Origin of the sequence: Companilactobacillus furfuricola (assembly GCF_003946325.1) — a bacterium.
Lineage (GTDB): Bacteria > Bacillota > Bacilli > Lactobacillales > Lactobacillaceae > Companilactobacillus > Companilactobacillus furfuricola.
Genome location: NZ_RHNT01000002.1, coordinates 57,672 through 149,850, shown reverse-complemented (window position 1 = coordinate 149,850; position 92,179 = coordinate 57,672). Strand labels below are relative to the sequence as shown.

General features: G+C 38.9%; 86 protein-coding genes and 1 riboswitch (1 of these 87 running past the window's edge). Of the genes, 34 read left to right on the top strand and 52 right to left on the bottom strand.

The window, feature by feature from the left end; translation table 11 throughout:
• Positions 1 to 46 precede the first annotated feature (46 nt).
• Together EKM78_RS01780 and EKM78_RS12425 are read right to left on the bottom strand one after the other, a co-directional pair.
• Positions 47 to 646: a transposase gene (locus tag EKM78_RS01780; RefSeq protein WP_125768500.1), complete on the bottom strand. Its 600-nt coding sequence runs from the start codon at positions 644 to 646 to the stop codon at positions 47 to 49.
• 55 nt (positions 647 to 701) lie between these two features.
• A complete protein-coding gene (locus tag EKM78_RS12425) occupies positions 702 to 983 on the bottom strand; it encodes a hypothetical protein (RefSeq protein WP_211334321.1) in 282 nt (93 codons plus the stop codon).
• 81 nt (positions 984 to 1,064) lie between these two features.
• Here EKM78_RS12425 and EKM78_RS01775 point away from each other — a divergent pair, with 81 nt between their 5' ends.
• Together EKM78_RS01775 and EKM78_RS01770 are read left to right on the top strand one after the other, a co-directional pair.
• A complete protein-coding gene (locus EKM78_RS01775; RefSeq protein ID WP_125768497.1) occupies positions 1,065 to 1,985 on the top strand; it encodes an aldo/keto reductase in 921 nt (306 codons plus the stop codon).
• A gap of 60 nt (positions 1,986 to 2,045) precedes the next feature.
• Positions 2,046 to 2,966, top strand: a complete 921-nt coding sequence (locus tag EKM78_RS01770) for an aldo/keto reductase (RefSeq protein WP_125768494.1) — start codon at positions 2,046 to 2,048, stop codon at positions 2,964 to 2,966.
• Positions 2,967 to 3,052: 86 nt separating this feature from the next.
• Here EKM78_RS01770 and EKM78_RS01765 read toward each other — a convergent pair whose 3' ends face one another.
• Both EKM78_RS01765 and EKM78_RS01760 read right to left on the bottom strand, forming a co-directional pair.
• Entirely contained in the window at positions 3,053 to 3,817 is a 765-nt protein-coding gene (locus EKM78_RS01765; protein ID WP_125768491.1) for a YibE/F family protein, read from the bottom strand.
• A complete protein-coding gene (locus EKM78_RS01760; RefSeq protein ID WP_125768488.1) occupies positions 3,817 to 4,905 on the bottom strand; it encodes a YibE/F family protein in 1,089 nt (362 codons plus the stop codon). Before EKM78_RS01760 ends, EKM78_RS01765 begins: the two co-directional genes overlap by 1 nt.
• 370 nt (positions 4,906 to 5,275) lie before the next feature.
• Between EKM78_RS01760 and trpX the strand changes: the two genes are divergently transcribed.
• From trpX to EKM78_RS01745, 3 genes are read left to right on the top strand one after another with little or no spacing between them, the layout of a single operon-like run.
• Entirely contained in the window at positions 5,276 to 6,283 is a 1,008-nt protein-coding gene (trpX, locus tag EKM78_RS01755; RefSeq protein WP_125768485.1) for a tryptophan ABC transporter substrate-binding protein, read from the top strand.
• Complete coding sequence (locus tag EKM78_RS01750) at positions 6,280 to 7,170, top strand: ABC transporter permease (protein ID WP_125768482.1); 891 nt, start codon at positions 6,280 to 6,282, stop codon at positions 7,168 to 7,170. The genes trpX and EKM78_RS01750 overlap by 4 nt, the downstream gene beginning before the upstream one ends.
• Positions 7,167 to 7,916, top strand: a complete 750-nt coding sequence (locus tag EKM78_RS01745; RefSeq protein WP_125768479.1) for an ABC transporter ATP-binding protein — start codon at positions 7,167 to 7,169, stop codon at positions 7,914 to 7,916. The genes EKM78_RS01750 and EKM78_RS01745 overlap by 4 nt, the downstream gene beginning before the upstream one ends.
• 511 nt (positions 7,917 to 8,427) lie before the next feature.
• Here EKM78_RS01745 and EKM78_RS01740 read toward each other — a convergent pair.
• The 3 genes from EKM78_RS01740 to EKM78_RS01730 all read right to left on the bottom strand — a co-directional run bounded on the left by EKM78_RS01740 (position 8,428) and on the right by EKM78_RS01730 (position 11,099).
• On the bottom strand, positions 8,428 to 9,312 hold the full coding sequence (locus tag EKM78_RS01740; protein WP_125768476.1) for a shikimate dehydrogenase: 885 nt from the start codon (positions 9,310 to 9,312) through the stop codon (positions 8,428 to 8,430).
• A gap of 76 nt (positions 9,313 to 9,388) precedes the next feature.
• Positions 9,389 to 10,222, bottom strand: a complete 834-nt coding sequence (locus EKM78_RS01735; protein ID WP_125768473.1) for an SDR family NAD(P)-dependent oxidoreductase — start codon at positions 10,220 to 10,222, stop codon at positions 9,389 to 9,391.
• A 25-nt stretch (positions 10,223 to 10,247) separates the two neighbouring features.
• Positions 10,248 to 11,099: a sugar phosphate isomerase/epimerase family protein gene (locus EKM78_RS01730; RefSeq protein WP_125768470.1), complete on the bottom strand. Its 852-nt coding sequence runs from the start codon at positions 11,097 to 11,099 to the stop codon at positions 10,248 to 10,250.
• Positions 11,100 to 11,260: 161 nt separating this feature from the next.
• Between EKM78_RS01730 and EKM78_RS01725 the strand changes: the two genes are divergently transcribed.
• Positions 11,261 to 12,166 carry a LysR family transcriptional regulator gene (locus EKM78_RS01725; RefSeq protein WP_125768467.1) on the top strand — a complete coding sequence of 302 codons (906 nt, stop codon included), beginning with the start codon at positions 11,261 to 11,263 and terminating at the stop codon, positions 12,164 to 12,166.
• A 100-nt stretch (positions 12,167 to 12,266) separates the two neighbouring features.
• On the opposite strand, the gene EKM78_RS01720 is transcribed toward EKM78_RS01725, so the two are convergent.
• From EKM78_RS01720 to EKM78_RS01705, 4 genes are all read right to left on the bottom strand, one after another.
• Positions 12,267 to 13,871 carry an amino acid ABC transporter ATP-binding/permease protein gene (locus EKM78_RS01720; RefSeq protein ID WP_125768464.1) on the bottom strand — a complete coding sequence of 535 codons (1,605 nt, stop codon included), beginning with the start codon at positions 13,869 to 13,871 and terminating at the stop codon, positions 12,267 to 12,269.
• Positions 13,868 to 15,559, bottom strand: coding sequence for an ATP-binding cassette domain-containing protein (locus EKM78_RS01715; protein WP_125768461.1), 1,692 nt, complete (start codon positions 15,557 to 15,559; stop codon positions 13,868 to 13,870). The genes EKM78_RS01720 and EKM78_RS01715 overlap by 4 nt, the downstream gene beginning before the upstream one ends.
• A gap of 134 nt (positions 15,560 to 15,693) precedes the next feature.
• Positions 15,694 to 17,865, bottom strand: a complete 2,172-nt coding sequence (locus tag EKM78_RS01710; protein WP_125768458.1) for a hypothetical protein — start codon at positions 17,863 to 17,865, stop codon at positions 15,694 to 15,696.
• Complete coding sequence (locus EKM78_RS01705) at positions 17,849 to 21,409, bottom strand: hypothetical protein (protein ID WP_125768455.1); 3,561 nt, start codon at positions 21,407 to 21,409, stop codon at positions 17,849 to 17,851. The genes EKM78_RS01710 and EKM78_RS01705 overlap by 17 nt, the downstream gene beginning before the upstream one ends.
• A gap of 791 nt (positions 21,410 to 22,200) precedes the next feature.
• Between EKM78_RS01705 and argC the strand changes: the two genes are divergently transcribed.
• The 7 genes from argC (at position 22,201) to EKM78_RS01670 (ending at position 28,934) form a co-directional block, all read left to right on the top strand.
• Positions 22,201 to 23,229 (top strand): N-acetyl-gamma-glutamyl-phosphate reductase, encoded by a 1,029-nt coding sequence (gene argC, locus EKM78_RS01700; protein WP_125768452.1) that lies wholly within the window; start codon positions 22,201 to 22,203, stop codon positions 23,227 to 23,229.
• A gap of 12 nt (positions 23,230 to 23,241) precedes the next feature.
• Positions 23,242 to 24,456: a bifunctional glutamate N-acetyltransferase/amino-acid acetyltransferase ArgJ gene (gene argJ, locus EKM78_RS01695; protein ID WP_125768449.1), complete on the top strand. Its 1,215-nt coding sequence runs from the start codon at positions 23,242 to 23,244 to the stop codon at positions 24,454 to 24,456.
• Positions 24,457 to 24,496: 40 nt separating this feature from the next.
• Entirely contained in the window at positions 24,497 to 25,237 is a 741-nt protein-coding gene (argB, locus tag EKM78_RS01690; RefSeq protein ID WP_125768446.1) for an acetylglutamate kinase, read from the top strand.
• Between the two features lie 16 nt (positions 25,238 to 25,253).
• On the top strand, positions 25,254 to 26,384 hold the full coding sequence (locus tag EKM78_RS01685; RefSeq protein WP_125768443.1) for an acetylornithine transaminase: 1,131 nt from the start codon (positions 25,254 to 25,256) through the stop codon (positions 26,382 to 26,384).
• 332 nt (positions 26,385 to 26,716) lie between these two features.
• The gene (locus tag EKM78_RS01680) at positions 26,717 to 27,481 is read left to right on the top strand and encodes a VOC family protein (RefSeq protein ID WP_125768440.1); all 765 of its coding nucleotides are present in this window, start codon (positions 26,717 to 26,719) and stop codon (positions 27,479 to 27,481) included.
• Positions 27,482 to 27,631: 150 nt separating this feature from the next.
• Positions 27,632 to 28,498: an SDR family oxidoreductase gene (locus EKM78_RS01675; RefSeq protein ID WP_125768438.1), complete on the top strand. Its 867-nt coding sequence runs from the start codon at positions 27,632 to 27,634 to the stop codon at positions 28,496 to 28,498.
• Position 28,499: 1 nt separating this feature from the next.
• Entirely contained in the window at positions 28,500 to 28,934 is a 435-nt protein-coding gene (locus EKM78_RS01670) for an Rrf2 family transcriptional regulator (RefSeq protein WP_125768435.1), read from the top strand.
• Positions 28,935 to 29,007: 73 nt separating this feature from the next.
• Here EKM78_RS01670 and ribH read toward each other — a convergent pair whose 3' ends face one another.
• The 8 genes from ribH to EKM78_RS01635 form a co-directional block, all read right to left on the bottom strand.
• Positions 29,008 to 29,469 carry a 6,7-dimethyl-8-ribityllumazine synthase gene (gene ribH, locus EKM78_RS01665; RefSeq protein WP_125768432.1) on the bottom strand — a complete coding sequence of 154 codons (462 nt, stop codon included), beginning with the start codon at positions 29,467 to 29,469 and terminating at the stop codon, positions 29,008 to 29,010.
• A 1-nt stretch (position 29,470) separates the two neighbouring features.
• Positions 29,471 to 30,688: a GTP cyclohydrolase II gene (ribA, locus tag EKM78_RS01660; protein ID WP_125768429.1), complete on the bottom strand. Its 1,218-nt coding sequence runs from the start codon at positions 30,686 to 30,688 to the stop codon at positions 29,471 to 29,473.
• Positions 30,681 to 31,286 carry a riboflavin synthase gene (locus tag EKM78_RS01655; protein ID WP_125768427.1) on the bottom strand — a complete coding sequence of 202 codons (606 nt, stop codon included), beginning with the start codon at positions 31,284 to 31,286 and terminating at the stop codon, positions 30,681 to 30,683. Before EKM78_RS01655 ends, ribA begins: the two co-directional genes overlap by 8 nt.
• Positions 31,267 to 32,334 carry a bifunctional diaminohydroxyphosphoribosylaminopyrimidine deaminase/5-amino-6-(5-phosphoribosylamino)uracil reductase RibD gene (gene ribD, locus EKM78_RS01650; protein WP_125768424.1) on the bottom strand — a complete coding sequence of 356 codons (1,068 nt, stop codon included), beginning with the start codon at positions 32,332 to 32,334 and terminating at the stop codon, positions 31,267 to 31,269. The genes EKM78_RS01655 and ribD overlap by 20 nt, the downstream gene beginning before the upstream one ends.
• A gap of 128 nt (positions 32,335 to 32,462) precedes the next feature.
• A riboswitch (FMN riboswitch) is annotated at positions 32,463 to 32,597 on the bottom strand.
• Positions 32,598 to 32,765: 168 nt separating this feature from the next.
• Entirely contained in the window at positions 32,766 to 33,905 is a 1,140-nt protein-coding gene (locus EKM78_RS01645; RefSeq protein ID WP_125768420.1) for a trans-sulfuration enzyme family protein, read from the bottom strand.
• A gap of 26 nt (positions 33,906 to 33,931) precedes the next feature.
• On the bottom strand, positions 33,932 to 34,843 hold the full coding sequence (locus EKM78_RS01640; RefSeq protein WP_125768417.1) for a PLP-dependent cysteine synthase family protein: 912 nt from the start codon (positions 34,841 to 34,843) through the stop codon (positions 33,932 to 33,934).
• A gap of 14 nt (positions 34,844 to 34,857) precedes the next feature.
• Positions 34,858 to 35,028 (bottom strand): hypothetical protein, encoded by a 171-nt coding sequence (locus EKM78_RS12420; protein ID WP_164507147.1) that lies wholly within the window; start codon positions 35,026 to 35,028, stop codon positions 34,858 to 34,860.
• 611 nt (positions 35,029 to 35,639) lie between these two features.
• On the bottom strand, positions 35,640 to 36,080 hold the full coding sequence (locus tag EKM78_RS01635) for a MarR family winged helix-turn-helix transcriptional regulator (protein ID WP_125768414.1): 441 nt from the start codon (positions 36,078 to 36,080) through the stop codon (positions 35,640 to 35,642).
• A gap of 105 nt (positions 36,081 to 36,185) precedes the next feature.
• Between EKM78_RS01635 and EKM78_RS01630 the strand changes: the two genes are divergently transcribed.
• The 4 genes from EKM78_RS01630 (at position 36,186) to EKM78_RS01615 (ending at position 39,378) form a co-directional block, all read left to right on the top strand.
• The gene (locus tag EKM78_RS01630) at positions 36,186 to 37,580 is read left to right on the top strand and encodes a DHA2 family efflux MFS transporter permease subunit (protein WP_125768411.1); all 1,395 of its coding nucleotides are present in this window, start codon (positions 36,186 to 36,188) and stop codon (positions 37,578 to 37,580) included.
• A gap of 145 nt (positions 37,581 to 37,725) precedes the next feature.
• Positions 37,726 to 38,448, top strand: coding sequence for an MIP/aquaporin family protein (locus tag EKM78_RS01625; RefSeq protein WP_125768409.1), 723 nt, complete (start codon positions 37,726 to 37,728; stop codon positions 38,446 to 38,448).
• A 126-nt stretch (positions 38,449 to 38,574) separates the two neighbouring features.
• Entirely contained in the window at positions 38,575 to 38,838 is a 264-nt protein-coding gene (locus EKM78_RS01620; RefSeq protein WP_125768406.1) for a zinc-ribbon domain-containing protein, read from the top strand.
• A 48-nt stretch (positions 38,839 to 38,886) separates the two neighbouring features.
• Complete coding sequence (locus tag EKM78_RS01615) at positions 38,887 to 39,378, top strand: hypothetical protein (protein WP_125768403.1); 492 nt, start codon at positions 38,887 to 38,889, stop codon at positions 39,376 to 39,378.
• A 250-nt stretch (positions 39,379 to 39,628) separates the two neighbouring features.
• Here EKM78_RS01615 and EKM78_RS01610 read toward each other — a convergent pair whose 3' ends face one another.
• From EKM78_RS01610 to EKM78_RS01590, 5 genes are all read right to left on the bottom strand, one after another.
• Positions 39,629 to 40,669, bottom strand: coding sequence for a serine hydrolase (locus EKM78_RS01610; protein WP_125768399.1), 1,041 nt, complete (start codon positions 40,667 to 40,669; stop codon positions 39,629 to 39,631).
• 145 nt (positions 40,670 to 40,814) lie between these two features.
• On the bottom strand, positions 40,815 to 41,540 hold the full coding sequence (locus EKM78_RS01605) for a hypothetical protein (protein WP_164507145.1): 726 nt from the start codon (positions 41,538 to 41,540) through the stop codon (positions 40,815 to 40,817).
• Between the two features lie 230 nt (positions 41,541 to 41,770).
• Complete coding sequence (locus EKM78_RS01600; protein WP_125768392.1) at positions 41,771 to 43,372, bottom strand: SLAP domain-containing protein; 1,602 nt, start codon at positions 43,370 to 43,372, stop codon at positions 41,771 to 41,773.
• A gap of 491 nt (positions 43,373 to 43,863) precedes the next feature.
• On the bottom strand, positions 43,864 to 44,910 hold the full coding sequence (locus EKM78_RS01595; RefSeq protein WP_125768389.1) for an SLAP domain-containing protein: 1,047 nt from the start codon (positions 44,908 to 44,910) through the stop codon (positions 43,864 to 43,866).
• 142 nt (positions 44,911 to 45,052) lie between these two features.
• Positions 45,053 to 45,985 carry an NADP-dependent oxidoreductase gene (locus EKM78_RS01590; protein ID WP_125768386.1) on the bottom strand — a complete coding sequence of 311 codons (933 nt, stop codon included), beginning with the start codon at positions 45,983 to 45,985 and terminating at the stop codon, positions 45,053 to 45,055.
• Between the two features lie 142 nt (positions 45,986 to 46,127).
• Between EKM78_RS01590 and EKM78_RS01585 the strand changes: the two genes are divergently transcribed.
• The 3 genes from EKM78_RS01585 to EKM78_RS01575 all read left to right on the top strand — a co-directional run bounded on the left by EKM78_RS01585 (position 46,128) and on the right by EKM78_RS01575 (position 53,953).
• Positions 46,128 to 46,664 (top strand): YagU family protein, encoded by a 537-nt coding sequence (locus tag EKM78_RS01585; RefSeq protein WP_125768383.1) that lies wholly within the window; start codon positions 46,128 to 46,130, stop codon positions 46,662 to 46,664.
• A gap of 604 nt (positions 46,665 to 47,268) precedes the next feature.
• On the top strand, positions 47,269 to 49,503 hold the full coding sequence (locus tag EKM78_RS01580; protein WP_125768380.1) for a BspA family leucine-rich repeat surface protein: 2,235 nt from the start codon (positions 47,269 to 47,271) through the stop codon (positions 49,501 to 49,503).
• A gap of 334 nt (positions 49,504 to 49,837) precedes the next feature.
• Complete coding sequence (locus tag EKM78_RS01575; protein ID WP_125768378.1) at positions 49,838 to 53,953, top strand: BspA family leucine-rich repeat surface protein; 4,116 nt, start codon at positions 49,838 to 49,840, stop codon at positions 53,951 to 53,953.
• Between the two features lie 110 nt (positions 53,954 to 54,063).
• Here EKM78_RS01575 and EKM78_RS01570 read toward each other — a convergent pair whose 3' ends face one another.
• The 5 genes from EKM78_RS01570 to EKM78_RS01545 form a co-directional block, all read right to left on the bottom strand.
• Positions 54,064 to 55,008: a hypothetical protein gene (locus tag EKM78_RS01570; protein WP_125768375.1), complete on the bottom strand. Its 945-nt coding sequence runs from the start codon at positions 55,006 to 55,008 to the stop codon at positions 54,064 to 54,066.
• A 500-nt stretch (positions 55,009 to 55,508) separates the two neighbouring features.
• A complete protein-coding gene (locus tag EKM78_RS01565) occupies positions 55,509 to 56,456 on the bottom strand; it encodes a hypothetical protein (protein ID WP_164507144.1) in 948 nt (315 codons plus the stop codon).
• A 212-nt stretch (positions 56,457 to 56,668) separates the two neighbouring features.
• A complete protein-coding gene (locus EKM78_RS01555; protein WP_125768366.1) occupies positions 56,669 to 57,625 on the bottom strand; it encodes a hypothetical protein in 957 nt (318 codons plus the stop codon).
• Between the two features lie 142 nt (positions 57,626 to 57,767).
• Complete coding sequence (locus EKM78_RS01550) at positions 57,768 to 58,445, bottom strand: alpha/beta hydrolase (protein ID WP_125768364.1); 678 nt, start codon at positions 58,443 to 58,445, stop codon at positions 57,768 to 57,770.
• 4 nt (positions 58,446 to 58,449) lie between these two features.
• The gene (locus EKM78_RS01545; RefSeq protein WP_125768361.1) at positions 58,450 to 59,250 is read right to left on the bottom strand and encodes a hypothetical protein; all 801 of its coding nucleotides are present in this window, start codon (positions 59,248 to 59,250) and stop codon (positions 58,450 to 58,452) included.
• Positions 59,251 to 59,548: 298 nt separating this feature from the next.
• Here EKM78_RS01545 and EKM78_RS01540 point away from each other — a divergent pair, with 298 nt between their 5' ends.
• On the top strand, positions 59,549 to 59,887 hold the full coding sequence (locus tag EKM78_RS01540; RefSeq protein WP_125768358.1) for a helix-turn-helix domain-containing protein: 339 nt from the start codon (positions 59,549 to 59,551) through the stop codon (positions 59,885 to 59,887).
• On the top strand, positions 59,880 to 60,293 hold the full coding sequence (locus EKM78_RS01535) for an ImmA/IrrE family metallo-endopeptidase (protein WP_125768355.1): 414 nt from the start codon (positions 59,880 to 59,882) through the stop codon (positions 60,291 to 60,293). Before EKM78_RS01540 ends, EKM78_RS01535 begins: the two co-directional genes overlap by 8 nt.
• A 37-nt stretch (positions 60,294 to 60,330) precedes the next feature.
• Here EKM78_RS01535 and EKM78_RS12410 read toward each other — a convergent pair whose 3' ends face one another.
• From EKM78_RS12410 to EKM78_RS01525, 4 genes are all read right to left on the bottom strand, one after another.
• Entirely contained in the window at positions 60,331 to 60,504 is a 174-nt protein-coding gene (locus EKM78_RS12410; protein ID WP_164507143.1) for a hypothetical protein, read from the bottom strand.
• Between the two features lie 344 nt (positions 60,505 to 60,848).
• Positions 60,849 to 61,001: a hypothetical protein gene (locus EKM78_RS12405; protein ID WP_164507142.1), complete on the bottom strand. Its 153-nt coding sequence runs from the start codon at positions 60,999 to 61,001 to the stop codon at positions 60,849 to 60,851.
• A gap of 20 nt (positions 61,002 to 61,021) precedes the next feature.
• On the bottom strand, positions 61,022 to 62,551 hold the full coding sequence (locus tag EKM78_RS01530; protein WP_125768352.1) for a DUF6056 family protein: 1,530 nt from the start codon (positions 62,549 to 62,551) through the stop codon (positions 61,022 to 61,024).
• Positions 62,552 to 62,589: 38 nt separating this feature from the next.
• Positions 62,590 to 63,576, bottom strand: coding sequence for an ornithine cyclodeaminase family protein (locus EKM78_RS01525; RefSeq protein ID WP_125768350.1), 987 nt, complete (start codon positions 63,574 to 63,576; stop codon positions 62,590 to 62,592).
• Between the two features lie 109 nt (positions 63,577 to 63,685).
• Here EKM78_RS01525 and EKM78_RS01520 point away from each other — a divergent pair, with 109 nt between their 5' ends.
• The gene (locus EKM78_RS01520) at positions 63,686 to 64,342 is read left to right on the top strand and encodes a B3/B4 domain-containing protein (RefSeq protein WP_125768347.1); all 657 of its coding nucleotides are present in this window, start codon (positions 63,686 to 63,688) and stop codon (positions 64,340 to 64,342) included.
• Positions 64,343 to 64,960: 618 nt separating this feature from the next.
• Here the strand turns inward: EKM78_RS01520 and EKM78_RS01515 are convergent.
• The 16 genes from EKM78_RS01515 to EKM78_RS01445 all read right to left on the bottom strand — a co-directional run bounded on the left by EKM78_RS01515 (position 64,961) and on the right by EKM78_RS01445 (position 82,550).
• The gene (locus EKM78_RS01515) at positions 64,961 to 66,748 is read right to left on the bottom strand and encodes an ABC transporter ATP-binding protein (RefSeq protein ID WP_245994727.1); all 1,788 of its coding nucleotides are present in this window, start codon (positions 66,746 to 66,748) and stop codon (positions 64,961 to 64,963) included.
• Entirely contained in the window at positions 66,741 to 68,501 is a 1,761-nt protein-coding gene (locus EKM78_RS01510; protein WP_125768341.1) for an ABC transporter ATP-binding protein, read from the bottom strand. Before EKM78_RS01510 ends, EKM78_RS01515 begins: the two co-directional genes overlap by 8 nt.
• Positions 68,502 to 69,028: 527 nt before the next feature.
• Complete coding sequence (locus EKM78_RS12400) at positions 69,029 to 69,199, bottom strand: hypothetical protein (RefSeq protein ID WP_164507141.1); 171 nt, start codon at positions 69,197 to 69,199, stop codon at positions 69,029 to 69,031.
• Between the two features lie 119 nt (positions 69,200 to 69,318).
• Complete coding sequence (locus EKM78_RS01505; protein ID WP_125768338.1) at positions 69,319 to 70,776, bottom strand: DUF438 domain-containing protein; 1,458 nt, start codon at positions 70,774 to 70,776, stop codon at positions 69,319 to 69,321.
• Entirely contained in the window at positions 70,766 to 71,005 is a 240-nt protein-coding gene (locus tag EKM78_RS01500; RefSeq protein WP_125768336.1) for a DUF1858 domain-containing protein, read from the bottom strand. Before EKM78_RS01500 ends, EKM78_RS01505 begins: the two co-directional genes overlap by 11 nt.
• Positions 71,006 to 71,029: 24 nt before the next feature.
• Complete coding sequence (locus tag EKM78_RS01495) at positions 71,030 to 71,350, bottom strand: metal-sulfur cluster assembly factor (protein WP_125709312.1); 321 nt, start codon at positions 71,348 to 71,350, stop codon at positions 71,030 to 71,032.
• A gap of 14 nt (positions 71,351 to 71,364) precedes the next feature.
• Positions 71,365 to 72,537, bottom strand: coding sequence for a nitrate/nitrite transporter (locus EKM78_RS01490; protein ID WP_125768333.1), 1,173 nt, complete (start codon positions 72,535 to 72,537; stop codon positions 71,365 to 71,367).
• Positions 72,538 to 72,577: 40 nt separating this feature from the next.
• Entirely contained in the window at positions 72,578 to 72,817 is a 240-nt protein-coding gene (locus tag EKM78_RS01485; protein ID WP_125768330.1) for a MoaD/ThiS family protein, read from the bottom strand.
• The gene (locus EKM78_RS01480; protein WP_125768327.1) at positions 72,814 to 73,224 is read right to left on the bottom strand and encodes a molybdenum cofactor biosynthesis protein MoaE; all 411 of its coding nucleotides are present in this window, start codon (positions 73,222 to 73,224) and stop codon (positions 72,814 to 72,816) included. Before EKM78_RS01480 ends, EKM78_RS01485 begins: the two co-directional genes overlap by 4 nt.
• Positions 73,221 to 74,261, bottom strand: coding sequence for an ABC transporter substrate-binding protein (locus EKM78_RS01475; protein ID WP_125768324.1), 1,041 nt, complete (start codon positions 74,259 to 74,261; stop codon positions 73,221 to 73,223). The genes EKM78_RS01480 and EKM78_RS01475 overlap by 4 nt, the downstream gene beginning before the upstream one ends.
• A 1-nt stretch (position 74,262) precedes the next feature.
• Positions 74,263 to 75,039, bottom strand: a complete 777-nt coding sequence (locus EKM78_RS01470) for an ABC transporter ATP-binding protein (protein ID WP_125768321.1) — start codon at positions 75,037 to 75,039, stop codon at positions 74,263 to 74,265.
• Entirely contained in the window at positions 75,032 to 76,024 is a 993-nt protein-coding gene (locus tag EKM78_RS01465; RefSeq protein ID WP_125768318.1) for a FecCD family ABC transporter permease, read from the bottom strand. Before EKM78_RS01465 ends, EKM78_RS01470 begins: the two co-directional genes overlap by 8 nt.
• 15 nt (positions 76,025 to 76,039) lie before the next feature.
• Positions 76,040 to 76,732 carry a respiratory nitrate reductase subunit gamma gene (gene narI, locus EKM78_RS01460; RefSeq protein ID WP_125768315.1) on the bottom strand — a complete coding sequence of 231 codons (693 nt, stop codon included), beginning with the start codon at positions 76,730 to 76,732 and terminating at the stop codon, positions 76,040 to 76,042.
• Positions 76,733 to 76,734: 2 nt separating this feature from the next.
• A complete protein-coding gene (gene narJ, locus EKM78_RS01455; protein WP_125768312.1) occupies positions 76,735 to 77,334 on the bottom strand; it encodes a nitrate reductase molybdenum cofactor assembly chaperone in 600 nt (199 codons plus the stop codon).
• The gene (gene narH, locus EKM78_RS01450; RefSeq protein ID WP_125768309.1) at positions 77,327 to 78,886 is read right to left on the bottom strand and encodes a nitrate reductase subunit beta; all 1,560 of its coding nucleotides are present in this window, start codon (positions 78,884 to 78,886) and stop codon (positions 77,327 to 77,329) included. The genes narJ and narH overlap by 8 nt, the downstream gene beginning before the upstream one ends.
• Complete coding sequence (locus EKM78_RS01445; RefSeq protein ID WP_125768306.1) at positions 78,876 to 82,550, bottom strand: nitrate reductase subunit alpha; 3,675 nt, start codon at positions 82,548 to 82,550, stop codon at positions 78,876 to 78,878. The genes narH and EKM78_RS01445 overlap by 11 nt, the downstream gene beginning before the upstream one ends.
• A 132-nt stretch (positions 82,551 to 82,682) precedes the next feature.
• Here EKM78_RS01445 and EKM78_RS01440 point away from each other — a divergent pair, with 132 nt between their 5' ends.
• The 8 genes from EKM78_RS01440 to EKM78_RS01405 are packed head-to-tail and all read left to right on the top strand — an operon-like array spanning position 82,683 to position 88,135.
• Entirely contained in the window at positions 82,683 to 83,417 is a 735-nt protein-coding gene (locus EKM78_RS01440) for a HesA/MoeB/ThiF family protein (RefSeq protein WP_164507140.1), read from the top strand.
• Positions 83,417 to 83,884 carry a MogA/MoaB family molybdenum cofactor biosynthesis protein gene (locus EKM78_RS01435; protein WP_125768300.1) on the top strand — a complete coding sequence of 156 codons (468 nt, stop codon included), beginning with the start codon at positions 83,417 to 83,419 and terminating at the stop codon, positions 83,882 to 83,884. The genes EKM78_RS01440 and EKM78_RS01435 overlap by 1 nt, the downstream gene beginning before the upstream one ends.
• Positions 83,884 to 85,113 (top strand): molybdopterin molybdotransferase MoeA, encoded by a 1,230-nt coding sequence (locus EKM78_RS01430; protein ID WP_125768297.1) that lies wholly within the window; start codon positions 83,884 to 83,886, stop codon positions 85,111 to 85,113. The genes EKM78_RS01435 and EKM78_RS01430 overlap by 1 nt, the downstream gene beginning before the upstream one ends.
• Positions 85,092 to 85,583, top strand: coding sequence for a molybdopterin-guanine dinucleotide biosynthesis protein B (gene mobB / locus EKM78_RS01425; RefSeq protein ID WP_125768295.1), 492 nt, complete (start codon positions 85,092 to 85,094; stop codon positions 85,581 to 85,583). The genes EKM78_RS01430 and mobB overlap by 22 nt, the downstream gene beginning before the upstream one ends.
• Positions 85,580 to 86,137, top strand: a complete 558-nt coding sequence (locus EKM78_RS01420) for an NTP transferase domain-containing protein (RefSeq protein WP_125768293.1) — start codon at positions 85,580 to 85,582, stop codon at positions 86,135 to 86,137. Before mobB ends, EKM78_RS01420 begins: the two co-directional genes overlap by 4 nt.
• The gene (locus tag EKM78_RS01415; RefSeq protein ID WP_125768290.1) at positions 86,134 to 86,382 is read left to right on the top strand and encodes a hypothetical protein; all 249 of its coding nucleotides are present in this window, start codon (positions 86,134 to 86,136) and stop codon (positions 86,380 to 86,382) included. Before EKM78_RS01420 ends, EKM78_RS01415 begins: the two co-directional genes overlap by 4 nt.
• Positions 86,383 to 86,397: 15 nt before the next feature.
• A complete protein-coding gene (locus tag EKM78_RS01410; RefSeq protein WP_125768287.1) occupies positions 86,398 to 87,450 on the top strand; it encodes a sensor histidine kinase in 1,053 nt (350 codons plus the stop codon).
• A gap of 7 nt (positions 87,451 to 87,457) precedes the next feature.
• A complete protein-coding gene (locus EKM78_RS01405; protein WP_125768284.1) occupies positions 87,458 to 88,135 on the top strand; it encodes a response regulator in 678 nt (225 codons plus the stop codon).
• Here EKM78_RS01405 and EKM78_RS01400 read toward each other — a convergent pair.
• Together EKM78_RS01400 and EKM78_RS01395 are read right to left on the bottom strand one after the other, a co-directional pair.
• A complete protein-coding gene (locus EKM78_RS01400; protein ID WP_125768281.1) occupies positions 88,107 to 88,997 on the bottom strand; it encodes a DMT family transporter in 891 nt (296 codons plus the stop codon). The genes EKM78_RS01405 and EKM78_RS01400 overlap by 29 nt on opposite strands.
• The gene (locus tag EKM78_RS01395; RefSeq protein WP_125768278.1) at positions 88,997 to 89,200 is read right to left on the bottom strand and encodes a cation transporter; all 204 of its coding nucleotides are present in this window, start codon (positions 89,198 to 89,200) and stop codon (positions 88,997 to 88,999) included. Before EKM78_RS01395 ends, EKM78_RS01400 begins: the two co-directional genes overlap by 1 nt.
• A gap of 134 nt (positions 89,201 to 89,334) precedes the next feature.
• Between EKM78_RS01395 and EKM78_RS01390 the strand changes: the two genes are divergently transcribed.
• Genes EKM78_RS01390 through EKM78_RS01380 form a run of 3 tightly spaced genes read left to right on the top strand, consistent with a single transcriptional unit; the run spans position 89,335 to position 91,555 of the window.
• Complete coding sequence (locus EKM78_RS01390; protein WP_125768276.1) at positions 89,335 to 89,607, top strand: hypothetical protein; 273 nt, start codon at positions 89,335 to 89,337, stop codon at positions 89,605 to 89,607.
• A 4-nt stretch (positions 89,608 to 89,611) separates the two neighbouring features.
• Positions 89,612 to 90,607: a hypothetical protein gene (locus EKM78_RS01385; RefSeq protein ID WP_125768273.1), complete on the top strand. Its 996-nt coding sequence runs from the start codon at positions 89,612 to 89,614 to the stop codon at positions 90,605 to 90,607.
• Positions 90,608 to 90,616: 9 nt separating this feature from the next.
• On the top strand, positions 90,617 to 91,555 hold the full coding sequence (locus EKM78_RS01380) for a polyprenyl synthetase family protein (RefSeq protein ID WP_125768270.1): 939 nt from the start codon (positions 90,617 to 90,619) through the stop codon (positions 91,553 to 91,555).
• A gap of 204 nt (positions 91,556 to 91,759) precedes the next feature.
• On the opposite strand, the gene EKM78_RS01375 is transcribed toward EKM78_RS01380, so the two are convergent.
• On the bottom strand, positions 91,760 to 92,179 hold the end of the coding sequence (locus tag EKM78_RS01375; protein ID WP_125768267.1) for a hypothetical protein. It continues 423 nt past the right edge of the window; the window shows 420 of its 843 coding nt (coding positions 424-843); its start codon lies off the right edge, out of view — the gene reads right to left on this strand; it ends in the stop codon at positions 91,760 to 91,762.

Here is a 92,179-nt window from a genome sequence, read left to right as displayed (position 1 = left end):
GCGTTGGCTCTATCACGAGCCACGTTTTGGATTTTGTTATGTTTTTTTAGCCAACGTCTAAGTGATTTTCCGTCCCGTCCTTCGAGCATAGCCGTTGGTTGCCCGTTTTTAGGTTATATACCATGGTTGCGTACTTTGAACCCTTCTTCACTGATATGTCATCGACCCCGATACTCTTAATATTTGGATCATCTTTAAAATGAAGCCGATCGTACATTTTTTGAATCGCCTCGCGTCCTATTTTCACACCAAGGTACGAAAGATTAATACTCGACTGATTATTGCTTGTATTAAGAGAATTAAGCAGGATGAATTTACATAGTTCTTTGGTTCTAACTTGATTTTTCCCTGCGAAAGGCAATCTCTCACAGAAAACATTTCTTTTACATTTAGGATTAAGACAGTAATATTTGTACGCAGTAATGTCTAATGTCACGTTTTTATTACAATAAGGTGTTTCCTGCATGACCCTATGATAAGTGGCTGCGAGCTTTCTCGTTGCCACTCCACAAACTGGACAAGGAGTTTCATGTGGTTTTGATTTGAGATAGATCACTATTTTATTACCATGTTCAACTCTCTTATAAATGAAGAAATACTTACCATATTCCGTGTCATCAATGTTATCGCCGATTAATTCTGTCATGATTATCCACGACCTTTCAAGGAACATCCTAAGTCGTAATGAATAAAGAAGAGGCTTATATGCTCATGAAAATTGGCATTGAGTATATAAGCCTCTTCTTAAATAAATGCATCAAAATAACCAAACCACGACGAGAACCACGAAGGAGCTTAGAAGAAGACTCGTATTTGAGATCGTCGAAGCGCTCTTCTTCGAGGAGCTCAAATCGAGTCGGCAGCGTTCCAGTCCCATATAGCGCCCCGACCCGGAACCGGCATTGAACGTACAACCAAACAACTACATTGACCTTGATTTCGAACTTGACTTTGCTTTTACCACCCACCCAATAAAATAACAAAATCGCACAATTAGGTTGACGACTGACAGCGTTTTCATTGATAATTAGATTGTGACTTATCTTATTTCGAGGAGGACTACCATGAAACAACTAAACATTGGACAAACCAATTGGCAAGCTTCAGAAATTGCCTTCGGTGCTTGGCGAATGGACGCATTGTCCGTGGCAGATGCTGCCAAAGCCATCGACACAGCTTACGACTGTGGAATCAACTTCGTCGACAACGCTGACATGTACGGCGACGGCGAATCAGAACAACGCTTTGGTGACGCCTTGAAACAAACAAGCGTCAAAAGAGAAGACCTCTTTTTACAAACAAAAGGCGACATCGTCCCTGGCAAAAAATACGACACATCACGTGAGCACATCATGAACGCGGTCGAAAGTAGTATGAAACGTCTCGATGTTGATTATCTTGACGCATATCTGATCCATCGACCAGATCCACTAATGGAACCAGAAGAATTGGCTGACATTTTCGACGACTTGCAAAAGAGTGGCAAAGTCCGTCACTTCGGAGTTTCTAACTTTAATCCACAACAGTTCTTACTTCTTCAAGAATCACTTAACCAAAGACTATTGATCAACCAAGTGCAATTCAGCTTAATGCATACACCAATGATCGATCACGGCATTCATTCCAACATGGCTGACGAAAGATCGATCAACCGCGATGGCGGCATCATCGAATTTTCACGACGGATGGGCGTAACGATCCAAGCTTGGTCACCTTTCCAATACGGCTTTTTCGAAGGCGTCTTTATCGACAGTCCGAAATTCCCTGAACTTAATAAGAAATTACAAGAATTAGCTGACAAATATGAAGTTTCTAAAAATGCCATCGCAGCTGCTTGGATCTTACGTCATCCCGCTAAGATGCAAGTCATCATTGGGACCATGAATCCACAACACATCATTGACAGTGCTAAAGGTGCTGACATTGAGATCACCCGCCAGGAATGGTACAACCTATACTTTGCTGCTGGTAATGACTTACCTTAAATTGACTTATGATGGCGATTACCTATAATTAACGTATCAATTTAATTATGGGAGCTCATTTTGAAACTAGTAAATCTTGGTAATACTAATTGGTCAGTTTCTAATATCGCTTTAGGAACTTGGCGCATGAATAAATTGACCGTTGATCAAGCAGTCAAAACGATTGAAACAGCTATCGATCAAGGGATCAATTTTTTCGATAGTTCTGACGTTTATGGTCGTAGTGAATCGGAAAAAATTTTTGGACAAGCTATCAAGCAAGTCTCAAAATCACGTGATGAACTTTTTATCCAAACCAAAGGCGGGATCATTTCGCATCAACGTTATGATTTTTCAAAACAGCATTTGATCCAGGCTGTCGATAACAGCTTGATGCGTCTTGATGTCGACTATCTCGACTCATATTTGTTGCACCGCCCGGATCCTTTAATGGAACCAGACGAAGTTGCCGAGGCTTTCGACGATTTGCAAAAAGCTGGTAAAGTGCGCCACTTCGGCGTTTCAAATTTCAATCCTCAACAAGTTTCCTTACTTCAAAATTCTCTAAATCAAAAAATTCTCGTTAATCAATTGCAATTCAGTCTGATGCATACAGGCATGATCGATCACGGGATACACACAAATATGACCGACAACCGTTCAGTAAATCACGATGGTGAATTGATCGAGTATTCACGTCGCAAAAACATCACGATCCAAGCTTGGTCACCATTCCAGTACAGTAATTACGCTGGTGTCTTCATCGATGACCCTAAAGCTGAAAACTTGAACCAAGAACTTCAAAAACTAGCCGATAAATATCAAGTTTCCAAAAATGCCATTGCTGTCGCTTGGATCTTGCGCCATCCGGCCAACTTCCAAGTTTTGATCGGGACGATGAATCCAGAACATATTATTGATAGTATTGCTGGATCAGATATCCAACTATCTCGACAAGAATGGTATGATTTATATCTTTCTGCCGGAAACGATTTACCTTAATACAAATTAAAAGGCCGAATCTTCAAAGGGTTCGGCCTTTTTGAATAGCTTAAAAACTCAACTTATTTTGATTTTTTTCAATGAACTTATTGTTCTTTAGTACTAGCAATAATTTTCTTACGATCGATCCGTGAAACTTGATATGCAGTAATTGGCACTGTCAAAATAACACCGATCGTACATACTACAAAAGTAATAACTTCTGCACCAAACAGCTTGTCATTGACGATCTCCTGCCAGCCATAATGTAGCGAGTTCATTAGGAAAAATAGCGGGAATGTCGTTGCGAAGAAATTGAATAGTAGAGTATTAGTTTGCGTTGCTAATATTTTATTCCCCACCGAAAATCCATCTGCAAAAACAGTTTTTTGATCGAGCGTTGGTTTGTTCATAACTATCTCGTTCAGTCCTGAAGTAATTGCCACACAAGTTTCAGATATCACTCCTAAACTATTAACAACAATTGTCGCAATCGCCAATTGTGGGAAGGAAACACCTGCTGACAAAGAAAATCCTTCTAGTTCTTCTTGATCTTCAACACCCATACCTTGAGTACTTGACCAATATAAAATCGGGATCGTTATTAATAAGATCAGTGCCGTGATCACCAAAGAAGTTTTAAAGGAAATATTGGCTGTAACTGAATTTTCCACGTTCATATAAATAGCAACAACTAAAATAATAACGGAAATGATTGCTGTAGTGACTACAACGTTGAAACCGTCAGCAATTAAAATCAATAATGCAATAATGGCAAAAATATTAATTCCCAATCCTAGCAGCAAAGACAGGCCTCTTTGACCAGTCACTATTAACAGCAAAACAATAAAAGTAATCAATAAATATAGCACTAGGACACCTTCTTTCTTACCATTTGACTAATGATGAAACTAGTAATTGGAACGGTCAAAACTATTCCGATCGAACTGATCAACAGTTGCGTCACACCTAAACTCAAAGTCATGTCCAAGGTATATCCGATTGAATTGCCATTCATCAAATACAACATGACTACATTCAAATTCTCAGCAACAACGATGAATAAGAGGATATTGATCAAGGGACCAACTAACTCTTTACCGATCGCCATCCCAGATTTGAACAGTGTCTTCTTAGAAATGTCAGCCACTTCTTGTTTCATTTCGATCAGTGATGATGAGATATCCATGGTTTCATCTAAAATCACACCTAAAACACTAAAAATAACTTGTGAAATAAAAACGCCAAAATAAGGCTGTAAACCAAAGTCGACCATTTCAAAATGGATACCACTATCTCCTGAAAGTTGTAACAACCAGACGCTAAAAAGTAAAGCTATACTAGTAGCCAAAAATGCACTCAAGAAAGCCATCAGAGCATCCTTCGTTGGTCCCAAAATAACGATCAAAGCAACTACTGAAATCAAAATGGCAGTAATGACCGTCAACAATACTAAATCGCCAGTCCGCAGCTTGATCAAAGCTTGGACAAAGCCAAAGAAGATCACCAAATTGATCAAAACTGAAGACAACAGTCTACCTCGAGTAAATTTCATGCAAAAGAGCAAGATGATCACTAGTCCAATGGAGAAAACTAAAACAGCATCCCGTTTAGTACTTTGGATGGTATAAACTTTCGGAGAAGTTTTACTGACAAGGATCTGTTGATGCGGTTTGTAGCGCTCATCCAGCAATTGTGATTGAGCATAACTATTAGTTATAGTTACTTTGTCACCTTTTTTTGCTGTGTTGGTAAAATGCCCATAAATCTTTTGAACAACTTGATAGTCGGTATTCTTATACTGATCCGTACCCTTAGTCTTACTTTGCTGGGCCACTCGATCGATCGAGACGATCGGTTTTTGATACAATCCTGAATCAAAATAAGTTGCCACCGTCGCCAGCAAAACTAAGCCAATAGCCAAGCAAATCTGAACCCAGCGTTTTTTTATTATTTTCATACTAATTACCTCTCGGATGATTCTATATTATCACCCTGTTAATAATTACGATTGTTTAATCACTCATATGATGAAATATAAGTTGACAATTAGCCATTTTTGAAATACCATTTTTTTATCAACTACTTTAGGAGATTTCATTATGAACAAGCAAACTTCTCTTAACATTTTAAATGGTTGGCAAAGCCGATAATTCAGGTTGATCCGATATGGATATGACCTGAAATAGGATCATATCCGTGTCGGCTTATTAAGTGATGTAAATATACGTTAATTAAAAAGCCCGCATGGATCGATGGATACATGTGGGTTTTGTCATCTAAAGGCAGCCCTTATGCAAGGACTGCCTTTTTGCTTATAGGGGGAAATTATGAAACACGTTAAAAGATTATATGGAACTTTAATATTTTTATTCGCATTTTTGATCTTTGCCTTCTTTTACGTTGGCCATCAACAACAAGCGGCACACAACAAGATCCCCAAAGTTGGGGTCTTGCAACTACTTTCACACCCCGCTTTAGACCAGATCAACAAAGGTCTAGACGACACTTTGGAAAAGAATGGCTACAAAAATGGCAAGAACATTCAGATCATTTTTCAAAATGCTCAAGGTGATCAAAGTAACTTACGGACGATCAGTAAACAATTCGTTGAAGATAATGTTGACGTAGCCGTTGGTATCGCCACGCCTTCAGTCCAGTCATTGAAGAACGCGACTTCAACTATTCCGATCGTCATGGGTGCCGTTACCGATCCTAAGGGATTCGGGATCGTCCCTTCTAACACTCATCCAGGTGGCAATATCACCGGCGTTTCTGATCAAGCCCCTCTCGGCGATCAGTTGAAATTGATGAAAGAGATCATGCCTAATATTAAGCGCCTGGGCATCATTTATACCTCTTCTGATATGTCTGCTACGACTGAATCTAAGAAAATGAAGAAACTGGCAAAAGCTCAAGGCATCGATGTCGACTTAGTAAGTATTAGTAACATCAACGATCTTGAACAAGTTTCCACCAACTTGTCACAAAATGTAGATGCCATCTTCGTTCCAACTGACAACACGATCGCATCGGGAATGAAGTTACTCTCAAGCGTTGCCGCCAAAAGAAACGTACCCGTCTTCCCTGCAGCAGACACAATGGTAAAAGATGGCGGACTAGCAACATTAGGTTTATCCCAATATGAACTCGGGCAAAAAGCCGGTGAAGATGTAGTCGCTATTTTAAAACACCATAAGAAACCAGCTGACATGCCAGTGACCTTCATCAAAAAAGGACACTTGATCATCAATCAAAAAATGGCAGAAAAGCTTAATATCACATTCCCTGATTCACTAGTTCAAAGAGCGCAAAAGGAAGGAAGGATCATCAAATGAATCTGATCGTATCGACAATTAGCCAAGGTCTGATCTGGGCAGTAATGGCCATCGGACTTTTCATCACCTTTAGAATTTTAGACTTCCCTGATATGACTGTTGAAGGAAGTTTCCCACTCGGTGCTGTCACAACTGTCATGTTGATCCAAGGTGGCATGAATCCTGAACTGGCCATGTTAGTAGCTTTCGTCTTTGGCTGCTTGGCAGGATTTGCGACCGCCTTCATGTATGCCAAGATGAACATCCCGATCCTACTTGCTGGGATCTTGACGATGACAGCCCTATATTCCGTCAACTTGCGGATCTTAGGCAAAGCCAACATGTCTTTAACTAAGCCTGACAATGTTTTCAATCAATTTGGCTTAGACAAATTGCCAACTAACTTCAATGGCATCTTTTTAGGTATCATCATCTTAACTATCATCACATTCTTATTGACCGTCTTCTTAAATACCGAAAAAGGGCAGGCGGTTATTGCGACTGGTGACAACGAGACTATGGCTGCATCGATGGGTATCAACACTACAGTCATGAAATTCATCGGACTAATGGTTTCCAATGGGATCGTTGCTCTAACTGGTGGCTTGATTGCTCAACAAAACGGTTTCGCTGACGTCAACATGGGTATCGGATCTATTGTTATTGGACTTTCCGCCATTATCATCGGTGAAGTTATCTATCCTGACGTTCCATTATCGATCAGGCTGATCACCGTAATTATCGGTAGTATCGTCTACCGCTTGATCTTAATGATCGTGCTCCAACTAGGTTTCAACACCAACGACTTGAAGCTGATCTCAGCTATCATCTTAGCCCTCTGCTTAGCCCTACCAAGCATCCGAGCCGAATTTTTCAAAGTCTTTAGAAATGGGGTAAAAACTAAATGAAACCAATCATGGAATTAGATAATGTCGAAAAAACAATTTACAACGACAACACCAATCTAAACATCTTAGACGGCATAAATTTAAAAATTTATCCCCAAGACTTCATTGTTGTCTTAGGAACTAACGGTGCTGGAAAATCAACACTACTAGATGCGATCACTGGTGCCAACCGTGTAACTAACGGCAAAATCCTGTTAAATAACAAAGACATCACAACCGAGAATTTGGCCAAAAGAGCTCAGTTCATTAGCCGGGTCTACCAAGATCCAAAACTTGGCACCTCGCCCCGAATGACCGTAGCGGAAAACCTACTACTAGCACAAAGACGCGGTTTACCCAGAAGATTACGATCCAGAAGGCTCAAGGAAAATCTGCCAAAATTCAAAGAATTCATCAGCACAATGCCCACACTAGACAACCGACTAAACACCTTCACTGAAAAATTATCCGGTGGTCAAAGACAAACACTAAGCTTCTTAATGGCCATCATCCAAAAGCCCGAATTACTACTATTAGACGAACACACCGCCGCCCTAGATCCACAAACCAGTTCCGACCTAATGGCAGCAACCGACCGGACTATCAAAGAAAAGAAACTAACCTGCATGATGGTTACCCACAACCTAACCGAAGCCGTAAAATACGGCAACCGCCTCATCGTACTTAAAAAAGGAAAAATCATCTTAGACCTGAACACAGAGGAAAAAGCTAAGTTGAAAGAAGAAGACTTGCTGGAGTACTTCTAAAACAAAGAGAGCGGAGGCGCACGGTCAGCTGCTGAGGATTTCAACACAGAGAGCGCAGCGAGGTTGGTCAGCTGCTGAGGATTAACGCGGGTGGTCGCACAAGGTGCTGCGAAGCAGTGCCGCGACCACCTGTGTTAACCGGAGGCCGCTACCTCGCGGAGCTCGTTTCAACATCCTTGAGGATAAAGATAAAAAAACACTATCCCAATTGCAGCAAGTTTAATCAAATAAACTGGGTACCACTTTTCAAATCTAAAAATTAGTGCCTGCTGACAGTTTCTAAACCGGAGGCCGCTGTGCGCCGGAGCTCGTTTCCACTATAAAACGGGCAACGTTTGGCATCCAAACTAAAGTGGTTTGGTACAAAACAATAAACGTTTGGCATCCAACTAAAATGATTTGGTATAAAACTCAAACATCTGACAAAAACTAACAAAATTCAGAAATCAAAAAACTCCCATTAGCCACCAAGCAAAAAACTTGGCAAAGCCAATGGGATTTTTAATTCCAATCATGCATTAACAGCTTTCTGTTCTTCTTCAAACTTCCGATATTCATCAACCGGCATATCTTTCCCAGTAAACAATTTATAAGCTGCAGCCCCTTGCCACAACAACATCCCTTTACCAGGAGCAACCGTACAACCCAGACTCTCAGCATCCAGAATCAATTGCGTCTTCAAAGGATTGTAAACCGTGTCAGCGACAACTAAGTCTTTCCGCAAAAAACTTTTATCAACCAAGCTTTGTCCATCCAACGGTTTCATACCAACAATTGTTGTGTTGACTAAAATATCGGCACTGGCAATTTCTGCTTTCAACTTCTCTTGATCATCAAGATCATAAACATGTAATTCAACCGCAGTAACGGAATCATTGATCTTCTTCTTAGTTGCCTGAGCATTCTCAAAAAAAGCGTCCTTTTTATTAAAAATAGAAATAGCGGAAGCTCCATCAAGGGCACTTTGGACTTGAATGGCCGTGGCAGCACCACCGGCACCTAAAACGACTAATTTCTTTCCTTTAATATCGACACCTTTTTCTTGTAAATTCTTAACGAATCCCAAGCCATCAGTAATATGACCGGTTAATTTGCCGTTATCATTTACTATTACATTGATAGCTCCGACAATTTTTGCGGCTGGTGATAAATCATCCACTAAATCGGCAGCAACTGTCTTACAAGGCATCGTGACATTACTTCCTCTAACTTTGAACAAGCGCAAAGCATCGATTGCTTGTGGCATTTGTTCTTTCTTCACATCAAAGGCCAAGTATGCATAGTCCAGCCCCTGCTTTTGAAAGCTAAAGTTGAACATTGCTGGTGAGCCTGAGTGTCCTACTGGTGAACCTAATAATGTAAATAGTCCTGTTGTTCCTGAAATACGTTTTTCCATGGTCAATTCCTCCATCGAGTAAAAAAGAACCGCGGAAATATCCACGACTCTTGTAAAAATTTATCTAATCAAATATTTATTTTGGATCATGATGGTCAATTGCATATTGACGACGACCACCTGGCTTAGGGATCATATCTGAAATCATCATGTGGATCCCACCATCAACAGGGATCTCACTTCCATTTGTGTAATCAGAACGGTCACTAGCTAAAAACAGGACAGTATTAGAAATATCCGTCAAGTTACCGATCCGTTTGCTGGCAACTAAACGTTTACGTCCATCTTCTACTTTAGGATCACTGTAGAAGTTTTCTGACAATGGTGTCTTGACTAAACAAGGTAAGACCGTGTTGCTGCGAATACCAAATTGACCCCATTCAGCTGCCATCTGTTTCGACATCATATTTACCGCAGCTTTAGTCGTACTGTATGCACCACTGTATGTTTCTGGAGAAAGTGATGCAGCGGTCGAAATGTGGATCAAAGTACCATGATTTTGTTTGATCATAATTTTACCGAATCTTTGCGACATTAAGAAATAGCCGGTTATATTAACATCCAATGCTTGTTTCCATTCATCCAATCTTAGATCTTCCAAAGGCGAAAATCTGAGAATAGCTGCTGTATTTACTAAAACATCAACTTGACCGAATTTATCAACGACTGTTTTAACTGCTTGATCAACTTCTTTTTCATTTGTGGTATTGCATTGCAATGCCAACGTTTCAACGCCATATTCATCTGTCAATTTCTTTGCCAGAGCTTCTGTCTTATCTTTCAATAAATCAACTAATACAACTTTGGCGCCTTGTTCAGCAAAATCTTTTGAAAATTTTGTACCCATGCCTCCAACAGCACCAGTGATAACGACTACCTTATTTTTTAATCCTAACCACGAATCACTCATTATTACTTCCTCCTCCTTTTTTAAGTTAAGCTGTAACTGAATTTCTTAAAATCCCAGGCCAAGCCTGTTTCAACACTTCAACCGTTTGCCTATAAATATAATCAGCAACGAACTTTAGTCCTTTAGCCATATATTTATCGGAAATGACTTCAACCCCAATGACTTTGGGATCAACACCAGCATCCTTGATCATTTGGACAAATTTCGCAGTATCCAGGTCTCCTACTCCTGGTGCTAATCGATCATGCATGGACTCATCCCGCAAGATCGACTTTGCGTATGGGCGTGAATATGTGTCATCCAACTGGATCGAGATGACCCTTTTAGCTTGTTCTTTCGTTAACAGATCATAAGGCTGGCCTGATCTGACCCAGTGCCACATATCTAACAACATATAGACATTGTCGCAATCAGCTTTTTTCATAATTTCCCAAGTTTTATCAAAATTCGTTAATCCGCTGTATGGCATTGGCTCTAATGCGATGATCAAATCACCGGCGCGGATTGCTAATTCTTGCAATTTCTTAGAGATATAATCGATTGAATAATTTTCCATTAAGCCCGTATTAATGTGTTGCACACCAAAGAGATCACACATGTGGAAACACATTTGTTCTTTATATTTTTGTTCGTAAGACCGAGGTTCTTCACACCACTGAACAATGTATTCCACCTCGGTACATTTAATATTGTATTTATCCAAAATATCTAAAAGATCTTGGTCACTTAAGCCCTCGTTTAAAGCATCTACATAATTTTCAGCTCGTAAGCCGATCCCGTCATAACCAGCCTCACTAGCATACTTGCAACGATCTTCAAAACTACATTTATCTCCTAAGGTCCATGAACTAACAGTAATTGGATGTAACTCGCTCAAAATAGTTCCTCCATTTCCAAAATAAACCTTTCAATTCCAATGTAGTTGTCTTCAAATCAAGCGTCCAATTGCTTTTTATTCAATAGACACATAGCTAAAAGTTATCAATTGCCATATAATTGCTGTGACAAATTCATCATAAAAATTGAAAGAAGCATTTCATGGATCTAAATCATTTACGCTACTTTTTAGCCTTATCACGTACAGAAAACTACACCAAAACTGCCAAATTACTCCATATCACCCAGCCGAGTCTCACCAAATCTATTCACGTTCTCGAGTCTGAGATCGGGACGAATCTCTTTGAAAAAAATGGTCGGGGAGTTCAGCTGACTCCACAAGGAAGACTTTTTGCCAACAACATTTCCGCCACCTTGTACTCCTTGGATCAAAGTATTTCGCAAATCCAAAATTTATCTAGCCCCAAAAGAGATATCAAACTAGTTTCATTAAGAAATCTCTCAATCAAATGGTTGCCAGAGATGGCTCAACAATTTCTGCAGTTCACTGATGATCCAACAATCAACTTGGACTTCAGCATTGGCAATGGCATGTCCCCACAGATGCTGAGAGATCTACGTAGGAAAAAATATGACGTCGCTTTTTGTTCAAAACTAGATGGATATGATGACATCGATTTTACTCCCATTGCCGAACAGACCATGGTCTGTATCACCCCAATAAATCACCCACTGGCTAACAGAACTAATGTAACGCTAAAAGAAACGCTGGCTTATCCACAGATCACATTTGCCAAAGAAAGTGGATTGGCATCGATCATGACAAAATTATTTGATGATGCCGGTGGCCAACCCATCAGCTCTTATTCGGTCGAGGAAGATCAAGCCATTGCCGGACTAGTAGCTAACAATTTTGGAATTGCCATCGTTCCCAATATGGCGATATTGGAAAATATGCCAGTGAAAGTCATCCCGTTATCTTTTCCAAAATGGCAACGGATCCTTTATATGGCCGTCCTCAAACAAAATACTTTACGTCCAGAAATAGCTAGTTTTGTTAAATTCATTCAACAACAAAGTCGTGATCTAGCTGTAAATAAGATGTAGAAAAAAGGAGTTCAGAAAAAAATTCTGAACTCCTTTTTTAATTCAAAACATAGTCGAGTGCAATCATGAACAATCTCTATGTAACTCCTTTTTCAATTTTCTATTTCTCAATCAGTTGTCCATCCTTAAGTTCCAACACCCGATCACAAATGGCCAAAGTACTATACCGATGAGTGACCACAATGACTGTTCCTTGATAGTGAACTTTAACAGTCCGCAAGATCAAGGCTTCGTTAATGACGTCTAAATTCGAGGTTGGTTCATCGAGGATCAATAATGAGCTTTCATGTACTAATGCTCGAGCTAATTCCAAGCGTTGAACTTCACCAGCTGACAATATCGGTTCAGCGGCTGATATCTTTGTGTCTAATTTTTCTTTTAATCCCTTAATAGTCGACGTTAAATCCAACCAACCTAAGACTTGCCAGATTTGTTCATCGGTAATTTGTTGGTCACGCAAGGTTAAATTTTCACGGATACTCGTGTTAAATATTTGCGCATTCTGTGGAACGTAACTAATGTTTTTTCGAAGTTGGCCCAATGTATAATCAGAGACTTCTTTTCCATTGATCATAACTTGTCCGCTCTGCGCTTGATACCAACGCATGATCAATTTCATAATAGTACTCTTTCCCGATCCACTAGCTCCGATCAAACCGATCCGTTCACCGGGAGATATTTTCATATTTGCCTTAGTTAAGATCGGCGCATCTAATCTCTCGGGATAAGCAAAGTCCACCTGCTCCAGTCCAAAACCTTCAATATTAGAGAGTTGCTTCTTTCCATCGTCTTCAATGATTGGTTTCTCATCGAGGAGTTCAAAGACGTGTCTGGCAGCCAATAGTCCTCCTGCCAATGAGCCTGGTAAATTGCCGAGTGACAATACTCGACTGAAGGTAAATGGAAAGATCAAAGCCCAAATCATCGGTAAATTGTAAAATTTGACTGCAATTACGAACAAAAGTAAAGCGACGACCATGGTCAATTGCATGCTCAAGCTATTACGAATTTGCCCTGTACTCTTCTTGCGGTCGAGTTGCCAATAAGCTTGACTGGCTGAGTGCAATTTCTCAAAATAAGGATCGACAGCTTGATACTGCTGTAATTCTGTTTTACCGAAGACAGCATCCGACATCAACCGCTGTTCCGTTAGATCAGCGGTGTTCAAATCATTCGTCAAACTGGTTAAATGTCGCTGACTGAGTATCGGAAAGACCATCCCGATCAGAAGATACGCTAATAAGGCTATTAATCCTAAAACTGGTTGAACGATCCAGAAAATTATTACGAAGATCAGCGATGTCAAAAATCCGATCACGATCGGTGACAAAGTATGAGCGTAAAATATTTCGATCTGGTCAATATCTTGTGCTAGCAACTTCAAAACGTCACTGCTACGAGCGCTGTCTAGTTTGGCTGGTGCTAGTTTCAATATTTTTTGATAAACCATGTTACGCATATTGGACAAGATTTTAAACGCTGCTAAATGACCGAGGTATTGTTCAAAAAAGCGTGTTATCCCACCGATCAACGCTAACAAAATGATCCATAACCAGAGCCACGAAATATTATGGAAAAGTGAGTCAAAACCTTGCCACAATAAGGTCATTTGTAAAATAGTTGCTACGGTACCCATTAAAATACTAGCTAGCAATATCAGATTAAGATGGCCGGCAGTTTTTAATAATCGTGTAAATAATTTCATTGTAAGCCGGCCTCCATCAATAGTTTTTGTTGCGCCGAAACTAGCTGTTTAAACTCGGGGACATCCGCTTGCAAACTGGTGAAGTCCCCACTGACTAGCTTCTTATCGGTGATCAAATAAAGTTGCGATAATTGTTGGAGGTCAGCCAATCGATGCGTGATCAACAAGACAATCTTGTACACGGCAATTTCTTTGATGGCTGCTAAGATCAGATCAGCGTTTTCTGGGTCGATATTAGAAGTGACCTCGTCAAAAATATAAACTTGTTTAGCACTCAAGATTGCCCTTGCAACGGCAATTTGTTGGCGCTGCCCAGGCGAAAGTTGTGAACCATTTTCACCCACTTCAGTTTGATAGCCTTTTGGCAATTGGGTCACAAACTGACATAAATTTAAGCTCTGTAAAATTTTTTGCCAATTTGCTGAAGTATTCGTCTGCAGAAGATTTTCTTCAATCGTACCTGCAAATAAGACGGTATTCGGTCCTAAATAAGCAACAGATCTCATCCAATCAGTAGTTGAGATCTGATCTAGATCTGTAGTGCCGTCAACTTTTATTTGACCATCGATAGGACGCAGCTGTTTCATCAAATTTTTAGCAATGGTACTTTTTCCGCTGCCGCTAGGGCCAGTTAAACCAATGATTTGACCAGGTCCCAACTGCCAATCAGAAATTTCCACCAAAGGTTCTTTGTAGCCAAATTGACCACTCAAACTAATTTGCGAAATATCCTGATCTGCTGGATTTTCTTCAATGTCAGCTGTTTTTCCAGCATCGATGATCGTAAAGAGCCGTTTGATTTTTGGCAACGTCGACATGAAGACGTGCATGAAATAACCAAACTTGCGGAAATCAATCAACCAAATCACGGTAATTGCACTTAGACCGATGGCCTGACTAATGGTCAAAGTACCAGTAGAAATAGCATGACCTTGCGCCATTAAGAAAAAGCCGATCGCACCATACAAACAAAAATCCATGATCGTTAACGACTGGAGTTGATAAACTAAAACTCCCATTGTTTTTTGCCGAAAATTCTCAGAATCCTTCTTAAAATCATTGGCATATTGATGTTGCCGGCCATTCATGATCAAAGTCGACATCCCTAAAAAGTCATCCAAAAAGCGCTGGCCCATTAGATTAAAACTCTTAATGTAGCGCAAATTAGTTCGATCACCCATACCTTGCAGCATTCCCATACCCATGCCGAGCAACAAAATCCCAGCAAATGGTATCAAAACTGACAATGGATCGATGAAGGAACCAATAATTATCACAACGATCCCCGTAAGAACCAGCTGTAAAATAGTCGGAATGATCGTGTCGAAGAAAATCGTTACGCTCTTCAAGGTTCGTAGATCCTGTTGCAAAACTTTCATCACATCAAAATCCGCCGTCGTTTCATCGTTCAAATAAGCTCGCAAATACTGATCCTGCAAGTCGCGACTAGCTGCGACGGCCCAGCCATTCTTATTGATCGACTTAATAGCCAGTAAGTAAACCACCGTAATAACAATTTGAATCGCAATCAAACTCAACAAAATTTTCGAAACTCGGTCACTAAATAACCATTGCGCCCCAGCCCAAAGTATCGTTACCACTAGCATTTCACTGAGCCATTGCCCGGATATTTGGATCCACATTTTCCAACGAGCAGCCTGCCCCAATCCCCACAAACGCTTAATCATGAAATCGCCTCACATAGAAAAAATAATAAATACTGATAAATTAATTATAAGCAAAGATTCCAAAAGATGCTTGGGATTTTATCGAATGATAAATAAAAAATGGTGCAGATTAAAAAATCCGTACCATTTTTCTTTTATTTTAAATTCGCTTTCCGATTTTGATAATCACAATACTCGCGAATGTATTTAATTGGGAATGGCTTGACAGTATATTGACCAATTTTAACAAACCCAACATTCATCAGTTGCATAAAATTATCAAAATTGTCTTCAATTAATTTTTCTTCCGTCATTTTTTTATCATCCGCAATAATCGCAACAATTTGTCGCAATCTAGTCGCTCTAGTAATTTTTTGCTGAACTTTGTTTGTACTTCCAACAAAATAATAGTATCTCCCATTTTCAGATACCAATCCCATTCCACTGAAACCAACAAACAAGTCTATTTCTTTAACTTGTCTGGATGAATTATTGAAGGTATAAGAATAGCTGTCCTCTAAATCTCGACAAATACTACTAACAGCTTTTTTTCTAAAACTAATTTCATTTTCTTTTAGCTTTGATTTGATTTCACCCACGGAGACGCGAACTCCATCGGGATCTGAGTCAAAGTTTTCTTCCAAAATTGAAATTATCGCTTCTGCAGTTTTTTGATATTCAGCATCATTGCTGTTTTCAGATAAATATGCAACGTTGGATATAACTTCACAAATTTTCAATCGTTTATTAGTATCGGCATGTGCTTGCTTTTCAGGCAATAATTCCATATTCGGAAAAACTTGCTTATCAGAATTTCGCACAGCAATGTAATCCGATTCAATCTTAACTGCATACTCGATGCTGCCCCAGACACTCTTGGTAAACCTGGCATCGCCTTTAATCCCAAATTTTGACAAAATGTTAAAACAAAGCTTTTCACTTTCAGTCTCCTCATTATTCTTAAAAAGCTGGACATTCTCTTGTTTGAATTCCATGTGTCCTGCTTTATCAATGTTCAGTTTTGTGACTTTAATGACAGCTTTTTTCACCCACTCAAAATAATAAAATGTATACTCAGAACATATATCCAACAATTTCGGATCAATATTTATCATTTGTTTTTTAGCTATTTGTTTTTTCAGGAATAAGTTTTCGAAGGTATTAATAACACTTGGATTAGTTGAAATATCTTTATCTTCTATTTTATGAAATTGGATTTTATTTTTCCGATTCAGTTTCCCCAAGCCATCTGGAGTAATATGCTGGATCCATTTTTTATTAGTACCTAATTCATACTCTTCTTTAACTTTTTTATTGTTCCGAGCATCTCTTATTACTTGTATGTTGAGTCCCTCAACGGATTTATAATTACGTTGAAAATTCAAACCATAACTTTCCAATTCCTTGCTTTCCATAAATAAGTCATAAACCATTTCAAATAATTTAGTCGACACTTTATCTTCACCGGAACAATAAATATTGATCGTTTCTCCAAAAAAATCGTGCCACGTTCGTTTGTTATCTTTTCTTCCTGGCAAGGTCATTGGCAATTTCCCATTAAAGAACTGAATCACTGGTTCATTTACAAAATCAATTTTCCCACCTTCAAATAATTGTCCAAAATGTTTTTCAAGATTCTTGATCACCTTGGAAATTACCCCAATTTTGCTTTCATCAAAGTTGCTTTTATCATCTAAAAGTATAAATTCGACTTCATTTCGTTTTAAAATATTATTTTTTTCGAAGAGTTCTAAGGATGTTTTACTAATATTTCTCCGAATTATATTTCTCTTATTATCAAACTCGTAGAAATCATAATCAGAATCCGTTTTCGATGTAGCCGTATACGTTACCACATTACAAGATAGAGTTTGATCCCATCCAATTTGGAATTGCAATCCAAAAATTTGTTTAGGAAAATTCTCGATATCTTTAATCCAATTTGATTTAGTAATAATTAAATCTGAACTTAGATTCTTAGCCGGCAAAAGATCATCCCCATCCGTAAGTTGATTGAGGAGTAATTGGAAGAAGTGATTTTTATAAAGTGTTATTTTCTGGGGCAGAGAAACTTTTGGAGAAAATCGGATGCTGTCCAATGATAATTTGCCAACCCACGTATAGCAGAGAGTTGAATCTTTCTTTAACAGCAGCAGGAAATACTGAAATTTAATAAATGTATAAGATATAACATCATCGTTTTCTAATAACCTATGAAATTCTGTAAAATCATTTTTATCTGGAACATGCACAACAGCGCCACTGTATTTTTCATTTAACTCAGCATACTTAAATTGATATTCAAGCTTATTAGTCGTTATCTCCATTAATAAATCTCCTTATTTTAATTACTGCTTTGTCATCCAATAAACAATTTCCTAAATCATCTAACATAGCTGGCACTTGTAAAATAGATTTATCATTTGTAGGAACAATCTCGTCATTTGGTGAACCCACAACGTTCAATACGATTACTTTCCATTCTTTACCTGTGTTTTGATTCAATTTTTCTAACTTCGATTTAATTTGCTCTACTATTTCTCTTTCATCTACTTGATGGGTACTTTCCCAGTTTTTAAAATCAATTGCAGTGCAATTGTCGACCACTGTATAGTCGAATAATTCATTATTTTTTAGATCCTTCATATTGGTTAACTGGACGCCAATTCTGTCTTCAAAAATAAATTTCCCACATACTTCACCTAGGATTCCTCGATAAAGATTCCTAAATTGAATTGGATTAATTATGTACCCTTTGGGTTTCCACTTAGTGGCATATCCTTTTTCTTTAAAAAATTCTTCTAACCCTGGATATTTCAAAAGAATATCTAGTCGTGAAGCTTCCGAAGAAATCTCAATGTTTGCATCACTTGTACCGAATTTGTATTGCTCTCCTGCCATATCTAACAATTTGACTTTGTATGAGGTATCAAATTGTGGATTTGGCAAATATTTCAGACCTCGTTTTGAATGATCAGGATCGTTTTGCAACTCAAGTAATTGATCTTCATCGATAGTTGGATACTTTAGCAAACTCTCTCTAACAAATTGATATTGATCAGCTATTGCTTGCTCTGTTCTAATTCTTCTGAGTAAAACTTCCAAATCATATTTGGTATATTCAGTTAAATTGAATTTTTCATTAAGTAATTGTTTCTCTTCCACGTCCAAGTCAGACTTGCTCGACGTTTTCTTAAGCAAAGATGATAATTCAGGACTGACATTTACATCATTTAAGCCTAGATGAGTCATCCTCTTCTTAAGTTGGCAATTTGCTAAAACTAAAGGGCTTTTAGACTTATTAAAGGTTCGGTTCATCCTTCCTAAAGCCTGAATCAACACCATCATCTGACTTGTGAGGACACTCTTAACATTTGCAGGTTTTGGTTTATATACCTGATTTGTTTCAATAGCTCTGAACTGTTCTAAAAGTTCAAACCGATCAATCTCATTTGCATCCATCATATAGTAAAGTTGGATAATATATCTAATTGTTTCTAAGTTAAATGCGTATTGTTTCGCATTAGTTAAAATATTAGTTATTTCGCCCAAATAAATTCCTGAAAGATCCATCTGCACATTTCTAGGATCTTTGTCTGATGCATTATCAGGAGCAATATTGACCGCGTATGGTTCATCGATTTGACAGAAATCATGTTGCAGATTTTGCCCTACACCAATTGATTGATAGGCACTTAACAAATAAACTCTCTTCCCTTGCTCGGGCAATTTCAAAGCGTCTTTTATTTGATCTTCAACTAAATAATCTTTATTTTTGGCAATAATACGTAGCTCCAATTTGTCTGCACTATTCTTGGCGAATGCATCAACTAACAGATCAAATCCTTGTTCTACTAATTCTCTAGACATTTCATCAAAATTATCAGGAAGTTTCGATTGTAAACCTAAAAATGAAATTAAGTCTGGCCGATTTATAAAATATATGAAGCTTTCAAACAACGAAACGTATCTATTTTTATAATATTCAGGATTATCTTTCTTGGATTTATTAGAGGCAATCATATTGATCCGTTCTGCAATCAAACTGTCTAATTCCGCTATCTTACTTTTATCAACTTGATCAAATTCAATAAATTCACCAGCTTCGATTAATTCCTTAACTGTAGTTGTTATATTATTTCCATCAGCATCAATAAACTTAGATTGAACCTTGATTCCATTTTCTTCGTATCTCTTATTTAAATTAAATTCTGCAATTGTTTCATCAGTTAAATATTTTTTACCGTCAATGAGTCTATCATCCAATTTAGATTTAAGATATTTTAAATCGTAGTTGTCTAAAACAGTAGGAATAAAGGCCGTAGCGGACAATCCTAATACCATTGCTTTTTCAGTGAGACTAAGTAAAAAGTTTTCTGCCGTAGTATTCAAAAAGGCAGCATTGATCCTAGTTTTGAATTCATGTTGTTCCGAATCTTCAAAGAAAAATAGGAACAGTCCGATACTTTGAAATGGATAAACAACATTAGGCTTTGTCTTTCGTTTGTCTTTATTTTTGTGATAACGTTGGACCTCTGTCTCAATATTCATCAGCATTTCCGCTTGTTGTTTTTCAAATCCGAGAGCGTCATATACAGTGAAACAAGCATCAATTTGATTTATTTCTGTATCCAAAGGGTTGTTATGATGATTTCTTTTACTACGATATTCGTCAGCAATTTGAATAATCATGCGATTGAATTTACGAATAAACCCTGAGACTCGATATAACATCTGAATAAAATGAAGGTCATCTTTCGGATCGTGGTCAATAATTACCTGATTTTTTTCATTATCTTCATGTGAATAAAACTTTTGATTTCCACTAACCAAAGTGGCAGTTGGGCCATGCATCAAGAAGCTCTGTTTTTGATTCTTATTCTCAGGGGTCTCAACTTTATGCAAATATGACAAATGGTATTCATCCAACAATTGCATTTCGACTTTAGATAATTTGCTAAAACTAGGATGCTTTTCGAGCATGATTCTTAAGGTTTTAGGAATATTGCCTTGTTGTAATTTCTCAAATGCCTCATGGATACTGTTGAAGAGAACAATTAAATCAGTACTGATCTTTAAAGCATCATCAATGGTCTTTTCAAGATATTGTTTCTTAGTTGCATCGAATTCATCGAAAACAATCAAGCTTTTATTCAACAAATTATTGAACATAATTGTTGAACCTTTAGATTTGAAAAATGGTTTATAACTGCTAATAAATTTGGCTGTGGTACAAAGAATGATGGAAAAGCACTCTAGATCAATTGTTGGATACACATTATAAATCCACTTACGAACTTCTTCCGTATCTTCTTTTATTCCATCTTGAATTTTTTTAACAAAGTCCTTACTCCGTTTCAACGAGGAATCCACCCCATATCTAGCCGCAAGAGTATTAGCAATAATTCTTCTAACTTCATATTCATACTGGTTAAGTTCATTCCACCCATGATTAGACTGCGGACTAATTGTTTGAATTTGTTGATACAGTTCATAAGAACTCTTCAACCGTGCCAATGCATCTTTCAATTTGGTAGACATGAGGCAATTTGGGAAATCGAGCTTATTCAATAAAGTATCAATGGTATCCGGCAAAGAACGCAAAATAGCAACATTTTCGAATCCGAACGACTGCCCATCCAACTTAAGATCATCCCAAACATTAATAAATCCAGGAAAATCTATATTTTTCTTTTGGTTAGTAACAAAAAATGCACGAAATTTTTCTTCCTTTAAAGCCTGACTACAAAGAAACAAGCGAACATTATAACTCTTCCCACTACCAGTAGGAGCATCCAATAAAGCAAGCTTCCCAGCGCACTCATTTTTAGAAAGGGCAGAATAAATATTTTCGAAATCTTCCAGCTTCATAATTAACTCCTTAATGGATAATTATTATTAATTTCATTTATAAAACTATGTGATTCGATAAACAATTATATGGTTTTAGTAAAACAAATCAGAAATAAAAAAACCATTAAAACGAATGAAAACGACCAATGAATACGTCACCAAAATATAATAATTTTTTTCAATAAATCGATTTTATAAATCACCAATAAAAAAATAACTAATTGAACCAATTAAATATAATTCAAAATAGCAACCGATGGTTTCAGAAAAATTAAATCAACAAGATAAGTAGAGGAACAATAATTACAACGAAAGCAAATGTTAAGCACCACAACAAATACCAAAAAATTTACAACTATAAAAATAAGTACCGTACCCCAAACCAAAAAATGAGTGTTGGTAACACTAGGTTCTGTGGGGGGATGGAGAGAATTCGACCGTCAGCCATGAAATTCCACTTGGCGACGGAGGAGCTTAGTGGAAGGCCCAGCTGTGAGATGTCCGAATTGGGTTTCTTCGGATAGCTCAGAGTGGTGCCCATGGCGTTCCACGGTCGCAATTCTCGGAATCCCCCCGCAGAACCGGCAATGAACCTCCACCCAAAATAATTAGAAAATAAAAATCAATCTCCAAGAAAAAACACAAAAAATCCCCCAAACCAACACTCAAAAAACCAATAAAATTAGAAAACAATTAGAAAAACCCTTGTTTTTTCTCACACAAGAGTGTACATTAAGGGATAATTCCCACATATAAATAAAAAGGTGGAAAAATTATAAACATCTATCAGAAGAAAGGAAGATAAGCATATGAATGTTGGTCTTGTCGGCGTGACCGGATATTCCGGAAGCGTTTTGTTCGAACTACTACTGCGACACCCACAAGTTGATCACATCAACCTCTACGGTCACGCACAGAAAGTAGCACAATCTTTAGAAGAAGTTCTACCTCAACTGCGACGACGCGACAACATTTTGCCTTATGATCCTGCTGATATCATGAAAAATAATCAAATGGTATTTTTCGCAACTTCAGCTGGTGTCACTACGAAATTAGCTAAACCCTTTTTGGAGGCTAACTTCCCTGTGATCGACCTAGCTGGAGACTATCGTTTGAAGTCACGTGACGTTTATAAGCATTGGTATAAAAAAGACGCTCCAGAAGACCAGTACTTACAACAAGCGCATTATGGATTAACTGATTTTTATAGTTCTAAAGGAGAGAAGTATGTAGCCAACCCTGGTTGCTATGCTACTTCAACGATTTTGGCTCTGGCTCCTTTAGTTCAAAATCATTTGATCGATCCAACTTCAATCGTAGTGGATGCCAAATCTGGTACATCCGGTGCGGGAAAGAAACTGACTGAGATCACTCATTTCAGTAAAACCAATGAAAATCTGCAACTGTATAAGGTAAATCAACATCAACACATTCCTGAAATCGTTCAACAATTCCAAGAATGGGACGAAAACGTACCTTATATTCAGTTCACAACAACATTATTGCCACTGACACGTGGAATCATGGCCAGCTGCTATGCAAAGGCAAAAGACAATGTAACTGAAAAAGAAGTACGCGACGCTTTCGTCAAAACTTATTCAGACGACACCTTTGTAAATGCAACTGAAGGAGTTTTTCCAACTTTGAAACAAGTTGTTGGAACTAACTTCTGTGACATAGGTTATCAATTAAACCCTGTTACCCATCAAATCGTGATAATCAGTGTAATTGATAACCTCCTAAAAGGTGCAGCCGGACAAGCGATTCAAAACTTTAATCAAATGTTTGATTACGCACCGGAAGCAGGACTTAACTTAAGTCCCGTCTTACCAATATAGGAGGATTTTTTTATGCAAACATCATCAGATGACGCAATTGCGTATAATATCGTGCCATTCACGTGGCCCAAGGGATACAAATCAGACGGAGTACAAGCCGGACTCAGTAAAGATAAAAAAGACATGGGCTGGATCTATTCAGAACAGCCAGCCCAAGCAGCGGGAACTTACACAACTAATCAGTTTCAAGCGGCACCCACAAAAATCACCAAGCAAACGATCGATCTAAATCACAAATTGCAGGCTGTTGTTATGAATTCTGCTAATGCTAACTCCGTTACCGGAAACCAAGGTGACATTGACGTTAAAAAAGAGCAACAACTAGTATCGGAAAAATTGAATATCGATCCTGATCTCGTGGGAGTAGCTTCCACTGGTGTTATAGGTCAAAATTTGCCGATGGATATCATTGAAAAAGGTATCAACTCCTTGCAGCTACTAGACAACGACAACGTTACTACTGCGATCTTAACGACTGACAAACATGCCAAGACCATTTCTACCCAACTAACGATCGACGGAAAAACCGTCACCATCAGTGGTTTTTGTAAGGGATCGGGAATGATCCATCCCAATATGGCAACTATGCTCGGCTTTGTCGTGACTGACGCTAAAGTAGCCGATGGTTTGTTACAACCGATCTTGAGTCAAGAAGTCGATTCTACCTTCAACCAGATCACGGTCGACGGCGACACTTCTACTAACGACATGGTCGTCACGATGGCTAACGGTTGTGCTGACAACGAACCATTAACTGAACAAAGTGAGCAATATCCAGCATTCGTAGCAGCTTTTAATAAAGTTTTAGCCGAACTAGCTAAAGATATCGCTGCTGACGGCGAAGGCGCCACTAAATTAGTCGAAGTCAATGTACAAAACGCTTATGACAAGACGGAAGCCCAACAAGTTGCTAAAGCTGTCGTTGGTTCTAGTTTAGTCAAAACGGCTATCTTCGGAAACGACGCCAACTGGGGCCGGATCGTTGCAGCCGTTGGCCAAACGAACGCTCACGTTGATATTGAACATACTTCCGTTTGGATCAACGATGTACCGATCGTTAAAAACAGTGCTAGCAGCGATTTTGACGAAGCACAAATGAAAGAAGAACTAGCTAAAAATGTTGTAACTGTCACTGTTGACTTAAACTCCGGAACAGCCAAAGGCCAAGCTTGGGGCTGTGATCTTACTTACGATTACGTCCGAATCAACGCTTCATACAGAAGTTAAATATGAATACAAACTACTAAAAAAGTATGAGGTAAAGAAAATGCAGGAAACTATCGTAATTAAAATCGGCGGAAATGCCAGCGACCAACTACCACAGACGTTTTTTGACCAGATCAAGACTTGGTGGGATCAAGGTAAAAAGATCTTGATCATCCACGGAGGCGGTCCCCAGATCTCACAGTGGAGTGAAAAATTACACTTAGCTGTCGAAAAAATTGATGGGATCAGAGTAACTGATTCAGAAACACTCAATGTTACTAAAGCAGTCCTAATAGGATTAGTTCAACCAAAGCTTTGTCAATTCATTGCCAATGCTGGACTTCCTGTGATCGGTATGAATGCTTCAGACAATCATCTGCTGCAAGGCCAATACTTGAACCACGAGGAATACGGTGAAGTTGGTAAAGTCACCTCCATCAACAAAAATTGGCTCGATGACCAATTGACCGACCAGATCGGCATCCTTGCTCCATTAGCTCAAACAGCTGATGGACACTGGCTCAACGTTAATGCCGATATGGCAGCAGCTACTATTGCCATCCAATTGGAAGCTGAATCACTCGTCTTATTGACAGATGTTCCAGGCGTTTTGAATTCGGGACAAGTTGTTCCTCAACTAACAGAAACGGCCGCAAATCAGCTTTTTCAAAATAATATTATTAAGTCAGGTATGATGCCAAAAATCCAAGCTTCTTTCAAAGCTTTAAAAAATGGCGTTCATCAAACATTTATCACCAATGACTTATGTCAACCAGGAACACAATTTCAATATCAAAACTAATTAATGGAGGAACATTATGGAGCACGTATTTCCAACTTATGCACGTTTTCCCTTTGATATAGTTGAAGGACACGATGTATTTTTAACAGACAATAATGGTAAGACTTACTTAGATTTCACGAGTGGCATCGGCGTTTGCAGCTTCGGCTACAGCAATGAACTGATCCAAAACAATTTAGCTGAACAAGCAAAGAAAATTTGGCACACTTCCAACTTGTATGACAGTCAAATTCAAGATGACGTTGCTGCTAAACTTTGCAACGGCGACCAGCTAGCTTTCTTTTGCAATTCTGGGACTGAAGCTAACGAAGCAGCTTTTAAATTAGCTCGTAAATATACTGGCAAAGCAAAAATTTTAGCATTTAATAATGGTTTCCATGGTCGAACATTCGGCTCAATGTCATTGACTGGAAATCCTGATATCCAAGCTGGTTTCACACCCCTAGTACCCGGCGTTGAATTTGCCAACTACAATGATGACGAAGCAATTTCACTGATCGATTCAGATTTAGCAGCCGTTATTTTAGAAGTAGTTCAAGGTGAAGGTGGCGTAAATGTTGCCGATAAAACTTGGTTGCAAAAAGTTCAACAAGCTGCTCACGACAATGGTGTATTACTTATCATCGACGAAGTTCAGACTGGGATCGGACGGACTGGTACGAAATTTGCTTTCGAACAATTTGGACTCGAACCTGACATAATCACATCTGCCAAAGCTTTAGGTAATGGCACACCCGTTGGTGCAATGATCGGCAAGAAAAAGTTGGCCGAGGCCTTTGGACCAGGAACTCACGGAACAACCTTTGGAGGAAATAAGCTCTCAATGGCTGTGGCGAATGGAGTTCTGGAACAACTGACTCCCGACTTTTTAAAACAAGTTCAAGCAAAGTCAAAATCACTTTGGGATAAATTAAATACTGAAATCAAACCATTGGAGCACGTGACTGATATTACTGGCCTCGGCTTCATGGTCGGGATTCATTTGGACGACTCGCTCAAAGTAGGCGAAGTCATCACCCAACTGCAAAACAAAGGATTATTGACGATATCAGCAAAATACAACACTTTGAGACTATTGCCTCCATTAATCATGGGCGAGGATAACTTGGTCAAGGGCGTTGAATTGATCAAAGACGTTTTACAATAAGAATATAGAGCGGAGAGGTCGCTGTGCCTCGGAGCTCGTTCATAGAAAAAACACGACTGGGCCTATTTAGGTTCAGTCGTGTTTTTAAATACTTTTATTGATCGAAAAAAAATGCGTTTATTTTTATTATATAAACTATAATAGAGGATGAAGAATCAATATTTTTCTCGAAATATGGTTTACCAATTTACCGTTTTTTATTATTACGTATGTTTATGTACTGAATAACTTCAATTCATGATGTATATTTAGACACTTGCCAATAAATTAAAATTAGGTTTAAATGGTAATTAATTATTTAATGAAAGAGTTTGCGAGAGGGAGTCTGTTTCATGACAGAAAATTTAAAATGGGACCACACTATTATCGATGTGAACGACATTAATGAAGCCATCAACTGGTTTGATGAGAAGGGAATTATCTTCCATAATGGTGGCAAACATGAGCAATGGGGTACGTCCAATGCTGTGGGCTACTTTGGTTTGAACTACATCGAACTGATGAGTGTATACAATCCAGAATTAGCCAGTCACGTCGTTCGTGATGGTGCAACTTCAATTTACGATTGTATCCATGATTTACCAAATCAACATATCAATACTATCGGTTTTCGGACTAATGATATTGAAGCGGTGCACGAGCGTTTACTGTCGCAAAATTTCCCTGTTGAAAATATCCAAACCGGCACCCGTCGGGATCCAAAGGGAAATCTCATTACTTGGAAGATATTCTTTGTACGAAATAAATTTTTCCAAGTTCCCTATCCTTACGTTGTTCAATGGAACGACCCAGACTATATTCGAAAAGAGAATTTGATCAAAAAGAATTTACTAGTCGAACATCCTCGAAAGAATATCATGGTCAAACAAGCTATCTATCGAGTTACAAATCCCGAGATAATGGCTATTAAGTGGGGCCAATTCATTGGCATCCCTCCTGTTCGTGACGATAAAGACTATGTAGTCGACTTTGGTGATCGTCAAATTATCTTTAAGTCAGGAAAAAATAACTACATTACTGACTTAGTCTTTAGTAATTCTGGCGACTTAGCCGGTCAAGAATTTTCATTTGGTGATGCTAAATTACAATTTAAATAATCAAAAGCTTCTGACCGTTGGTTGGAAGCTTTTTTTTGATGACAAAATTAATTCATATAATTTATTTAATTAAATCCTTGCATTCTAAAAGCAAGGTGTTACTATATGAATAACAGTTACTTAAAAAGTAACACCTAGGAGGATTTATTTATGAAATACGCAATTACTGGTTCTACAGGAAAATTCGGCTTAGCTGCCGTTAATACTTTACTTGAAAACGTGGCTGCATCAGACGTCGTAGCTTTAGCTCGTAATGAGGAAAAAGCTAAGAAGTTATTGCCTGCTGGCGTTGAGATCCGCCCTGGTTCATATGAGGACGTTGATCAATTGGCATCATCTTTGAAAGATGTTGATCGCTTGCTCTTTGTTTCTTCACAACCTGGTGGCAAGATCCCTCGTTTGCAACAACATCAAAATGTCATCACTGCTGCTCAAAAAGCTAACGTGAAGTTCATTGCCTATACTAGTTTTCCTCAGGCTGATCAATCAAACGCACCTCTTGCTCAAGACCACAAAGAAACTGAAAAGATCATTACTGCCACGGGGATCAAACACGCCTTTTTGAGAAATAATTGGTATGTTGAAAATGAGATGAGCGTTATTGACGCCGGCAATCAGGATGAAGCTTTTGTCTATTCTGCTGCTGACGGTTACGCCGGCTGGGCTTTGGAACGTTTCTATGCTGAAGCGGCTGCTAAAGTCTTAATTTCGGACGATCCGAAAGATATTTATGAATTTGCCGGAGCATCTCACACTTACGCTGAACTTGCTGAAGCTGTCAAAGAAGCTACTGGTAATAATTTTGAAGTTCGTTCTTTAAGCGATGCCGAATATAGTCAAGGATTGCAAGACTCGGGACTTGATAAAGCTACCGCTGATATGATCACTAGCTTTCAAACTTTGATCAGAGATGGTAACCTGGATGAAAACACTTCTGACTTACCTGACGTTTTAGGTCACGCCTTACCTAGTTTGACGGACTCTGTTAAGGAAGTTTTAGCAAAGAAAGCGAAATAAAATGAAATATTCACACAAATTAAGCGATGCCGTTCATATCCTGGCCTACATTGATATTTTTCAAAATGAAGACTTTTCTAGCAAAGCTATTGCGGACAGCATCGAGTCAAATCCTAGTTTGATCAGACGCTTGATGTCTTCCTTGTCAAAAGCTGGTCTGCTGATCACCCGATCCGGTTCAGTCTCGCCAAGACTTTCACGCCCGGCTGATCAAATAACGCTGCTCGATATTTATTTAGCTATCGACGATTCGCACGAATTGTTGCACGTTGATGAGAAAACCAATATGAACTGCCCGGTCGGTCGCAACATTCAAGATACGCTCAATGCCGCCTACGACCAAGTCCAGCAAGCTGCTGAAGAGTCGATGAAAACGATTGTCTTGCAAGATTTGATCGAAGACGTTTTGATCCGTGAAAAAAATCGAAATCAGTAAAAAAGCATGTATTCAGATTTAAAATCTGACACATGCTTTTTTTGGTAGTTTGCATATTTTACAGAAGACTTTTCTAGATCAGTTCTTCCAAGTTGATCATTTCTAAAACGCCAGAAGCACATTCAGCACCTTTGTTTCCGGATTTTCCACCAGCCCGATTCATAGCTTGGTCCATGTCATTGGTCGTTAAAACGCCGTACATGACCGGAACATCGCCATGAAGCGAGATCTCGGCGATTCCGTTGGCTGATGCGTTGCAGACGTAATCGAAGTGGGCTGTTTCTCCTCTGACAACTGCACCTAATGTGATAATGCCGTCGACTTTGCCACTCTCGGACATTTTCTTCGTTACCCGTGGGATCTCGACTGCACCTGGGACCCAGGCGGTAATGATATCGTCTGGCTTAACATTATATTTTTGCAATTCATTTTCGGCACCTTCGAGCAACTTCTTAGTAACTATTTCGTTAAACTGAGCCACGACGATCCCGATTTTTTTACCGGTTCCGTCAATTTTTCCTCGTAATTCTTGCATCTTAGTTGACCTCCTTGAGTAAATGATGAAATTTAGTTTTCTTTATTTCTAAGTAGTGAATATTTTCTTTCGTTGGCGTTGTTTCTAAAGGGATCCGGTGATTTACTTTAATCCCAAGTTGTTCTAATTTATTGATCTTATCAGGGTTGTTCGTCATCAGATCGACTTTCTTGATACCGATGTGATTCAAGATCGCAGCCGCTTGACCATACTCTCTTTCGTCCGGCTTGAACCCAAGTTTTTCGTTAGCTTCCACCGTGTCGTAGCCTTGTTCTTGAAGCTCATAAGCTTTTAATTTGTTAGCTAGTCCGATCCCACGGCCCTCTTGACGCAAGTACAGCACTGCACCTGATCCATTTTGTTGGATCTTCTGCAAAGCTGTGTCTAATTGTTCGCCACAGTCACATCTTTTTGAACCGAAAACGTCACCTGTTAAGCATTCAGAGTGCATTCTAAACAACAAAGTGTCTTGCTTGCTAATGTCACCTTTGGAAACTAGTAGAGTAGGTTCGTCGACGTCATTGACTTTAAAAGCTTTCATATTGAAATCACCATATTTGGTTGGCAATTTAACGTCAGCAATTTCTTTGATGAAGTCAGTATCCTTGATATCACGGTATTTTATAATATCTTCGATCGTGATCAATTGCATGTCGTTTTCGTCAGCGATGACCCTTAAGTCTTTCATTCTAGCCATTGTTCCCGAAGGTTTAACGACTTCGCAAATGTAAGCCACTGGTGAACCACCAGCTAATTTAGCGAGATCGACAGCCGCTTCAGTATGTCCAGTCCGTTCTTGAACACCGTTATCAGCTGCGATAAGTGGAAAGACGTGCCCTGGATGGAAAAAGTCGTCATATGTGCTAGTAGGATCAGCTAGTAGCTTGATAGTCTTTGCGCGGTCAAATGCAGAGATACCAGTTGTCGTAGTTTTTGCATCAGTGCTAATGGTAAAGGCGGTCCCAAAAGCATCTTCACCATCTGCGACCATGGACGTTAATCGCAATCTGTTAGCATATTCGCTACTCATTGGTACGCAGAGTAAGCCTTTAGCATGGGTGATCATTTTATTAACGGATTCTCCAGTAACATAGTCAGCTAAGCCGATCATGTCGCCTTCAGATTCACGGTCGGGCGAGTCGGCTACGATGATGAGCTTGCCCTGTTTAAGTTTATCGATGGCACTCTCTACTTTTTCAATAATTTCTGTATTAGTCATTTTGATATCCCCCTACTTGCGAATCTAAGATGTATTTTCCTAAAATGTCAGTTTCTAAATTGATCGAATCGCCTATTGTTAACTCTCCTAAGATGGTCTCTTGCAACGTATAGGGGATCAGTGAAACTTGAAATTTATCCCCAGCTACTTTGGAGACGGTCAAGCTCACGCCATCGAGTGCCACTGAGCCTTTTTCCACGATATATTTTTGATATTGAGGATCCACTTGAAAAGTTAGTACGATCGAATTTTGGTCCTCTTGCTTATCAACTAATTGGACAGTCGTATCAACATGCCCCAGGACAAAGTGACCGTCCAACTTATCTTTAGCTGCCAATGCCGGTTCGATGTTGACGTGGTCATTTTCGTTCAGCTGGCCTAAATTAGTTCGGCGAAAAGTTTCTGGCATGGCTTCGACTTCAAAACCGTCGTTGATCAATTCGATAACGGTCAAGCAAGTCCCGTTGATAGCGATGCTGTCGCCTAGTTTAAGTTCAGCATTTTTTAAATGATTCAATTTGATGGCTAATTTAAATGTCTCAGCTTTTTTGGAGATCTCAGCCACGGTCCCCACATCTTTAATTATTCCGGTGAACATCGTCCAACCTCCTAGTAATGATTTTTAAATCCGAACCTAAGGCTTGGACCTGAGGCTTTTCAAAAAGTCGATCGTCCGAATGAGCTTGGTTGAAAATAGCCGGTAAACTTGCTCCACCAAAAATTTTGGGCGCTACGTAGACGATCAATTGATCAACCAAGTTAGCTTGTACGAAGTCAGCTTGTAAGTGGCTACCACCCTCAACGAGCACGGATTCGATATTTCGTTTGGTTAACTCGGAAATGATTTTTTCGGGAGTCCAACTTGTCGCTACCAACACTTCAACATTTTCAGGAAATTGTTTTTTGGCATCCTGTTCGGAAAAAATCAACACAGAGGTAGTAGTATCTTGAAATAGCTTCAAATCTGGCGATAATTTATTAACATTGCGAACGACCACTGCTCTGAGCGGTGGAAAAGCCATCGTCTGATTTCGAACTGTCAATTGCGGATCATCGATCAGCAAAGTATTTTCGCCGATCAAAATAGCTTGGTTATGAGCCCGGACATTTTGACTATCGTTGTAGGCCTCTTTGCCAGTAATGATGGTGCGTGTTTGGCTGGCTTGATTGATCTTGCCATCCAAAGTCATAGCGTATTTGACTGTGACAAGCGGACGTTTGTTTTGATAAAAAAAGTTATAAGCTTGGTTAATCCCACCAGTCGTGTGCAAGACTTCTACTGCAACGTCATGATCTTTTAAGTATTTTATCCCGTTGCCACTGACGACTGGATTAGGATCTTGTTGACCAATGACCACTTTCTTGATCCCGACTTCAACCACTTTTTGGACGCAAGGAGGAGTCTTTCCAAAGTGAGAACAAGGCTCTAACGTCACAAACATTTCCGCACCTTTTGCTTGCTCGATATTGTCCAAATGATTCAACGTATTGATCTCAGCGTGCGGTCCACCGAATTTCTCGTGATGGCCTTGTGACAAGATTTTGCCGTCCTTAACGATCACCGCACCGACTTGTGGATTAGTCCAAGTTTCGACACCTTTCTTTGCTTCCTCAAAAGCAATGTTCATAAACTGATTTTCTTCCAAATCTCATTCACCCCAATAAAAAAGCCCCGCATAAAATTTATGCGGGGCGTCATAATTAGCCAAATAAGATTTCATACGAGAACTTTGCGTAGCCAAATAAAGCCACATCCATGGTATGAAATGTATCTTTTTTTCTTCTCCCATCCAGACTGTACTGTCGGTCTCAGAATCGCACTGAGTCAACCGCGAATTACGCGGGTCACGGACTTCAACTTGTCGTTGTCACCGTCGGTCGGGAATTTCACCCTGCCCCGAAGAAATCTATTCAGTTTTCACAAAGAGCATATCACTAATATTTTTTTATGACAAATATTTTTTTAAACGATCATTATGATGTTTTCTAATTTTACCTTAGCAAAAAGTCTTGCCAATTTAATTGCGGCAAGGCCTTTTGAACATAGTGTTTGATTTAATACTAGTAGTTTATTATTTTAAATTTGTTCAAAAGCTTGTTCTAAATCAGCCAACAGATCAGCATCGTCCTCCACACCGACTGAAAGGCGGATCAATTCGTCTTTGATGCCGTTTTTCAATCTGATTTCACGTGGGATAGCAGCGTGAGTCATGACTGCAGGTACTTCGATCAAACTTTCGATCCCGCCCAAACTTTCAGCTAAGTCGATCACGTGTAAACTCTCAACAAACTTCTTAGCGTCCAGGCCTTCGTTAAGTTCAAAGGAGATCATAGCACCAAAACCACTCATCTGTTTTTTAGCGATATTATAGCCTTCACTGTCGGGGTCACCAGGATAGTAGACGTTAGCTACCTTGGCATTTTTCTTGAGATAGTCAAAAATAATTTGGGTATTTTCTTGATGCACACGCATTCTAACGCCGAGTGTTTTGATACCACGCATTAAGAGCCAACTGTCATCTGGGCCTAAAGTTGAACCGATGGAATTTTGCAAGAAAGCTAATTCTTCAGCGATTTTTGCATCGTTAGTTACGGCTAATCCCGCAACAACATCGGAATGTCCACCAAGATATTTAGTAGCGCTGTGAACCACGATGTTGGCACCTAAAGTCAAGGGATTTTGATTGTATGGCGTCGCAAATGTATTATCAACGATCGTTAAAATATCGTGCTTCTTAGCGATTTTTGCGATAGCGTGAATATCCGATACGTGAAGTAAGGGATTAGTAGGCGTTTCCAGATATATCGCTACGGTATTTTCTTGAACAGCTTTTTCCACAGCATCTAGGTCACGTGTATCAACAACGGTGAATTCCAAGCCAAAACGCTTCAAGACTTTGTTGACCAAGCGGAAAGTTCCACCATAAACGTCGTTTCCGATGACGATGTGATCACCTGCTGAAAAGAGAGAAAAGGCCGCATGAATAGCAGCTGATCCGGAGGCAAAAGCAAATGCATTAGTTCCTTCTTCAATATCAGCGACTAAAGCTTCTAAAGCTGCTCGGGTAGGATTGCCCGTTCTAGAATATTCCCACTTTGGCTCGCCTCCTAAAACGTGTTGGTGAAAAGTTGAAGAACGATAAACTGGGATCGAAACTGCTCCTGTCGTTTGGTCTTCACTAATGCCGCCGTGAACAAGTTTTGTATTAAATTTCATAATATTGATCTCCTCTGTTTTTTTAATTAGTCGTAAATGCCTTTACTTAAATAACGTTCGCTTGAATCGGGAAAAATCGTGACAATGTTGGAATTCCTTGGCAATTCTTCAGCTACTTGTAAAGCTGCCGCTAAAGCAGCTCCACTAGAACTACCGGCAAACAAACCTTCGTTTTTAGCCAACCATTTCACATTTGAAAAAGCATCGTCATCACTGATCGTCTTTACGCCATCCACCGTAATTTCTTTAAAAAATGGTGGAACAAATTCAACGCCAATGCCTTCAGTTCGATGGGGATGCTCAACTCCATCATTTAAGATCGAACCTTCCGGTTCAACCGTGATAGCTTTCATCTCAGGGAATTTCTTCTGTAAAGCTTGAGTAACGCCAACAAAAGTACCGCCACTACCAGAGCCAGCCACGAAAGCATCGATTTTTTTACCAGCCAGATCTGCGATGATCTCCGGACCTAATGTCTGAGCATAGGCTTTTGGATTATCAGGATTCTCAAACTGCAATGGCACATATGAATTGTCGATCTCATGAGCTAACGCCTTCGCCTTATCGATCGCACCCACGATGCCATCTTCCGAAGCAGTATGAATGATCTCAGCCCCCAAAGCTTTCATCAAAATCTGTTTCTCCTGACTAAACTTCTCAGGAACGACCAACTTAACTGGCAACCCATGACGCTGAGCTGCCAAAGCCACGCCGATCCCAGTATTACCAGCGGTAGGTTCAATAATAGTGGTGCCGTACTTGATCTGTCCTCGCTTGATCCCGCTCTCGATCAAGTTAACTCCCAAGCGATCCTTAACAGATCCCCCAGGATTAAACATCTCCAACTTCGCAAAAATCTTAACATCATTAGCAGCCGGAACATCCAGCTGCAACAACGGTGTATTGCCGATCGTTTGATAAATATTTTTAACTAACATAACCAAATCCCTTTCTAGAAAAACGAATTGAAATCCCAAGCAAAATCATTAGAAACCAAATCTAGCATTTCCGATCCACCATCAAAATTTAAAAAATCAAAACCAGTACCCAAATCCTTGGAATAATACAAAGGAAATAGTGTCACGTCCAACAAGGTTCTTCGGAATAGATGAGATCTCATCATAAAAAGTCACTCCATAATTTTCATCCGATAACTAACTTAAGAGATAGATACCACCGGCCAAAAGTCTATGAACAAATAAAACTAAGTACATCCAAATTAACCAAATGAACATATTGAAATATAAATAAGTACCGTCATCACACCAACAAGATAGTTTTACACCCAATTAGGTTCTGTGGGGGTGGAGGGAATTCGCTGTCAGCCATGAAATTTCACTTGGCGACGAAGGAGCTTAGTGAAAGACCCAGCTTTGAAACAATCGAGTGAACTTCTCGATTGGTTCAAAGTGGCGTCCATTGCGTTCCACAGCGCAATTCCCGGAACCCCCACAGAACCGGGTCTCACCCCACCACCATCAAAAATTAGACAAAAAAAGTGCAGCTCCTAAAAAACTTAGGAAACTGCACCTTATACGATAGTCTGATTTAAGCTTTCACCAAAAGAACCAATTTTAGGCATGCAAATCAGTGGATCGCATAAGATGCGAACCACAACAACAACTGTTCAATGTTGAAACATTTACATTAGTCATAATTGAATCCCTCCGATTAATTTATGTTGAAAGATTATATCACTTTTTCATGTTTGTCAAATATTTATCTAATATTTTTTTAATTGATTTCATCCTTGTTTTCAAAAAAAGCCGATACCTTAGCAAGCCCATCTTTGACGATCTGCATCTGCTCCGCCCCAACTGCTTGGGTAACTTCAGCTTCAACTGAGGCAATATAATCACTGATTTGCTCGGTAAGTTGACGAGATTTTGAAGTCAATACGATTCGTTTCAAACGTGCATCTTTTGGCAATGAGACCCGAATGATCAAATCTTTTTGCTCCATTAATTTTAAAGCACTCGTTGCACTAGCTTTTCTAATATTGAATTCTTTTTCGATATCTTTCTGAAAAATATCGGTCTTATTTTCATTGCGTGAGATGTAATTGATGATACTTAATTGCATTCTGGTGATGCCTAATGTTTTAGCAAATTTCTCAGCATCACGATCCAATCCATTATTTGCCTTTTTGACGACTATCCCGAAAACTTTATCCATTGTTGGCCTCATTGTTTGTATTCTAATTTAATTAATTTTACCACAAATAAAGGAAATTGTGGTATAACAGAATATATTAGTTCGAATTCTAACTATGGAGGCTCTATGCAAACTAAAAAAATAAATACCAGCTTGATTTTGGCAATTTTAGCCACCGGCTTAATGTCGTTTTCCGGTGTCGTTGTCGAAACTGCTACCAATATTACTTTTCCAACTTTAATGAAAGAATTTAATGTTTCTACTTCAACTGTCCAGTGGATGACGACTGGATATTTGTTGATTGCGTCGATCATGATGCCACTTTCTGCCTACTTGAAACACACCTTTACTTCGAAAAAATTATTCATCACGGCAGCCCTGCTTTTTATTATTGGTCTAGTCGTTGATGCGACTGCCCCGATTTTTCCCCTGCTGATTTTGGGACGAGTCATTCAAGGTATCGGTGCCGGAATTGCTTTACCTTTGATGTTCAACATCATCTTGGAACAAGCACCCACTTCTAAAATTGGTCTATTGATGGGCATTGGGACGCTGATCACGGCAATTGCTCCAGCCATCGGACCAACTTTTGGCGGATTGGTTGTTAGCTCCCTCGGCTGGCGAAGTATTTTCTTATTACTACTACCAGTAGTCATATTTGCCTTGATCATTGGCGCTATCTCGATCAAACAAGTCACGGCACCTACTCATACGAAACTCAACTTAGGTGGGCTCATCTTGATTGCCATCGCTTTTGTTGGTCTGATCTTTGCTTTTACTAATTTATCGACCATCAAAACCGCACCACTTAACTTTGTTCTCCCACTGATCATCGGTATCATTGGTTTGATCGGTTTCGTCATTCAATCCAAACACAGTGAAAATCCTTTGATCGATATTGATGTTTTGAAAAACAAAAAATACGCTGCACACTTGAGTGCTTTCTTCCTCGTCCAGATAGGTGCCTTGGGAATGTCTTTCATCTTGCCTAATTACATTCAATTAGTCGATCACAAATCAGCTTTGATTGCCGGATTGATCGTCTTACCTGGCGCATTACTTGGAGCAATCTTTGCACCACTGGGTGGATCGATCCTTGATAAATTTGGGGCAAGAAAGCCTATTATGATCGGTATCACGATCCAGATCTTGGCAATGATCTTATACTCCATTTTTGGACGAACGTTAAATTCCACCTTAATCCTGATCTTTTATCTCTTATTTATGTTAGGTATGGGACTCGTTATGGGAAATACGATGACCAATGGATTGAAACAACTTCCAACTGAAAAAAATGCTGACGGAAACGGCTGGTTCAATACTGTGCAACAGTTTGCCGGTGCCGTTGGGACTTCGATCGCATCTACTATCGTTGCTTTGTCACAAACTTCTGGACTTTCTGAAAATTACGCCACTAAAACAGCAATTAGTTCACAAAATGCTTTCATTGTTTTATTAGTATTTATATTAATCGCTGCTGTATTGCTAAATTCAGCTTTAAAATATATGAAAAAATCATAAACATTTTTTCACAAATCACTTTCATTGATATTTTCATGTGCTATAATTGTTACTCGTTACGGTCAGATTTAAAGAGGTTAGTCGACTAAAAAGCCAAGCTACCAAACGATGAGACTGTGCAAATAAATTTATGGGGTATTAATTTATGCACTACACACTATTTATTCGCTGCATGGCTGAATTTATTGGAACTGCATTGATGGTTGCTTTAGGTAATGGTTCTGTGGCTAACGTTGAATTAAAAGGAACGAAAGGTTTCCATGGGGGCTGGATCTTGATCGGTTTCGGTTACGGTATCGGTGTTATGATCCCAGCGATGATGTTCGCCGGGACCTCAGGAGCACAGATCAATCCTGCTATGACTTTAGCCATGGCGGTTAACGGCCAATTCCCTTGGGGTGAGGTCTTGCCATATTTAGTAGCGCAAATGCTTGGAGCTATTTTTGGTCAAGCTTGTATCGTCGCTGCTTACAAACCTTACTACGATAAAACTACTAACGCTGAATCGATCTTAGGTACATTCTCCACGATCGACAACGTTCACAGCAAATGGAATGGATTTATCAACGAGTTCTTAGGAACGTTCGTCTTGATCCTAGGTGCAGTAGCACTGACGTCTGATAAAATCGGACCACGTTCTGACTTATTAGGTCTAGGATTTCTAGTTATGGCCTTGGTCGTTTCACTAGGTGGAGCAACCGGACCAGCCTTGAATCCAGCTCGTGACCTTGGACCACGTTTGTTGCATGCAGTCTTGCCATTGCAACACAAAGGATCTTCCCAATTCGAATACAGCTGGGTACCAGTTGTTGCACCGATCCTTGGCGGAATTGTTGCTGTTAAAGTTTGGACGATATTTTTTAGTTAATACATACAAAGGACAGCCAAAAAATCTTGGCTGCCCTTTTTCTTTTACTATCTTCTCTAAATATAAAAATAATAGTATTATATAACGTGATATTTATATTTTAATTTAAATTTAGGGGATATTATTATGAAATTTTGTGGAAATTGTGGGGCCAAGATCCCTGACGGGATCAAGTTTTGTCCTAAGTGTGGGACACCTGTCGATAAATTTGAAAAACAGTTAAATAACAACGAACACCCCGCTGAAAATGTAGTTAACCAAACTCAACAACAGACAAATATCCAGAATACCCAAAACAATTCTCAAGCACCCCATCAAAACGGCCAATTTCAAGGTCAGATGAACAATCAAAATCAGCAACCAAATGCTAACGGTCAATTCCAAAACTAGCCGAATAATTTCGGTAACCAACACCCTAAAAACTCTAATAACCAATTCATGACCTTTTTACAAAAGTATCCTATAGCCATTATTGTAGTTGTTCTAGTCCTTATCGTTGGTGGATTTGCTTTTACAAAGTCTGCTACCTACAACGGCATGACTACCGATGATCGCCAGAAAACAGTCGAATTGTATAACGCCTCTGGTATGTTCAAGCACATGTCCAATTCAGACGTTGTCGCCGCTCAAAAAATTACAACTGGGAAAGACGATGGTGATTGTACTATTGGGATCGATAAGAAAAAAATCACTTTCAGAACCAATAATGGATATGATATGGATAATTATCTAATGGATCGAGATGATTACGGCAATCACACTGATGACAAGCGATTTATCAACGGTATCCAAAAAGCTTCACAGTACGCCTTGGATAATTGGGGACGTGGTTACGAAATATCTTTGAAGGATTCCGATGGCGACACTTATTTAACTTATAAAAATGGTTCTCAAACTGTTAATCACTTAGCTGATTATGATGATGACTAAAATAAGACAGCAGAAGGCGACCGTTCAGTTGCTAAATCGGAGGCCGCTGTCGCCTGGAGCTCGTTTCAAGATAAGAGAGCGGATGGCGACCGGTCAGCTGCTGAGGATTTAGGGACTGGCAGCTCAAAGGTGCGACGAAGTCGTGCCTGCTGGCAGTTGCTAAACCGGAGGCCGCTGTCGCCTGTAGCTCGTTTCAACTAAAAAAGATTCAACTCGCAATTTTGTGTGAGTTGAATCTTTTTATTTTCCATTATTTAAAAACCAACCGTGAAAGATCAAGTCCCAGTTTTGCCATCCCTGAATGTTGCGTTGCCTCGGTCCCATTTTGAGACAAGACTACGATGACAAATGCCTTGCCACCTTTTTCCATAATGGCAGCATCGTTTTGCACACCGTATTCGCTGAATTCTCCAGTCTTGTTATATACTTTCACATCAGAAGCAACTTGAGCTGGTAGTTTGGAGTGATTAGTATTTTGCAACAGCAATCGCATCATCTCTGAATCGGCCGTTTCAGATACGACTTGATGATGATACAACTTCGTCAAAAATTTTCCGAGATCTTTAGCTGTGGTCATATTATCTTGGCCAGCAGTTAACTTTTTAGTGTCCATCAATTTTCGTTGCATGACTGAATTAGTAAGACCCAACTTTTTGATTTCGTTATTAACAGCTGAGATACCTCCAACTTTATCCAACAGGATGTTAGAAGCTGTGTTGTCAGATTGCGTCATCATGTACTTGAGCAAGTCTTGGTAATAAATTTGAGTGCCACTAGCCATCCCTTGGAGGGCACCACTTCCGCCAACTTTATCAGTATCTTTTAAAGCATATTTTTCATTGAGATAAAATTTACCATCTTTAACGCTTTGATAAACCGTAGCCATGATAAAAAGTTTGATGTCACTAGCTGCTCGTTGCTGTTTATCGGTACCAAAAGTTGCTGATTGTTTAGAGGATAAATCGTAAAAATAAGCCGATGTTGTGCTACCAATTGGAGACAAATCATCAGACATCAGCTGTTCAGCTTTTGTTGTAAGCTCGTTTTTTTGATTGTCCTTGTTTGCTGAATCATGATGGGAAGACTTGTTTTGTTTTTTCTTTGAATGCTTAGATTGTTTTTGTTCAGTTCTTGTCGAATCAGTGGCTTTTTTGTTGGAGTCACTCGATTTAACGTTAAAGAAATAAATCACACCACCAATAACGACTATTAACAAGAGGATCAACAACGTGATCGTTGATCTCTTTTGACGCTTCTTAGATTTCTTATTGTGCTTTGCTTGCTTTCCCATCTACGATCCCCGATTCCACATCATTCAATTATAAATATACTTATATATGATAGCAGTAGCTTACAGACTGTTACAAGCTTGAAAAAATAAGAAGCCATTGTCATGATGCCAACAATAGCTTCTCCAATACTTTTCATAAACTAATTTAAACTTCCAAAATATCATTCCCACACAGCCAATAAACGTCCGTTACCCGAAAATAAGGCACATTAGCGACGTAAACTACTCGATCAGTGTACCAAGCACTATTCGGTTCTAACTTATTTCTCGAAATAACCCGACCACGACAATCGTATATTGGAATAGCTCGATCCGACGTTGCCTTGATCTTGATATCGATCGGTTGATATTCAAAAACATCGGTAGCTTTGATCCAAGCATCTTGGGCGATTTGCAAAAAGCGGACATTGTCATAAAATCCACTACCGATGACTTTGCAGTCATAGTTGTTACCCACAGTATAAATATTATGCAGCTGCGAGTCGTAAACAGCAATGGCATGTTTTTCGGAATAAGTCGTCACGTGTCCATGAACGATCGTATAGTTAGTCAACAAAGAGGCTGTTCCTTGTTGTAAGGGACTAGCTTGCTTGAGAGCATCAACGTATATCTTCTGGTCAGGCTCACTAGTTGATAAAATGATAAAATCCCACAGTTTTGAAGCCAAAGCAAACCCTTGTGGAGCTTGGACTTTGATCTTAGTACCGGCAACGCCGGTAAGTTCAGTCTGCCCCACTTGGCGATCTTGTTTGTTCATAAAATGGACAACATTCTTTATTGTGTTATTACCATTAAATGTCTTAGTTGGTTTTGAGTGAGTCGACTTAATATCCACGAGTTTACAAGTACTCCCTTCGACAAATTGAAACATTTCAATCTTTATTCAGATTCCGTTACACGATATCCTTGGGAATTTTGTAGCTAATATCAACGATCAAGCCAGTTTCCAACAATTGGCTAAAAAACTTATTTTCTCAAAAAATTTGTCTTTGAGTTTATTTTAGCATGCATCTGACATTGTGCTTCATTCAAATTTTAATATTTACTGATCAATTCCCACATAGCAAAATACAGCCTATTCATTTAGGCTGTATCAAAAATTTATTTAATATCATCAGCTAAGATCCATTCATTAGTTGAGACGCGATAATATTTTTTACCATCGATCGTTGTCGATTTATCCACAAACCACTCGGAATTTTCAGCTAAACTTCGATGACTGGAGTGCTTTCCTTTGCTGTCGTACAGTAACCGCATTTTATCGCCAGTATTGACTACTTGCTCAGCGCGTTCATATTCTAAAACATCACTAGCTTTGACCCAGCAGTCAGTTGCAACACGATAATAAGTTTCGCCATTATGCGTCATTTTTTGATCAACTAACCAGTCAGTATTTGCTTCCAAGGCAAGATCTAACTTCCGTCCTGTTTGGTCAAAAAGTTGAACCTTTTGATGATGGTGAGTCATTACTTGACCTTTGACTGCTTCAACTTTTTGAGGATCAACGATATCATTGGTTGAATCGCTAGTATCTTCATCTGTTTCTTCGATCTCTGTTTCATCTATCTCGGTTGGTGGATCTATCTCTTGATTGTTGCTGGGCATTTCTGGATTTTCCACTTCCGAATCAGGAGTTGGAGCAGGAACGACTTCCTGACCAATACTAGAATCTTCGTCAGGCTGTTCCACGACTTGTTCTAAATTATCTTCAGAATCACTATCTTCAGATGCATTACCCGTTTCCGGAGTTTCTACATTAATATCTGGTACAATTTCTGGTACGTCAGTATTCACTGAAGCATCGATCAGCGGCGTCACGATAACTTTTTGCGTCGTCTTTTCCGATAAAATAGTGAAAAGTTTAAACGATTCATCTGGATATTCATATCCTTCTGGTGCTTGGACACTTACTTTACTATCAGCACGGCCTTTGATCTCAGTTGTTGATACTATTTCCCCGTCTGGAGTTACAAACTGGACCGTATTGTTAAAAAGCTTAAACAATTTAATCTCGATTGTTTTTTCCCCATTATCCAAAACGGTAATATATCTTGGTTCAATTTCATAACCTTCAGGAATTTTGTCAGGATCGATCACAAGTTGGCCATTAATATTAAACACAGCGCTGAATCCTTGGAAACTAATACCGTCTTCACTGACAAATTTAATTTCTTTTTCCACGTGAGTGACTGCAGGAGCAGGTTTCAAATACACGTAAAAAGTCTGACCCCAGCGGTCATTTCCTGAAACGAATGTCGTTTGGCGGTTCGTATCAACTACATATCCCTTTGGAACGAATTTCTCATAATCTTTGATGGTGATCATTTCACCGGTATGCTTCAAAATCGACCGCATGGAAACGCCTTTTGCGCCCATAAATTGGATCATATCATAGCGTGTCTGTGCGGCTAATTTGATGGTAACAGTATCGGTTTTTTCCGTGATCATGATTTTTTCTTCTTGATCAATGGCCAAATCATAACCTTTAGGAAGGACTTTCTTTAAATCTAATAATTGGCCAGTTGTGGCAGTGATCTGAACTGACTTGAGATCACCAAAGTCAGTTGTATAGTGCAATGTTAGTTTGCGTTTCTTGGTAGATTCCTCTCGCAGATTTTCAGCGGCCAAGGCAATGTTTGGTGCAACTACCGAACCTAATACCATTCCACATAGTAAAGTACCAATAAGTATATTTTTCTTCATGTTCTCTCTCTTAACTAAATTTATCGCTAATTCATTCTGTATTGCTGATTTTCCGTTTGCCAGCGAGCGTATTAGACTTAAACTCGCTTTGGACCACTCCCTTCATGTTTTTTTAAAAAAGCAAGTTCCCCAACTTGCTTCTTCTGTTAAGTAAATCCCTACTAGTCAGGTGATTACATCTCACCCCACCTATACGGTTACGTTGAGTAACCGTTCCCAATTTAACGGATTCTTGCCCGTTTTCCTAGTCAAATATGACATTATGTTAAATTTATGAGGTTGCTCTATTGAACTTTTAATAAGGAATATTTTTCTGAAATTTTTCTAGGTAATACTTACTACTAATTACTTTTCAAGGTAAAAAAAAATCCCCACTTTTATATAAAGTGAGGATCCTTTTATTTAATATCAGCAGCTGAGATCCACTCGGTCGTTGATACACGATAATATTTTTGTCCATTAACATTGATAGTTCTGTCAGAACACCAAACTCAGTTTGGTGCAACTGACCTTTGTGTCAATTGATTGCCTTTTGTGTCATACAAGTGTGCGACAGCACCGTCTTTAACCGTGACGTTGGTTCCGTTAGCGGTATATTCATAAACATCGCTAGCTTTGACCCATTCGGCAGTTGAAACACGATAATAGTCTTCGCCGTTTAGCGTCATCTTCTTATCAGTAGCCCAAACGCTGTTAGCACCTAATGATCTGCTACCAGCACTATTTCCATCTGCTGAATAAAGCGGTGTAAGTTTGCCATAAGTTGAAACGGTACCTTTGTTTTCAACAACCGTACTATCTTTTTTCACAGTAACTTGTTGTTTGGTCCCATCTGGTTGCAAAACGATCGTCATCCATTTGGGATTGACCAAACTATAGCCTGCTGGGATTTGATCTTCAGTCAAGTTAGCTGTAGCTCCTGCAACTTTTCCACTGACGATCGCAGTTCCGACTTCAGTCTTAGCTTGGTCGTTATTGACGAAGGAAATCGTGTTAGTAATGGCCTTGCTGACGTTTAAGTAAACATCAGATGAACCTGAACCTAAGACGACTTTCTTGTCGCTATCTTTAACTAAGTAATAACCGTCTGGGACTTTGGATACAGAAACAGAATCACCAGCATTACCGGTGACTGTCTCAGTACCAACGCTTCCGTTGTTATAAATGTAATGGACAGTTGCTGTCACATTTCCGATTTTTTCCAATTCAACTCGGTTGATCGAGCCGTCCTTTGCCAAAGTGTAGGTTGCATCGCCTGAGGCCACTTGATAGCCTGCTGGGATCACTTTGGTCAAATCGATCTTCTGACCAACTTTATCGCCGGTGACAGTAGTTGATGATGAGCCAACTTCGACATCGCCACTAGTAAAGATCAATTGGTTTGAGATCTTGTTAGTGCTGACGTCAGTCGTTTTAGTTGCTGCATCGATGCCAGCATCTGTAGCAGCATCAACGATAGTTGATTGGAGACCAACAGTTCCAAGCACTATCCCGGAAAAAATTAAGCCTTTAACAATATAAGATTTAGTAATTTTCATATTTACCTCGCTCTTAAAATTATTCACTAATGCAATTATGAAACTAATTCAATGAAAATACATGATTATTATTTTTTCTTAAATAATTCATAATACAAAAAAAGAACAAAACTGAAAAAAGTTTGCTCTTTTTGGTTAATTTTTACATTTTAACAACGATCTTACCCTTAGCATGATGAGATTCACTGATCTCATGGGCTTTCACTATACCCTCTTCGCTAAATGGATGTACACTATCAATGACCACTTTGACGATACCACGGCTAACTAGATCGACTAGTTCAGTCAGTTGTTTGCCATTTGGATGTAGCCAAATACCATTGGCATCGATATGTTTAGCATCAGCTAGCTCTTGATCGATGCCACCAGCGATAGTTACCAAACTTCCTCCGTCTTTTAAGACCGAGTAACTCTTAGCCAAAGTTTCGCCACCGATCGTATCAAAGACGGCATCAATATCATTCAAGACTTCGCTGAAATCGTCAGTGTGGTAGTCGATAACTTGATCAGCGCCAAGACTCTTCAAAAAGTCGGCATTCTTGGCACTAGCTGTAGTGATCACTTTTGCACCAATATGCTTTAAGATCTGAATGGCAAAAATACCAACGCCACCAGCGCCGCCTTGCATCAAAACAGTTTGGCCTTTTTCAACTTTCAAGTTGTCGTAAATACCTTGCCAAGCTGTAAGTCCTGCTAATGGAATTGCAGCAGCATCTTCAAAAGAAACGTTATCTGGCAACTTTGCCAATTTATCTTCTTTAACTGCTGTATATTCAGCGTAAGTTCCACGATTAGTCAAGTCTGGTCGAGCCAAAATCTTATCTCCAGTATGGAAGTCTTGCACGGCTGAACCAGTTCTGGTGATAACACCAGCTACAGCCCAACCTAAAACGATCGGAAATTTCAACGGGATATTATCTTGTAAGTTCCCTTCGCGCAATTTCCAATCGATCGGATTGATCGAAGTAGCTTTAACTTCAACTAATACTTCATCATCCTCAATTTCTGGGATCGCAATGTTAGTCATATGTAACTTACTACGATCGCCATATTCATCGATCACTACTGCTTTCATATTCTCTCCTCTATCCATATCCATCTTTAATCTCAACTATACTTTAAGTGTTGATAATTTTTTCTAAATTATGGCACTTATTTTTAATTTGATCCTGAAAAAAGACTATAAATAAATTGTACCAAATTAAGGGGGCATTATTATGAATATTGCCGGTAAAAGACAGCCTAAAATTTTCGCTGCAGTCATTGCTGGTATACTCGGGGGTATCATGTCCGGCATCGTTAAACTAGGTTGGGAAGTCTTACTACCACCTAGAACAGTTGCCAGAAACTTGACCAACCCACCACAAGAATTACTTCAACAAATTGGAATTCCGAAAGCAATAACACACTTAACTTACACTTATTCAGGCCAACAAATGCCTTGGGTAAGCTTCATCATGCACTTTGGATTCTCAATCGTCTTTGCGATCCTCTACTGTGTCTTAGCAGAGTACTTCCCAAAGATCAAACTAGGCCAAGGAACCATTTATGGACTAGTGATCTGGATTCTTTTCCATCTATTGATCATGCCACTAATGGGAACAGTCCCAGCAGTTTGGGATCAACCATTTGAAGAACACTTCTCCGAAGCACTAGGCCACATGGTCTGGGGCTGGGCAATCGAAGTCTTCAGACGTGACTTTAGAAATCGAATAACTCACGAACCTGATCGAGAAGTCGACACAACATTTTAATTATTAGGCTAAAAAACTTGCTGACCCAGTGGTTAGCAAGCTTTTTTGTTTACGTAAGTAATATTATAGTGCATCAAAAATTATAAACAAGTTTTGTAACTTGTGAATTATTGAAAAATTTGTCTATCTTCATGAATATAAGCATTGATTGGTAGTTGCTAAAAAAAACAAATCGTGGACAAATCCTAAATTAACTGATAAATTTCAGCCAAATTATTAATCGTTAATATTTGATTGATAGCAATCAATAGTGAAGCATATTTTTATATCAAAACATTGAATACAAATCAAATAAAAATTTTACATAGAATTTACATTTATAAAAAGATGAATGTATAAGCTAAAATCACTGGATTTAATCATATTATTGAACATTAATAGTTCATTTATTAGATAAACAAATAGAACAAAGTGTCCATTCATTAAAAATCCAGTACATCATCATCACCGATTGGAGTCGTTTCCAAAGTAAAAACGTATTTGTAAATATAAATAAAGCTATAAAATACCATATTCACAATATCATAATATAAATTACATTTTTTGACTTCCGATAGGTATTCTAAATAAGTATCAAAAACCAATTCGAGGAGAATTTTATATTATGCACATGAAAAAAAGTAATACAAATCGCCCCAACACAACAATCAACAGAGGAAAAATCGCAGCAATCGCTGGATTAACACTAACTTGCGGAATGATCTTGAGTGACGTTGCCCCGGTTATGGCTGCTAGTGATGTTGAATCCGTTGAAACGAGCAATTATGCTGCTTCCACAGAAGTCAACAGACCTGCCAGGGAAGGCGCGAATCCTCAACAATCTAATTCTGGTGCTGGCAATAATGCTCATTCAGTTGGAGATGAAGGCAATGAAATTAGTGACGGATTGACTCTTTCTAACGACAAAAAGGTTCTAACAATTGATGCAAGTAAGTTCAATACATCAACATTCAAACAAAATATTATAAATAATAAAGAAACAATCACTAAAATTATTATCACCGGTAAAGGTTCCGTAAAAGGTGATATTGAATCTCTTTTTGCTGGTTTTACTTTATTAACAAAAATTGAAGGATTCCAAAATCTTAATACTTCCGAAGTCACGAAAATGGACAATCTCTTTGATGGTGACACTAATTTAACAGATGTTGATTTCACAAAGTTTGAAACTGCAAATGTTACAAGTATGAATTCCATGTTTAAAAATACAGCATTTTCATTTTTCTATCTACCTGAATTGAATACAACAAATGTTAAAGAAATGAATAACATGTTTGAAGGTACAAAGGCAGAAGTTTTCAACCTAGAAAGCTTAAATACTTCAAATGTAGAAAAAATGGCTTCAATGTTCAAGAACTCTACATTTAAATCCTATGATCTATCTAAATGGGATACAAAAAAAGTTACAGATATGAGTAACATGTTTGAAGGTACAAATGCGGAAGACTTCCATCTACAAAACTTAAATACCTCAAACGTAGAGAACATGTCTTCAATGTTCAAAAACTCTGCATTTAAATCTTATGATCTATCTAAATGGGATACAAAAAAAGTTACAGATATGAGTAACATGTTTGAAAACACAACCTCTGAGAAAATCAATTTTGGGGATATTGATTTAAGTAAAGTTACAAATATGGCATCTATGTTTTCAGGATCTAAAATTAAAGCGCTGGATTTATCCGGTATAAAAAACATTCCAAATGCTTCTACACAGGGAATGTTGAATAATGCAAAAAACATTGAGAATGTCAGAATTGCCAATGGAATGTCTTTTAAAAATATGAACTTATCTGGATTATATTACACTATCAATGATTATCAGATTTCACCATCGCCAATAGAAGCATCTAAAATAACAGATGAACCAAAAGAAGTAATAAAAGATGGAAAAAACAAGCTCATTTCAGACGCAAAAAATATACCGACAAATATCGACAATTTAACACTAGAAGCATTTGGTAAAAAAGAGGGCGACAACTATAAGCTTCATGTTAATCCTTCAAGCATACCATCTGGGATTAAATTAACCGATTCAAACCAAACTATCAATGCTCATAAAAATACGGACAAACTGGAACCTACTACTGGAACTGATCAGTTTAAGCTAAAATTCACGGATTTAGAAATTGAAAATATACCAACCAATACTAACAATGTAACTGCAACTGTATTAATTAATGGTGAACCTACTAAAGAACAGAAAGTCGGCTTTACAATTAAGAATGTGTCTGACAGTAAATATAAAGCAAAAGAACAAAAAAATTTAACGGGTAAAATTAAGTATGATGCAGAAAATAATAAATTCGTACTGTCCGATTATGGCACAATTAATTTAGAAAAAACACCATCAGATAACAGTGCAAGTGGGTCATCTTCATCAACACCATCAACCCCAAGCAAAACTCCCTCAACAAATCACAAAGTAACAGACAAGATAACAAACATCATCCACAAACTAACAACCTTATTCCATCACCGTCACATCAAACTCTACAATCGTGACTTCAAGGAATCTACTGATCGTTCACTTTCAGCAGGTAGCGACTGGTATAGTGACCAAACTATCGAACACAACGGTAAGACTTATTACCGCGTTTCAAAAAATGAATATGTTGCTGCAGAAGATATTTATTCATATAAAGACAAGAATGTAGTTGTTACCACAAAATCTGATTCAGATAAAGATCTAGTTAACTCACAAGGTAAGATATCAAATCGTCGTCTTGCTAAGGGCACTCCTTGGAAATCAGACCGTACTATCGAGATCAACGGTAAAACATACTACCGCGTTTCAACAGACGAATTCGTATCTGCTGACGATGTAGTTGTTCACTAATAATTATTTACGAGATCATGATTCTAACGAATCATGGTCTTTTTTGTATTTTAAAATGATTAATTTTATCAATATATAATTTATTTCTTTATTACAATTCATTAATATCATTCAAATATAAATACCGTTGTTTGTGAATTTATAATTTAAAATTATTGGAAAAGTTTATACACAAACTTGCAAAAGCTATATCCATACAAAATAATAAATTCACAATTATTTGAAATCATAAAAATAAAAAAATTAAAATACAACAATTTAAATTTTATTTTTGATAAAGTGGAAGTATCTTTGAATTGTGTCAAATACATAATTTGAGGGGATTTTTATAGACATGAAAAAAAAACGACTTAAAAACAAACACCACAATAAAATAGCTAAAAAGGGAAAAATTGTAGCTATTGCCGGATTAACTTTGACAGCTGGGATGTTTTTATCTGACGTAACTCCCGCGGTTGCTACTACAACTGAAACATCACCTGCCGGAAAAACAGGAAATAGAAATTCTTCGGCTGGGGCAACGATCACGGGTCAAACTGGACAAAACTCAAGTGGTCCAATAACCGGTTCTGACTCTGGTTCTGGCTCTGGTTCAAATAGTACAACAATCTCTCAAGGTAATGGAGCAACAAAACCAACTGATCCAAACGTTGAAAAGAGCGGAACTTATTGGGTTCTCTATACAACTGGAGAATTGAAATTTATCCATGATGCTACTTTAAATGATGTCAACCTGACAACTGATAATGGAATCAAAGACAAAGTAACGACTATAACTTTTGATGCAAAAATTACTTGTAATTCAAATTCGACAAACCTTTTTCAAAATTATACAAAGCTAACAACGATTAATAATCTTCAAAATTTGGATACTAGTAAAGTTACTGATTTTAGTTATTTCTTTTCTCTTGATTCAAATTTGAGAAATGTTGATTTAAGTAAAATTGATACTTCAAACGCAACTAACATGTCACATATGTTTTCCGAAACAAATATTTCTGATTGGAAAAACTTGGATTCATTAAAAACTGAAAAAGTCACAGATTTTACTAGTATGTTTGAAGATGTAAAAGCAAATGTTCTTGATTTAAGCTCAATTCGATTCAATAACAAACCACAAATTTCATCATTTCTTAATAACACCAGTTATACCGGCCTAGTGGTTTCAAAAGAAACCCCTATTCAACTGCTTAACATTACCAATAATCCATCATTAGTTTGGTTTGAGTATCAAGATCAAGATTCAACAAATGTTCATCATGTTTATACCGCTGACCAATTTTCAAAGTTAACACAAGACAAAATTCCATTTGAAAAGACATACTACACCCCTGAAAACGCGAATCAAGCAAGAGTTAGTAAAACAATAAATGTGGAGGCTACTAAAGATGGCAAATCTATTGATTCTGTGTTAGGAAAAGTCTCTGGCTTTGTTACCCAAGACGTAAATGTCTCAGACCTTCCTACATATCCTGGATATTATTTAGAATCTCCTGTTACAGCTCACATTGACAGCCACACTAATATCACTAAAATTCTTAAAGCAAACTATAAGAGCAAAATAGGTGATAAAAACATTACATTAAAGGGTGCTTTTGGTGAAAAAGCAGCCTCAATTAAAGGATTACAACTTGATCCCGACAATAAAATATCGGTCCCTCTCCCCAATGAAATCAATGGTTATAGAAAAGTAACAAAAGATTCGATTATTAAAATTCCTGTGGAAAATGACGGCAGTGTTCAAAAAACAATTAATTTGGATGCAACCAACTATCAAAAAATTCTCACCGATTTAACAGCTAAAATCGTTTTACCTGACGGAACCACCGCAAGTGCCCCCGTCAAAGATGCGATTCCAGGAGAAAGGGTCGATGTTCAATTGCCTGATGTTGATGGTTATGTCCGTAAAAAAACAGTTACAACTGGTGTGGTACTACCAGACAGATCCGTAAAACTTGATGAAGATATTTCAGCTTTATACTCGAGAACGAAAATTCCCACTAACACAAGTATTACCTATCACAGTAAGTATAATCATGATCAAATAATCAAAAATATTGATGGATATTACAATTCGATTGTAAAAATCCCTGCTGATCCAATTCCTGGTTACGACCTGGAAAAAGGAAACGAAAAAATCTCTGTAAAAATTAATCAAAAAGGAAATTTATCTATTGTTGGAGAACCAATTTACACTCCTCAAACTATTGACGATATGGTTTCAATCCCAATCCACAAAGATGGAAAAGATTCCGATTTGAATCTTCATGTTAGTGTTCCATTTGGTGAGACCACCAAAATTTATCTAGATCATCCAGATGGATATACTTTAGAAAAAAATTACCTTTATGTCGAACCCAAGGTAATTGATGGGAAAATAAAGATTGTTCCGACAGATGAAAATTCAAGAATTAATTACATAACCAAATCAGATACTAACAACAAATTAAGTGTCAATGTACTTTTAGGAACCAAAAAGGTCTCCAAAACCATTGATGCTACAGCTTCAGGTAATAAATCATCAGAAGTTCCTGTTCCAAAAATCCCAGGTTATGAAACAACGCAGCAAAATATCTCAGTAAAACTTGGTGATGACGGTAAAGTTGAATTAGCCGATCCGAATACTATCGTATCTTATTTACCAATCACTAAGGATGCAACTATTAATTTCACTCCCAAAGGAGTAACGAATTCAAAGCCAATAAATGTGCCAGTTCATGTGGCATTTGATCATCCACAAACAATTGATGTCCCAAATGTACCAGGCTATTACACTGATATTGACCATATTACAGCATCTCTAACTATTGACAGTGCAAAAGGTGAAACAATTAACTATGATAAAGAACTTAAAGACATTCAGTATAATCCAAATTTTTTAAACAATCATTCAACAATACTAAACACAAATTTGAATCAAACTGTTTCTCAATCTGTGGATAGTATTACCTTTGGCCATCCTATATCCATTGATGTACCTAAAATTAGCGGTTATCATACAGATACAAAATCCGTCCAAGTTCGGCTAACCGAAAACGGTAAAATCGTTCAAACAGACTCTAATCAAAAAATAATGTATGATCGGGATAAAGTTGACCCCAAAAATTCAATCCGCATCCATTTAGCTGATGCTGATTATAACTTTGACAATATCAACGGGACTTTAGGTTCAACCGTTACATTAAATGCACCCGTAATCCCAGGATATGACTTAGTTGATCCTAAAGCAGAAATCGAGATCCATATTGAAGATAATGGTAAACTATCCAAAAAATCCATCCCTCAATACACACCAAAGCTTTTCAAAGGTGCAGTAACTGTAAATATTACTAAAGACAAAAAATCATCCACAGTTACCATCCCTGTAAAAATGCATTACAAGGATTCTAAAATTACCGTGGATCTGCCAATAATAAACGAGTACACACCAGGCCAAGCAACTGTTGGTGTATCAGTAAATGCATTTGGTGATTTTACTCCAGACAACAAAGAGCCAATAAACTACAATTTAAATTCATACACAAACAATGTTACAATTCCCACTTCCCAATCGGATAAAACTATCAAGAATGTAACTTTACATTATGGAGAATCCAAGCTAATCGATGTACCAAGCATCGATGGTTATACACCTAACCAACAACAAGTTGCTGTTCATCTAGATGAAAATAATAAAGTTGCTCTATTAAATCCAGATCCAAATGCAAAAATAATCTATTCCCCTATAAAGAATCCAGAAAGCAAAATCAAACTGACCTTGAAATTTGGAGATAAAACACAAGATTACACAATTTATAGACCTCTTGAATTCAACAATCCAGTTGAAATCGAAGTTCCTCAATTCAATGGTTACACGACTAAAACTAAGTCAGTATTTGTAAGCTTAGGCGAAAAGGGCGCTGTGAAGTATTCCGGCTCAACAACCATTGAATATACTCCAATCCCAACTCCAGCTCCTTCGGCATCTTCTGAAGATAGCGGAAGTAACATCCATCAAAATAACCACAAAAAACCATCAATCATCACCCAGATCAAAAACACAGTCCGCAACATCATCCATCGAGTAACCACCCTATTCCATCACCACGAACACGGTATCAAGCTTTACAATGCTGACTTCCAAGTCGAAGCAACTCGCTCACTTTCAGCCGGCAGTGATTGGTATAGCGATCAAGAAGTAGTTCACGACGGAAAAACTTACTATCGTGTTTCCAAAAATGAATACGTTGCTGCCGAAGACATTTACGCTTATGAAAACAAGAATGTCACTGTAATAATCAAAGCTGATTCCAACAAACCACTAGTAAATTCCCAAGGAAAAATTTCCAACCGCATGCTGGCCAAAAATACAGCTTGGCATTCAGACAGAACCATCCAAATCAATGGAAAAACATACTATAGAGTTTCAACCGATGAATTCGTCACCGCTGACGATGTAATCGTAAAATAGTCCAACACAATCATGATCCTTCGGGGTCATGATTTTTTTGCTCTTGAATTGAAAATTTAAACATTTAAACATAAAAAAACAACCTCAGAATTACCTGAGATTGTACATGATTAATAAAACACTTGATCCGCTCTCGCCCAAGCATCCGTAGACACTTGATAATAAGCAACTCCAAACTGATCAAATCCGATTGAGGTTATCTTCCAACGTGTATTATTTGGTAGCGTATAATTCCATAGTTCACCATTTGATTTATACAACGGCTCACCTGCAATTGCTCTGAATGAAACTGGATATGTATTGTGTTTCGATGTGATAGGATCTGAAATCTTTAGATTTGTATTTGCATGCGGACGTATGTAGCGTTCACTTACCCATTCACTAATGGATACTCGGTAATACATTGATGCACTTTGCGTATCGATAATAAACTTATCAGTGTACCAATCCGATCCTGGAGCAAGTGATCGGTTAGACTTTCCATTCGCTGTATCCAGTAATGGGGCATATTGTTTCCCCTCTTCATGAGTTGCTGACACCGTTCCAACCAAGTTTGATGGTTCAGTATAGGAATTTGGTTTGCTGGCTGTAATTGGTGTTTTTACTTTTACGGTTTTCCATACAATTTGTTTGCCGTTGTAAAGCACACGAATTCCGGCATAGTATGTTCGATCCATATCCGCAGAACTCGGACGATGATCTGCAAGTTCAAAGGTTATACCTTGCAATTGATCAGCTTTTTCAAAACCGGATTTCAGTAAATACTTTTTTACAATAGGTATCTTACTAAAATCGGAATATGAATGTACGCCCATAACTGCTGACATTGTTGGACGACTGAAACTAGCATCGGTTACATCAATAGTGTTATTGGTTATGTAATTATCAATCAAATCATCGACTGCACTTTGAACTGACTCAGGAACATCATTATACGACTTTACTATAGTAGCAGTATCTTGGTCAGTCGTTGCTGCTTGTGTCGGACTTGTAAACGACAATCCTAATGTCACTAAAAATGTGGCACCTATTAGAATTATTTTTGATCTCTTCATTGTAATCCCCCCGTATTCTTTAACATCATTGTACCTTCTGCAGTTGAGACAATCTATATTATCAAGTTAATTTAATTAAGCGGAAAAGAAGAGGTGAAAAAAGATCAATGGAAAATGACAGATTTTCCATTGATCTTATAAAATGCTATATTTGTCACTCATTCACAATTTTTGTAACTTCTGGAATGGTATTGATTGTTCCATGGTTAGCTCCCTCAATAACATTCACATTATGGTTATATACCAATTGTCCGCACTGTCCACTTTTAAATGGAGATATTTCCATCATTTTCTACGTGGCTTGAAAAAGTACCAGCAATTCAAATTCCTTTTCCTACAAACAAATCAATATTTCCTATAGGTGACCGAAAATTTTTAAGTTCAATACTTCATTAACATTTTTTCGGAAAAAGCCATCCCATTGTACGGTGTTGTACAGGTCAAAATATTGCTGATAAAGTTTGGTTTAAATGTATATAAGTATCGTGCAATTGCATTTTTCACACTATAGCCACCCTAGCCCAGGCATTAGTGGATACTTGACAATAAGTGACACCATATTGATCGAATCCTATAGAAGTTACCTTCCATTCAGAGTTGTTGGGTAATGTATAATCCCATAACTCACCATTGGATTTATACAACGGTTGACCAGAAATCCTTCTATAACTGACAGTAAACTTCCTGTCTCTGGGATTAGAGATGACGTCGGAAATTTTAATATTAGTATTAGATTTTGGCTTTATATAATACTCATTTACCCATTCGCTTGTTGATACTCGGTAATATAATGATCCGTATCGCTTATTGATCATAAATTTATCCGTGTACCAATCACTATTTGGAGCTAGTGCTCGATTAGATTTTTTATTCTCAGTATCTAACAATGGAGCATAAGATTGACCTTCTTTATGCGTTGCTGTAATTTGACCAGTCAAATCTATTGGGTCCATATATAAATTATTGGGATTATTAAATTCGTACTGGCTTTTAATATGTATTATCTTAGAACCAATATCTTTTCCATTATAATCTGCCCCCAGGATGATCCAGTTTGTAATATCTCCATCATTCTGATCTGGCCTATGACTTCCATATAAAAATCGTACGTTATTCAATTTATTTGATTGAGAAAAACCAGGCTTCAAAAAATATCTTTTTACCAATGGCAATTTGCTAAATTCATTAAACGAATAAAGAGTTTTCTCCGTTGTCGACACTGTAGGATAACTAAAACTAGCATCAGTAACATCCACTGTATCATTGGTCATATAGTTATCAAACAAATCATCCACAGCATTTTGAACTGACTCAGGCACATCAGAATTAGACTGTGTGGTAGTAACAGTATCTTGGTCAGTCGTTTCTGCTTGTGTCGGACTTGTAAACGACAATCCTAATGTCACTAAAAATGTGGCACCTAATAGAATCATTTTTGATCTCTTCATTGTAATCCCCCCGTATTCTTTAACATCATTGTATCCTCTGTAGTACTGACAATCTATCCGAATATTTCTAACCTTTCTAATAGAATTATCTTACTCAAAAAAGAATCTACCTTATACAAAATAAAGTAGATTTTGATGTTTTACGAATTCAATTGCTGTAAAAACTATAAATGAGCCAATTTAATACGATAAACCCCAGGATTAATACCCAATTATTTTAGAGCGTGATTCATTCTAATCCAAGCATCTGTAGATACCTCACCATATATTGATCCATATTGGTCAAATCCAATCGCAGTGACTTTCCACTTAGATCCATCCGGTAGAGTATAATCCCAAAGTTCTCCGTTAGATTTGTACAATGGTTGACCCGAAACTCTTCTATCTGTAACTTGATAGATCTTATTTCCAGAATTAGAAATCAAATCAGATATTTTGAGACTTGTATTAGCATGTGGCTTAATGTAACGCTCATTTACCCATTCACTAGTTGATACTCGATAAAATAGATCTCCCCAATTCTTATCCACCATAAATTTATCAGTATACCAATCACTCTTTGGAGCTAGTGAACGATTCGACTCTTTATTGACAGTGTCTATTAAAGGTGCATATTGCTTACCCTCTTGATTTGTTGCGGTAACTTGGCCAACTAGGTCTGTTGGATTAGAATAAAAACTAGTTGGTTCTTCAGAACTAGACAAGTATTTAATTTCTACTCTTTTAGAACCAATAAGATTACCATCGTAATATGCATAAACTTGTGTCCAATAGGTATAATCAAAGTCCCCATTATCATCAGAATGGTGCACATAATATGAGAATTTAACGTTATTTAACTGTTCCTCTGTAGAAAAGCCAGACTTCAAAAGATACTTCTTGATCAATGGGATTTTACTGAATTCGTTAAAATTATAATGAGTTCCTTCGGTTGTCTCTTCAGTAGGGTGACTAATACTAGCATCGTCAATATCAATAGTCTCGTCAGTTAGGTAGTTATCAAACAAATCATCCACAGCATTTTGAACTGATTCAGGCACATCAGAATTAGACTGTGTGGTAGTAGTAACATCCCGGTTACTTGCTGTAGCTTGTGTGGGTGTAGTGAACGACATCCCTAATGTCACTAAAAATGTGGCACCGAATAGAATTATTTTTGATTTCTTCATGTAATCCCCCGTAATTTTTAACAAATATCTTTATCATCATTGTACCTTCTACTGTTTGAACAATCCATATTATCAAGTTAATTTAATTAAACTGAAAAAGATCAGTGAAAAACGATAGGTTTTCCACTGATCTCTTAAAATACTAAGCTTGCCACTCATTCACAATTTTTGTAACTTCAGGGATTGTATTGATCGTACCATGGTTAGCGCCCTCAATGACATTCACATTACGATTATATACCAATTGTCCGCACTGCCCACTTTTAGTTGAGATGTTTCCATCATTTTCTACATAACTTGGAAAAGTATTGGCAATTGAAATCCCCTTACCTACAAACATATCTATATTTCCCATAGGTGACCATAAATTGGTTAAATTCAATACTTCGTTAACAAAAGCCGATGGCTTGTCAGTAAAAGCCATCCCATTGTATGGCGTTGCGCAGGTCAAAATATTGTTAACAAAGTTTGGTTTAAATGTATATAAGTATCGTGCAATTGCATTTCCACCATTAGAATGACCAAAAAGGTTAACGGTTGGATAACCATTGTCTTTTCTCACTAAATCAATGGCATTTTTCAATCCATAGCCAATATTTTCTAGCTCACATTCACGATAAAAGCAATTCTTAAATGTAATTACAATATTCTTATGTGAGCCATTTTGAACATATTTAGCTGTCCCATTTTTTTGTACTTCTACGCAATCAATTAAGTCTCGATTTCCGATACCCCAGATATTAAATTCATTTTGAAATGCATTTCCATTGGGATCTTTAAAATTAGCTCCAGATCCTGCTATAAATAAATTAATCATCATGTTATTATTCCCCCATCTTTGGCAAGAAATGCCCAAATAATAATGTTGTTCCACTTGCGCTATTTAAATTTACGAAAGTATTCTCTGCAATTCTGAATCCAATACGTTCAGGACTGACATAAATCCCATCACTCATAAATTGTTGGCCAGAATCGACTGGGAAATAAACTGCATTACCGTCTGAGTCGAAGATATCTGGTATAACACTATTCACTCTGATAATCTTTGAGATTGGTGTTACATTAGGATCTGAAGTTACTGCATTTGAATATAACAACTTGTTATCAATAAATACACTGTCATATTCATAATAACGATTATCAGTTACTCGATAACCTGTTATATGTCGTTGAGAATCTGGAACTTCTAACTGTTTGTCTGTGTAATATCTATCTCCATCATTAGGTGCTAGTGAGTTAGGAGCTCCTTTTTCGTCGTAATAATATAAGTCAACTTCTGTACTAAAATCTCTTAATCTTTCAATTGATAATGTGGTGGCTGTTTGCAAATCTCTATGCACCGCCATTTGAAAATCAGGTGCATCACCTTTGAAAATAATCCGACCATCATTAACATTCACAAATTTCACCCATTCATTAGTGGATACTTGTAAGTATTTATTTCCATCCTCTTCATCGTAGGCATAACTATTAATTTGCCAGTCGGTATTTTTACCTAAACTACGAGATGCCCGTGAAAATTTGGTGCGACTTGCATTTAATTGATACAGTGGAACACTACCCCACGATCCACCATCACCAATTCCTAATGCGGTTTTATTAAATGTACTAAAAAATCTAATCATCGTTTACTCCTTTGTTGCATTTTTTATTGGTATGAATTATTTAATTTTTTCATTTTTCTCAAATCATAATTCTCACCTTCTATTTATTAGACACAAGAATTGACCTTCATTAGACAATTGTCTATAATAAGCTTATATAAAAAGCATTAATGAATAACCCTAGCTAAAATACCGGTCTGATAGCTTGGGTGATCGATTCATTACTGCTGGCTTTCTTCTTGATGATTTAACTATAAGACTATTGTCTAATTGAATCAAGACGATTATCTAAAATATTTATAAGGAAGGATCCTTCCAGATGACACTATTTGATAAAGTCAAAGAAACCGCTAACGCCCAAGGATACAGTTTACTAAGTTTGAACGAAAAAGCTGGCTTAGGAAAGAACGCAATTTACAAATGGAAAACACAAAAACCAAGCATTGAGAATCTTACTAAAGTAGCTCAGGTACTCCATGTTTCTGTGGATTATTTGCTTGGCAAAGATGACAACGAGGCGAAAGCCGCTCAAAAAAAGACTACCGTGGACATTGATGACGACGACGTTATTATGACGTTTGAAGGAAGGCCCATTCCACCGGAAGACTTAGAAGTTATGAAAAGATTCCTGTTAGGTGGTAAAAGAGATCATGAATAACAATACCGCAGTAACCTATCTACTCAATTTGGCCCTCCAACATAACATTGGTGTTGAGTTCATGGACCTATCTCCATCAACACCACCTGCCACCAGCGTAAGTCAAAGATTGATCGCCATGAATGCCAATTGGCACAATCGTGATGACATCCCCATGCAGTTGGCTCATGAAATTGGGCACATTTTTAACAAGGATGATGAAAGATCATGCTTATACTTTTCTCCTACTAAAAATGGTATCGAAGGAAAAGCCAACCAAACCGCTATTGCCTTACTACTAAAACCATATTTAGAATCAAAAGAAAAGGAAGACGTCTCATCAGCAGACTTCATAACAACCTTCCATTTACCGATCGCACTGGAAGATATGGTCGTTAAACAAATTGCAGATTTCTACAAAAGGTAAACAACTTTAGCTAATTTTTCATCTAACAAAAACATCACTAATTCTTTGCAAAAAATTTCTCAGCAACAAAGCCAAAAATTTGAGCAATAACAACAATTATAACCAATTTAAGAATCCAATTAAGATGCTGAATATATGGAACATAATTTAAAACCCATCCTAAAACTAAAACCGTAAAAAATCCAATCAAAAACATCTTATTCCTCTTCATACAAAAACCTCTTTACCAATAATCAAATGCTAGATAATTCATATCAAACAAATCATCTAATTATCAAATATTGAGGATATCATTTTCCCATCTCATACGAAACCGCGAAGTTCTTACTAACTTGAAGATTTAAAAACATTTATACAACAAAGATTGAGCATCTGTACAAATCGAAATCTTAATGTCTAAGGGTTTGGGTTTCCTATTTTGGAGAAGATTGAGATAGACATGTGAGAAATAGGAAGCACAAAAAGTGCCTATTTGAACACGATATGTCGGTAAAACTAAAAAAGAAAGTACACTATACATACTATTTAGGTGGAGGGTCGGGGCGCTATATGGGCTCAGCCGCCAAATTCCTCTTGGCGACGAAGGAGCTTAGAGGAAGACTCGCATTTGAGATCGTCGAAGCGATTTTCTTCGAGGAGCTCAAATCGAGTCGGCAGCGTTCCAGTCCCATATAGCGCCCCGACCCGGAACCGGCATTGAACGTACAACCAAACACCCCCCACAATCCCTAACGATAATCAAAATCAAACATATACCCAACAAAAGAACGACAACGATACTCGTTCCAATACAATACACTATCCTGAGAAGTATAAAGATCACGATTAGGCATAAAATCATGATAAGGTATCCGCTCATCAAGTGGTACAGCACCAACAAAAGGTGCTCTTTCAAACCGTTCTAAATATGCAAAATAGTTCGTAACATTGCCCACCATGTAATAACTAGACATCGTTAAGATCCCCGCCACCAGAGCAAGTGGAATCGCTTTTTTCAGTTGCGGTCGATCAATTGAAATATTTGCCAATATGATCATGGCAAATAAGTATAAAAACATCGTGCCATTAATAAATTCTCGGGCACTGATCGGCTTAGTGATCAGCAAAAATGGACCCGTCAAAAATCCGAATGATAAGTAACAATATAGCAGGGCCCATTTAGCCAGCTTAGGGACATCCACTACGAACAGGCTCAACAATAAAAAGATAATCAGCAAAACTGACATAATGGCATCGATATTTTGTAATGTATTACCAATATTGACTGGTATAAAAATAGCATTGGATTGCTGACGAGCTAAAAACACATTGATCCAAGTATAATATCCGGCGAAAAAAACTGATGCAGACATCGTTAAATAATCCCAAGACTGTTTTTTTCGTTTACGCCAGATAGAGACAAATATGCCGGTCATCAACAACAAGATCAGAACTAAATTGAATGTTACGATCCAATAATGAGAAGTATTGACATATGTTCTTAGACTATCTGCTAATGAAAAATTTGTATCTCGATAGCTTGATTTGACCCAGTATGATCGGTTGCTGAACATCAATATGGCTGAAGCAATTGTCCCAATCAAATATGACCATTGATATTTTGGGATTGAATTGTTGAGCTTAAAAGTCACGATGATAACCGTGATCGCCATAGCTATTTGATACAACGTCACATGTTCAACAAAGAGTCCCCCGCTAAATCCGAGTATCAACGAAAATGTAATCAATACCCAATTATCAAATAAGTTACGTTCGATCAAATATTTTTTCGTCAACCACAAATATGCAAAAATAATCACCATGGCTGGAATGTAATTGACGAACGCCGCATTCCAAAACCAAGCGCCAGCGATATAGGCCCGACTAAACGTCAATGGTATCAATAACGATAAAAAGAAGAGTCCCATTTTACCACTCGACAATTTCCACAATAAATAAACTAGCAACGTCGCAAACAATCCGTAAAATATAAAATTATACAACGGGTGATGCATGCCAAATATCATTAAAACATTGGATAAATAGCGACCATTACTACTACCGCCGATATATGAAGGATCCTTGGTTGTAAAAAATCCGTGGTTAAGTAAAAAACGGCCTGCTTTACCCCACCAAAATTGATCATCGCCAAAAGGTATGATGAAAAATCTTAAAATGGAAAAATATAAAAAATACAATATCAATGAAATGCGGATGATGATTCGATTAGATTTTTTTAAACGGTCTGCTTTTCTTGTAAAATATCTTGCTCGTCTCATTTGACTATAAATACCCCTATAACACGATTTCCCCTTAGTTAATTCCAGTAAGTGCCAAAACCTTCAGCGACTGCTTTATCATGGATCGATTTTGCTGTCATCAAATCTTGTGCGGCAATACCAACGGTTTTGAAGAAAATAATCTCTTGGTCATTTTGCCGGCCAGAAATATCTTCTGAGATCACTTTGCCGATGTCCCCTGTGAAATCAGCATTAGTGATAGTTTTTTCAGCCAGTGGTTTTAAGATATCTCCCGCTTCTGCCAAAACAGCCTCTTGAGAATCAAAGAAGATCTTGTCAGCTTTTTCCAACAACCCCGCTGGCGTTTCTTGCATATCCGGCTGATAAGAACCAACGCCACTAACGGTTGCTCCCGGTTTGATATTGTTAGCATCATAAACTGGTTTTTTAGCGGTAGTTACAGTGATCACTAGATCGGCATTCTTGACCGCTTCATTGGCTGACTTGGCAGCAACGATTTTAGTTTGATAGTCTGCTAACTTTTCACTCATCTTTTCCGCAAATTCTTGGGCGCGTTCAAAATTCAAGTCGCTAACTTCGACAACCTCGAGATCTCGTACAGAAAGCATGGCAGCAAGCTGTGTTTCTGCCTGACCACCAGTCCCGATCAAGGCACCCTTGCGACAATCTTTTTTAGCCAAATATTTAAATGCCACGCCAGAAGCAGCTCCTGTCCGCAATTGTGTGACGTACGTTCCGTCCATGACCGTATCAACGATCCCCGTCTTGGCATCGATATTCAACACCTGAGCGTTGATCGAGGCAAGTCCTTGATTGATATTGTTAGGAAACATGTTCAAAACTTTGACACAAGAAGCATCGTACTCCTCGCAAAAAGCCGGCATACACAAAAACGTATCCTGATCATTCTGCTTTTTAATCTGCGTTCGCAATGGCACTTGCACTTTTCCAGCGGAAAAAAGTTTAAACGCATCGCCAACGGCGTCGATACAATCCTCAAGTGAGTAAAAATTTTCAATATCATCTTTCGATAGCAATAACATAAAAATCCCTGCCTTTCATTACCCTTTACTAATAGGATAACATGAACACGTTTACAGGCTGGGATCCTTATTGGTGTATTATAATTATATCAATAACAAGAGGTGGATCATGAAAATAACACGTGACGAAATTATTCCTAAAAATATTCAATTAGCAGTAACAAAAATCAGTTTCAAAAATGCCACCAAGAATCAATCTATGTGGGATGAGCTCCTTGATCCGCTCAATGAACGGATCAGTAATAACGATACCTTGGAAGATATTCGTAATTCTGAGCAGATCAAAGCGACTAAAACAGGCTATAAAGAATTAGGCAAAGACCCTTCCCGCTTCCGTCCTTCATCTGATGCACTTTGGAGACGAGTCGTGAAGGGTAAAGGTTTGTATCAGATCAATGCTTTAGTCGATTTGAACAATTATTTGTCATTGAAATACAAAATGCCTTTTGGAAGTTACGACTTGGACAAAATCAGTGGCGATATTAATCTGACTAAAGGTGCAAGCGGTGCTACTTATGCTGGGATTGGTAAGTCGGATATTAATATTGAGAATTTGTTGGTTTTGGCTGATGATGATGGACCTTTTGGTAGCCCTACTTCTGATTCAACTTGCGCCATGATTTCTGACGATACAGTGTCTGCTTTGATAGTTGGTTATTTATTTGGTTTTTCTTCGGCTGATGCTGCTGAGTTGCAGAATGGTGTTGCTGATGTTGTTGGACGTTTTTTGGATGATGGTTTGGTTTTGGAGCAGGGTCTGATTTAGGTTTCTGGTGTTTGATGTTTGTTGAGGAAGGATGATGGGGAGAGGTTTGTTGCCGGTTCTGGTGGGATTACGGGAATTGCGCCGTGGAACGCTGCGGGGTGCGGCTGACGGCGAATTCCCTCCACCCCACCAGAACCTAGGTTGGGGCAAAATCCAATTTTTTTGTGTGGGTGCGGTACTTAGTTTTATAGTGGTTAACTTTTTTAATTAGTTTGGATTTTTTCTTCCGTTTTCTCGTTCTTGCGATTTTTCTCTCGGGTTCTATCTTGTTGATCCCTTTTTGAGGTTATCATCAGTTGCTATTTAAATATATGAAAAAAGAAACAGTCACTTGCCTTATGTTGCACCTTTGGCAAGTGACTGTTTCTTTTGTTGAAGATTGGAACGTTCTTTCTTTTGGATCCAAACGTTTTGATTTTTTGTACCAAAAGGGGTTTGTTTTGTTGCCAAACGGGATTAGCTATATTGCCAAACGTTGCCCGTTTTATAGAGGAAACGAGTTCCGGCGCACAGCGGCCTCCGGTTAACACAGGTGGTCGCGGCGCGGCTTTGCCGCACCTCTGTGCGACCACCCGCGTTAATCCTCAGCAGCTGACCGTGCGCCTCCACTCTCTTTTTTTATTGATCCATCGATTGTAGTTGATACAACTCATAATACATGCCTTTGTTTCTTATTAATTCATCATGGTTGCCTCGTTCTACTATTTTACCTTTATTCAAGACTAGGATTTGGTCGGCGTCTTGGATGGTGGATAGTCTGTGGGCGATGGCTATTGTGGTTCTATCGCTTCTCATTTTGGTTAGACCCCTTGTGATTGTTTGTTCTGTTTGGGGGTCGATGTTGGCTGTAGCTTCGTCTAGGATCAGTACTTTGGGATCTTTTACTATGGTCCTGGCGAAGGAGATCAACTGTCTTTGACCGGTTGAGAAGCTGCTTCCTCTTTCGACTACTTTGGCATGGTATTTGCCTGATAGTTGTTGGATGAAGTTGTCGGCATCGACGAATTTTGCTGCTTGTTCAACTCTTTCATCGCTGATCGAATCGTCGTACATCCGAATGTTTTTGGTGATGTCGCCGTAGAACAAGTATGGTTCTTGCACGACGAGGCCTAATTTTTGCCGTAATTCTTTCATCGAAAAATCACGAATGTCTTGATCATCGATCAGGATCTTACCTTCACCGAATTCGTAAAAACGTAGTAAGACGTTGATGATCGAGCTCTTTCCACTTCCGGTATGTCCGACTAAAGCGACTGTTTCACCTGGTTGGACGACAAAGGAGATATCTTTTAAGATCGGCTGTCCGGGAACGTAGCTGAAGGTTACGTGTTGGAACTCGATTTTTCCAGCCGTCACTTTAGCTTGAGCACCTGGATGCTGTCTTGGCGCTAAGGTTTGGTCGTCAAACAATTTCATGATCCGATATCCAGCAACTAGACCGTCTTGAAAGTAAGACATGTAGTTCATCACATCAGACAAGGGGTTAAAAAAGTTTTGTTGATAAGAAATGAAAGCATAGATAACACCAGCTGCGACGACAGTGTTCATACTTTGAATTCCAAAGCCGCTCAAGGAGACTAGTTCTGCCAAGGTGAACATTAGTGAGATCGTTGGATAAAGTAAGAACGAATTCACGTTGATCATCTTATTGCGCATTCCAAAATAGGCACGGTTTTTTTCTTCAAATTCCTTAGTCATTCGTCTTTGTTGACCAAATTGTTGAATGATACTAATACCCATCAACGATTCGTTCAATTTGGTGTTGATCTGGCTCAAGTATTCACGCAATTTTTGATAGATCTTCGAACTCAAATGTTGGTACAACCAAACGACAAAATATAGCGCAAATATAAAAGCTGCAGTTGCCAAAGCCAGCACCTTACTGACAGAGAACATAGCAATAAAGGCCGATACCATTGCGAAAGCTGCGACTAAAATTGTTAAGAATAAATTCCAAAAGTCATACAAAGTTTTCGTATCATTAGTTACTCGCGACACGATCGAACCCTCTGGAGTCTTATCGAAATATTCCATCCCTAAGGTATGCAACTTGTGGAACAAACTGCTACGGATTTTTTCGAGAGTTCGTTCGGCTCCCATTGAGAAAGCAAAATTTTGGACGAACTGAACAATAGCTTTAATGATCGTCCCAATAAAATACACTGTTGCAAAAATCAGCACGACTCTAACACCAGTGCTTTGGTGGACAAGAAAATGATCCATATAGTATTGCAGCATTCTTGGCAATAATACGTTAATAATACTCAATAAAATCGCAAAAACGATAGCTGTAAAAAATTGTACTTTAAAAAATTTAGCATAGTGGAATAATCTTTTTAAAATCGTCACTTGTTGTTTTCGAGTCAATGACTGAACTTCTGTTTTGTTTGCTTTTTCTTTAGCCACGGTCATTCAGCCTCCCCTCGATCTCGGCACTCTTAGCTTGCAAGTTGAAAGTATCTGCATACCAGCCGTTTTGGCTTAACAACTGTTGATGTGTCCCGTGTTCAATGATAGTCCCATTATCAACAACAATGATCTGATCAGCATGTTCCACTGAGCTCAAACGACTGGCAGCAATAATCGTCGTCCCATTTTGCCGCTTTTGGGCGATCCGTTGCTCAATATTTCGTTCCGTCTTCGCATCAACAGCTGACAGAGAATCGTCTAAGATCAAAAGCTTGGGATCACTTAAAATAGCTCGAGCGATCGCCACCCGTTGTTTTTGACCACCAGAAAGCGAGACCCCTAATTCGCCAACCTCAGTGTCATATTTATCTGGCATATTTTCGATATCAGCAGCCAAATCAGCAATTTCACTAGCTTCTTCGACTTGAGATTGTGAAGCATCGATATTGGCGAATCGGATATTATCGCGAATATTAGTTGAGAATAAAAAGTTAGTCTGTGGTACATAGCCAATTTTGTCCAAGTAAGCATGCAAATCATATTTACGAACATCATTCTTCCCAACAATAATTTGACCACTGTAATGATCAAAATCGCGCATCAACAAACTAATAATCGTCGACTTACCACCACCAGTAGGACCAACGATCCCCAAAGTCTGCCCTTCCAAAAGCTTAAAATGCACCCCGATCAAAGCTTTCGACTCATCATCAGGATAATGAAAGCCAGCAATATTAAAATCGATATTCCCATCCGGAATTTTTTTCAAAGCATTGGGTGTTTGGACCAAGGAAGATTTCTCATCCAAAAGTTCCATGATCCGGTCATAACTAGCGGCACCACGCTCCAAAATATTAAACAAACTCCCGATAGCAAACATCGGCCAGGTAAGCTCGGCCAAATAAGTAATAAATGAGACCAACTGCCCAATAGTCATCGACTGACGAATCACCGCCAGACCACCGAAAATGATAGTGACCACATAAGAAAGCCCCATGATCAAAGTAGTCAAAGGATTAAACATAGCATCAAGGCGATAAGACCGCTTATTAGCAGCAATATTATCATCAACATAAGCATCAAAATCAGCCTCATCCTCAGCCTCTTGTCCCAAAGCCTTCAAAACCTTAATCCCAACAACACTCTCCTGCGTCTTGTTATTAATATTAGAAAACTCTCCTTGCGACCGCAAAAAAGCATCGTGGATCTTATTTCCCAAAACATTAGCCATCACAGCCAACAAAAGCAAAGGAATAACCGCAATCAAAGTAAGCTTCCAACTAACAAACATCCCCATAGCCACGATCATCGACAAACCAGTGATCAAAGAATCAGCCAAAGTCAAAACACCTTGACCAGCAACCTCACGAACAGCATCAATATCATTAGTAGCATGAGCCATCAAATCCCCAGTCCGCCACTTCTTATAAAAAGTAGTATCCATCTTCATAAAATGAACAAACAAGCGACTACGAAGCTCCCGCTCCAAAACAAAAGAACTACCATAAATCATCTTCTGCCAAGCAAAGCGCAACAAATAACCAGCGATAGCCACAAACAGCAAAACAGCCATATTAGAAAGCAAAAAAACACCAGAAACCGACTTCTGATCAACAGCATCAACAACATTACCAACAATCTTAGGAGGCACAATATTACAAATAGCAACCAAAAGCAACGCAAAAACACCAGACAAATACTGGCGCCAACGTCGCTTAAAAAACCAACTCAAACGCGTAAAAATACCCATAACCATTCACCTATATAAAAAATTTCATACAGAATAACTTACACCTTCCAGTACAGTCTAAGTCAAGTAAGGAAGCTCGATTAAAACAATAAAAACAAAAACAACCGCGAAAATGCGAGGAACGAGCATACGAGCCAGAAAAAAGAGTTCAAAGATACAAAGAAAGAAAAATCAAGGCGAGAGTGCGAGTGAAACACGAGCACGCAAGCAAAAAAACTACTAGTAAAAAAAGCAATTACAACAAATACAAAAAAAGGAAAACAGGCTGGGCATTTTGATCTGAGAACTTGAACTAGATTTTGAATGAAATCTTGAATGAAATCTTGAATGAATTCCTGAATGAGACTTGAATAAGGTTTTAGGTTTTGACCTTGATTTAGATCTTACAAACCAAGGAGGAAATTGAGATAGACATGTGAGGAATAGGACGCGCAAAAAGTGCCAATTTGATCAATATAAATCGGTAAAACTCAAACAAAGGGGGGTTATACATACCATTTAGACGGAGGGGCCCGGGGATACAGACCTCAGTGGTGAAATTCCTCTTGGCGACGAAGGAGCTTAGAGGAAGGTGCAGTTTTGAAACAAGCGAGCGCCCTTTGCTCGATTGGTTCAAAATGTGCCCACCACGTTCCAGCGTCTGTATCCCCGGGCCCCGGAGTCGGCATTGAACGTAGCAACCAAACTACTACCCCCATCCCAGCTAACCAAACAAACTAACAGACCTCCAGCAAAATAAAACGCTTCTGTCTGCATAGCTCTCTTACATCTATACAAAAAAAAGCCTTGCCACCAAAAAAGCAGCAAAGCATAAAAACTATAGCAAACGCTTCTCGCCATCCAAATCACGAATATGCTGAACATCCTGAGTAACCTCAAGACAACCAAGATACTCGCCATCATCATCACGCAAAGCATAATATCGAATATAAACATACTTCTCACCATGCAAATTAATCCAAAACTCGTTAGAATCCGAAGTCCCCTCATGAAACTCCTTCAAAATCTCAAGCACCTTATCAACACTCTTAGGCGGATGACAGTTAACCACAGCCCGGCCAATAACAGCCTTAGTCCGTGGAAAAACCCGATCAGGCGAGTTAGAAAACCACTTAACATGGTCAGTAGCATCAACAAAAGTAAGGTCGACCGGCAAAATCTTAAAAATAGCCGTCAACTCATCCAAGTTCAATTTCCCAGAATCAAAGCGGACATTGATCTCGTCAGTAGGCATCTCCAAACCAGTCTTCACATGTTGCGAACGACGTCTGATCCGTTCATGAGCAGACATCTTCTCTGAAGAGTCAGAATCAGCAACCGGTTCATCATCCTCATGCAAAGAAGGCGTAACATCAACGATTGGAATACGTTTCTTCGAACGCTTCTTCTTCGTATCCTTAGCCTTCAAACCTTCAGAATCAGCCAATCCTTGAGCCATCTTGTTCAGCTCATTAGCAATCTCAGGGTTCTTCTTCTTCTTACCTTCAGCAATCTCTTTTTCAGTTGGTTTCCAAGGAAGCGGATCTGGGATCAAAGTATAGCCCATGTCTTTTTCATCTTGTTCGACCATATACCAATCTTCTGGCGTAGCCACTTCGTCAAGCATCGGGATCATGATCTCTTCTTCTTTAAAGATCATTTCCATAGTCTCTTTACATGCTTTTTCAATAGAGGCTTCGACTTCATACTTATCAGGAACAGGATCAGCCATAACCATATTATAGGCATCCTTGATCCAGCCTCTGATCTCATCATCAACGCCCCACATCACCTTAGGCGGCGCAGTGATTCCGTACTTGTCCATCAGTGGGAAGATGCTATTTTCCTTACGAGTGTAATGTTTATCGATCGTCATCAGATCTTTTAAAGCCTTTTGCATTCGTGCTAAATATTGGTCATTGTCACCATCTTGTTGCCATTTTTTCAGGCAAGGTAGTAATTCATCATTGATCAATGAAGAAAGGACAACATTTTCCAATTTCATTGTTGCAACTGGATGTCCGGGCTTTTCAAAAGCTGGTGTGCTTTCGTTTCCTGTGATCGATCCTTTGAAAACAGCCGCATGGACATTACATAAGTTTTGGATCTCCATTGGATTCAAACCACTGGCGATCAGTTCACGTTCAGCTGAAGTGATCTCTGAAACATCGACGCTTGAAAACGAATCATCAAACATCTTCTTAGCTTCATCGAAGTCTCCACCTTCGTGTAAAAAATTTAAGATCTCAACGATTTTCTTTTGTCGTTGGACACTACTCAAAGTCTTATTGGTCATAATTTTTCAGCTCATAGCCCCTCTCTTCAAAGGCCTGGGCAATCTTATTTAGTGGTATTCCCATGGCTTTTGATCCTTTTTTCAAATTAATGATCTTCCCGACAGTATTGAGCATTCCGGGAACTTTGATTTTTGTAAAGCCAATCGAATACATAATATCTACGAAATCTGGATATTCATTTGCCAATGTGTGAATTGGCACTTCGAAATCAATAACTTTTTCACTCATAAGCAAATCTCCTCGTTTTAAAAACTATCCGTGAATTCCTAATGCAATTTTGGCAAAACGGCTCATTTTAGTCATATCCCAAATTGGGTACCAGACTAAATTAATGTCGCAGCTTTCGACTCCGTCGACTGATTCAACAGCTTGATGGATATCATTGTTGATCATATCGCTCAATGGACAGCCCATTGTGGTCAAAGTCATTGTAACTGTACATTTTGTTCCTTCGATGTCGATACCATAGATCAAGCCTAAATTAACGATATCGATACCTAATTCGGGATCGATCACTGCTTCCAAAGCATTAGTGATTTCGTCAACTTTTTGTTTCTTTGTTTCTTCATCCATAGTTTTCCCTCTCTTTATTTCACGATCTTGTGTTGACCAGAAATGTATTCTTTTTGCAAAAGAACTAAACAGATCAAGGCAACTACGGCGATCAAATAAATTCCGATCTCATAACCGCCAGTTGATTGTTTGATAATACCTAAAATGATTGGTGGGAAGTATCCACCAAGACCACCCATGGCACCAACAAATCCAGTAACAGCACCGGTATTTCCTGATGATACGAATGGAACCATTTTGAAGATGATACCATTACCCATACCAACAAGGATAGCAATAATGACAACGATAGCTGAGAAAATCCCTTGATTCTTCAAGAAAATACCAAAGACGATCGCTACGACGATCAAAGCAATAAAGTCATATCTCAACAAAGTCATTGGACGGATCTTATCTGATAAATATCCACCTAATGGACGGACCAACGTTCCGATAACAGCGAAAATAGCTGCCCAAATACCTGCATCTACTAGTGATTGTGAGAATAATTTTGTCATAAACGTTGGCAATAAATTACTCATCGACATGAACATACCGAAAGTTAAGAAGTAGAACAAAGCCAAGAACCAAGTATCTTTTTCTTTAGCAACTGACAATGACTTGCCGATCGTTGCTTCTTTGTTCGTCTTTGATTCTGGACAGAACAACATTAAAATCACAAAAATAACTAGTAATACTACTAATAAATAAAAAATACCTTCTAGACCCATACTCTTAACTAATCTTGGTAGGAAAAAAGCTGAAAAGGCAGTACCGATGTTACCCACACCAGCAATACCTAAAACTAGTCCTTGTTTTTCTGGTGGGAAAAATCCGGTAACATACGAAACACCAACAGCAAATGATGTTCCAGCCATTCCTAGTAGTAATGCTGTAAAAATCAACATTCCGTATGAATGCACTCTAGGCATCATCAAAACAGGAATGATCAAGAAGATCATTAAGACGATGTAAGTTTTCTTACCGCCCCATCTATCAGTCAAAATTCCCATTGGGATTCTCATAATTGAACCTAATAAAATTGGTGTAGCTAATAAGAATGAACGTTGGAATTCGGAAACTTGGACACCTGCGTTATTCAAAATGACATCAACTAGTGGTGACAAACATAGCCATACCATAAAACAAACCATCATCGACAATGTTCCCATTGCTAAAGCAAGATACGATTTACCTTTGCTTTCCATCTTACATACCCCCATTATTTATTAACTTAAAAATAAAATCCTAGCCCCCACTAACTGGTGGGATAATCGCAATTTCGTCAACCGACTCTAACTTAATATCTTGGTCGTTAGTATATTCCTCGTTGACCGCAACTAAAGATTGGTCCAAAACATTTGCATAATCAGGATGCAGTTCTTTGATCTGATTCAATACATCTTGGCTTTTAAATTGATCTGGCAAATTCAAATCGATCGAGGGACCGATTTTTTCAGCTAAGACTGAAAATAGTTTAACTTTCATTCTCCTAGACCTCCCCAGCGAATTTTATCTTTATCGTACTCTTTTTTCCAAATTGGCACAGTTTTCTTCAAGGTATCGATCAACATTTGACAATTCTCAAATGCTTCGGCACGGTGAGGTGCGGCTACGCCAATAAAGACGGCAACTTCTCCAAGAGCTAACTCACCAACTCGATGGACCATAACCACGTCCATCCCTTTGTCTAAAACAATGTTGGCTAACTTATGCATTTCTTTCTCTGCCATATTCTTATAAGTCGTGTACTCGATCTTCTCAGTTTCAACTTCATCAGTGAACTGGCGGATCGTACCGATAAAAGTATCGATCCCGCCATATTCATCGTGCATCAAACTTTCGGTCAGGCCCGCAACGTCAATTGGTTCTTCAACGATCTTGACAATGCTCATTTAATGACCTCCCCATTTAAGATCTTGTGGACCTCTTTGGTAGTAAATTTATGGTTGAAAAATGCTTGGTAGAAATTCTTGACCTTATTGGTCATATTTACATCCTTCATTTCCTCGGGATGGATCTTGCTAGCAGCCCACCACAATTGGAGTGACTCTTCAGCTGAATAGCGATCCCATTGGAAAATCCCGGTTGGATTACCATAAACTTTCTTATTCTTAACGGCTTTGAGCGATTTAAAACGAGAATCTTTCTTCAAGGCTTTCAAAGCTTTCTTGCTAGTAGTGTTACCAACGATGATAATATCTGGATCAGCTTTGATGATCTCTTCGGCAGAAACATCGATCATATTACCCTTAGCTTTGATGGCGTTCTTACCACCAGCAGTCTTGATCCACTGGTCAACGATGGTCTTACGTCCATCGACCTTAGTGAGATCAGTCTTATTAACGATGTGCAAGACGCTTGGTGTCCCTGCCATCGAAGTTCTACGTTTGACTTCGCGAATATCGTCATTGAGCTTTTCATTGTAGGCGGCAGCATTCTTGTTAGCTTTGCCTCCTAATATTTTACCAGTTAATGTAACCGTTTTCTTCATTCCTTTAAAATCTTGAAACATTGAGTTGACAGCCGGAATGCCAGCTTTACGGATCGTCTCGATCTGTGCCTTGTCGGCGCTGATAACTACATCCGGTTTTTGGGCGATCAACTCTTCAGTATTAACGCTTTGCCCATTGAAAGGAACGGCTTGCTTCTTGACCTCAGGATAAAGTCGCGTCAACAGCTTATTATCGCGAATTAATTGCGTCGTCGCGACCAGATCATCTTCACCGCCAAGCATTAACAAAATTGGGTTGTTAGCGTGCCACAAATCGGCCACTCGCTTGACTTTCTTAGGAATCTTAACTTTCTTGCCACTGTTATCTTTAACGACACGCGTATCCGAAGCAGCTTGAGAATTGCCATATGAACCCCCAAAAGCTACCAGCAATAATATCGCCAAAAAAGCGACTATTAGAGTCTTTTTCTTTTTCATATTAATCCATCCTCGTCCCAAAAATATTTCGTTGTAGATCCTCGTTAAACGTTGAAACTATTGGTGTTTTGTACAAGTTTGACAAGTAATCTTCCGTCAAGATCTCTTCTGTTTGACCTTGAACGTAAGTTTGATTGTCGATCAATAATCCCACCATGTCTCCAACCATCATTGCTTGGTTGGGATCATGTGTACTTATTATAATAGAAATATCTTTATCTGAAAGGGCTTTTATTAATTTTAAAACTAAAATTTGATTTTTATAGTCTAGCGCAGAAGTGGGCTCATCCATGATCAAGAGATGCGGTTCTTGTACTAACGCCCGGCCGATCTGGGCTAATTGTTTCTGCCCACCTGACATATCTTGAACGTTTGATTCAGCAAAATCCGTCAGTCCGATCAGATCTAAGACTTGGTCAACTTTTTCATGATCAGAATTGTCCGGCTGTGCAAAGATCCCGTGAAATGCGCTGCGACCTAGCAACAAATAATCGTACAAACTTAGACTGCTCTTGATGTTGACGCCTTGGCTGACTAACGCCAGTCGATGCGACAGCTCTTTACTAGAAATATCTTTTAACTCACGGTCTTCTAGTTTGATCATTCCTTGATAACTCTTATGAAGTCCACTCAGACATGATAATAAGGTGCTTTTCCCGATGCCGTTGGGACCTAAAATGACCAAAACTTGACCATCATCGATCGATAGATCGACATTGCCGATGATTGTTTGACTTTCATAGGCGAAACTTAATTTTTTAGTATAAATTTCAGACAACGGTAGTTTTTCTCCTTATTAAAATGAATACAAAGATCGGTACACCGATAAATCCCGTGACGATACTCAATGGAATATCGTTCACCGAAATACTGCGTGCCAATGTATCAGCAATAACTAGTAAAATCGAGCCAACGACACCAGTCAATGGCAAAGATATCCGATTATCCCCACCTACGATGCTGCGACTAATATGCGGCACAACTAGTCCGACCCAGCCGATAACTCCACAAAGGCAGACAGCAGCGGAAGTTAGCAATGTCGCTGCTACTATCATTAAATTACGATTTAAAACTGGATTTATCCCGATCGTCTTGACTGATGCTTCATCTAATGACAAAACGTTCAATCGCCAACGTGCAAAAAACAAAAATAGAATACCGACCAATAATACCGGACCAACTGAGGCTAGTGAACTAAGATCGACTTTCATAAAGCTACCTAATTCCCAGTAAACGATGCTTTGAAGTTGGTCTTCCGGATCAGCAATATACTTGATCGATCCCAAAACTGACTGCATCAGACCAGCGATGATGATCCCGGCTAAAATCAAAGTCATCCCGGAATTGTTGCGGAGAAAATGGTTGATGAGCAATGTCAAAAACATCGTCAAGATCCCCATTACAAAAGCACTTAATTCGATCACGTAGATCGGCATTCCTGACAAAATAGCAAAGGCGGCACCGACACTCGATCCCGTCGCTACACCTAAAATATTGGGTGAAGCCAATCCATTATTGAAAATAGATTGAAAAGTGGCGCCGGCCATGGATAGACCCGCGCCAACTAATATAACTGCCAATATTCTAGTAAATCTTAATTTGAGTATTAACTTCGTTGAACTCGTGGCTCGATTGAAGAAATAGCTCATCACGTCATTCAAAGACAAGTTGTACCGACCGATCATCATCGACAATACGACCAAAACGATCAGTAAAACAACTGCCAAAACCATTACGATCTTATTCTTGTGATTTTTAGCCACGATATATTTCCCCTCTTAAATTCTTGGTTTGCGACGATATACTTCAGGGCTTCTGAAGAGATATTGCCATGGTAACGTTAGTGCGTGTACCAATCTAGTGTAAGGGAAGAATCCAAAGATTAAAAGCCCACAAATAACATGGAACTTGAAAGTCAATGGAACTTGTTGCATCAAGTGGAAGTCCGGTCTGAAGTAGAACAATTGTCTAGCCCAAACTGAAAGATTCAAACGATAGTTGAATTCTGGATGGAAGAAGATCCCATCTCCAAGTGATGCGGCCAAACCTAAAACAATAACGATCAAGAATGCTAGATCAACGACTAGATCACTAAATGAACTAGTCTTGAAGACCCGATCATCACTGAATCTTCTGAAACTCAAGATCAACATTCCGGCTAAAGCAAGGAATCCAGCGATCCCTCCCATTACTAAAGCGCCGATATGGTAGATCTCGTTAGGAATTCCTAACCAATCGGTAAAAGCCTTTGGTATCAAGACACCAACTACATGTCCGAAGAAAACTAGGATAATTCCCACATGGAAGAGAATACTTCCGATCATCAAATTTTTCTTTTCCAGCAATTCACTTGATTTTGCTGTGATCGTTGATCTAAACCAAGTGAAGCGAATGATGGTCCCGAAGATAAACGAACCTAGTGCGACATACGGAAATACGCACCATAATAAGAAATCACCGATATCTTTCATCTCTATTCTCCCCCTGTTTTCGTCATGTCTGATTGTTTGATATCTGGCTGTTCAACACACGATCGAAGCTCTGATCTAACAATACCGATAGTTCTGAAATATAAGTCATCTGATTGTTCTTGTGATTTCTCGAGTAGATTGAAAGTTCCATCTTCGATCACAGAGAACAATAATTTTAAATCTTGTTGACGGTAGTCATCTTTCCAATCGCTATATGTCAAAAATTCGAGCATCAATGGCAAATAGTCGGACAATTCCGTTCCTTCGATCTGGACACCAAACATTTCATAGAGCATTTTGAGTTTGGCTAAAACTTGTCCACGTTCTCGAGAATCCGTCATCTTGTAATACGTCATATACAACGTGTAACGGTTGTTCAATTCAAAAAGTGAAACATAGTGAGTTTTGATATCTTCAAGTGAATAGACTTGCATCGCAGAAATGATCTCGATCAATTCTTCTTTATACGGAGTTTCTGGATAATCCCGTTTGAATTCGTCTAAAAACTTTGGCTCTAATACTTCTTGAGTCGGGTAGTCGATCATTCTTGATAAATAAATGAAACCACCTTTTAAGCTATTGAGCTTCTCAATATTAATCACGCCAAATTCCTCCATAGAAACTTTCTGCATAAATATCTTTTGATGACATTCCTGCTTTTGCTTTACGTAACATGCTGCCATGAGCAGGTGCTAAGGCACAGCCGTTACATTCTTCGTAGCCTAAGCCACCTTGATCATCTTCAACGTGTTCGATTTTTTCTTTCTTAGCCTTAGGGATCACGAATCTGTCGTCATATTTAGCAATAGCTAGTAGACGGTAAAGTGATGTAGCTGATTCTTCAGTCAAATCGACACGGTCAAGTTTTTCAGTATCAAAGTCTTTTCCACTTGTTTTTGCACGCATATATAATCTCATCATTGCTAATTTGTATAGAGCATTCTTGATTACTTCAGTATTACCACCAGCTAGAAGGTTTGCTAAGTATTCAACAGGAATACGCATTTCTTCGATAGCAGGGAAGATAAGTTCAGGATACTTGATCGAGTTCTTACCTTCGAAGTAATTCATAATTGGTGATAGAGGTGGTACATACCAAACCATTGGCATTGTACGGTATTCTGGGTGCAATGGAAAAGCAATCTTTTGTTCAACAGCCATCTTGTAAATAGGTGAACGTTGAGCACATTTGATTGTTTCCATATCAACACCGTCAGCTAAAGCTTGTTCGATAACTTCTGGATCATTTGGATCTAAGAACAAGCCTAATTGTGCTTCGTAAAGCTTTGTGTCATCAGGTTCTTCACAAGCTTCTTGAACACGATCAGCATCGTAAAGGATCACTCCGATGTAACGGATACGGCCAACACAAGTTTCTGAACAAACTGTTGGTAATCCTTCTTCGATTCTTGGGTAACAGAAAGTACATTTTTCAGCTTTGTTAGTCTTCCAGTTGAAGTAAACCTTCTTGTATGGGCATCCTGTCATACAGAATCTCCATCCACGGCAACGTTCTTGGTCGACTAAAACAATACCGTCTTCGTCACGTTTGTACATGGCACCACTAGGACATGAAGCAACACAGGCTGCATTCAAGCAGTGTTCACATAAACGAGGCAAGTACATCATGAAAGTCTTTTCGAAATTACCCTTGATGTCAGCTTCGATACTTTGCATGTTAGGATCTTCGCCGAAACTACGATCTGAACCAGCCAAATCGTCATCCCAGTTAGGACCATTGTTTAGTTTCATATATTTACCAGTGATCTGTGACTTAGCACGAGCTACTGGTTGATGTTTTGACTCTTTGCCAAACAATGTTTGGTAATCGTAAGTCCATGGTTCATAGTAATCGTCCATGTTAGGCATGTCTGGATTGTAAAAAATCTTGGCTAAAGAAACTTTGTTAAGTTTACTTCCGGCACGTAATTCCAGCTTACCTTTACGATTTAGTTTCCAGCCACCTTTGTAGTGACTTTCGTCTTCCCATTTTTGGGGATAGCCGACACCGGGTCTAGTTTCAACGTTGTTAAACCACATGTACTCAGCACCAGGTCGATTAGTCCAAGTTTGCTTACATGTTACGGAACAAGTATGACATCCGATACATTTATCTAGGTTTAAAACCATAGAAATTTGTGCTTTAACCTTCATTATTCCACTTGACCTCCTTTAGTTTTCTAACGTTTACGTATAAGTCTCTTTGGTTACCGATCGGTCCATAGTAGTTGAAGCCGTAACTTAGTTGTCCATAGCCTCCGACCATTTGCGTTGGTTTGACGTGAATCTGAGTTGGGGCGTTGTGTGAACCACCACGGTTACCCGTAATCGTTGATAATGGTTCTTCGATTTCCATATCTTGAGCGTGATACATGTACATCGTGCCATCTGGCATTCTTTGACTGACAACGGCTCTGGCAGTAACTACACCATTCTTGTTGTATAGTTCGACCCAGTCGTTATCTTTAACATCGATCTTCTTAGCATCATCCAAACTTAACCAAACTGTTGGACCACCTCTAAAGAGTGTCAACATGTAAAGGTTATCTTGGTAAGTAGTATGGATATTCCACTTCCCGTGTGGTGTTAAGTAACGAAGCGTTACTTCTTTGTCAGCTTTTTCAACTTTGGTATCAGTTGGTGCCATAACAAACGGAGGAAGCGTTGGTTTATAAGTAGCTAATTCTTCACCATATTCTTGGAAGATCTCATGATCTAAGTAATACGATTGTCTACCAGTGATCGTTCTGAATGGAACGTTTCTTTCAATGTTGACAGAGAATGGTGAATATCTATCGCCGTCATTCTTAGCACTGGAGAAGATCGGTGTTGGGATCCCTTCACGAGGTTGAACGGTAATGTTTTGGAAAGTCATTTGCTTTTCAGTTTGTCCGGCAGAAATATCGGCTAGTTTTTCACCAGTGATCTCTTCTGCGTCTTCCCAAGCTTTCTTAGCAACATGGCCATTTGAAGCACTTGATAAATGCAAGATAGCCTCAGCAACATTACGGTCAGCATCGAGTTTTGGACATCCCCTTTCGATCCCTTCGTTGTAAGTTCCTAAAATATCCTTGAGTTCATCATATTCATCGGAAACATCATAGCTATATCCGTTTGAACCAACTTTGCCACGAGCGTTAGGCCCTAGGGAAATGAACTTGTCGTAGATCTTGGCATAGTCACGTTCAACTAAGGATAGACTTGGCATCGTCTTACCAGGGATAGCTTCGATCTCGCCTTTCTTCCAGTCTTTGATCTCACCTAGTGGTTGTGAGATCTCGCCTTTAGAATCATGACCCAGTGGCTGTGTCTTCAAATCGTATTTAACGCCGGAGAAGTATTTCTTAGCCATGCCAGAAAATTCCTTAGCGATGTCTTGGAAGGCTTGCCAATCACTCTTTGATTCCCAAAGTGGATCGACAGCTTTGTTGAATGGATGGATGAATGGGTGCATATCAGTACTTGAAAGGTCTTCTTTTTCGTACCAAGTTGCTGCTGGTAAAACGATATCTGAGTAAAGTGGCGTAGTTACCATCCGGAAGTCGAATGTTGTAACTAAGTCCAATTTCCCATCGATCGACTTGTCATCCCATTCCATGTCTTCGGGCTTGAAGTTGCCGTTAGTTTTAGCTAACAAGCCATTTTCAGCTCCGAGCATGTGACGCATGAAATATTCTTGTCCTTTACCAGACGATGCAAACAAGTTTGAACGCCAGATGAACATACCTTTAGGTTGATTCTCATCAGCATCAGGCGCTTCAGCAGCAAACTTCAAACTGCCATCGACTAATTCTTTTACGACTTGCTTAGAAACTTCTTCGATGTCAGTAGTCTTATATTGATCTGTAAAGCTTAAACTATTGCGATTGAATTGAGGATACGATGGCATCCAACCTAATCTAATAGCCATTTGGTTGTAGTCAGCTGGATGTTTATATCCGTGTTTGATGTGTTTAGTTGGTGACTTTTGTGCGGCATTGTCTAACTCGTCGTACTTCCATTGGTCACTAGCAAAATAGAAGAATGAAGTACCTTGTTGTTGCCGTGCACCACCTGGAGCCCAGTCGTTAGCAAAAGTGATATTTGCCCAACCTTCGGCAGGACGTAATTTCTCTTGGCCAACATAGTGAGCCCAGCCACCACCTTGAACGCCAACACAGCCACAAAGCAGCAACATGTTGATAGCTGAACGATAAGTCATGTCTGAATTGAACCAGTGGTTAACACCGGCACCGATAATGATCATCGACTTACCTTTTGTTTCAGCAGCATTTTTTGCAAATTCATTAGCGACTTGCACGATCAAGTCTTTTCTAACGCCAGTGATCTTTTCAGACCAAGCCGGTGTGAACAAACTGTCGACATCGTCGTAACCTTTGGCTGCATATGGATCAGCTTCAACACGGTTGATACCATATTGAGCCATCAATAAGTCAAAGACTGTGGCAACTTTTTGTTTCTTTCCATTAGCTAAAGTAAGTTCACGATATGGGATCGTTCTTTGATAGATCGAGTTACCAGAAGCGTCAAAACTAGGCATATCGATCGTTTGCGTCTTACCACTTTCGATGAATGACAATCTTGGATCGATCTGGTGACCATCTGGAGCAGTTAGATCAAGATTCCACTTCTTGCCAGCTTCCCATCTTTGACCCATAGTTCCGTTTGGAACAACTACTTGATCATTAGTTTCATCAACGAGAACTGGTTTCCATTCAGCATTTTCGACTTCTTTGTCAGTCAAGTCCGAAATTCTGAGGAAACGTCCAGAAACAACGTGTTCTGGATTAGTTTCACTTTCATCGAGCATGATCATGAATGGTAGGTCGGTAAATCTCTTCGAGTAGTCAATGAAGTAAGGAACTTGTTTCTTATTATAAAATTCGTTCAAGATAACGTGAGTGAATCCTTGAGCTAAAGCAGCATCTGATCCAGGATGTGGTGCCAACCAGTTGTCAGCGAATTTAACATTTTCAGCATAGTCTGGAGAAATAGAAACGACTTTTGTACCCTTGTAACGAGCTTCGACCATAAAGTGAGCATCAGGCGTTCTCGTTAATGGAACGTTTGAACCCCACATCATCAAGTACTGTGAGTTGTACCAGTCGGCTGATTCAGGTACATCAGTTTGTTCACCCCAAACTTGAGGTGATGCTGGTGGTAGATCGGCATACCAATCATAGAAACTAAGCATTTCTCCACCAAGCATAGAAATGAATCTAGCACCAGAAGCATAACTGAGCATTGACATAGCTGGGATAGGTGAAAATCCAGCGATCCGATCAGGTCCGTATTTCTTGATAGTGTAGATCAACATGGCTGAAATCAATTCAGTAGCGTCTGACCATTTGACACGGATCAAGCCACCGTGACCACGGGCTGATTTATATTCTTTAGTTTTTTCGGGATCAGTGACGATACTTTCCCAAGCATCAACAGGACTATCATATTGTTTCTTAGCCTCGTCCCACATTCTCCACAAACGTTCACGGATGTAAGGATATTTGATACGCAAAGGACTGTATTCATACCATGAGAAACTAGCACCACGAGGACAGCCACGTGGCTCATATTCAGGCATGTTAGGTCCACAAGAAGGATAGTCAGTTGACTGATGCTCCCAAGTTACGACACCTTGTTTGACATAAACGTTCCAACTACAAGAACCGGTACAGTTAACACCGTGAGTAGTCCGAACTACTTTGTCATGTGCCCAACGTTCTTTGTATAATTTCTCCCAACGACGTGAGTTTTCTTCGAGTTGGGTAAAATTACCATTAAACTTTTCGACTTTTTTAAAAAATTTTGATCCTAGCATAAGCAATTCCCCTATCAATATCGTAATTTATCGATACTAATTCTACATATTAAATTTAGCACGTATCCTAATTGACTTCGATTAGGAATTTCCCTAACCTTTTGGGTAAACGTATATATGGAGGGATCGGAAATGGTTACGAGCAGATATGACCGTCAGTTAAAAATCGAACAAATTGGTTCGAAAGGTCAAGCTAATTTAGAAAAAAGCAATGTTTTAGTTATCGGTGTCGGGGGACTCGGAAGTTTCGTTGCCTCAGAATTAGTCAAAGCCGGAGTCGGTTCGATTACTTTAGTTGACTTTGATCAAGTGGAACTAACAAATCTTCATCGGCAAAATCTTTATACCGAAGATGATGTTAAAAATGGTCTAGGTAAGTTAGAAGCTATGAAACAGCATTTACAGGCAGCTAACAGCAACGTTAAAATAAATACTATAGAACAAAAATATTCATCAGAACTAATAACAGATCAATATCAACTAGTCGTAGACTGTACCGATAATTTCCCTGTGAAATATCAGATCAATCGCGACTGTTTTCAAAAAGATCTGCCGCACATTTTTGCAACTTGTGCAGGTAACCAAGGCCAAGCTATGTTCATGAATTCCACCGATGATGCTTGTCTAGAATGTCTTTATCCTCAACAAGACATCGCAAAGCTCGGGCTTTCAGCCAACATCGGAACGAATCCCATGATCGTAGCCATCACCGGCAGTTTAGAAGCTTCAATGGCCATGAAATTCTTGACCCGTCCTGAAAAAGTCGTCCCTGCAAAATTGATGGTCGTCGACAATTGGAATTTCGATTTCCGCAAAATTGGCGTGCACGTTAGCTCCAACTGCCCACTTCATGGAGGTAATAAATAATGATAGATTTTTCCATCATCACTGTTAGCGATACTCGAACTGAGGAAACTGACAAATCAGGTTTATATTTACAGGAAAAATTAACTAATGAAGGATATAATTTATTCCAAAAATATATCGTTAAAGATGATTCAAAAGAAATAATTCAGGCGTACAATGAACTTGTAAAGACTGATTCGAAACTTATTTTAGTTAACGGCGGTACTGGCATTGCTGTTCGAGATGTGACGATCGATACGATAGAGCCAGAATTCATCAAACTCATCCCGGGATTCGGCGAATACTTCCGCAGGATCAGTGTCGATGAGGTCGGCATCCGTGCCCTAGCTTCTGGAGCTGCCGCTGGTATTACTGCTAGCGAACAACTCTGCTACCTACTACCTGGTTCGACCAACGCTTGCAAAACTGCCCTTGAGCGAGTCATCTTGCCTGATTTACCACACTTAATAAAGGAGATAACTAAATAATGTATACACCAGTTGATAAGAGAAATGCTATTTCCATTGACGCTGCACGAGAAGTGATCAAAGAAAGCGTCGCTAAACTACCATCCAAGATCGAAACGATCAAAGCTAGTGAAGCTAATCATCGGGTCATCGCTGAAGATGTCACTGCCCCTAACGATCTCCCTACTTTTAGAAGATCAGGTTACGATGGCTTCGCTTTGATCAAGTCAGATTTAAAGAGTTTCCCGACTCGCTTGAAAGTCGTAGGCGACATCCCTGCCGGAGCTGATTTCGATCGTCCTATCGTTTCTGGTGAAGCGGTCCGGATCATGACTGGTGGTTATGTCCCTGATGGAGCAGATCTAGTGGTAATGCTAGAAACGACCAAAATGATCGACGATGACACGGTTGAGATCTCAGAGATCCAGAAAAAAGATAACATCACCCAGATCGGTGACTATTTTAAAGAAGGCGACACCTTATTAGCTAAAGATACCGAGATCAATCCTGGTGGCATTAGTTTATTAGCAGCCTTCGATGTTCAAGAGATCAAAGTTTATCAACAACCAAAGATCGGTATCATCACTACCGGCTCAGAATTACTTCATCCTGGTGAAGCAATCAAAAATGGCAAGATATACAACAGCAATGGCCCACTCATCAAGAATCTTTGTCTAGAAAATGGCGCTCAAGTCATTAGCTATACGCAGATCAAAGATGATCCACAATTACTAAAAGAAGCTGTCACTGACCTTCAAGGAAAATGCGACGTTATCATTACAGACGGCGGGGTTTCTGTCGGCGACTTCGATATCATTGCGGATCTAGCAAAGTCGGCAGACCAACTATTATTTAACAAACTAGAAATGCGTCCCGGCTCTGTAACAACAGCTTTTGTCGATAAAGGAACGATGTATTTTGGACTCTCAGGTAATCCTGGTGCTTGCTTTACCGGTTTCTACCTATATGTTGAATACGCCCTACGCTTGATGCAAAAGCAAGCCAGTCGTTTGATCGAATGTCAGGGAACATTAAACGCAGAATATACCAAGACTAATATGTACGACCGGATCTTACGTGGTAAATATCACATCGATAAAGATCAAATCGAGATCGGTCGTGTCGGTGGCGACGCTTCTGGAAATTTGAATAACTTGCAACGAGCAACTTGCATGTTTGAGATCCCCCGTGGCGACTCGATCACTCCTAAAGGAAGCGTCTTAAGAACTTGGTTGTTACCTTTCAAATAGTCGGTCATAAAAAAAGTGGCAAAACCACTTTGACCAATGACTTTTTAAAAATAGCGCCACAACTCAACTACCAAATTTCTGTCGTCAAGCATACCCACGGACCTGTTGATATACCTAACAACACTGACACTGGCAAGTTTTATGAGCGATCAAATGATGTCTTACTACTGAATGATTCACAAACGATCCACTACCAACGAGGCCTAAATCGAACAGCTGAAGAACAAATCAGGCAAATGCAGCAGACTACTCCAGCTGATTTTTTGATCATTGAAGGTCTGAAGGAATTGGACTATCCAAAGATAGTCCTACTAAAAGAAGACGAAACGCCCAATGACTTTGGGGAAGCCACTAATATTTTGCATTTCGTCAGCATTCAACAAACTACCACTAGTAAAGAAATTGTTTCTTTACTAGATCCGGATATCAAAAGGGATTTTATTACGAAGTTTTTGAGGGAATTATTATGACAGACGGACTGATCCTTGCAGGCGGAAAATCTACTCGTTACCAAAGTGACAAGGCTTTAGCTCATTTCAACACGCGAGTTTTGACTAATGTTGAATATACTGCAGAAAAGCTCTTGCCTTTCGTAGACCGCTGCTACGTTTCAACGAACCAAAACAACAACCACGCTATTAGACGGCTTTTTTACGATGTAAAAGACATCGAAGTTATCCAAGATCAAAAGCCGTTGATCGATCGTGGGCCCATCTCTGCTCTTTGGTCCTACTTCCAAGCAACAGGGAAAGACCGAGCAGATTTGATCGTCTTAGCAACTGATTACAAAAATATTAACCCGGTTATGTTAAAATTGATTCAAAATCAAAGCGCTTACATCAACTGTGGTGGTGAACCACAATATACTTTTTGCCATATTGACCTATCACTGCGCCAATTCAAAAGTCAATTACGCAATCGTCATTTCAGATGGCAAGACGTTTTAAAAACAGCTGCCTGCGACACCGTTTTTTTGGCAAATTATCAAATTCAGAACATCAATTATCAGGAGGATCTACAATGAAAAACAAGTCTGAGATGACTGAGGGCGACTTCCAGAAACTAATTCGTATTTGTATGAACGACCTTTCGATCCAGCGAACTCTTTTAGAAAATGAAATGCAAACGCAAAGAGACGATTTAAGAACTTTGGAACAAGACGAGGCGATCGACAATCTTGAGCGTCGGATCATGTTGATCAAGAAAGATTATGATCATTACGCTGAATTTCTCGACCCTGCTTATTCCGAAGAAAAACCAGAATATTAGTAGAGATGATAAACTATGAAAAATAGCGATACCCTTTGGATTCAAAAGAATTTTTTGGACTCACCCGACGCTACTTTGATCGTTCAGGGCGACAAAGTTGTCATTGTGAATAACGCTGCCCAGGAATTGATCAATGGCATGGACCTGGATGTGAATTACATGATCCAGCTCGTCCAGACTGATATGGCGGAGAACCGGTCAAAGACGAATAACTGCGTTAACTGTATCGTTAAAGAGACCATGCATCACAACTCCGTTTCTTTAAACATCACAGATAAAAAGCAATTTAAGGACTTATCATTTTCACTCGATTATTATTTGATCGATGAAAGCGAGGGCGTTTATTCGATCGTCATCCGTAACAATGCGGCGAAAGACCGACTTAAACGAATAGAGGACAATCACGACATCGTACGCAAGATCAACCGGACTCAAGAAAACGAGCGTAAAAGGATCTCTGAGGACTTACACGATAGTGTGGCCCAATCAGTTTATTCTTCGATCATGACTTTGAGTCATCTAAAAACTGGTGATCTAGAACACGACAAACTAATCTCACAAGTCCAAGATCAGCTTCGAGGGACGCTGACTGACATTAAGAGCTTAGCTGTCGATGTTCGACCTGCTGTCTTAGACAATTTCGGTTTGATCGCAGCGATCCATGCCTTAATTAAGCGGATGCAGCCTAGTACTTCCAGCGAATTAGATTTCATCGATCGAAGTGGTGATCTTTCTGTTCTATCCGATGATATTCAAACTACCTTATATCGGATCGTTCAAGAAGCAGTCACTAACGCTATCAAGCACTCAAAAGCTGATACCATCGTTATCATGCTCGTCTCGCACAAGAATAAGATCTCGCTTGAAGTAATTGATGACGGTGTTGGCTTCAATATGTACACCAAGAAATCTTACAATGGATCATCATTAGGAATTATCAACATGAACGAACGTGTCAAGTCGCTCAATGGCTACTTCCTAGTAGATTCACAGCTTAATGATGGAACCACTATAACTGCGGAATTTCCATACAAAGGTAGTACGGAGCCGACTAAAAACGAGGAATGAGTAAAATATGAAAAACGTACTAATTTCTGACGATTTCAAGATTTTACGCAAGGGCCTAGCCTATACAATCAATAACACCAACAAATTTCGGGTCACGGCTGAAGCTCAAGATGGCAATCAAGCCTACTCGATCATCGAAAATCAAGATATCGACATTGCCATTGTCGACATCTCGATGCCACCTGGGGAGAGTGGTTTGGTGACGATCAAGAGGATCCACGACTATCACCCTGAAGTGAAACAAATCGTCTTATCAATGCACGAAGAACCTGAATATATCAATAGTGCCATTGCTAATGGTGCTCTTTCTTACGTCCTAAAAAGTTCAGACGAACAAGAACTGATCAACGCCCTCGACCATGCTGACGTCGACGAATCATACATCGACAAAAACATCGTCATGACGGAAAACGACTACAATATCATCAAAGAAAAACAAGAAAAAGATCAAGATCCAGACGAAAAAAATCTGGACAAGTTAAACTTTGTTAACTTATCCAGACGTGAACGTGAGGTCTTACCTCTTATTTGTTTAGGTTTCTCCAACCAAGAAATAGCGGAGAAATTATTCGTTACTAGAAAAACAATTGAAGCTCATAAAACTAACATCATGAAAAAGCTTGGCTTTAATTCACGACGCGAGCTCTTGCACTTCGCTATGCAGCATCACCTGATCGACTTTTAGTCATTGTTACGATCGTCGTCGAGATGATCAATAACAAGGCACCGATAATAATATTAGCGGTAATATCGATTGGGAAGAAGAAGTATGAATAAACAATTACTACTAACGGTCCTAAAGCACGGACAATGTTAGCTTTTCCAGCGGTAATAAACTTCAAACTCGTGTAGAACAACAAGAGTGATAAGAAGCCATTGAAAAAGGCTCCAAAGAAGTTAAATGTTACAGCTTGAGCCTTGATACCGGCAAAAGTTCCGGGGATCAAAACTCCAGTGATCAATAACAGTCCTGCGGAAACTAAGTGATTGTAAAACAAGACATTCCCAGGATTGTTATCTTGAACTAAGTATTTCGCAATAATATTGTTGGCAGCGTACATAAATGGATAAACAAAGGCACAAACAATGCCCCAGAAACTATCGATCTGTACCCGACCTGAAGAAACGAAGATCGAACCAGCGATACAAAGGATCACGGCTAAGTAATCCCAACGTGTCAATCTTTCTTTCAAGAAGATATACGAAAGAACGAAGACGTATACCAAGTAGATCCGAGCTATCAAAGTTACGGTAACTGGGCTCAACAAAGATAGTGCAACATACTGTAAGATAACACCCACACCGTTAGTAAGTCCTAAGAAGATGACCCATTTATCTTTGATGACTGAAAAATCATGGTACATGAAGTAAATCAAAACCAAGTTAAAGATAGCTGCGAACACACTGGTGAACAAAGCTCCTAAAATCGGATTTAAACTTACCAAAGAAAACTTGTTTAATACCGGACTGATGCTGCTAAATAGCAATGAAATTAAATTAAGCTCAACTCCTAATCGTTGAGCTTTTTTGGTATTACTATTCTCCATTAATCAAGTTCCTCGATCTTAAATGGAGTACTGCTTAAAGCTTGACGAACCACATCGATATCAGCATTGCCGATAACTGTAGCTGTCATATTGTCCATATTCTTTTCGATGCGATCAACGCCTTCGACATCGCTGAGTTTTTGAGCAATGTGGACTGGACATTTTTCGCATTTTAATCCTTCAATCAAAATTTTCTTTGTCATAATAAAATCCCCCTCAAAATTATTAAATCCATTTTAGCAAACATCTTTTAAATTTTAACTTAGGCAAATTACTAATTTCAAATGATACGTAAAGAATATAAAATATAATTAACGAATATGGAGGATAATATATTATGGCTAATAATATTTCTTTAGAAGAATCTGTTTATCAACTCTTAAAAGATGTTGATCGTAAGTATTTCACTTCCAATCGACAAGTTAATCGCAATTCAATGCTTTACCAAACTATCGATTCTGTCAAAGACTCTGGTTGGTTCAACGACCTTGCCTTGGAGGAGATCGAAAACTATCCTTTAGCCACCGCCACTTTGAAAAAGGCCACTTTAACTGATGCTGGTAAAAAGCATTTAGCAGAGATCAAGCCTCAATTCGAAACAAAGGAGTAATTTCATGGACATTAATGACTTAAAGAACCAGATCAATAATCGCTTCGAAAACGCGCCGATCCAATCGTCTGCTTTTTATGCTGATCCTGAGGATCATCTCGACAATCAAAAGAAGCTGCGGGTAACTTTGAAGTCTTTCATCGAAACTCAAAAGCCCGACACTCCTTTCGCCTTACAAGTTTTAGCTACTCACTCAGAGATCACGATCATGCCTTTAGGATTATTGGATCTCAACGAATTAAAGCAATGGGAAAATGAACAACGTTTAAAGAGCGGCAAAACTTACGCCACTGGCGAAGAGAAAACTGGTACGCCGATCGTGGTCCAATTCGAATCTCACGTCAAAGATTTTAAATCTGAAAAAGACGTCCTCGATATTTACACCGACGATCTCTTCAACCACTTTAATGATACTTTCAATGACAAATTGTGGCCTGCCATCATGAAATATTTGAACGAAAATCAAACGATCTTGCGTGATGTCGAAAAGAAATTAGTCGCCGAAAGCCAAGAAGTCAAAGCCACTAATTTACAACAGCTACAAAACATGCAAGCTGATCAAAGAAAAGAGAAAATCGGTTTTGATTTAAAGGAAGATCAATTCGATCATTATGCCAATTACATTGCCGATTTATCACAAGTAAATGCGATCTTAGTTTCATCAGCTAGCTTTGTTAAAGATCAAATCCTCAAAGACATGCCTTTTGGTCAAATGATGAATCTTCCAGAAATGCGCAATACTTTCTTCTGGGTCTTAGACAATACTTTTAACGAGATCATTTACTTCTACATTCAAGCTTTCGGCAGTACCAACCCTAACTTGAAAAAGCATCTCAACACTATCCGCAAGAATTTAGCAACATTAATGCGGACCGACGCCTGGAAAAAATGTAACGACATTATCGAAAAGGGCGAAAAATTCAATTCACAAAAATTCTTCACTGATGTTTTTATGCCAATTGCTGAAAATCTTGAGGTCGAAGTCGATAAATTTAAATAGGGGAAAATTATGACAGCTGTATCACCTTTTGAACAATTTCAAAAATTAAATGTCCAGCTAGTAGGACTCGAAGACTATATGCGTCACCTACTAGAATTGCACAATGACGATATCATTAGTGAAGCTGGTCGATACTTGCACTCAGAAAGATTTTTACACGCCGCTTTCTTCTTTTTGTTTTCTGAATTTGGCGATGCTAGCGCAGAAGACTTACGTGACAATTCTTTGCAATCAGCCGCTGCTGCCATGCAAATGTTTTACATACGTAACGAAATGATGCGTAAGCACCAATCAGGTCCCGATTCGATCAAATTGAATTTTATGGTGGAATACTTTTCTGATTTGATCGATGTCGAATTTCGGAAATGTTCGGCCGATGACGACGACTTACAAGGAAAGATCGAGGCCGTCCAAGAGATCACGACTAACCAACTGTTGGCTGATGAAGAAATGGTCAAACCCGTCAGCGATGTCGGCGAATACATCAAACGGATCGAAGCACGTTCTGCCGTAATGTTCGAATTTGCTTGCCGGTTCGGTGCTCAAGCTACTCATGCCAACGACGTTTTGATCGATTCTGCTGGTCAGATCGGTCGAACTATCGGTCTTGCCTACCAAATCAAGAGTGAGATCCTAGACTTGATCGGTATCAATACCACCGAAGACCAATTCGGTCCACTATACATGCTCCAAGGTGGTGAGTTTACCCTACCAACTATCTTTGCCGTAGCTAAAGCTGGCCCCGACTTCTTAAACAACATCGCTGAAGCCGGAAGAACTGGTGACAAAGCCTTAGCTGAAACAGCTGAATATATAATCGACAATGGCGTAGACGCTGCTCAAGTAATGGTCAAGGAGTACAAAGACCAAGCTGTATTCGATATTGATATGTTGCCAAATATTCAGGCTAAGCAGGATTTGAAGAAGTTGGTTAATATGTTGCTTTAGAATGTGGTGGTAGTTTGTGTGCTCATTGATTGAGAGTTTTCGATTTTTGGTTGTTAAATAGGCACTTTTGATGCTTCCTAATTCTCACATGTCTATCTCTGGCTTATTATTTAAAATAAATTAAAACAAAAATTCAAAGGAAAAATCCCATTTTGAAGCGATTGCTTCAAAATGGGATTTTCTTTATTTTTCTCTTCAATTTATTTAACCATTATATGTCCAACCATTTGAACTATGCGTTGGTCCTGCTAATTTGGCATAAGGTGTTACTGTGCCATCGGAATCTATCTCATCACCGTTGAAATTGATTAGTGTGGAAATTCCTGAATATGTGATTTCATATCCTTTATTATTTTGCACTGCACTTACTTGATCCTTCATATCTGGACTCATACCCATAGCATGAACGAATAAGCTTTTTGCCATGTCAGCACTTTTAATGCGGCTATTTGCTGTGTTTTCTGTTGCTTCGCTGGCATTTTGATTGAGGTCAGCGTCTGATTTCCCGGTGTCTTTGCTGTCCCAGGCTTTGTCGTTGTCACTGCTGCCTGGTGTTGATTGTAGGACATTAGGTTTGATATCTTTTAATTTGTTGTTGCTGTTTAAATAAACTACTTTGGCGTC

Coding starts and splice junctions, on each gene's coding strand:
- EKM78_RS01780 (WP_125768500.1), bottom strand. CDS start 646: ATGACAGAATTAATCGGCGATAACATTGATGACACGGAATATGGTAAG.
- EKM78_RS01775 (WP_125768497.1), top strand. CDS start 1,065: ATGAAACAACTAAACATTGGACAAACCAATTGGCAAGCTTCAGAAATT.
- EKM78_RS01760 (WP_125768488.1), bottom strand. CDS start 4,905: ATGAAAATAATAAAAAAACGCTGGGTTCAGATTTGCTTGGCTATTGGC.
- trpX (WP_125768485.1), top strand. CDS start 5,276: ATGAAACACGTTAAAAGATTATATGGAACTTTAATATTTTTATTCGCA.
- EKM78_RS01750 (WP_125768482.1), top strand. CDS start 6,280: ATGAATCTGATCGTATCGACAATTAGCCAAGGTCTGATCTGGGCAGTA.
- EKM78_RS01745 (WP_125768479.1), top strand. CDS start 7,167: ATGAAACCAATCATGGAATTAGATAATGTCGAAAAAACAATTTACAAC.
- EKM78_RS01740 (WP_125768476.1), bottom strand. CDS start 9,312: ATGGAAAAACGTATTTCAGGAACAACAGGACTATTTACATTATTAGGT.
- EKM78_RS01735 (WP_125768473.1), bottom strand. CDS start 10,222: ATGAGTGATTCGTGGTTAGGATTAAAAAATAAGGTAGTCGTTATCACT.
- EKM78_RS01725 (WP_125768467.1), top strand. CDS start 11,261: ATGGATCTAAATCATTTACGCTACTTTTTAGCCTTATCACGTACAGAA.
- EKM78_RS01720 (WP_125768464.1), bottom strand. CDS start 13,871: ATGAAATTATTTACACGATTATTAAAAACTGCCGGCCATCTTAATCTG.
- EKM78_RS01715 (WP_125768461.1), bottom strand. CDS start 15,559: ATGATTAAGCGTTTGTGGGGATTGGGGCAGGCTGCTCGTTGGAAAATG.
- EKM78_RS01710 (WP_125768458.1), bottom strand. CDS start 17,865: ATGGAGATAACGACTAATAAGCTTGAATATCAATTTAAGTATGCTGAG.
- EKM78_RS01705 (WP_125768455.1), bottom strand. CDS start 21,409: ATGAAGCTGGAAGATTTCGAAAATATTTATTCTGCCCTTTCTAAAAAT.
- argC (WP_125768452.1), top strand. CDS start 22,201: ATGAATGTTGGTCTTGTCGGCGTGACCGGATATTCCGGAAGCGTTTTG.
- argJ (WP_125768449.1), top strand. CDS start 23,242: ATGCAAACATCATCAGATGACGCAATTGCGTATAATATCGTGCCATTC.
- argB (WP_125768446.1), top strand. CDS start 24,497: ATGCAGGAAACTATCGTAATTAAAATCGGCGGAAATGCCAGCGACCAA.
- EKM78_RS01685 (WP_125768443.1), top strand. CDS start 25,254: ATGGAGCACGTATTTCCAACTTATGCACGTTTTCCCTTTGATATAGTT.
- EKM78_RS01680 (WP_125768440.1), top strand. CDS start 26,717: ATGACAGAAAATTTAAAATGGGACCACACTATTATCGATGTGAACGAC.
- EKM78_RS01675 (WP_125768438.1), top strand. CDS start 27,632: ATGAAATACGCAATTACTGGTTCTACAGGAAAATTCGGCTTAGCTGCC.
- EKM78_RS01670 (WP_125768435.1), top strand. CDS start 28,500: ATGAAATATTCACACAAATTAAGCGATGCCGTTCATATCCTGGCCTAC.
- ribH (WP_125768432.1), bottom strand. CDS start 29,469: ATGCAAGAATTACGAGGAAAAATTGACGGAACCGGTAAAAAAATCGGG.
- ribA (WP_125768429.1), bottom strand. CDS start 30,688: ATGACTAATACAGAAATTATTGAAAAAGTAGAGAGTGCCATCGATAAA.
- EKM78_RS01655 (WP_125768427.1), bottom strand. CDS start 31,286: ATGTTCACCGGAATAATTAAAGATGTGGGGACCGTGGCTGAGATCTCC.
- EKM78_RS01645 (WP_125768420.1), bottom strand. CDS start 33,905: ATGAAATTTAATACAAAACTTGTTCACGGCGGCATTAGTGAAGACCAA.
- EKM78_RS01640 (WP_125768417.1), bottom strand. CDS start 34,843: ATGTTAGTTAAAAATATTTATCAAACGATCGGCAATACACCGTTGTTG.
- EKM78_RS12420 (WP_164507147.1), bottom strand. CDS start 35,028: ATGATGAGATCTCATCTATTCCGAAGAACCTTGTTGGACGTGACACTA.
- EKM78_RS01635 (WP_125768414.1), bottom strand. CDS start 36,080: ATGGATAAAGTTTTCGGGATAGTCGTCAAAAAGGCAAATAATGGATTG.
- EKM78_RS01630 (WP_125768411.1), top strand. CDS start 36,186: ATGCAAACTAAAAAAATAAATACCAGCTTGATTTTGGCAATTTTAGCC.
- EKM78_RS01625 (WP_125768409.1), top strand. CDS start 37,726: ATGCACTACACACTATTTATTCGCTGCATGGCTGAATTTATTGGAACT.
- EKM78_RS01620 (WP_125768406.1), top strand. CDS start 38,575: ATGAAATTTTGTGGAAATTGTGGGGCCAAGATCCCTGACGGGATCAAG.
- EKM78_RS01615 (WP_125768403.1), top strand. CDS start 38,887: ATGACCTTTTTACAAAAGTATCCTATAGCCATTATTGTAGTTGTTCTA.
- EKM78_RS01610 (WP_125768399.1), bottom strand. CDS start 40,669: ATGGGAAAGCAAGCAAAGCACAATAAGAAATCTAAGAAGCGTCAAAAG.
- EKM78_RS01605 (WP_164507145.1), bottom strand. CDS start 41,540: ATGTTTCAATTTGTCGAAGGGAGTACTTGTAAACTCGTGGATATTAAG.
- EKM78_RS01600 (WP_125768392.1), bottom strand. CDS start 43,372: ATGAAGAAAAATATACTTATTGGTACTTTACTATGTGGAATGGTATTA.
- EKM78_RS01595 (WP_125768389.1), bottom strand. CDS start 44,910: ATGAAAATTACTAAATCTTATATTGTTAAAGGCTTAATTTTTTCCGGG.
- EKM78_RS01590 (WP_125768386.1), bottom strand. CDS start 45,985: ATGAAAGCAGTAGTGATCGATGAATATGGCGATCGTAGTAAGTTACAT.
- EKM78_RS01585 (WP_125768383.1), top strand. CDS start 46,128: ATGAATATTGCCGGTAAAAGACAGCCTAAAATTTTCGCTGCAGTCATT.
- EKM78_RS01580 (WP_125768380.1), top strand. CDS start 47,269: ATGCACATGAAAAAAAGTAATACAAATCGCCCCAACACAACAATCAAC.
- EKM78_RS01575 (WP_125768378.1), top strand. CDS start 49,838: ATGAAAAAAAAACGACTTAAAAACAAACACCACAATAAAATAGCTAAA.
- EKM78_RS01570 (WP_125768375.1), bottom strand. CDS start 55,008: ATGAAGAGATCAAAAATAATTCTAATAGGTGCCACATTTTTAGTGACA.
- EKM78_RS01565 (WP_164507144.1), bottom strand. CDS start 56,456: ATGAAGAGATCAAAAATGATTCTATTAGGTGCCACATTTTTAGTGACA.
- EKM78_RS01555 (WP_125768366.1), bottom strand. CDS start 57,625: ATGAAGAAATCAAAAATAATTCTATTCGGTGCCACATTTTTAGTGACA.
- EKM78_RS01550 (WP_125768364.1), bottom strand. CDS start 58,445: ATGATGATTAATTTATTTATAGCAGGATCTGGAGCTAATTTTAAAGAT.
- EKM78_RS01545 (WP_125768361.1), bottom strand. CDS start 59,250: ATGATTAGATTTTTTAGTACATTTAATAAAACCGCATTAGGAATTGGT.
- EKM78_RS01540 (WP_125768358.1), top strand. CDS start 59,549: ATGACACTATTTGATAAAGTCAAAGAAACCGCTAACGCCCAAGGATAC.
- EKM78_RS01535 (WP_125768355.1), top strand. CDS start 59,880: ATGAATAACAATACCGCAGTAACCTATCTACTCAATTTGGCCCTCCAA.
- EKM78_RS12410 (WP_164507143.1), bottom strand. CDS start 60,504: ATGAAGAGGAATAAGATGTTTTTGATTGGATTTTTTACGGTTTTAGTT.
- EKM78_RS01530 (WP_125768352.1), bottom strand. CDS start 62,551: ATGAGACGAGCAAGATATTTTACAAGAAAAGCAGACCGTTTAAAAAAA.
- EKM78_RS01525 (WP_125768350.1), bottom strand. CDS start 63,576: ATGTTATTGCTATCGAAAGATGATATTGAAAATTTTTACTCACTTGAG.
- EKM78_RS01520 (WP_125768347.1), top strand. CDS start 63,686: ATGAAAATAACACGTGACGAAATTATTCCTAAAAATATTCAATTAGCA.
- EKM78_RS01510 (WP_125768341.1), bottom strand. CDS start 68,501: ATGGGTATTTTTACGCGTTTGAGTTGGTTTTTTAAGCGACGTTGGCGC.
- EKM78_RS12400 (WP_164507141.1), bottom strand. CDS start 69,199: ATGGGGGTAGTAGTTTGGTTGCTACGTTCAATGCCGACTCCGGGGCCC.
- EKM78_RS01505 (WP_125768338.1), bottom strand. CDS start 70,776: ATGACCAATAAGACTTTGAGTAGTGTCCAACGACAAAAGAAAATCGTT.
- EKM78_RS01500 (WP_125768336.1), bottom strand. CDS start 71,005: ATGAGTGAAAAAGTTATTGATTTCGAAGTGCCAATTCACACATTGGCA.
- EKM78_RS01495 (WP_125709312.1), bottom strand. CDS start 71,350: ATGGATGAAGAAACAAAGAAACAAAAAGTTGACGAAATCACTAATGCT.
- EKM78_RS01490 (WP_125768333.1), bottom strand. CDS start 72,537: ATGGAAAGCAAAGGTAAATCGTATCTTGCTTTAGCAATGGGAACATTG.
- EKM78_RS01485 (WP_125768330.1), bottom strand. CDS start 72,817: ATGAAAGTTAAACTATTTTCAGTCTTAGCTGAAAAAATCGGTCCCTCG.
- EKM78_RS01480 (WP_125768327.1), bottom strand. CDS start 73,224: ATGAGCATTGTCAAGATCGTTGAAGAACCAATTGACGTTGCGGGCCTG.
- EKM78_RS01475 (WP_125768324.1), bottom strand. CDS start 74,261: ATGAAAAAGAAAAAGACTCTAATAGTCGCTTTTTTGGCGATATTATTG.
- narI (WP_125768315.1), bottom strand. CDS start 76,732: ATGAAAGATATCGGTGATTTCTTATTATGGTGCGTATTTCCGTATGTC.
- narH (WP_125768309.1), bottom strand. CDS start 78,886: ATGAAGGTTAAAGCACAAATTTCTATGGTTTTAAACCTAGATAAATGT.
- EKM78_RS01445 (WP_125768306.1), bottom strand. CDS start 82,550: ATGCTAGGATCAAAATTTTTTAAAAAAGTCGAAAAGTTTAATGGTAAT.
- EKM78_RS01440 (WP_164507140.1), top strand. CDS start 82,683: ATGGTTACGAGCAGATATGACCGTCAGTTAAAAATCGAACAAATTGGT.
- EKM78_RS01435 (WP_125768300.1), top strand. CDS start 83,417: ATGATAGATTTTTCCATCATCACTGTTAGCGATACTCGAACTGAGGAA.
- EKM78_RS01430 (WP_125768297.1), top strand. CDS start 83,884: ATGTATACACCAGTTGATAAGAGAAATGCTATTTCCATTGACGCTGCA.
- EKM78_RS01420 (WP_125768293.1), top strand. CDS start 85,580: ATGACAGACGGACTGATCCTTGCAGGCGGAAAATCTACTCGTTACCAA.
- EKM78_RS01415 (WP_125768290.1), top strand. CDS start 86,134: ATGAAAAACAAGTCTGAGATGACTGAGGGCGACTTCCAGAAACTAATT.
- EKM78_RS01410 (WP_125768287.1), top strand. CDS start 86,398: ATGAAAAATAGCGATACCCTTTGGATTCAAAAGAATTTTTTGGACTCA.
- EKM78_RS01405 (WP_125768284.1), top strand. CDS start 87,458: ATGAAAAACGTACTAATTTCTGACGATTTCAAGATTTTACGCAAGGGC.
- EKM78_RS01400 (WP_125768281.1), bottom strand. CDS start 88,997: ATGGAGAATAGTAATACCAAAAAAGCTCAACGATTAGGAGTTGAGCTT.
- EKM78_RS01395 (WP_125768278.1), bottom strand. CDS start 89,200: ATGACAAAGAAAATTTTGATTGAAGGATTAAAATGCGAAAAATGTCCA.
- EKM78_RS01390 (WP_125768276.1), top strand. CDS start 89,335: ATGGCTAATAATATTTCTTTAGAAGAATCTGTTTATCAACTCTTAAAA.
- EKM78_RS01385 (WP_125768273.1), top strand. CDS start 89,612: ATGGACATTAATGACTTAAAGAACCAGATCAATAATCGCTTCGAAAAC.
- EKM78_RS01380 (WP_125768270.1), top strand. CDS start 90,617: ATGACAGCTGTATCACCTTTTGAACAATTTCAAAAATTAAATGTCCAG.